This window comes from Polaromonas sp. P3_A5 (genome assembly GCF_056403055.1).
This window is the reverse complement of record NZ_JBFUGF010000002.1, coordinates 171,933-283,615: the sequence shown is the minus strand read 5'-3', so window position 1 is coordinate 283,615 and position 111,683 is coordinate 171,933. Positions and strand designations below refer to the sequence as shown.

The following is a 111,683-nucleotide window of genomic DNA, read 5'->3' as shown; positions in this document are numbered from 1 at the left end:
GCGTGGGTGCCGTCACGCTGTCCAAAATGTGCGGCTCCGGCATGGAAGCCACCATGCTCGCGCACGACCAGCTCATCGCAGGCAGCCGCGACGTGATGGTTTCCGGCGGCATGGAAAGCATGACCAACGCACCCCACCTGCTGCTCAAGGGCCGCAGCGGCATCCGCATCGGGCACGACCGCATTTATGACCACATGATGCTCGACGGCCTGGAAGACGCTTATGAACCCGGCCGCGCCATGGGCACCTTCGGCGAGCAGTGCGCCGACAAGTACAAGTTCACCCGCGAGGCGCAGGACGCTTTTGCCACCGCCAGCGTCAACCGCGCCAAGGCCGCCACCGAATCCGGTGCCTTCAAGGCCGAAATCACGCCCATCACCGTCAAGGGCCGCAGCGGTGAAACGGTGATCTCCATCGACGAAGGCCCGGGCAAGGTCAAGCTCGACAAGATACCCACGCTCAAACCGGCCTTCAAGAAAGACGGCACCATCACCGCCGCCTCCAGCTCGTCCATCAACGACGGCGCCGCCGCCCTGGTGCTGGCGCGCGAATCGACCGCCAAAGAACTGGGCGCCACGCCCATCGCGCGCATCCTCGGCCACGCCACGTTTGCGCAAGACCCTGAATGGTTCACCACCGCCCCTGTCGGCGCCGTCAACAAGCTGCTCAAGAAAATCGGCTGGAGCGCCAAAGACGTGGACCTGTGGGAAGTCAATGAAGCCTTCGCCGTGGTGCCCATGGCGGCCATGAAAGAGCTCGGCATCAGCCACGACATCGTCAACGTCAACGGTGGTGCCTGTGCGCTGGGCCATCCCATCGGCGCGTCCGGTGCCCGTATCCTGGTTACGCTGATCCACGCGCTCAAGGCCCGCGGCCTGAAGAAAGGCGTTGCCACCTTGTGCATCGGCGGCGGTGAAGGCACAGCCATGGCGATCGAGCTGGTATGACGCAAGAAGCACCACAAACGCTTTCACCCGCTGAGCTCGCCCAGCGCATTGATGCCTTCTGGCTGAAATTCCAGGAGGGCGAGGCGGAGCTTGTCCGCCAGCCGGTACGCGACCAGGTCGAGAACATCAATGAAGTTCTCGAGGAGTACCTGGAGGGGCTGGCGCTGGAAATGTCGGCTGACGACGGCGACCAGCAGGTCGAACTGATCGCCACCGCGCACGGCAGTACCGAAACCTTTCCGCTGCTGCTGGATTTCGTCAAGCGCGCGCCGCCGCTGAAGCACTACAGCCTCACCGCCTTTCGCGCCCGCACGGAGAGCCCCGACTTTCCCATGCGGATGGATAACTTTGAACTGGCAACCTCCGAGGTGCTGATCGGCCACGTCGCCGATGAAGGGCAGGTGGGCATCGAAGTCATGTTTGCGCGTGAACTGCCCAGCGACATGCAGGACCATGCGCGCAACATGACCTTCATCATGCTCGACCATGTGCTGGGCGAGTACGACTTCGCGGTCAAGGTGGGTTTTGTGGACTTCGTCGATGCGTTCTCGGACGAAGTGGCCGGCTCCACGACGCTCGACAAGTTCGGCGCTGTGCTCGACGCGTTCTGGACGAACGAACTGGGGCACACAGGCTTGTTCCCGAGCGGCGAACACCGGTGGTCTGTCATGACAGTCGTCTTTGGCAACGACGGGGACGGTGACGAAGAGGGTGACGAAGAAGATGACCAGGAGGGCGACAAGGCGATCGTGGCGGTCAACCAGAGCGCCAATGCGATTGCAGCGCGGCCTGACCTTGGTCACGCAATCGAGCTGCGCCTGCCCGTGGATGACCATGCGGCACTGGAGCGTGCCCGCGAAGTCCAGGAGCAGATTGCCACCCGCCTGGAGCTTCAGCATGCCGGCATCCTGTCCCACACCGTGGTCAGGAACGGCCGGCGCCTGGCCAACTATTACGTGGGCGACCTGCCTGCCGCACTCGGCGTGATTGACACCAGCTTGCGCGGCGCATCGTTCGCCGACGTTGAGCTGAGCAATGCGTTCGATCCGTCCTGGTCGAAGTATTTCAATTTTGCGGGCTAGGGCTTGCAAACACAGTGTTAACAGGCCCTAATCCATGAAAGTCCTCGTCATCGGCGCATCACGCGGCATAGGCCTTGAATTCGTCAGCCAATACCTTGCCGACGGTGCCAACGTCATAGCCACCGCGCGCAACGACGAAGGCCTGCAGCGCCTCAAGGCCCTGGGCGCCAAGGCCTTGCGGCTGGACGTGGCCCAGCCTGCCAGCATCAGCGGCCTGGCCTGGCTGCTGGACGGCGAAGAGATCGACATTGCCCTCTACGTGGCCGGCGTCTTTCCGCAGGGCGATGCACTCTCGCCGCCGACGCGTGAGGCGTTTGACCACACCCTGCACACCAATGTGCTGGGCGCCATGCAGGCCATTCCGCAGGTCGCGCCCATGGTCGAAGCCGCACGCGGAGGCAAGGGAGGCTGCTTTGCCTTCATCACCAGCGGCATGGGTTGCATTGGCGAGGTACCGTCCAGCAGCAGCTGGACCTACCGCGTCAGCAAGGCTGCGCTGAACATGGCCGTGGCGTCTGCCCAGCATGACTACCCGCGCGCCATCATGGTGGCCTTGTCGCCCGGCTGGGTGCAGACTGACATGGGCGGCCTGGACGCGCCGCTCACCACGGTTCAAAGTGTCTCGGGCATGCGCAAGACCCTGGCTGGGCTGACCGCCGCACACAAGGGCTCCTTTCTTGACTACGACGGCCGCCGCTTCAGCACATGGTGAGCCCTGCACTCCACTGAAAGATTTCGATGATTCTGACCCAAGACCAAACCATGATCCGCGACGCGGTGCGCGACTTTGCGCAGGCCGAGCTCTGGCCCCACGCCGCGCGATGGGACAAAGAGCACCACTTCCCGGTCGAGGCGCACAAGGGCCTGGCCGCGCTCGGCGCTTACGGCATCTGCGTGCCCGAAGAGTTCGGCGGCGCCAATCTGGACTACCTCACGCTCGCGCTGGTGCTCGAAGAAATCGCCGCCGGCGACGGCGGCACCAGCACGGCCATCAGTGTCACCAACTGCCCGGTCAATGCCATCCTCATGCGCTACGGCAATGCACAACAGAAAAAGCAGTGGCTGACAAAACTCGCGCAGGGCGAAATGCTCGGTGTCTTTTGCCTGACGGAGCCGCATGTGGGCAGCGATGCTTCCTCGCTGCGAACCACGGCAGTCAAAGACGGCGACGAATACGTGATCAATGGCGTCAAGCAGTTCATCACCAGCGGCAAGAACGGCCACGCCGCCATCGTGATTGCGGTCACCGACAAGGGCGCCGGCAAAAAAGGCATGAGCGCCTTCATCGTGCCCACCAGCGCGCCGGGCTATGTCGTCGCGCGGCTTGAAGACAAACTGGGCCAGCACTCCAGCGATACCGCGCAAATCAATTTTGACAACTGCCGCATCCCGGCCGAGAACCTGATCGGCAACGAAGGCGAAGGCTACAAGATCGCGCTGGGTGCGCTCGAAGGCGGGCGCATCGGCATCGCCGCGCAAAGCGTGGGCATGGCGCGCAGCGCGTTTGAGTTTGCGCTCAGCTATGCCAAAGAACGCCAGAGCTTTGGCACCGCCATATTCAACCACCAGGCAGTAGGCTTTCGCCTGGCCGACTGCGCCACGAAGATCGAAGCGGCCCGCCAGCTGATCTGGCACGCCGCCAGCCTGCGCGACGCCGGCCTGCCCTGCCTGAAAGAAGCCGCCATGGCCAAGCTCTTTGCCAGCGAAATGGCCGAAGAGGTTTGCAGCGCCGCCATCCAGACGCTGGGCGGCTACGGCTATGTGAGCGATTTCCCGGTGGAGCGCATCTACCGCGATGTGCGGGTGTGCCAGATCTATGAAGGCACTTCCGACGTGCAAAAAATAATTATCCAACGAGGACTTTGAGCACACCCCCGTTGAAGCTCACTGCGTGTAGCTTCCTCCCCCCTTGCAGGGGGCGGCGCCTGCGGCCCGGCAAAGCCGGTTCCGCGGCCCCTGCTGGGTTTGCGGGATTTGTCGCACTGCGCATGGAGTGCACGCCGTAAACTTGTTAATTCAGTGGCTATCCACAGCAGGAGACAGAGCATGCCGATTACCAAAGGATTCCGCGCACTGGTCGACGAGGCCGTGGCGCAGGTCAAAACCTATTCCGTTGCAGAGGCCAGGTCAAAACTCGGCGACCCCAAGGTACAGATCGTCGATATCCGCGATGTGCGCGAGCTGGCAGCCGGCACTGTGGTGGACAGCTTTCACGCGCCGCGCGGCATGCTTGAATTCTGGGTAGACCCCGAGTCGCCATACCACAAGCCCCTGTTTGCCGACGAAGGCAAGGAGTTCATCCTCTTTTGCGGGGCAGGCTGGCGCAGCGCCCTGGCCACCAAGACCCTGCAGGACATGGGCATGCGCAATGTGGCCCACATCGACGGCGGTTATGCCGAATGGGTGAAGCAGGGCGCACCCACCGAAACGCTGGAAGAGCGCAAGGCGCGCGCCAACAACAACGCCTGCGGCTGATGCGCGGGTGATGCCGGGCCCGTCACCCTCTCAGCCGTGCCCCTGCGGCCGCACCGGTCCGGCCAAAAAGCCGTTGCCGTTCGCAAATTGCTGTGGCCGCTACCTTGGTCACTTCGACACCGTGCCCGCGCCCGACGCCGAGTCCCTCATGCGTTCGCGCTACACCGCCTTTGTGGCCGGGCGTGCCGACTACCTGCTCGCCACCTGGCACACCAGCCATCGGCCCGCTTCCATCGAGTTTGACCCCGGCGTGAAATGGCTGGGCCTCGAAGTGCGCAGCCATCGCCAGATCGATGACACCCACGCCGAGGTCGAATTCGTCGCCCGCCAGAAAATCCCCGGCAGCCCGGCCGTGCGCCTGCACGAACGCAGCCGCTTTGTTCTCGAGTTAGGCCATTGGTACTACGTCGACGGCGACCACCTGTGATGAGCTATAAAAGGTGCTTTAAGCCCTTAATTGACGGGTTCTGGTTGCTCCTGTATTAATAGCATCTCGGGTGAAGAATGGATTTCATGAAAGAACAGCGCGCAACCCGTTCGGCTTCGTGGCGGCAGTGCAATCCGCTGCTCTGGACCGGTGTGTTGGGGCTGGTGTTTCTGCTCGGGCTGAATTCCCCGCCCGCCACTGCCGGCAGTCCGGCGTCCTACCCCGCCCCGCTGCAGGTGCTTGAAGGCTTGCCCGCAAGCGCCACCGTTGCGCAGGTTGCGGCCATGGATGCCGCGCTCTTCAAGCCCCTGGTGAGCGGCAAGCGTTATGCAGTGAGTGCGGCCTCGCCGCTTTGGCTGCGCATGACGCTGGCGCCGGGGGGCGTGGTGAATGGCGCCGATTGGCTGCTGGAATTTCCCACCGTGATCGTGGATCGGTATGAGTTCTTCCAGCGCGATGCGGGCGGTGCATGGCGCATGGCTGTGGCCGGCGATTTTGTGGCGCATGTGCGGTGGCCTGTCGATTCGCTGCGGCCGCGTTTTCCGTTGCCGCAGCCCGGCGCGGACGCGCAGGACATTTTTGTCCGCGTGGTACACCGCTTGCCCGTCAATCTGAGTCCCGTGCTGGTAGGTACGGCAGAGGCGTCCCGGCGAGATGTGGTGCAGATGTTGTGGGTGGGCCTGCAGCTGGGGGTGATCATCACGCTGGTTCTCTTCTGCGCCCAGATGGCGCTGGCCTATCGCGACCGCACCTATGCCTGGTATGCCGGCTACCTTGTGTTTACCGTCATGGCCACCCTCTGCTACACCGGCGCGGCCCAGCGTTACCTGTGGCCCCACGCCACAACCTTTGCCAGCCACGCGATTGTGTTGTCTGTGATGGGCGCCCTGGCCTTCAACCTCCAGTTCACCCGGTCCATCTTCGGCGGGCTGCAGGGGCGGAACTTTCACCGCATGGCGCGCGTGCTGGTTGCGCTGTGCCTCATGTACATGACGGCCAGCCCCTTCGTTGAGCAGTACGACCGCATGGTGCCGATGTTTCACGCCATCACACTCAGCGTTTTTGCCTTCACCATCACCTGCGCCTGGCGTGCCTGGCGGCGTGGTGTGGCCTTCGGCGGCTACTGGCTGCTGGTGTACCTGCCCTACCTTGTTTGCGTGGCCCTCGCCCTTGCCGAAAGCTCGGGGCTTATCAACGCGCCCTGGTTGCCCGGCGAAACTCCGGTCGCCGCTGCCCTGGTGGAGGTGGTGGTCATGATGCTGTGCATCAACGCCTGGAGCCGTCTGCGCCACGCCGATACAGTGCGCGAGCAGGCGGCCGAAGAGCACGATCCGCTCACCGGTTTCCTTAACAGGAAAACCTTTCGCGACCGCGCGGCCCGCATCTGGAACGCCGCGCCAGAGCTGAAGCGTGACCTGGCCATCATCTATGTTTCTGTGGAGCCGGCCGACCCGGACGGGCTGAACATCATTGAGGCCGAAGAACTGCTGGCCCGCAGCGTGCGGCTGGTACGCACCATCACGCGCGACTTCGACACCGTGGGGCGGCTTGGCCGCAACATGCTGGGCATTGTGATGGAGGGCGTGATGCCGGGTGAAGCGTTCAGGGCCCGCCTGTCCCGGCTGGTGGCCCTGGGGCTGATGCGTGATGCCGACGACCCCACCTCCATGGCGCTGCGGTTCACCGTGGCGGTGGGTAGCCGCCGTAGCGAGGTCGGAGATTTTGCGGCGCTCGACGCAGCGTTGCAGGGCCTGATGGTGGAGGATGACCAGGCCCAGCGCGCGATCCGTTTCCTGAGTCCGCCCGAAGCCGATGGCGACTCCATTCCCGTGCGCCGTTTCGGCTCCACCCCTGGCCAGTTGCAATGAACCGCCCGCCAGGAGCTCCGGCCCCGTTCGCACGGCAGGCCGTTGGTACCATGTGAGCGGTAGCCTTAACTGGGCGGGGAGCACCAATGTTCAATCAAACCGTGCGCGGCATGTATTGCCTGCGCTGCAGCAGCCGCAAGGTGGTTCGCGGCAATTTCGAAGCGGAGCGGTTCTATCCCTTGCGTGGCTTGCTGCGCTCGCTTGTCGGCAAGCCCGTGCTTTTGCAAAACCAGCATTCACATGCCTGCATGGACTGCGGCCTGGCCTGGAACGAAGTCGATGCCGCCGAGCTGCGCAAAAACCTGCGCGCTTACGGCCTGGCGCCACACAGCACCGGCGTGATGGAGGCCGTGAACGAAGCGGGTGTTGATGTCCGTTTATGAGCGCCTGGTAAAACTGCAAAGGTCTTGCTGGGCCTGCGTTCTGGTTCCGGTGATTTTGCTGCTGGGCACATGGGTCGTCATCATCGAACCACGCTGGGTCGCCCACCGCGAGATCAGTGAAACCGTTCCGGACTGGAAAGGGCCGCCCGGCCTGAAAGTGGCCATTGCTTCCGACTGGCACTTCACCAAACGCCCGCTGTGGCGCATCATGACGGTAGAGCGTGCGCGTGACATCGTGGCGCAGATCAATGCCGCCCAACCAGACGTGGTGCTGTTGCCCGGCGACTTCATTGCCGACCGCGACTACAAGCCCGACACCGCCGCCACACCCGAGGACGAGATCGCCCAGGTGCTGGGCGGGCTGAAAGCCCGGCTGGGTGTCTATGCGGTCATGGGTAACCACGACTGGTGGCACGACGGCGAAAAATTCACCGCGGCATTCACCCGCGCGGGCATCACGGTGCTCGAGAACGACGCCGTGCCTTTACCCCTGCCCTTACCCGTGCCACCCGGAGCATCCGGAACGCCCGTCTGGGTGGTGGGCGTGGGCGACGACCACACCGGCCACTCCCAACCGGCCAAGGCGATGAGCAAGGTGCCCAAGGGCGCGCACGCCCTGGTGTTCATGCACGAGCCGGCCAGTTTGATCGACTTGCCGCCCGTGCGCGGTCTCGTCGTAGCCGGCCACACGCACGGCGGCCAGGTCTACCTGCCCTTTGTCGGCGCGCTGGTCGTGCCCGGCGCCGGCCCGCGCGACTGGGCCTACGGCTGGGTCGGGCACGAAGACAATCGCATGTACATCACCAGCGGCCTGGGCGTCAGCATCTTGCCGGTGCGATTTAACATGAGGCCTGAGTGGGTGATGTTCACCCTCAACGCAGCCAACGGCAAGCCCAAGGCGACCCCCTGAAAAAGAAAGCTGACAGATGAAGTTCGATGCCGTGTTATTTGACTGTGATGGCGTGCTGGTCGACAGCGAGCCGCTGACCAACGGCGTGCTCCGCGACATGCTGGAAGAGCTCGGCTGGAAGCTCGGCTCGGCCGAATGCATGGCCATGTTTGTCGGCAAGGCCGTCAAGGACGAAGCCGCCACCATCGAAGCCCATACCGGCAAGCCGCTGACCGAAGCGTGGATGCTGGAGTTTCGCGCCCGCCGCAACGAAGCCCTGGTCGAGTCTCTGCTGGCTGTGCATGGCGCGGTGGAGGCCGTCAGCCAGATCCACACGGCCTATCAGGGCCGCATCGCCTGCGCGTCCGGCGCCGACCGCTTCAAGGTCGAGCTGCAGCTGGAAAAGTGCGACCTGATGCCTTTCTTTGAGGGCAACATCTTCAGCGGGCACGAGCTGCCACGCTCCAAGCCCTTCCCCGATGTCTACCTGGCCGCCGCCGCCGCGCTGGGGGTAGACCCGAAGCGCTGCGCCGTGGTCGAAGACACTGTCACCGGCGTCACGGCCGGCGTGGCGGCCGGCTGCACGGTGTTTGGCTACAGCCCGCCCGAGCTGGGCCACGACGCGCCCGCAGCCCTGCGCGCCGCCGGTGCGGTGCATGTGTTCACCGCTATGGCCGACCTGCCGGCGTTGCTGAGCTGAAGCGACCGGGTGATGTCAGATCTTTGATGGGCTGATCTGCCAGTCAGGGCGGTTTGATGAGATCGTCAATGGCCTGCCGGTACTCGGCGATCATCGGTGTTTTCATGGCCTCGCTTCTCGTGATTCTGAGCGGATCTGGATTCGGCGGCGTGTTGACGTACCGGTACATCAAGGTCTGCTTTTCACCCAAGGTCATGACGTGCTTTTCTGTCGCCTTGACCTTGGCCAGATCAAAAATAGTTGTCGACAGCAGGTTGTGAAAAACGATGGATCTGGGGGCTTTCTCCCATGAGATGGGTTTGAATTCTCGACCATCCAATGTCGCAAGCCGATGTCCCATTGTGTTGTAACTGCTGCCCCAATTTTCTTTAGGCAGTGCTTGGTTCAAGCTGTCATCCAGTCCGGCCAGGACGAGATACCAGATTCCATCAAACCGGTTCAGGTAGATCGGCTGAAACTGAGTGATAACGGACACCTTGGGTTCACCCGCCGCCGGTTCAAAACTGAGTTCGGTACTCTGCAGGCGTGCATCCTTGAATTCGTGCAGCCGCCAGCCGGTGCGCTCATAGGTTCTGCGTGTTTCCACGACCTTCAGCTCACCATTGCCCAGCCGGATTTCTTCGCGCCATGCCAGGTCGAAGAATTGGGAGTAGAGCCCGTTCGTGGCAGTAAAAATCGCTGCTATGCCTAACGCAATAGTGACTCCTGTAAAAATGAATTGCGGCCCCGAAGGGGACCTCTGCTGTGGCTGAAAGCCGTAGTTAAGCCACTCCAGCACGTTCTTGAAGAACCACGCAAATACGAAAAATCCAGCCACCAGGCTGGGGATTCCCGTGAAGTAGGGTGAGACCACAAGAATCTCATCACCCCAGATGACAGTGGGTGCAAGATTGATGAGCAGGAAGCACGCGATGCCAATCCCTGCCGCGGTCAGGCCGCTCGACGCCACAAAAAGGACCTTGAAGAAATATCTGGATAACGAGTTCATAAGATGGGAAACCGCTTTTACTCATCGCCATGGATGCATTCCACATTGGCATCAATGTGCCTGATTGTCTACGGGCTGTCATCGCTGCGCGGGGTATGGGCTACCGCGCCAGCTGTGCTGGGGCTGCCGCCTTCCAACATGCGCCATGATGCGACCATGGCCGAATCTGGCATAAAGCCGGAATTTTCCGTGGCCAGCCTGTCGATTCCGGTCGAATCCATTCGTCGTAGAGGTGTCAGTCACCATTTTTTGAAGGAAACACCATGAAATACCTCTGCCTCGCCTACTACAACCCCGCCGAATTCGCCGCCATGGCACCCGCCGACATGCAGGCCCTGGTCAGCCAGTGCCCGCCCAAGGATGCCCAGCTCAAGGCCACCGGCCAGCTGCGTGTCAGCGCCTCGCTGGGCGAGCCCGCCATCCGCCTGCAGCCGCGCGGCAGCAAGACGCAGAAGATCGACGGCCCGTTCACGGAGGCCAAAGAGCTGGTGGGCGGCTTTTTCATCATCGACGCTGCCAACCCGGACGAAGCCGTGAAAACCGCCTCGCTGCATCCGGCGGCCACGCTGGGCGAGCAGGCCGGCTGGCGCATCGACATGCACCCCATCGATTTCTTTGAGCAGTACGACGGCAAGGCCTGACGCGGCTGGGCGGGCGCCTGACCGGCCTTTTTGGGCCATTTTCAGGCACAAAAAAGGCCTCTGACCCAATAACAACGGGCGCAAGCAGCTATTGTTTTGATAGCGTTTCCGTGTGAACTGAAAACTGGCCTGAGAGCCTTTTGAGCGCCAAAAAGTGTCAAAAACAGGCGTTTTCAGGCATCAAAAGTGCCTGCAGCCCAATGGGAGTCTGCGCAACCAGCTATCAATTTGATAGTAACTTCGCGCACTTGCTGGCTCCCTCAAATCTGCACCCGCGTCCCCAGCTCAATCACGCAGTTGTTGGGCAGCTTGAAAAACCCCGCCACGCTGCCTGCGTTGCGCGACATCAGGGCGAACAGCGCCTCGCGCCAGTGCACCATGCCCGAGCCGCGCGTGGGCACCACGATTTCGCGGCTTAAAAAGTACGAGGTCTCAAACAGGTTGATGGGCAGGCCCTGGGCCTTGCACAGCTCCAGCGCTTTCGGAATGTCGGGCGTGTTCTTGAAGCCGTAGTTCACCTCTACCCGCCAGAAACCCGGTGCCAGCGGCTGCACCTGCACGCGCTCGGTAAACGGTATCCACGGCACTTCATGAAACACCACCGTCAGGATCAGGTTGCGTTCATGCAAAACCTGGTTGTGCTTGAGGTTGTGCATCAGCGCCTGCGGCACCGTGTCGGGGTTGGCCACCGCATACACCGCAGTGCGCTGTACCCGGTTCACACTGTCGGCCGACAGCGCCGTCACAAAGGGCAACAGCTCCGGGTCGTCGTGGCGGATGCTTTCTACCAGCAGCTCGCGCCCGCGCCGCCACGTCGCCATCACGGTGAAGATCGCCACACCCATCACCAGCGGAAACCAGCCGCCCTGCATGAACTTCAGCATGCACGACACCACCAGCAGCAGGTCCAGCGCCACAAAGACGGCGGTGGCCGCAATCGCCAGCGGCAAGGGGTAGCGCCAGCCCTGGCGTATGACAAAGAAAGTCAGCAAGGTGGTGATCAGCATGGTGATCGTCACTGCAATGCCGTAGGCTGCCGCCATCGCAGACGAGCTGCCAAAGCCGAGCACCGTGGCCAGCACGGCCGCCAGCAGCAGCCAGTTCACGCCCGGCATGTAGATTTGACCGGCCTCGCGCGCCGAGGTGTGCAGCACGCTCATGCGCGGCAGCAGGCCCAGCTGTATGGCCTGCCGCGTCATCGAATAAGCACCCGAGATGACGGCCTGCGATGCAATCACCGTAGCCAGCGTAGCCAGCACCACGGCGGGAATCAGCCAGGCTTCGGCAAACATGCGATAGAAAGGGTTTTCCAGCGCCGCCGGGTCGCGCATCAGCAGCGCGCCCTGGCCCATGTAGTTGATGGCCAGCGCCGGCAGCACCAGGCCGCCCCAGGCAAACTGGATGGGCCGCTTGCCGAAGTGGCCCATGTCGGCATACAGCGCCTCCGCGCCGGTAAAGGCCAGCACGATGGCGCCCACCGCCACAAACATGTGCCAGCCCTGAGCGCTCAAAAAGCGAATGGCGTTCAGCGGGTTCAGCGCGGCCAGTATGCCGGGCTGCTGCGCAATCTCAATCGCGCCGGTAAAGGCCAGCACGCCAAACCACAGCACGATGACCGGACCAAACAGCTTGCCGACCAGGCCCGTGCCAAAACGCTGCACCGCAAACAGCCCCACCAGCACCGCCATGCACACCGGCAGCACGTAGGGTTTGAGCGCGGGCGTCACTACCTCCAGGCCTTCGACCGCGCTGAGCACCGAGATCGCAGGCGTGATGACGCTGTCGCCGTAAAACAGCGCCGCGCCCAGCACGCCCGTCAGCAGCAGGGCGGTGCGCGCTTTCGGGTTGTGCCCGGCCGCCTTGGCCGCCAGCGCGGTCAGCGCCATGATGCCGCCTTCGCCGTTGTTGTCGGCCCGCAAGATCAGCAGGATGTACTTGAGCGTGACGATCATCATCAGGCCCCAGAAAATCACCGACACCGCGCCTATGAGGTGCGCCGCATCCAGCGGCACGCCCGTGGCGGGGCTGAAGATTTCCTTCATGGTGTAGAGCGGGCTGGTACCAATGTCGCCGTACACCACGCCCAGCGCACCCAGCGTCAGCGCCGCCACGCCTTCGCGGTGGCCTTTTTTACGCGTTGTGTTGTTGGCGGCTGTGGCCTGGCCCTCTGCAGCAGCATTCGCAGTCGTTGCGACATTTCCCATACATTCCATCCCTCAGTGAAGAAGCCCTCACTGTCGGCCGGCGGGCATCAGGAACGCATAAGTGCGCGTAAGGAAATCGCCGTTCAGGCCGGTTTCAGTCCGTCGCCAGCCGATAACCCACGCCGGTCTCGGTCAGCAAATGCCGGGGCTCGGCCGGTTCCTGCTCAATCTTGGCGCGCAGCTGCGCCATATAGAGGCGCAGGTAATGCACGTGCTCGGTGTACTCCGGCCCCCACACATCGGCCAGCAACTGCCGGTGCGTCACCACGCGGCCCGCGCTGCGAACCAGCCGCGCCAGCAGCTTGAACTCGGTGGGCGTCAGGTGCAGCGTTTCGCCGTGCAGCTGCGCGGTGTGCAGCGTCAGGTCCACACGCAAACCATCAAGTTCATGCACCGTTACGGCCGCAGCCAGGGCCGTGCCGCGGTGGCGCAGCGCCACGCGTATGCGCGCCAGCAGCTCGCTCACGCTGAAGGGCTTGGTCAGGTAGTCGTCGGCGCCCGCGTCCAGCAGCTTGATTTTTTGCGCTTCCTGGTGCCGGGCCGACACCACCAGTATCGGCAGTGAATGCTTGCGCCGCACTTCCTGCACCAGCTCTGCGCCGTCACCGTCGGGCAGGCCCAGGTCCAGCACAATCACGTCGGGCGGGTCGTTGCGCACCAGCGCGGCGGCTTCGCTCAGCGACACGGCCGTCTGTACCTCAAAGCCTTCCACCGATAGCGACGCGCGCATCAGCTCGCGCAGGTCGCGGTCGTCTTCCACCACCAGAAGGCGCAGGCTCATGGCTGCATCCCCGCGGGTTGCTGCGCCTCGATGGGCAGCGTCAACGTAAAGACATTGCCTTCACCTGGTTCGCCAACATCACGGCGCGACGATAAAGTGAGCCGGCCCTGGTGCGCCTCTGCAATGGCACGGCACAGCGCCAGTCCCAGGCCCGCGCCGCGCGGGCCGGATTGGTCACCGCGTGCATAGGGCGCAAAGATGGCCTCGTACTTGTCTTTTGCGATTTGCGGACCGCTGTCCTTTACCGCCAGCCGCAGCGTGTTGCCCTGGGCCTCCACCGACAGCGCAATCGCGCCGGTGCTGTACTTGAGCGCGTTGTCCAGCAGGTTGTCCACCAGCTGCGCCAGCAGCACCGGGTCAGCCCTGATCAGAGGCAGCCCGGCCTGTACGGCCGAGGTGATGCGGCGCTGCGTATCGCGCTTGCGCACGCGCGCCAGCACCGTGCCGACAATTTCCTCCGGCGACTCCCATTGCCGCGCCGGCGGCTGCGCGGTGTTGGAGAGTTGCACCAGCTGCAGCGTGTTCTCCGTCACGGTCGATAAATAAGAGGCCTCACTCACAATGCTGCCCAGCAGCCGCGCCTGCTCGGCCGGGGCCAGCTTGTCGCCCTGCGTTTGCAGCGCTGATGCCGCGCCCACCACGGTTGCCAACGGCGTGCGCAGGTCATGCGAAATGGCCGCCAGAAAAGTGCTTTGCACTTGCTGGCGTTGCGCCTCGCCCTGCGCCGCCTGCATCGACTGGCTGAGCTGCAGCCGCCACAGCGCCTGCCCCAGCAGCGCGCACAGCGCCTCGGCATGTTCACGCCCGCCGGTGTCGTGTGCCGGTGCGGGCTCTACCCGGGCCGCGCCGTGCATCTGCGTCTTGTCGCCCAGCGGCAGGTACCAGGCGTTCAGCCCCGGCCAGCGCCCGGTGCCGGGCCCCAGCGTGGCCGCTTCGCGCATGCAGCACTTCATGCCGTCCAGCACTGAGGGCTCCAGCACGGCGGCGTTCGAGAGTTCGCCGCCGGCTTGCCGCGTGCCCAGCAGGCAGGGGCCTTCAAAGGCCTCGTCCAGCGCCGCCTGGCCCAGTGCCGCAATTTCTTCAGCGTTTGCTGCAGCTGCCAACTGTGTGGCCAGGCCCTGCAGCTGGCGCGCCCGCTCTTCGTTCAACCGGGCCACCGCCGTTTCGCGCCGCAGCCGCGCAGACAGGTGGCTGATGGCCAGCGCCACCAGCAGCATGCTGAAAATCGCAATCAGGTGATCCCGGCTCTCCACCTCAAAGGTAAAACGCGGCGGCACAAAAAAGTAGTTCAGAGCGGTCACGGCCACTATCGCGCAGGTCACGGACTCCTTCCAGCCCATGGTGTAAGACACCACCACCACGACCAGCACATACAGCATGGCCTGGCTGGCAATCGTGACTTGCCTTGCGAGCAGCAGCCCGCCGCCGGTGGCAGCCGCCAGCAGCAGCGCCACGATGGCCCAGTGGCGCAAACTTGTACCGGTGGTGGGTGTGGCGAGGGTGGGTAGGGCAGCTTTCATCATCAGAAGCCCAGCGTACCATCGGCCGCATCAGGATTGCATCAGGAAGGCCTGGCGGGGCGTGGTGGCGGGTAGGGTGCGTCCCAGGGCCTCAAAACCCCCGAATTTCTTGACTTGAATCAACTTTTACACATAAAAAGTGCCTGCAGGTCAATAGGGACGAGCGCAAGCAGCTATTAAATTAATAGCGAATGGCGCCCCTGCTGCATGGCCCTGCCGCCTTCCGCCGTCACACATAACCCCACTGCCAAAATCGCCCCATCCTGTTAAGCTGGTTGCCCGACTTTTAATAACGATTTGAGAGACAACACCATGCCCGGACTCCTCCCCAACGTTGACCCTGACGGCCTGCTCGAGTTTTCGGTGGTCTACACCGACCGCGCGCTCAACCACATGTCAAAAAGCTTCCAGGGCGTGATGAGCGACATCTCGCGCATCCTCAAAGACGTGTACAAGGCGCACGCCGTGGCCCTGGTGCCCGGCAGCGGCACCTACGGCATGGAAGCCGTGGCCCGCCAGTTTGCGGGAGGCAAGCATGTCATGGTCATCCGCAACGGCTGGTTCAGCTACCGCTGGACGCAAATCTTTGACATGGGCCACATCCCCGCGTCGCACACCGTGCTCAAGGCCAGGCAGACCGGCCCCGGCGCGCAAGCCCCCTGGGCGCCCGCACCCATCGCGGATGTGGTGGCTGCCATCGCCAAAGAAAAGCCCGCGCTCGTTTTTGCGCCGCACGTAGAAACCGCCTCCGGCATGATCCTGCCCGACAGCTACCTGCAGGCCGTGGCCGCGGCGGTGCATGCCGTCGGCGGCCTCTTTGTGCTCGACTGCATTGCCTCCGGCGCCATGTGGGTCGACATGAAGGCCACCGGCGTTGACCTGCTCATCTCCGCCCCGCAAAAAGGCTGGAGCAGCTCACCTTGCTGCGCCATGGTCATGCTCAGCGAGCGCGCCCGCGCCGCCATTGACAGCACCGCCAGCTCCAGCTTTGCCTGCGACCTGAAGAAGTGGATGCAGATCATGGAAACGTATGAAAACGGCGGCCATGCCTACCACGCCACCTTGCCCACAGACGCCCTCACGCGCCTGCGCGCCGCCATGAAAGAAACGCAAGACTACGGCTTTGCCAAAGTCAAAGCCGAGCAGGAAGCCCTGGGTAGCAAAGTGCGCAAACTGTTTGAAAGCCGCGGCCTGCCCAGCGTGGCCGCCGAAGGCTTCAAAGCCCCGGGCGTGGTCGTCAGCTACACCACTGACCCAGACATCCAGTCCGGCAAAAAATTTCTTGCACAAGGTTTGCAAACCGCTGCCGGCGTGCCGCTGCAGTGCGACGAGACCGCAGACTTCAAGACCTTCCGCGTCGGCCTGTTTGGCCTCGAGAAATGGCACCAGTCTGACCGCACGGTCGGCCAGCTCGCTGCCGCACTCGACCAGATCGGCCTGACCGAGAAGGCGCGCCAGGCTGTCGCGGCCTGAGCGGCTGTTTCTCATCGGGAGCTTCGGCTCCCTTTTTTATGTCCGCTTTCCGTTTTAATCCATCCCTTTATCTATTCATTCCTAAAGAGACGTGTCCATGAAATGCGCTTTGGTCGGTTCCCGTTTTTTCGCAGCCTCTGTGTTTGAGGCGCTTCGCAAAGAAGAAGGCATTGAGTTCACCAGCATCGTCGCCCCGGCTGAAGACGACCGGCTGGCGATTGCCGGCCGCGCCGCCGGCATCCCCGTGCACGTGCTGGCCAACCCCAAGATCGTGCCCGGCGAGGCGATTGCCGAAGGCACCGAACTCATCATCGCCGCGCACACCCATGCCCGCGTGAGCGACGACGCACTGGCACGATCACGCCTTGGCGGCATCGGCTACCACCCCTCGCTGCTGCCACGCCACCGCGGCATTGCGGCCGTTGAGTGGACGATTCTGGAAGGCGACCCGATTGCCGGCGGCTCCGTCTATCACCTGGCCGACGGCTGGGACGCCGGCGCCATCGCCGCGCAAGACTGGTGCTTTGTCAAGAAAGGCGAAACCGCCCGCGAACTGTGGGAGCGTGCCCTCGCACCCATGGGCCTGGCGCTGCTCAGCAAAGTCGTGCACCACGCCCGTCTGCAAGGCAGCCTGCCCGCCGACGTGCAAGACCCCGCCTTCGCCACCCGCGCCCCCATGCTGCGCAAGGCCGTGGTGCTGACCGAAGAGGTCTCGTCCGCCAACACTTCGTTAGTCGTCTCCATCGTCGGCACAGATCGCCAGGGCATCGTCAGCGCATTGGCAGACAAAGCCCAACGCTTCGGCGCCAACTGGGCCGCCAGCCGCATGACACGCCTGGCCGGTGAATTCGCCGGCATGGTCCACTTCGAAGTACCCCGCGAAAACGCCGATAACCTCGCCAACTCCCTGCGCGGCCTGCAGTCCAGCGGCTTGCAAGTCGTCGTCGCAAAAAGCGATGGCGCCAACACGCCCGCCGCCCTGCGCGTGTTTGAACTCGAACTGGTAGGCGAAGACCGCCTGGGCATCGTCAGCAACCTGACGAAGATGTTGGCCGAGCGCGGCATCAGCATTGAAAGCATTCACACCGACATCGTGCGCAGCGGCGTCTCAGGCAAACAGACCTTCAAGGTCGAGGCGCATTTGCTGGTACCGGCCAAGTTGTCGGTAGAGGCTTTGCAGAAAGAGCTGGGCACCTTGGCCAGCGAGATGATGCTGGATATTGCGTTGGGGGAGCGGCAGCTTGCTGTCGGGTAAGTCAATACGCATCTCGGGCATGAAGTGAGCTAAGAGTACGGAATAGCAATGGTTGAAATCGTTGTGGCGGTGCTGGTTGTTGGGGGCTTGGGTGTGCTTCCCATCGTTGGGCTCATCATCCAGGTGTGGCGTGACCGCCGGGGCAAGCGGAGGAATGCGCAGGGCAGGTGTTACGCCTGCGGCGGGTCGGGCTTTCTATGGCCTCTGCCTCACTACAAAGGCGCAACCTTCAATTACTGCCTGCCATGCAGTCAACGCCAGCGCCGGATGTCCACGATGACCGGGCTTGTCGCTGCCGGGGTTCTGGTGGTGGGCTTGTGTGCCTGGTTGATCGTCCGCGAGCTTTAAGAGATTTCGCTTGGAAGGGCGGCAGGTTGCCGGCAAGTCAGCTGAGATTCGGTTTGTCCGGCGTGGTGGCTGAGAGTGGTGGCAGTAACGAAAATCATGATTTGCTGTAATAGCCCAGAGTTCAAGCAACACTACAAATCCTGAAACCATGACCAGCGACCGCATCTCAAAATTTCTCGACGACATACGCCTTCTTGATCCCGAACGCTTCGAGCTTGTACAGGCACTGAGAAAAATCATCCTTGGCCTGGATTCCTCGATCTCTGAAGAGGTGAAATACGGTGGACTCCTGTTCTCCGCTGTAAAGCCGTTTTGTGGGGTGTTCTCTTACGCAAAACACGTTTCCCTGGAGTTCGGCGAGGGCGCATCACTGCCGGACAAGCTCAAAGTGCTCGAGGGCGAAGGCAAATTCCGTCGCCACATCAAATTGGCATCAGTTGAAGACATCACGGGCAAGCATGTTCGTGACTATCTTGCTTTGGCGCTCAAGATGTCGGCGAAGGCGTGAGGATGCAAATGCGCGCTCACCTGAAACAGAAAATAATCGATGTTTGTGAAAACAAGATCAGAGAGAAAGGCGAAAACGTCGGCGTGTCTTTCTACGCTTTTTTTGCCAACAAGAATGACAACCCGGAGCTCCTGATGGAGGCCGCAAAATGGTGGATCCAAACGCACCGGCTGGACCACTTTGAGAAAGCGTTGAAGATCAGGCGTCTGGTTGAGCAGGAAGCGGTCGATTGAGAAAAACCGCACCTTGATGTAAGCGTCCTCCAGGGCCATATCCGCCCCAGGCACCCTCTCTTTTTTCCAGACGACCCCAAGGCGTCTCACAAGCAACTTTCGCAACTTTCAAGGATGCCAGCGCGAGACCGCCCGCGGCGTGTGGGCCGACTTGCTTCCGGCGAGCGCATACGACAGCTGGTTCGCCGCGCGGATGACGCTCTTGGCGTGCTTCATCAGTTTGGTCTTTGACAGCCGCGCACTCGGGCCCGAGATGCAGATAGACCCCAGCAATCGCCAGTTGAGGCCGAACACCGGCGCCGCCACACTGGCCACTTCGGCTTCGCGTTCGCCCATCGAGATCTGGTACCCCTGCTCTCGGATCGACTCGTAGGGTTCTCCCGCTGCGCCGCTGAAGGCCAGGATCACGCGCCCCGGTGCGCCCTTGTTCAACGGCAGCCGCTCGCCGACACGCACATGGTGCCGCACCGATTGCGGCCCTTCGACGCGCGCCACGCAGGCGCGAATGTCGCCTTCGCGCACGTAGAACGACGCGCTCTCACCGCTTGCCTCGACGAGCTCGTGCAGCGTGGGCTCGACGATGCGGTTGACGTCGAACCCGGCCTGGTAGCGCGCACCCAGCCAGCCGGCGGCCGGCCCCAGCCTCCACTGGCCGTCGTCGGCCTGCACCATGTATTGCGACAAGGCCAGCGTGCGCGCCAGGCGCAGCACCGTCGTCTTGTGCATGTGTGAGCGCCGGCTCAATTCCGCCAGTGAAAGCGTTGACTCGCCCACCTCAAAAGCTTCCATCAGCGAGAGCGCCCGCGTCACCGCGATAACGCCGCCGCCCGTCTCAACTGGCTCATTTGCTGGATCGTTGCGCATGCCGCACCATGGTTCACTGTATGAAACGGTATTGTATGGCGTGCAACGCGCGCCTACAGTCACATCCATACCGCAGCTATTGTTTAAAGCGGAGCCTTGGAGACATACATGAAACTTTCCCGCCGTTACGCGCTGGCCGCTGCCATCGCGTGTTCCCTGGCCACCAGCGCTTTTGCGCAGGCCTGGCCCAACAAACCCATCCGCCTCGTCGTCCCGTTCCCGGCCGGCGGCGGCACCGACATCATCGCCCGCGAAGTCACGAACAAGGTCACGGGCTCGGGCTACACCTTCATCGTTGACAACAAGCCCGGCTCGGGCGGCAACCTCGGCGTAGACGCCGTGGCGAAGTCGCCGGCAGACGGCTACACGCTGGTGCTCGGCCAGACCAGCAACCTGGCGATTAACACCAGCCTGTACGCCAAACTTCCATACGACCCCGTGAAGGACCTCACGCCCGTGAGCCTCGTGGCGAGTGCGCCGCTGGTCATCGTCGTCGCGGCGGATTCGCCGTACAAGACGCTCGCCGACATCGTTGCGGCGTCCAAGGCCAAACCCGGCTCCCTGAACTACGCGACCTCCGGCAACGGCACCGTTGCGCACCTCGCAACCGAATCCTTCCAGAAGGCCGCAGACGTCAAGCTGACGCACGTGCCGTACAAGGGTGCGGCGCAGGGCGCCACCGACCTGATTGGCGGGCAGGTGCAGCTCTATGTGTCTTCCATCCCCACGCTCATCGGCCACATCAAGAACGGAAAAATGCGCGCCATCGCCGTCACCTCGGCCAAACGCACCGAAGACCTGCCGCAGGTACCGACCATTGCCGAGTCCGGCTACAAGGGTTTTGAGGCCGTGACCTGGTTCGGCATTGCCGGGCCCGCGAACCTGCCGAAAGATGTCGTCGCCAAACTCAACGCCGACATCAACAAGGCGCTGCAGGCGGCCGACCTGCGCAAAAAGCTGCGCGACCAGGGCGCCGACGTGGAAGGGAGTACGCCGGAGCAATTCAGCAAACTGATCCGGGAAGACATCACCCGCTGGGGCAAGATTGTTAAAGAATCCGGCGCGAAAGTAGACTGACATGACACAAGACATCATCCGCAAGTTTGACCGCGTGCCGGCCGCCGTTGTGCGCGAAGCCGCTGCATTCCAGCCCGCCATCCTGGCCGACGTGGCCGGCCGCCGGGGTGCGATGCACGGGCGCATCAAGGCATTGCGCCCCCGCATGAAATTTGCCGGAACGGCCTTCACCGTTGAAGTCCGCCCTGGCGACAACCTGATGATTCACGCGGCAATGTCACTGGCGCAGCCGGGTGATGTGTTGGTCATAGACGGCAAGGGCGACCTCACCGCCGCGCTGATGGGCACCATCATGATGACCGCCTGCAAACAGCTGGGTATCGTCGGTGTTGTCATTGACGGCGCAGTGCGGGACACCCTGGAGATCGACGAAATGGATTTCCCTGTCTTTGCGGCCGGGTACAACCCGAACGGCCCGACCAAAACCTGCCCGGGCCGCATCGGCCACCCCGTGACGGCAGGCGGTGTCACCGTGCATGCGGGCGACTTCGTGATGGGCGACGCGGATGGCGTTGTCGTGGTGGAGCGCGAGAAGATCGAATCCCTGCTGCCGGCCGCTGCGAAGAAGGTGGCCGACGAAAACGCACGGATAGCGGCGATCAAAAAAGGCGACACAGCGGCGAAGTGGCTGGAGTCAGCATTGCGCAGCGCTGGCGTGCTGAAAGAAGGTGAGTCGCTGTGAGCAATGGGCAACCTGCCATGAAAGCCGTCATGAAGCCCGTCATTCTGGTCACCGCGGCAGACCTTGCACCAGAAGCGCTGGCGCTTCTGCAGGGCTACGAAGTCATCTACGCCGGCAAGACGCCAACTGAAGAAGACATCGTCGCCCTCTGCCAGCGACACGACCCGGTGGGCATCATCGTGCGCTACAGCAAGGTGGGGTCAGCCGCCATCGCGGCAGCGCCATCCCTGCGCGTGATCTCCAAACACGGCAGCGGCACCGACACCATTGACAAGGTGGCAGCCGCCGCGCGGGGTGTTCAAGTTCGTGCCGCGGCCGGCGCCAACGCCAATGCCGTCGCCGAACAGGCCCTGGCATTGATGCTCGCGTGTGCCAAGTCGATTCCCGTGCTGGACGCCCGCATGCGCGCCGGCCATTGGGACAAGGCCACCCACAAGAGCGTGGAACTGTATGGCAAGACTGTCGGGCTGGTGGGCCTGGGTGCCATCGGGCTGCGCTTTGCACGCATGGCGAGTGCATTGGGCATGGAGGTATTGGGCTTTGACCCTTATGCCAAAGAGCTGCCGGAATTCATGACATGGGTCGAGCTCGAAACGCTTTGGCAAAACGCAGACGTGATTTCGCTGCATTGCCCGCTGACCGACGAGAACCGCAACCTGCTGAATGGCGCCACGCTGGCCAAGTGCAAGAAAGGTGTGATCATCGTCAACACGGCGCGCGGCGGGCTGGTAGACGAGGCCGCTTTGCTCGAAGCCCTTCGCAGCGGACAAGTCCATTCTGCGGGCCTGGACAGCTTCAGCGTGGAACCCATGGCGCCCGGGCACCCGTTCCAAAGCGAACCGGGTCTCATCCTGAGTCCGCATATCGGTGGGGTCACGAGCAACGCGTATGTGAACATGGGCGTTGCGGCTGCAAGCAACGCGCGAAGCGTGATCGAAGGTGTAGCCGCTGGGGCTTTGGCTTAGCTTTCGATCAACGGCTGCCTGGGGCATGCGCCCCAGCCCGGCCAGCGCATTCGCTTTTATTGCGGCACCAGGCCGGCAGCTTTCACCAGGTCGGCGTGGATGCGAATCTCTTCTGATATCACTTGCGCCAGGGGCTTGGCCTCATCGGGCGCCGGCTCCATGCCAATTTCCAGCAGCTTGGTTTTGGCATCGCCTCTCAGAAACGCCTTCGCGGATTTGCTGAGCTTGTCGATCACCGGCTGCGGCGTTTTGGCGGGCACCAGCAGGCCGATCCATGCCGAGAGCACCACATTGTTCACGCCGCCTTCGCGCAGCGTGGGAATGTCCGGCGCGGAAATGGCCCGTTTTTCACTCAGCACACCCACCGCTTGCAGCTTGCCCGACTTGATGTGTGGGAGCGCCTCCGGCAGCGGGGCAAAGGCCATGTCCACCACGCCGCCAATCAGGTCGGTAATCGCTGGCGCACCGCCCTTGTAGGGAACGTGCAGCAGCTTCGCGCCAGTCTGGCTTTCAAACATCAGCCCCGCCAGGTGCTGCGGGCTGCCGTCACCTGAAGAGGCATACGTCAGCTTGCCCGGGTTGGCCTTGGCCGCCGCGAGGATGCTCGCCGGCGTTCCATACTTCGCCTTGTCGTTCACCACCAGCACCATGGCCTGGTTCACCAGCTTGGTCACCGCCACAAAGTCGGTTTCCGGGTTGTAGGGCAGGGTTTTGAAGATGCTCTTGTTCGTGGTCAGAAAGGAAGCTGGCGACACCATGATGGTGTAGCCGTCCGGCACCGCCTTGGCCACCACCGGCACCCCGATCTGCCCCGAACCGCCGGCCCGGTTGTCCACCACAAAGGGCTGACCCAGGTCGGTGGTCAGCTGCTGGCTGACCTGACGGGCCACCATGTCGACGCTGCCGCCAGCCGGCAGCGCCACGATGACTTTGACCGGGTGGCTGGGGTAGGGCTCTTGCGCGAAGGAGGGGGCGGCGAGCGCCAGGCCGGACGCGGCGCAAAGGGCCAGGCAAGCGGTGCGGGTGAATGACATGGGTCGCTTTCAGAGTTGGGGGTGCTGGGGCGTCGCCAGTTCGTGCTCTGCAAACTTGCTCTGCCTTAGGGTTTAGGGATGCAAGTTGTATGCCTGCAGACAGGGTTTGGAACTACAACTGGGAGGCGGAGATCGCAGGCATCGTCAGCAAGCTGACAAAGATGCTCGTTGAGCGCGGCATCAGCATTGAGAGCATTCACACCGGCATCGTGCGCAGTGGCGCCTCAGGCAAACAGACCTTCAATGTGGAGGCGGATTTGCTGGTGCCTGCCAATTTGTCGGTGGAGGCGTTGCAGAAGGAGCTGGGGACGCTGGCCAGCGAGATGATGTTGGATATTGCGTTGGGGGAGAAGCAGGTGACTGCCAATTGAGTTAAGAGTTGTGATGGCGATTGAAGTGCATCTTCACTCGCACCCTTAACGCCTGCTAGTGCCGAGACATCAGATTGATGTAAAGTGACATATTTCTGCAGCTTGGAGTCGTTATGGCGCAATCCATCTGGACAACATTTCCTCCGCCTGTTAAGCAGGGCGGTGAGCTGCTGAAGTTAGCTGATGATAGCTACGCTTCGAACGCATGGGGCGTGTGGCAACTAGTTAGGCGCAACCGGCGAGCCCTATCTCCTTTTGCAGACCCAACGGTAAGGAATATGCTGTGAACAGCGCCAAAAAGAATCAACAGGGGCGGCGGTGAAAAAAGCATCTCTCGCTGCGAGTAGAGTTCGCTCACACCGTGAAGGTCGGCCTTCTACGAAAAGGCCCATGCATCCGCAGAATGTTCCCACAACTGGTCTCCCCAAGATCGTTAGTCTCTTTTGCGGCGCCGGAGGGCTGGATTGGGGCTTTCATCAAGAAAGTTTCCAGATCCCAATTGCGATCGATGTTTCAGAAGCTGCGGTGCGAACACACAAGAAGAATTTCAGTAGTACGCATAGTGTGGCCGCCGACCTGATCAAGCTAAAGCCAAGCGGCGTGCACTCGTTGGTGGAAAAGCAGATACCCGCCAAGAGCCGTATTGGAGTGATTGGCGGCCCTCCATGTCAAGGTTTCTCTCGTGCCAATACAACTTCACAGGCTGATGACCCTCGTAACGAGCTGCCTCAGCTTTACCTGGATATTGTCAAAAACCTGCAGAAGACATACACGGTCGAGTTCGTGGTGTTTGAAAACGTTCTCGGGATTCGAGACAAGAAGCATGCTGCAACTTACAAAGCTCTGATGGATGGTCTCGATGCTCTCGGCTTTGATGTGACAGAGAAGGAGCTGTGTGCACTTGACTATGGAGTTCCGCAGAAAAGGCGCCGCATTGTGCTTTCGGCAATGCGAAAGAAACAAGGCTATAGCCAAGTCCGTCCTGAGATGAAAAGCGGTCTTAAGACTGTTCGCGAAGCCATCGGTGGTCTAGCTGCGCCTAAGTATTTTGAAAGAAAGTTAACGCCCGCTGATATTCCCGTACATGCAAACCATTGGACGATGAAGCCGAAGTCGCCCCGTTTTAGCGATCCTGATGGAAATTATGCCGAGGGCCGTAGCTTCAAGCGCCTTGCCTGGGATGAGGCGAGTCCCACCGTTGCCTTTGGACATCGCGAAATACATGTTCATCCCAATGGGACGCGTCGGCTCAGTATCTATGAAGCAATGCTGCTTCAAGGATTTCCTCAAGGATTTGTTTTGGAGGGAAACCTATCCGAGCAAGTGGAACAAGTATCCAACGCGGTGCCCCCTCCTCTTGCTCACAGTATTGCGCAGGCTGTAAAGCGCGCGCTTGACGGTCAATAGCGATGGCATCCCAGCAACCGAACGTTACAGAGGTTCATGACGAACTGGGTTTGGTTGCATCTATCCGGGCGAGCCACGGAACGAATGATGTTGTTCAGACGACTCTAAAAACCGACGAACGAGTGATTGCTCGTGTTACCGATGGTATCTATCGTCAACCCGGCTCTGCGTTGCGCGAATTGATCTCAAACGCCTACGATGCCGATGCAACGCGAGTAGTAATCAAAACGGACGCTCCGCGCTTTGAGCGCATTTCTGTCGAAGACGATGGGCATGGCATGGGCCCCGAAGCGCTAGCACATTTGCTACTGCACATTGGGGGTAGCGCGAAACGCAGCGACGCCGGTCCCGGCTTAGGTGTCACCGCCGCAAATGACCCGATGCGCAGCCCTGGTGGGCGGCGCCTAATAGGAAAGATCGGCATTGGCCTATTTTCCGTTTCTCAGCTGACCCACACATTTCAGATCATCACCAAGGTCGAAGATGACGACCACAGGACGGTTGCCACAGTTGCCTTGCGACAGTATGCAGATGAGGACCTAGCTCCTGCTCATGATGGCGAGAGGAAATTTGAATCTGGCAAGGTGAATATCTGGCGGGAAAAGGCCGCAGACACGGATTCCCACGGAACAACCATTGTTCTGACTAGCATTCGACCACAGGCGCGCGATACCTTGCGTAGCCGAGACATCTGGAATGCCATTGACCAGAATGAACTGCAGTCCGAATCGGAGGAGAAGCTGGCCATCGAACCGCCGCGGTTTCACATTGGACGCGTAGACAACAGTGGTGAATTGCTGAAGAGAACGGCGGGCAAGGTATGGTCGCTTCCCTGGGAAAAGGGTGATCCACCAGATGAGGCTTTTAGCAAGCTCGTGCAATCCGTTTGGGATGAGGTGGAGCATTCGACTCCCAACCCGCAGCTCGACCGCATCTTTGACTATTACCTGCGCATGGTTTGGCAACTCAGCCTTGCGGTTCCCCTGCCGTATGTTGATGGGCATCTATTTGATATGAATATTGGCGGCTGGGCGGAAGCATTCCTGCTGTCCAATCAACCCAAAGGTACCGCGCAGAAGCTTGACGTTTCCGGGGCTCCGCTACGTGAGAAGGCGGACCTCCACGATCCGGTAGGCCTGATTGGCGGCTTTGATATATTTTTCGATGACCTTAAGCTGGCCCGCCCACTCAAGTTTAAAGATCTTCCAATCACAAATAATGCACTGAAACACCCGCTGGTGTTTATAGGAAAGTGCCGGGAAGAGTTCAAGAAATTGCCTCGGGAATTAAGCGGGGGCCCGCTCGCATTTGAGGCCTACTTATTTTGGACGCCCAAGGTTGCTCCGGTTGAGCACCAAGGGTCGCTGGTGCGTATCCATGGGTCGAGCGGCACGCTTTTTGACTCCACGTTTATGCGATACCAGGTGTCCGAACAAACGCGGCTGAGACAGATCACATGTGAAATATTTGTCAGTGAGGGGCTCGACAGCGCGCTGAACATTGATCGAGAGTCTTTTAATAGCGCACATCCGCACTCCGTCTACATCACCAAGTGGCTGCACAGCGCATTACGTCAGCTGGCTTCAACGCAAAAACGCCTTGCAGGGGAGGTGCGCGAGCACACCCGGGACGAAAGCAAAGGAGCTGCAGTCTCCGAGATACAGCGCGTCGCCAGTAATGTCTGGCGGCAGGAGGCTGACGATCCTGCAGCTAGACCGCCGTCCATTGAACTATCCGCTAGCGGGAAAAAGTCCGAAATCGCAGGCGAATCGTATGTGTATTCCCGCACCGCTATCGTTCCCGACCACCCACGCGCCCAAACGGCGAAGGAAAAAGCTCGGAACGTTATCCTTGAAGAGAAGCTTAAGGCGATCGCACAGGTGCTTGCCTCCTTCGGCCTGTTAGACGCTGTACCGAAGCGTAAGCAGGAAAAACTACTGAAGGCCATTTACGAAATTTTGGATGCTCCGGGAGAATGATGGACGACGCGGCACCCAACGAAGAGGAGCATGCGGACGACATCGTCGAGATGGTTGTCTATGAAGCTCCTATGCCGACGGCTGCCAAGGAGTTCTTGCCTTGGCATCGTCCACGCAAACAGTATGTTCGCCACCATCAGTGGTGCTACGAAATCATTCGGATGATTGCTGCCACACCTCCAGCCGGAGGCATCCTAAAGTACTTGGGTTTGCCTGGCATTGATCTTCTCGATCTCCGGCACTTTCATAGCGAGGTCTGCAACGCGCAGAACGTTGAATTGCGTTTCCTTGGTTTCAATAGCAGCGCTCGTCCGGACAGCAGAGCGCAGACCGAACTGAACATATCTTTGGACGAGGTGCTGAGGTTGCCACGGGTTAATCCGATGTCTGAAGTGATTGGTGACAATTTCGCCCGTGTCGCTAATCAAGACTCCTTGGCCTTTCGCAAAGCGCGCCAGCTCGGGCCATACGATGTGATCAACCTTGACCTGTGCGATGGTTTTGGTGCGCAGGCTCCTGGCACGATAGACAACAGTTACTACGACGCCGTTCGCAGTCTGTTAGCACTGCAGTCTCGCACGATGAATCCGTGGCTCCTTCTGCTAACTACGAGAGCTGATAAGCCTAATATTAATGATCAGGTTTTACAGGCGCTCCTGGGCAAGTACATAGCTAATCTGACTCAGTGTGCACCGTTTCGAGAGGCCTCTCGCGACCGCTTTGGAATCGAAACTGCAGAGGCGGTGGCCGCAGCTGCGGAGACGCCTGAGGGCTTACTTCCGGTCTTTCTTACCGGGCTTTGTAAATGGTTTGTCGCGTTAGCACTTGAACACCAGCCGCCGACTTCAGTAGAGCTCTGCAGCGCTTTTGGTTACCGGGTGGAGAAGGGTGTCGAGCACGAGGATTTGATCTCGCTGGCGTTGAAATTCACACCGATGTTCATTCCAGTAGGTGATCCTTTAGGCCTCGCAAACCAGCCAGTCGCTGCACCAGATGAGGGGGTACTTGCAACACGTGCGCTCAAGCGAGTTGCCAAGCGGATCGATGCAGACAAAAAACTGACGGACGATGCCGCGATGCGACAGAGCATGATTGATGCCACTGCGCATCTTCTCGGCCTTGCGCGCTATGACGTGGAGGCCTACAAGATCTGGCTGCAGACCGCCTAGCTTCCCATGAAGGCTTGTAGTCTTTCTTCTAGGCCTTCAACGCACCGAACTTCACACTCCCATAGCTCTAGGACATTCCAACCTTGCTCTTCAAGAGCTTTCAGGGTGCGTGCGTCACGGGCACGATTGCCATTGATCTTGGCACTCCAGTAGCCCTCATTCGATTTTGGTTTTGATGCAAGCCGGCAAGTGTGTCCATGCCAGAAGCAGCCCTGCACGAGAATGATCTTGCGGTGTTTGGGCAGAACAATGTCCGGCCGGCCAGGAAGGTCCTTGTGGTGGAGTCTGAAACGGTAGCCAAGTCGATGCAGAATCGAGCGTACTGCCAGTTCCGGCTTGGTATTTTTGCTACGTATGCCGCTCATTAGCGCAGAACGCCTCGCGGGAGTGATTGTGTCCATATCGTTCGTGCCAGCTACCTGCCAGTGTGAATGGCATATGGTCTCGCAATAGGCCTATTCGCACCAATCGGCAGCGAGTAACAAGCCGTTAGTTTCATTGCTCGGCTTTCCGGAATTCGGTGGGCGAGGCGCCCGCCCACTCCCGAAACGCCCTAATAAAACTCTTCTCATTCCGAAACCCCGAAGCCTCAGCCACCTGCTTGATCGGCTTTGAGGTCCGCAACAATAACTCCTTCGCCTTCTCAAACCGCACCTCGTCCTTGAGTTGCTGCAGCGAAGCGCCTTCTTCCTGAAGCTGCCGGTGCAGTGAGCGCGCCGACATATTCAGCGCCGCCGCCAAAGTCTCCGCATTGTGCGAAGCCACCGCGGGATTCGCCAGCGCCTGCCGCACCTGCTCCACCAGCAGCCTGTCGCGCCGGTACTGCAGCACCGTCAGCGGCAGGGCGCGCTGCAGCATTTGCTGCAAAGCCTTTTCATCACGCCGCAGTGGCAAGGCCAGGTAGCGCGCATCAAACCGGATCTCGGCCTGCGCCGCATTGAATTGCAGTGATGGCCCGGGGAACATCAGCCCATAGGCCTCCACATGCGGTGGCGCGGCAAACGGAAATCTCGCGCCTTGCAGCGGAATGCGCGAATCCACATACCAGCAGGCCAGGCCATGGATATTGCGCAGCACGTGAACCAAAGCAAACTCACCGACCTGGCCGGGGTCTTTTTCTTCGACCGTGATGGCGGCGGTGTCGCCGGAGGTGGTGACGCGCAGGGTGATGTCGTCGGCAATCAGTGCGTGGTGGCGGCACCAGCGTTTCAGGGCCACGCCCAAGTTGGGTGAGCTGATGGATGCGCGGGCCAGCATGCCGTAGCTGCCCCAGGGCAGTTTGCGGCTGAAGGCACCCAGGCCTTCGTCGTTCAGTTCCTGCATGGCGGCGCCTGAAAGCAGCTCCATCTGGCGGGCGGTGATGTGGGCACTGGCTTGCTTGAGATGGGTTGGCGTGATCTGTGCCAGTTTCAGGGCGTCGGCCGGGCTTTGGCCGCGGCGCTTGTAGGCGACCGCAATGCTTCTGGCAAAGGCCATGGGCGTGGCGGCTTTGGGCGGATTGGTGGGCCTTGTGGCGGCTTTCGTGGGCATGGCGGTAATTTTCCGCGCACGTGGCAGGATTTGCAACCTCGTTGGCTGTGTGGATGGGGCGGGTTTTCGCTAAGCTGGCTCTTTAGCGCTAATCTGGCGCTAAGGTAGGGCCCACGCGCCCGAAGGTCTGGCGCAGGCCAGCCCCGTTTCAGCGCCTTTCACCCGTATTTCAGGAATTGCCATGCCCGCTCTGGAGACAAAACTCAACGCCCGTTCTGCCGACTTTCAGGCCAATGCCGCCGCCATGCAGGCGCAGGTAGACGACCTGAACGCGCAAGTCGCCAAGGCCGCCTTGGGCGGCGGTGAGGCCACGCGGGCGCGGCATGTGTCGCGCGGCAAGCTGCTGCCGCGTGACCGCGTGCAGATGCTGCTGGACCCGGGCACGCCTTTCCTCGAGCTCGGCCCCCTGGCCGCCAAAGACATGTACCCCGACCGTGACGGCACCGACAGCGCACCCTGCGCGGGTGTCATCACCGGCATCGGCCGCGTCAATGGGGTCGACTGCATGATCGTGTGCAACGACGCCACGGTCAAAGGCGGCACCTACTACCCGATGACGGTGAAAAAGCATTTGCGCGCGCAGGAAGTGGCGATGCAGAACAACCTCACCTGCATCTACCTGGTCGATTCGGGCGGCGCCAACCTGCCGAATCAAGACGACGTGTTTCCTGATCGCGACCACTTTGGCCGCATCTTTTATAACCAGGCCAACATGAGCGCGCAGGGCATTGCGCAGATTGCCGTGGTCATGGGCAGCTGCACGGCCGGCGGCGCGTACGTGCCGGCCATGAGCGACGAAACCATCATCGTCAAGAACCAGGGCACCATCTTTCTGGGCGGCCCGCCGCTGGTGAAGGCGGCCATTGGCGAAATCGTTTCAGCGGAAGATCTGGGCGGTGGAGATGTGCACACGCGCCTTTCAGGCGTGGCAGACCACCTGGCGCAAAACGACGCGCATGCGCTGGCCCTGGCCCGCCAGGCGGTGGCCAGCCTCAACAAGACCAAGCGCTTCGACCAGGCCCTGCGCACACCGGTGCCGCCGCTGCACAGCCCGCAAGAGCTGCATGGCGTGATTCCGGTGGACCCGAAAAAGCCGTATGACGTGCGCGAGGTGATTGCCCGCATCGTGGACGGCAGCGAGTTCCATGAGTTCAAGGCGCGCTTTGGCCCCACGCTGGTCTGCGGCTTTGCGCACATTGAGGGCATGCCGGTCGGCATCATCGCCAACAACGGCATTCTGTTCAGCGAATCAGCCCAGAAGGGCGCGCACTTTATCGAGCTGTGCTGCCAGCGCAAGGTGCCGCTGGTGTTTCTGCAGAACATCACCGGCTTCATGATCGGCCGCAAATACGAAGCCGAAGGCATTGCCCGCCACGGCGCCAAGATGGTGACGGCCGTGGCCACGGCCCAGGTGCCCAAATTCACCGTGATCATTGGCGGCAGCTACGGCGCCGGCAACTACGGCATGTGCGGCCGGGCGTATTCGCCGCGCTTCTTGTGGATGTGGCCGAACGCGCGCATCTGCGTCATGGGCGGCGAGCAGGCCGCCGGCGTGCTGGCCACCGTGAAGCGCGACGCGATTGAAGCCAAGGGCGGCAGCTGGAGCGCCGAAGAAGAGGCCACCTTCAAGCAGCCGGTGCTGGACCAGTTTGGCCAGCAGTCGCACCCGTATTACTCCACCGCGCGCGGCTGGGACGACGGCGTGATTGACCCGGCGGATACGCGGCGTGTACTGGCGCTGGGGCTGTCGGCCACGCTCAATCAGCCCATCCCGGATACGAAGTTTGGCGTGTTCCGCATGTAAGCCTGCGGAGCGAATAAAGACCATGAACACCTACGTCATTCTGAGCATACGGAAATCGTGTGGGAAAGAAATGGCCAAAAAGGTATTGACGTGAAACAGTATCGACTTTGGCCCTTCCTGTTATGTGCCGCAATGCTTGTCACCACCGGCACCGCGCAGGCTCGCTTGCGTGAAGACCAGTTCGACTTGCCGGTGAAGGTGGTCGACGCGTACGGCAAGACGATCGAGCACACCATCAAGGTGACCGTCTTCTCTGACGGCGTGAATCCCTGGCCGGCCCCGGTGCTGGTGCTCAACCACGGGCGTGCTGTCGAGCCGGAAGACCGGGTGAAAGTCGGGCGGGCACGGTTCAGCAACGCGTCGAAGTTTTTTGTCCAGCGCGGCTTTATCGTCGCCGTACCGACACGTATCGGCTACGGCGTGAGCGGTGGCGAGGACGTGGAATACAGCGGTGCCTGTAATCGCAAGAACTATCCACCGGGCTATGCGGCTGCGGCTGCGCAGACTCTGGCGGTGCTTGAGGCCGTGCGGCAACGTCCGGACGCTGCGAAGAACCGGGCTGTTGTGATGGGGCAATCGTACGGCGGAACTACGGCGGCTACCGTCGCTGCGCTCAACCCGCCGGGTGTGCAGGCCAGCATTAATTTCGCCGGAGGCGGGGGAGGCAACCCCAAAACCCACCCGCAACAACCCTGCCAGCCGCAAATGCTGGAACGCCTGTTTCGCGACTACGGGGCAACGGCGCGCATCCCCATGCTCTGGGTCTATACCGAAAACGACATGTACTCTGGCCCGAAGCTGCCAAGGGAGTGGTTCGACGCCTATGTGGCTGCGGGTGGCAAGGCCGAGATGACGCAATACCCTCCGCATGGCGAAGACGGGCACAGCCTGTTTTCCCGCTTTCCCGAGGTGTGGCAGCCGCGGGTTGCCGAGTTTCTTGATACCGTGGGCTTTAGCAAGCCAGCCGGAAAGGACAAATGAGATGAATCATCTGAACATCCAGATCGAGGCGCTGGTGGCGACCGTCACACTGAACCGCCCCGACGTGCGCAATGCTTTCAACCAGGAGGTCATTGCCGAGATGACCCAGGCTTTTGTCGAGCTGGGCATGCACGACGAGGTGCGCTGCGTTGTGCTGGCGGCCAACGGCCCGGCCTTTTGCGCAGGTGCCGACCTGAACTGGATGCGCAGCATGGCCGACTACACCCATGCGCAAAACCTGGAAGACGCGGGCCGCCTGGCGACCATGCTGCAGGCTGTTTATGAATGCCCCAAGCCGGTGGTTGCCCGCATACAGGGCGACGTGTATGCCGGTGGCATGGGCCTGGTGGCGGCTTGCGACATGGCTGTGTCGGTGGACACGGCAGGGTATTGCCTCAGTGAGGTGAAGCTGGGCCTGATACCCGCCACCATCAGCCCGTATGTGATTCGCGCCATGGGCGCGCGGGCCGCGCACCGTTACTTCCTCACGGCCGAGCGTTTTGATGCGGCGGAGGCCTTGCGCATTGGTTTTGTTCATGAAGTGGTGGCGGCCGACGTACTGGACGCCAAGGTGGCCGAGATGGTGAAGGCCCTTGTCAACGCCGGCCCGGAGGCCGTGAAGCTGTGCAAACAACTGGTGCAGGACGTGGGCGGCCAGCCCATCACGCCGGACCTGGTGCAGATGACGGTGGAAAGCATTGCCGATGTGCGCGTGAGCCCGGAAGGGCGTGAGGGGGTTCAATCCTTCCTGCAAAAACGCAAGCCCTCGTGGCTGCCTTCAAAACCCGAATGACGCCATGAACACGCTGGACACCGCACAACTGATTGCTCTCGCCGGTGCATTGGGCTGGGCCAGTGGTGTGCGCCTGTACCTTGTCGTGCTGCTGACCGGTCTGGCCGGCTTTATGGGCTGGGTAGAGCTTCCGCAGGGCCTGCACCTGCTGTCCAACCCGGTGGTGCTGGGCATCAGTGGCTTCATGGTGTTCATTGAATTTTTTGCCGACAAAATTCCGGGTCTTGATTCGCTGTGGGATGTGGTGCACGGCGTGATCCGCATCCCTGCGGGTGCGGCGCTGGCCGCCGCCGTGTTTGGCGCTGACAACGGCCTCGGCGCGTTGGTAGCGGCGCTGCTGGGCGGCACATTGGCCGCTACCAGCTTTGCCGCCAAGGCCACCACGCGCGCAGCCATCAACACCTCGCCCGAGCCTTTCAGCAATATTGGCGCCTCGCTGGTCGAAGACTCGCTGGTGCCGGCCGGCCTGTGGCTGGCGATTGCCCACCCGCTGGTGTTTGTGGTGGTGCTGGCTTTGGTGCTGGCGCTCAGCATCTGGCTGATCCGCGTTTGCTGGCGGTTCCTGCGTCAGCTGTTTATCCGCGTGGCCCGCATCTTCAGCGGGCGGCCCGACCCCGGCACCACTTCCGCATTTACCTTGAAGTCTCCTTTCTCAAAGAACGACCATGTTTAAAAAAATTCTTATTGCCAACAGAGGCGAGATCGCTTGCCGCGTTGCAGCAACTGCGCGCCGCATGGCCATTCAATCTGTCGCGGTGTATTCCGATGCCGATGCGGGTGCGAAGCATGTTGGCTTTTGCGACGAGGCTGTGCACATCGGCGGTAGCGCACCCAAAGACAGCTATCTGCGCTGGGAACGCATCATTGAAGCGGCCAAAGCCACGGGCGCCGAGGCAATCCACCCGGGGTATGGTTTTCTGAGCGAGAACGAGGAATTTGCCCAGGCCTGTGCCGACGCAGGGCTGGTCTTTATCGGCCCACCGGCGTCGGCCATCAAGGCCATGGGCCTGAAGGCCGAGTCCAAACAGCTGATGGAAAAAGCCGGCGTACCGCTGGTGCCCGGCTACCACGGCAGCGATCAGGACCCGGCGCTGCTCAAACGCGAGGCTGACCGCATTGGCTACCCGGTGCTGATCAAGGCCAGCGCAGGCGGCGGCGGCAAGGGCATGCGCGCTGTCGACAAGACGGAAGACTTCGACGCCGCTTTGGCATCGTGCAAACGCGAGGCCATCAACAGCTTTGGTGATGACGCGGTGCTGGTGGAAAAATATGCCCAGCGCCCGCGCCACATCGAAATCCAGGTGTTCGGCGACACGCATGGCAATTACGTTTACCTGTTTGAGCGCGACTGCTCGGTGCAGCGCCGCCACCAGAAGGTGCTGGAAGAGGCGCCAGCGCCCGGCATGACGGAAGCCATGCGCAAGCAGATGGGTGAGGCCGCTGTGGCCGCTGCGCGTGCTGTGAATTACGTGGGCGCGGGTACGGTGGAATTCATTGTTGAGCAGCGCGCAGATGGCTCCATGAATTTTTTCTTTATGGAAATGAACACACGACTGCAGGTGGAGCACCCGGTGACCGAAGCCATCACCGGCCTTGACCTGGTGGAGTGGCAACTGCGCGTGGCCTCAGGCGAAAAACTGCCGCTGGCGCAAGAGCAACTGCGAATCCACGGCCATGCCATCGAAGCGCGCATCTGCGCCGAAACGCCCGACAACAACTTTCTGCCTGCTACCGGCACACTGCATGTCTACAAGAAGCCGGTGCATACGGCGTTTGAAAGAGGACAGGTCCGGGTGGATGACGGCGTGCGCGAAGGCGACGCGATTTCGCCGTATTACGACTCCATGGTGGCCAAGCTCATCGTGCATGGCGCCACGCGCGAAGAAGCGCTGGCCCGGCTGGACGACGCGCTGGCGCAGACCCGCATCGTCGGCCTGAGCACCAATGTGCAGTTCTTGCGCTATGTGGTGCGCAGCCCGTCGTTTGCCAAAGCCAACCTCGACACCGCGCTGATCCAGCGCGAAGAAGCTGTGCTCTTCAGGCAGGAGCCGGTGGGCCTGGCCATGGCGGGTGCGGCGGCGGTGGCCAAAGCCCTGCTGGATGAGCGGGCCCTGGAAGGCGCAGACCCTTTCAGCCGCCGCGATGGCTGGCGCTCGCATGGTGTGATGGAGCGCCGCTTTGAGTTTGAATTTCACGGCGAACCCGCCAAGGCAACGCTTGCCTATCTGCACGACGGTGCGCTGCGCCTCACGATGGGCGAGGCATCGGGCCCGCTGGTGTTTGCCGAAACCGCCCAGGGCATTGACGTGCAGTTTGCCGGCCAGCGCATGACGGCTGCCGTGTATGCCCAGGGCGAGCTGGACCATGTGTTCACCGCCAAAGGCGCCACGCAAATCCTTTCCATCGACCTGCTGGCCCATGCGGGTGAAGCGCAGGCCGAAGGCGGCCGCCTCACGGCGCCCATGCCGGGCAAGGTGGTGTCGTTTGCCGTCAAGGCCGGTGACAAGGTGAGCAAGGGCCAGCCGCTGGCAGTGATGGAAGCCATGAAGATGGAGCACACCATTGCCGCCCCGGCCGATGGCGTGGTGCAGGAACTGCTGTATGCGCCGGGCGACCAGGTGAGCGAGGGTTCGGAATTGTTGAAAATAGCCGTTTGATTTTTACTTTGCTTTGATTCAAACGGGATTTTCTTCATGCGCATCAGTTTTTGCTGTTCCGATATCAAACCCCAGCCTTGGGTAGACGGCCTGAAGGCCGAGTTTCCCGATGCGCAGGTGGAGTTGTGGTCCGCCGGCGCGGCGCCGGCCGACTACGCGGTGGTCTGGGCGCCGCCCCAGCAGTTCTTTGACGAGCAGCCAAAGCTCAAAGGCATCTTCAACATTGGCGCCGGTGTCGATGCGCTGATGAAGCTGCGGCTGCCAGCCGGCGTACCGGTGGTGCGGCTGGACGATGCCGGCATGTCCGTGCAGATGGCCGAGTTTGTGTGCCATGCGGTGATTCGCCACTTTCGCGAGCTCGATGGTTATGAGGCCGATATTGCCGAAGGCAAGTGGTCGTACCGCAAGCCGCGCCTGCGCACCGACTACCCCATTGGCGTGATGGGCCTGGGCGTGCTGGGCGAGCGCGTCGGCCGCGCGCTGGCGCAGTTTGACTTCCCGGTCAATGGCTGGAGCCGGTCGCCCAAGACGATTGAGGGCGTGCAGTGTTTTTCGGGCGATGCGGGCGGGCAGGGTTTTCAGGATTTCCTGGCGGCCAGCCGCATCCTGGTGTGCCTGCTTCCGCTGACGTCTGAAACGCGGGGCATCATGAACCTGGACACGCTGTCGCGGTTGCGGCCGGGCGGCTATGTCATCAACGTGGCGCGCGGCAGCCACCTGGTCGATGGCGACCTGATCACGCTGATCGACAACGGCCACCTGGCGGGCGCCACGCTGGATGTGTTTCACACCGAGCCGTTACCGGCAGACCACCCTTTCTGGAAACACCCGAAGGTCACGGTAACCCCGCACACCTCGGCCCGCACGTTGCGCGAGGAAAGCATCACCCAGATTGCGGGCAAGGTGCGTGCCGTCGAACGCGGGGAGCGGGTTGCTGGTATTGTTGATCCACTGCGTGGCTATTGAAGTGACCGTTGAAGCGCAGGCCCCGGAGTTTCATTGATGCCATCGTCCACATCTCACCGCCTGCTCAGTGTTTTGGGCTGGTTGTTGCTGGTGCCTAGCGGGCTGACAGCCCTGGCAGCGGCCTGGCTGCTGGCCTCAAGCCTGGGCCTTGGCAGCGACACCCGCACGGTAGCCGGGCGGGTGGTGGGACATGAAGCTTCCCGCCTGAAGCTCAGCACGGGCCAGAAAAGCATTGTCGAATTTTCCGCGCACGATGGCCGTACCCTGCGTGTGGCTGATCCGCTGGTGCGCCAGGGCGGCGCCGTCCATAAAGTGGGTGAGGCCGTGAAGGTGCGTTATCCGGTGGCAGATCCGGTGCAGGCCCAGATCGTGGGGTCGGTGCTGGTGCAGGGCTTTATCGGTGGGGTTCTTTTGGTGTTCAGTGCGCTGGGTGTGCTGGCCGGTTGGCTGCTTTTGTGGTTGCGCCCGCGCGGTGCGGCACCTGCGGCCGCCTGATACTTGAAATCGAATACGGAAAAACCATGTCCTTGCCCTCCAAAGTCAAAATTGTCGATGTCGGCCCGCGCGACGGCTTGCAAAATGAAAAAGCCCAGGTGCCTGCCGCCGTAAAGATCGAGCTGGTGCACCGCCTGCAGGATGCGGGCCTGACCGAGATTGAGGTGACCAGTTATGTGTCGCCCAAGTGGGTGCCGCAGATGGCCGATAACGCCGAGGTGATGGCGGGCATCAAACGCAAGCCCGGTGTGCGCTATTCGGTGCTGACGCCCAACATGAAAGGCTTTGAAGCCGCGATTGCGACGCCGCGCGAACTGTGGCCCGACGAGATCGTGGTGTTCGGCGCGGCCAGCGAGGCTTTCAGCCAGAAGAACATCAACTGCTCGATCACCGAAAGCATTGAGCGCTTTCGCCCCGTGGTCGAGGCCGCGCGTGAAAAAGGAATCTATGTGCGAGGCGCGATGTCCTGCACCGTGGGCTGCCCCTATGAAGGCGACATTGCGCCTGAACGTGTGGACATGCTCGCCGGCCTGATGAAGGGCATAGGCGTGCAGCATGTGGGTGTGGCCGACACGATTGGCGTGGGCACGCCGCTCAAGGTGCAGCGTGCCATGGAGGCGACGCTCAAACATTTCGACATCAACGATGTCTCCGGGCATTTTCACGATACCTACGGCCAGGCACTGGGCAATACGCTGATGGCATTGCAGATGGGCGTATGGCAATACGACACCTCATCGGCCGGCCTGGGCGGCTGCCCGTTTGCCAAGGGCGCGACGGGCAATGTGGCGACCGAAGATGTCGTATACATGCTGCATGGCATGGGCATTGAGACGGGCATTGACCTGGACAAGCTCATTGATGCGGGAAAATTCATCAGCGATTTTCTGGGGCGCAAGCCGAACTCCCGCGCGGCAACCGCGCTTCTTAACAAACGAATGAATTGACATGTGTGGCGCTGAATTGAAATCGTTACCGGAAGGCGTGCAGCGGGTTGCCGCAGTGCTGCTGGACAGCGGCCACCTGCATGCACCCGTCATGCTCGACGATGCCGCGCGCACCGCGCAGCAGGCGGCCGATGCATTGGGTGTGCAGGTGGGCCAGATTGCCAAGAGCATTATTTTTCGCCGCAAGTCCGACGATGCCGCCGTGCTGGTGGTGACGTCCGGCGACCAGCGGGTCGATGAAAAAAAGGTCGAGGCCATGGTGTGTATCGATGGCAAGCGCCTGGCACGGGCCGATGCGGAGTTTGTGAAGGCGCGCACGGGGTTCTCCATAGGCGGTGTGTCGCCGCTGGCGCATGCCACGCCCTCCGTGACGCTGATTGACCGCTCGCTGTTCCGCTTTGAAACCGTGTGGGCGGCCGCGGGCCATCCGCATGCGGTGTTCCAGCTGTCGCCGCAGGAGCTTGAGCTGCTGACGGGCGCACCGGTGGCGGACTTTGCGGTGAATGTGGACGAAGACAAACTGGCGAGGAAGCACGCGATCGAACTGGTGTCCCTGCGCGCGGCCACACTCGACGATGAGCCGGACGTTCCGTCGCCCTGCATTTCCGTGTGCCGCATGAATTCGACTTCGGGCCTGTGCGAAGGCTGCTTTCGCACGCGCGATGAAATTGCGCAGTGGAGTGGGGCCGACGACACCGCAAAGCGCCATATCTGGACATCCATAGGGCAGCGCATGGCTGCGATGCAGCCATGACCGGCGAGAACACAACGATGAAGCCGGCAGCCGGTGATGCACCCGCGATCAAGCACATCACATGCTACTTCGACGTCATTTCGCCCTATGCCTTTTTGGCTTTTGAGCGCCTTCCAGAAGCGCTGAAGGGTGTGAGCTACAGCGTGGCGTACACGCCGGTGCTGTTCGCGGGCATGCTCAAGCACTATGGCCAGCTGGGCCCTGCGGAGATCGCCCCCAAACGCGACTGGACCTACCGGCAGGTGTTGTGGCTGGCGCACAGCCTGGGTATCGCGATGAAGATGCCGGTCAGCCACCCCTTCAACCCATTGCCCTTGCTGCGCCTGGCTGTGGCCTGCGGCCCCGAGGGGCATGGTGGCACGCCCAACCGCTATGCGTGCGAAACCATCTTTCGTCATGTCTGGGGCGAAGGCGGTGAAGCCGGCGATGCGGCCCGTTACGAAGCGCTGCTCAAGCAGCTTGCGCCGGTACGCGATGTGCAGGACGATGGCGTGAAGGCGCAGCTTAAAAGCAATACGGAAGCGGCGATTGCCAAGGGCGTTTTTGGCGTGCCGGCGTTTGAGGTGGACGGCAAAATTTTCTGGGGCCTGGATGCGTTGCCGATGCTGCGCGAGTACCTGCTCGGCAGCCCCTGGTTTGATGGTGATGGCTGGAATGCCGTGTGTAAGGTTGCGACGGGCATCAAACGCGGGGCCTAAGAAGGTTTTAAGCGTTTTCCCTGAGGTGCTTCGCATGCTGAAAAGTTCTTCAAGGGTTTCCCCTTGACTTGTCAGCCAAGCATAAGTTTCGTGAAAGCTCCTGTTAGTTTCACGTCAGAGCTAGGTCAGGCACAACCAAAATAATGAAGGTAGCTTCCATACCGGAAGTCTCATTATTTTGGAGACAACATCATGGCAACAGCCGTCGACAACAGGCCGATGACAGCCGAGCAGAAGAAGGTGATTTTCGCCTCCTCGCTCGGCACCGTATTTGAGTGGTACGACTTCTATCTCTACGGTTCATTGGCAGCCATCATTGCCAAGCAGTTCTTCAGCGGACTGGATGCAGGCTCTGCCTTCATCTTTGCGCTGCTCGCTTTTGCAGCCGGCTTCATCGTGCGCCCCTTCGGCGCGCTGGTGTTCGGCCGCCTGGGCGACATGATCGGCCGCAAGTACACCTTCCTGGTCACCATCGTGATCATGGGCTTGTCGACCTTCATCGTCGGCCTCTTGCCCAACTACGCATCCATCGGTGTCGCCGCTCCGGTGATCCTGATTGCCCTGCGCATGCTGCAAGGCCTGGCGCTCGGCGGTGAATACGGCGGTGCAGCTGTCTATGTGGCCGAGCACTCGCCACAGGGCAAGCGCGGTGCCTATACCTCCTGGATCCAGACCACAGCCACGCTGGGCCTGTTCCTGAGTCTGCTGGTCATCCTGGGTGTGCGTACCGCCATGGGCGAAGTCGCATTCGCCGACTGGGGCTGGCGCATTCCGTTCATCGTCTCCATCCTGCTGCTGGCCGTGTCGGTCTACATCCGGTTGTCGATGAACGAATCTCCTGCCTTCCAGAAAATGAAGGCTGAGGGCAAGACCTCCAAGGCACCCTTGTCCGAGTCTTTCGGCCAGTGGAAAAACCTGAAGATCGTGATCCTGGCGCTGATCGGCCTGACCGCCGGCCAGGCTGTGGTGTGGTACTCCGGCCAGTTCTACGCGCTGTTCTTCCTGACGCAGGCGCTCAAGGTCGACGGCCCCACGGCCAACATCCTGGTGGCTTATTCGCTGATCCTGGGTACGCCTTTCTTCGTGATCTTCGGAACGCTGTCCGACAAGATCGGCCGCAAGCCCATCATCATGGCCGGCTGCCTGCTGGCTGTGGTCACCTACTTCCCCGTGTTCACTGCGCTGACCAAAGCCGCCAACCCTGACCTGGCCGCGGCACAAGCCAAGAACAAGGTGGTTGTGACCGCCGATCCGAAAGAGTGCTCGTTCCAGTTCAACCCGACCGGCACCGTCAAGTTCACCAGCTCTTGCGACATCGCCAAGCAGGTGCTGGCAGGCGCTTCGGTGAGCTATGACAACGTCGCAGCACCCGCCGGCACCGTGGCCACCATCAAGATCGGCGAAACCGCCATCCCCAGCTACAACGCCAAGGGCCTGAGCGCCGACGACGCCAAGAAGAAGGACGCCGAGTTCAAGAAAGCGGTCGCGGACGACCTGAAGGCTGCCGGCTACCCGAGCAAGGCTGATCCAGCCAAGGTCGACAAGGTCATGGTCACGGTCATCCTGTTCTATCTGGTGCTGCTGGTCACCATGGTGTACGGCCCGATCGCCGCCATGCTGGTGGAGCTGTTCCCGACGCGCATCCGCTACACCTCCATGAGCCTGCCGTACCACATCGGTAACGGCTGGTTCGGTGGCTTGCTTCCCACCACGGCTTTTGCCATCGTGGCGCAGACCGGCAATATGTACAACGGCCTCTGGTACCCGATCATCGTCGCCGCCATGACGCTGGTGGTTGGCACCTTGTTCATCAAGGAAACCAAGGACGTGGATATTTACGCCAACGACTGATGGGTATTTGCGCCGGTGCGGGCCAGGAGCCCGCACCGGCCTTTTCAGGCTGAAAAGCCTTGTGTTTTTTACGGGCCCTCGTCATCCATTTGCCGGGGGCTTTTTTTTGGGAGAAAGAAAGATGTGGAAAATTGTTGTGGGTTTTATCGTGATTGCCGGGCTGGCATTATTTCTGTTGAACAAGGGCGGCGATATTGATCTGAGTGGTGAAAAACATGGTGCTTCGCGGCTGGATGTACCTGTTGTTGCGGCTGCTTTTGGGGTTGATGCGGGCGGTTGAGTGAAGGGATCAGGCTGGCAGCGCGTGGCGCATTCGCAGGCAGGACAGTGCCGCGACATGCCCGAAATAGGTGCGGCGCAGGTAAAAATGAGGTAAATTGAATTAACAGAGACAAAACAAGCCATTACAGCGTCTCTGAATATCAAGCACCGCATGGTGGCGCCCTCGCGCATTTACTGGAGACCAGCCGATGATTTACACCAAGACGGAAGCCGGCCAGACCGCCGTACAGAACCGAACCGTCGCATTGACCCCCCGGCAGCGCTCTGCCTTTATCATGTTTGACGGCAAACGCAGCATGGCCGATGTGGTCAAGGCCACCTCAGGATTCGGCGTAACCGCAGAAGACATCAACCACCTGATTTCGCTGGGCCTGCTGGCGCCGCTGGCAGTGCAGCCGCCTGCCGAGCCAGCCCCTGAGGTGTCGGCGCACAACGCCGACGGCAGTCCCACCCTGAATGCACAAGAGCATTATTCAAGGGCCTATCCCATCGCCACACGGTTGACGGCCGCCTTGGGCCTTCGGGGTTTCAGGTTGAACCTGGCGGTGGAAGCCGCAGGCGATATCGACAAGCTCAAGGAACTGGCACCCAAGATCAAGGACGCTGTAGGCCCCGAGAAGTTCAAGGAACTTGAGCAGGCTCTGTACGGCTGAGCAAACCCGTACGGCTTGGCGCCGCAGGTGTGCGAATTCGCAAGCAGGGGCCGCGATCCGGCTATGCCGGGCGCAAGGCGCCCGTCCCCCCACAGGGGGAGGTGACGCTACACGAAGTGAGCGTCGGCAGGGGGGATTCTCTTTCCAAGCAGGGGCCGCGATCCGGCTATGCCGGGCGCAAGGCGCCTGTCCCCCTTGGGGGGAGGTGACGCTACACGAAGTGAGCGTCGGCAGGGGGGATTCTCTTTCCAAGCAGGGGCCGCGATCCGGCTATGCCGGGCGCAAGGCGCCTGTCCCCCTGGGGGGAGGTGACGCTACACGAAGTGAGCGTCGGCAGGGGGGGTGCTATTTATCTCTTGAATTTTCCATCGGTGCCGATGATGGACAGATCGGCAAAGTCCAGCCCGGTATGGTCTTCGGGGCTGTAGCTCACCTCAAGCCCGCCGATATCCAGCTTGCGCATGCCTTCCAGCGCGGCCTGGAGTTTCTCGCGCGTGGGTTTGGCGCCTGCCCGGCGCAAACCCTCCACCAACACCTTTGCGGCGGCAAAACCTTCCAGCATCGCGGGGCTCACGTCGGCTTGCCCCTTGGCCTTGGCCAGCTCTTGTGCCTCCTTCACCATGGGAAAGGCGATGGAGCGCTCATACGGAAACACCTGCGTGACGATCACGCCGCGGGCGTTGTCGCCCAGGCTTTTCACAAAGCCGCCCGAGGCATTGTTCGAAAGCGTCACGATTTGCGCCGTAGAGCCACCCGCGCGGAAGGCCTTGATGCCGTCGACCACAGCCTGCCCTGAGGCCACCATGATGACGGCCTGCGCATTGGACTGGTAAACCTTGGGTGCGATGGGTCCGAAGTCGGGTTTGGAGCGGTCGAATTTTTCCAGTACAGCGGGCTGCAGCTTGGCAGTCGTCAGCCCTTTTTGCGCACCCGTCACGCCGTCAGCGCCGAAGCTGTCGTCGGCATACACGATGCCGATACGCGTGATGCCCATGGAATGCAGGTGGGTGACCGCCTTCTCGGCTTCACGCTGGTAGGTGGCGCGTACGTTGAACACATGTTTTTTGACGGGCTGGTGCAGCACCATGGCGCCGGTGGAGGGGCCAACCAGCGGCACGCCGTTCTTGTCGAGCAGCGGGATGATGGCTTCGGTATGGGGTGTGCCGCGCGTCAGGAACATGGCCAGCACGTTTTGTTCTTCAATCAGCTTGCGTGCGTTTTCGACTGCCAGCTTGGGATCGAACTTGTCGTCGAGTGACACCAGCTCAATCTTTTGCCCGCCCACACCGCCCTTGGCATTGACGGCGTCGATGTAGAGCTTGGCGCCTTCCGTGGTTTCCTTGACGCCGGCGCCCACGGCACCGGTGAACCCCGCGGTTTGCCCGACAAGGAGTTGCGCATGGCTGGCCTGGGCCACGGCCACCATCGCGATGGCGGCGCACCATCTGCTGAGTTTTGTCATGTTGTTCACAGTGTTTCCATCCGGGGTGAAATGATGTATCCATAAGTGAAGCATGAAAGCGCAAAAAATGCGATCAGGAAAACCAGAAGCCGCCCTAATTGGCGTAGCAAAAAGTGTGCAAAAAGGACATTAATCCCTACGCCCTGCACAGCCGGTTGCCCTGTCTAGAATGTTTGACCTCTTCAGGAAAGACTGCACTCATGTCCCAGGGAATCATCCGCATTCGCGGCGCGCGCCAGCACAACCTCAAAAACCTCGATCTGGATATTCGCACCGGTGAAATGACGGTCGTCACCGGCCCCAGCGGCTCGGGCAAATCTTCCCTGGTGTTCGATACCTTGTTTGCCGAAGGCCAGCGCCGTTATGTGGAAACCTTCTCTGCCTATGCGCGGCAGTTCCTGGATCGCATGGACAAGCCGGCCGTCGACAAGGTGGAAGGCGTGCCGCCCGCCATCGCCATCGACCAGACCAACCCGGTGCGCAGCTCGCGCTCCACCGTGGGCACCATGACGGAGCTCAACGACCACCTGAAGCTGCTCTACGCGCGCGCCGCGCAGCTCTTCGACAAGCAGACTGCGCAGAACGTGCGCCACGACACACCCGAATCGATTTACGCCGAACTGATGGCACGCACCAAAGAGGGCGACCCACGCGTCGTGCTGACCTTCCCGGTCGAACTGCCCGGCAACACCAGTGCCGAACAGGTCGAGCAGTGGCTCTCTGTCAGCGGCTTTACACGCGTTCATGCCCAGCGCGACGTCGCCACGCCCGCCGGTCCGCACAAGTTGCTGGATGTGGTGGCAGACCGCTTTCGCACGCACGCAGTGGAAAAAGCCCGGGTCATGGAAGCCATCGAGACCGCGCTTAAACGCGGCGGCAGGCTCAATATCTATGTGCAGCACGCTGAGGACGGTCAGCCCGATGTCATGTGGCGTTTCTCCACCGGCCTGCATTGCCCCGACAGCGACTTGCGCTACACCAACCCCACGCCTTCGCTGTTCTCCTTCAACTCGGCCATGGGCGCGTGCGAAACCTGCCGCGGCTTTGGCCGTGTCATCGGCGTTGACTACGGCCTAGTGATTCCCAACGACAAACTCACCCTGCGCGCCGGCGCGATCAAGACCATCCAGACCCCGGCCTGGAAAGAAGCGCAGGACGACCTGCTGCGCCACGCCGAAGCGGCCGGCGTTCCGCGCGACACGCCCTGGTACAAGCTCACGCCAGAGCAGCAGGGCTGGGTCATCAACGGCACGCCGGGCTACAAGGACGGCAACTGGAACAAGCAGTGGTACGGCATCAAGCGCTTCTTCGAATACCTCGAAAGCAAGGCCTACAAGATGCATATTCGTGTGCTGCTGTCCAAATACCGCAGCTACACGCAATGCGAGACCTGCGGCGGTGCACGCCTCAAGCTCGAGTCTTTGCTCTGGCGCCTCGGTTCCAAAGAAGCCGCAGATGCGGTGCTGCCGCCCAGCCAGCGCTTCATGCCGGTGGGTGTGCAGTGGAGCCGCGAGCAGCTCGAAGCCCTGCCGGGCCTGGCGCTGCACGACCTGATGCGCCTGCCGATCGACAGGCTGCGACAGTTCTTCAGCGGCCTGTCACTCGACGTGATGGGCGACGATGCCGAGTTGCAGGCGCTCAAGTCGCTGTTCGAAGAAATCCAGACGCGCGTCAAATACCTGTGTGATGTCGGCATCGGCTACCTCACGCTCGACCGGCAAAGCCGCACGCTCTCGGGCGGCGAGGTGCAGCGTATCAACCTCACGACCGCACTCGGCACCTCGCTGGTCAACACGCTGTTTGTGCTGGATGAGCCCTCCATCGGCCTGCACCCCCGCGACATGAACCGCATCACCCAGGCCATGCACCGCCTGCGCGATGCCGGCAACACGCTGGTGGTGGTCGAGCATGACCCCGCCGTCATGCTGGCGGCCGACCGCCTGATCGACATGGGCCCGGGCCCGGGCGAGAAGGGCGGCCAGATCGTGTTTGACGGCACGCCCGACGACATCAAACACGCCGACACGCTGACCGGCGCCTACCTCGGCTCGCGCAAGCAGGTGGGTATGGGGTTCAAGCGCGCGGTGACCGACAACACCCCGCGCCTCATCCTCGAAGGCGCGCGCGACCACAACCTGAAGAACCTGACCGTCGACTTTCCTCTGCAGCGTCTGGTGTGCGTTACCGGCGTCAGCGGCTCGGGCAAGTCCACGCTGATGCAGGACATCCTCGCGCCCGCGCTGCTGCGCCAGTTCGGCAAGGCGACCGAAACGCCAGGCCTGCACGACCGCCTCATGGGCGCAGACCACCTGACCGATGTGGTGTTTGTCGACCAGTCGCCCATCGGCAAGACAGCACGCTCCAACCCCGCCAGCTATGTGGGGGCGTGGGACGCCGTGCGTGACCTGTTCGCGCTGGCACCGCTGGCCAAACAACGCAGCTACACCGCCACCAAGTTCAGCTTCAACAACGGCGACGGGCGTTGCCCGACCTGCGGCGGCTCGGGTTTCGAGCACGTCGAGATGCAGTTTTTGAGCGACGTTTACCTGCGCTGCCCGGACTGCGACGGCAAGCGTTACCGCGCCGAGATCCTCGAAGTGACGATTGAACGCAAGGCGATAGGCGACGTGAAGCCGCGCCTGCTCAATGTGTCCGACGTACTGGACCTCACGGTGAGCGAGGCGGTTGCCCTCTTTGCGCAAGACCGCGAAGTGGTGCGCGCGCTGCAGCCCATCGTGGACGTGGGCCTGGAATACGTGAAGCTGGGCCAGCCCGTGCCTACGCTTTCGGGTGGCGAGGCGCAGCGCCTCAAGCTCGCGGGTTTCCTCGCCAATGCCAGCAAAACCACCAGCGCCAGCAAGCAGGCGCTGGCGCTCAGGCAACCGGGCCGTGGCACGCTGTTTTTGTTTGACGAGCCGACCACTGGCCTGCACTTTGACGACATCGCCAAGCTGATGCGCGCGCTGCGCAAGCTGCTCGAAGCCGGCCACTCCCTGATCGTCATTGAGCACAACCTTGACGTGATCCGCTCGGCCGACTGGCTGATCGACCTCGGACCTGAAGGCGGCGAGGCCGGCGGCCTGCTGGTGGCCCAGGGCACGCCCGAAGAAGTGCGCCAACACCCGACATCGCACACCGCACTGGCATTGCGCGAGTACGAGCAGGCCATGGGCAAGGTGCACGGCGTCGAAGAGTCGCGACCCAAGGTTTGGGCCACGCGCCCGGCCTTCTCCAACCTGATCCAGATCGTCAACGCCAAAGAAAACAACCTCAAGAGCCTGTCGGTCGACATTCCGCGCGGCAAGTTCAACGTGGTGACTGGCGTGTCGGGCTCGGGCAAGTCCACGCTGGCCTTTGACATCCTGTTCAACGAAGGGCAGCGGCGCTACCTCGAATCGCTGAACGCCTATGCGCGCAGCATCGTGCAGCCGGCGGGCCGGCCCGAGGTGGATGCGGTCTATGGCATTCCGCCCACCGTGGCGATTGAGCAGCGCCTCTCTCGCGGCGGCCGCAAGTCCACCGTGGGAACGACGACCGAAGTCTGGCATTTCCTGCGCCTGCTCTACGTGAAGCTGGGCATCCAGCACTGCACCAAAGACGGCGCGGCCGTGATGCCGCAAAGCCCCGAAAGCATTGCCGCGCAGTTGATCAAAACCTACCGCGGCCAGCACATAGGCCTGCTGGCCCCGCTGGTGATTGCGCGCAAGGGCGTCTACACCGAGCTGGCCGACTGGGCGCGCCCGCGCGGCTACACGCATTTGCGCATCGACGGCGAATTTTTGCCGACCACCGGCTTTCCGCGCATTGACCGATTCAAGGAACATACGGTCGAATTGCCGATTGCCGACATTCATGTCTCGCCCGACAACGAAGCGGCCTTGCGTGCCGCGCTGGCGACCGCGCTGGAACATGGCAAGGGCGTGGTCCATGTGCTGGCCCCGCTTGATGGCCTGCGCGGTGCGATGATGGCCGGCGCCAGCGCCAAAAACATCGGCAAGCTGATCGCCTTTTCCACCAAGCGCGCCTGCCCGATTTGCGCCACCTCGTATGCCGAACTGGACCCGCGCCTCTTCAGCTACAACAGCAAGCACGGCTGGTGCCCCGACTGCGTGGGCACGGGCGTGAAGCTCACCAAAGAGCAGCGCAAGGTGTTTGATGACTCGGTGATGGACGACGACAACAAGGGCCGTGAGCAAAGTTTTGCCGAGCCCGAGGTGGAAGACGTGGCCGGCACCGCCTGCCCGTCCTGCGAAGGCACGCGCCTCAATGCCAAGGCCCGCGCGGTGAAGTTCGCGGGTGTCGGCATTGCCGACATCGCAGCGCTGTCGGTGACTGACGTGCGGGGGTGGGTCGAAAAACTCGCGCTGCTGGGCCGTGAGGCCGGTATCGCGCGCGACCTGATTCCCGAGATCAAGAGCCGCCTCGAATTCCTCGAGGACGTGGGCCTGGGCTACCTCACGCTGGACCGCGGCGCGCCCACGCTCTCGGGCGGCGAGGCGCAACGCATACGCCTGGCGGCGCAACTCGGCTCCAACCTGCAAGGCGTTTGTTATGTGCTGGACGAGCCGACTATCGGCCTGCACCCGCGCGACAACCAGATTTTGCTGAGCGCGCTGGGCAAGCTCAGCGACCGCGGCAATACCCTGGTGGTCGTCGAGCATGACGAAGACACCATTCGCCGCGCCGACAACATCATCGACATCGGCCCCGGTGCAGGCAAGCGCGGCGGCACGCTGGTGGCGCAGGGCACGGCGGCACAGCTGTCTGCCGTGCCGGAATCGCTGACGGGCCGCTACCTGGCGAACCCCTTGATTCATCCGCTGCAGTTGCGGCGCGAAACCCGCAAGGGTGCGGCGCCTGCGGCCGCGGTGAAAGAAGCAGCCGTTGATGTGAATGCCAAGCCGGTGAGCAAGCAAAAGGCGGCCACGCTCAAGGCCGCGGCGCTCAAGGCCGCTGCAGCCAGCGCCAGCGCGCTGCACAACGCGGCGCCGGCGGCCGCGGGGCCTTTCACCTCCTGGCTCACCGTGGTCAATGCCGATCTGCACAACCTCAAGGACGTGTCAGTCACCGTGCCGCTGTACCGGCTGGTGGCGGTGACGGGTGTGTCGGGCTCCGGCAAATCAACGCTGGCGCGCGATGTGCTGCTGACCAATGTGCACGCGGGTGTCATGCAGCGCTCGACCAAATCCGGGCGCGACGCCGACGACAAGGGCAAGACGCCCGACTGGACCGGCTGCGAACGCATCGAAGGTTATGCGGCGGTAGACCGCGTGCTGGAAGTCGACCAGACGCCGATTGGCAAAACGCCGCGTTCCTGCCCGGCCACCTACATCGGCTTCTGGGACACCATACGCAAGCTCTTTGCCGACACGCTGGAAGCCCGCGCGCGCGGCTACAGCGCCGGGCGCTTTTCGTTCAACACCGGCGAAGGCCGCTGCCCCACCTGCGAAGGCGCGGGCGTGCGGACCATCGGCATGAGCTTTCTGCCCGACGTGAAGGTGCTGTGCGAAACCTGCCACGGCGCGCGCTTTAACCCTGAAACGCAGGCCGTGACCTGGCGCGGCAAAAACATCGGCGACGTGCTGAAGATGGAAGTGGACGAGGCGGTGGATTTCTTCTCTTCCATGCCCAACATCAGCCATCCGCTGCAACTACTCAAAGACGTGGGCCTGGGTTACCTCACGCTGGGCCAGCCGTCGCCGACGCTCTCGGGCGGCGAGGCGCAGCGCATCAAGCTGGTGACCGAGCTGAGCAAGGTGCGCGACGACATCACGCGCCGCGGCCAGAAGGCGCCGCACACGCTCTACGTGCTGGACGAGCCCACGGTGGGCCTGCACATGGCCGATGTGGAAAAGCTGATCCATGTGTTGCACCGCCTGGTCAACGGCGGCCACAGCGTGGTGGTGATCGAACACGACCTGGATGTGATCGCCGAAGCCGACTGGGTGATTGACCTGGGGCCGGACGGCGGCAACGCGGGTGGGCGTGTGGTGGCGTCCGCGCCGCCGGAGGCTGTCGTCAAGCTCGGTACGCACACAGGCAAGGCGTTGCAAAGTGTTCTCGAGCGAAGTTAGCTCACCCCGTCGGACGCTCACTTCGTGTAGCGCCTTCCCCCTTCCAGGGGCGGCGCCTGCGGTCTGGCTAAAGCCAGTCCCGCGGCCCCTGCTTGCAGGGGGGGCTTGTGGTTTGCTATTGAATTGATAGCTGCTTGCGCTCGTCCTGTATGGTTGAAACGTTTAAAACGCTTTAAGATTTGGCTGACACCGACGTGACAGCCTTTCAGGTGTTGCCCTGATGCGGTGACGGCTTGCGGCACGCATGATAGGAGCTTCACGCCCGCCATACCTTCAGGATCAGGAGACACCACCGATGCAACGCCGCCCTTTACTGCAGATCACCGCCGCCCTGGCCATTTCACTCGCCAGCGCGTGGGGTGCGGCCCATGCGCAAAATTTCCCGGTCAAACCGATCAAGCTGATCATTGCCTTCCCGGCGGGCGGGCCCACCGACATCACCATGCGTTCGCTGGCCGACAACGCCTCGAAGATTCTGGGGCAGACGGTGATCGTTGAGAACAAGCCCGGCGCGGGCGGCACCCTGCCGGCCCAGCAACTGCAAAGCGCGCAGGCTGACGGCTACACGCTGGCGCAAATTCCGCTGGGCGTGTTTCGCCTTGGCTACACCACCAAGATCAACTGGGACCCGGTCAAGGACATCAGCTACGTGATCAATGTGACCGGCTACGCCTTCGGCATCGTGGTGCCTGCCGACAGCCCTTTCAAGACCTGGGCCGACTTTGTCGCCTATGCGAAGGCCAACCCCGGCAAGCTGACTTACGGCTCGACGGGCACGCTGACCAGCCCGCACCTGACGACCGAACTCATCGCGCAAAAAGCGGGCATCACATTGCAGCACGTGCCCTACAAAGGCAGCGCCGACCTGATGCTGGCTCTGGTCAGCGGCCAGCTGATGGCAGGCGCCGACAGCACCGGTTTTGCGCCGCAGGTCGAGGCCGGCAAGCTGCGCGTGCTCAATACCTGGGGTGAGAAGCGGCTCGATAAATTCCCGAACGCACCCACCCTGAAAGAGCTGGGCTACGACATCGTGCAGAACTCGCCCTTCGGGATAGGCGCGCCCAAAGGCACGCCGCCCGAAGTGGTCAAGCGCCTGCACGACGCCTTCAAGAAAGCAATGGAAGAACCCAGCTACGTCACGGCGCTGGGCCGCTACGACATGCTGCCCAACTACCTGAGCTCGGCCGACTACACGAAGTTTGCGCAGGACACCGTTGGGCGGGAGAAGGTGCTGATCGATAAGTTAGGCCTCGCCAAGCCCAACTAAAAGTAGGCACACCCCTATCGGGATTCACTTCGTGTAATCCCTTTTCCCCTTGCAGGGGACGAGGCTGGCGGCCCGGCGAAGCCGGTTCCGCGGCCTCCTGGGCTTCTTCGGGTCTATTTGCTGACCGGGTTTGCCAAGGCAAACAATTCGTCGGCTAACTGTTCCGCCAACGCGGGCTCGACGCCGGCGCCAAAAATCAAACGGTAAATGATGGGGGCCATCATGTGGTCCAGCACCTGCTGCACGGTGGGTGTGGCGTCGCCGCGGGCCTGGGCGCGTTTGACCAGAACCGTGGCTTCGTTGCGGCGGTTTTTCAGGCAATTGGTTTCTTCTGATCCCGCCAGCGCGGCCGCGGCCTTCAGCAGCGAGGCATTGCCCGGCTTGTTGAGGTGGTTGATCAGTTCTTTGGCCCAGGCCGTGAGTTCGGCTTTCAGGTCGCCCGTCTCAGGCAAGGGGCGGTTCGGGTCCAGCCGCTGCTGGGCGGTTTCGCCGAGCAGGCCGTTCACGTCGCCCCAGCGCCGGTAAATGCTGGAGGCGCTCACGCCGGCGCGCTCGGCCACGGCCGGCACAGTGACTTTATCGCGGCCCTCCTGGGCAATCAATTCTTCCAGCGCCTTGCGCACCACGATTTGCACCTGGGCGCTGCGTCCGCCGGGGCGTTTGTTCTGGGGCGTTTGGAGGGTGCTCATCAGGGCGAATTCTAGCCTAAAAGCAACGATATTTGCGTTAATTTTTGAACGGGTATAGAATTTGCAAACGCGAATAAATTAGCTTTAAGAAAGTTGAGCGTTCCCCATGGCTACCCCTGTTGCTCCCGCCAATCCCTCATTGCAGCCATCCCGCTCGACGGCGGCCCGCTGGCAACTGCCGCCCGCAGCCGCCTTCCCCCTGCTGGCGATCCTGTTGTTCGCGTTCTTCGTGGCGGGCAGTGCGCCGTCGCCGCTGTTTGTCGTCTTCCAGCAGCAGTGGGGCTTTTCCCCCGCGCTGCTGACAGTGGCGTTTGCGATTTACGCGATTGCGCTCCTGGCCTCGCTGCTGGTGGCCGGTTCGCTGTCTGACCACATAGGCCGCCGGCCCGTGGTGTTTACCGCTTTGTTGCTGCAGGCCGGCGCGATGCTGACCTTTTTGCTGGCCGAAGGCATAGGCGGCATCATCGCCGCGCGCATCGTGCAGGGCATCGCCACCGGCATGGTCGGCGGCGCGCTGACGGCGGCGGTGGTGGAAGCCGCCCCCGCCGCGCAGAAACGCCTGGGCGCGATGATCGGCAGCGTCTCGCCGCTGGCGGGCTTGGCCGTGGGCGCGTTGCTCACCGGTATCGCCGTCAAGTTCACCTTGCACCCGGTGCCGCTGGTGTTTGGCGTGCTGGTCGCCATCTGCGTGGTGGGTGCGGTGGCCACGCTGTTCTTGCCCGAAAGCGTCACGCCGCGCCCCGGCGCGCTGGCTTCGCTGGTGCCGCGCATCTCGGTGCCGGTGCAGGCGCGCGCCGAATTTGTGCGCGGCGTGCCGACAATGCTGGCGGTGTGGTCGCTTGCGGGCCTGTACCTGTCGCTGGTGCCTTCCGTGCTGCAGCAAATCTTTGGCATCCACGACGGCATCGTTAACGGCCTGGCCATTGCGGCCTTCTTCGGCCTGGGCGCTGCTTCGCCGACTTTGTTGAGGCGCTTTTCGCCCGTGCGCATGAGCGCCATCGGCATGAGCTTGCTCGCCGTGGGCGCAGGTCTGGTGGTCCTGTCGCTGGCCACCCGTTCCGTGGCGCTGTTTTTCGCGGGGACGGCGCTGGCCGGTTTCGGCGGCGGCTCGGCTTTCTCCGCGCAGGTGCAGACGCTGGCGCCGATGGCACAGCCGCACCAGCGGGCGGAGTTGTTTTCTGCGCTGTACGCCATCAGCTACCTGGCCTTCAGCGTGCCCGCCATGCTGGCAGGCCGCTTGATCGCACCGCTGGGATTGCCGGCCACGGTAGAGGGTTATGCTGCACTGGTTCTGGCGGTAGCGGCCCTCGGCGCCTGGCTGCGCTGGGGCTCGGTGCGCCGCCAATATAGCTAACCCCTGCTGACGCTCACTTCGTGTAGCGTCCCCTCCCCTTCAGGGGACGGTGCCTGCGGCCAGGCAAAGCCCGATCCGCGGCACCCGCTGAGGTAACGCGGGGCAGCTGCGGTTGTTAATCCAGTAAAGCGCGGACTACTTCAGTGAAGCCCGCGCCGCGCTCACCCCGCGTGACATAACGCGGCAGGTGCGCCAGCTGCGGCACAAAGCGCGCGATGTTGGCAACGCCCACGCTGTTGGCAAAGGTCTTGAACATTAATTGGTCGTTGGTCGAATCGCCCACATAGACCCATTGGTCCATCTCGGCGTCCAGGTCGCTCTGCCAGAGCTGCCGGACTATCCAGCGCGCGCCTTCGAGCTTGTTGTGGCTGCCATACCAGCCGTTGATGTGGATGCTGCTGACGGTGGCGTGCATGCCCTCGCTTTTCATCATTGCCACCACTGCGGCGATTTGCGCGTCGCTCAGTTGCACAAACTCACTGTGATCGATGGCGATGTCGGTTTCACGGCCCGGCGAGTCGGTGGCGCGGGTGATGCCCGGCATCTCGCGCTCGATGCGCGCCAGCACGGCCTGCATGCGGGCGAAGTTGGCAGCGCGTGTCGCGGAATCCTGTTGGTATATTTTTGATAGCTGATTGCGCAAGGCTGGTGCGGCTTGCGGGGCTTTTTTGTCTAAAACCTGCGCCGGCAGCAGCGCCACCGCACCGTTCTCCGCCACGATGGCATCGACCGGCCAGCTTGCCGCGAAGGGCTCACTCCAGCCTACGGGCCGCCCGGTGATGGCTACCACCTTGAGCCCGGCGGCATTCAACGCACCCAAAGCCTCCAGCGCATCGGCGGTGATCGCTCCCTCGGTGGTCAGTGTGTCGTCGATGTCGGTGAAGACGCCGGTGATCTGTGCGCGCTCGGTGAGCGCCCAGGATGTGAGGTCCTTCATCGTTGCTTTCTCAGTATCTCGATGCCCATCAGAACGGCAATGCCTGTGATCAACAAGCCCGCGATCCCCTGGATCCAATCGTTGAACCACAGTTCCCCGGGCTCGAGCACCGCTTCGGAGGCATTTTCGGGATCGTAGCGCACGGCCACCGTGTCGCCTTTCTTGAACGCAGCCTCGAATAGCTCGGACTCTTCCTTCGAAAGGCAGCTGTCCGCCGCGCGCACACGTTGGCCGGTGAAGGTTCGGCCCTGCACCTTGTAGCTATAGGTGGCAAGCTGCTCATAGCAACTGGCTCGCTTGTCGGACGTGGCCTTCACGCTGGACGAAAGTATTTGCGCGCTGCCTGTTTCCCAATCGAGGGTTTGCAAGGCCCGGTATGCCTTTGATGCGAAGCTGGCGCTCATTCCCGCACCCATGATCAGGAACAAGGCACAGTAGACGGGCGCCAGACGGGGGTACATCAGGCCGCCCCGAAACCTGGATGCCCTACGGAAGAGGGGCGAAAGTGGCGGGCTGCGGACTCTTGCATGGTGAAATTCTCGCATGGTGTGGGCCCCCACGGTCGCTCACTGCGTGTAGCTCCCTGCCCCCTCGAGGGGGCCGCCCGCCTGCGGCCCGGCAAAGCCGAAAAATTGGCACACCCCTATCGGGCTCACTGTGTGTAGCCCTTTTCCCCTTGCAGGGGACTGAGCCTGCGGCCCGGCAAAGCCGGTTCCGCGGCCCATGCGGGTTGAAGCGCTCTTTGGGCGCGATCGGTGATGGCGTATTTCACCAGCGGGGGCCGAGGGTCCGGCTTCGCCGGCCCCAGGCGCCGCCCCCTTGAGGGGGGAGCAGGCTACACGAAGTGAGCCTGAACGGGGGAGTTCGGTATAATCGTGGCTTCCTGAGGAGCGTTGCAAGCCACACCATGTGGACCAGGCTCAGGACTTCATTGCAACCACGCTCACCCGCAAGTGCTCTCTCAAGCCGGGTGAATGACTGAATTCCCCCGCTGTTTCGAAAGCGCCTTGCCCGTGGCGATTTTGCCCAGTTGACGTTTGAATTTGGAGAACCGTATGAGCGCCGTCCTGAAACCTTCCACCGACTACACCATTGCCGATATTTCGCTTGCCGCCTGGGGCCGCAAGGAACTGAACATCGCGCAAACCGAAATGCCTGGCCTGATGGCCATCCGCGAAGAATTCGCGAAGGCGCAGCCGCTGAAGGGCGCGCGCATCACCGGTTCGCTGCACATGACGATCCAGACCGGCGTGCTGATCGAAACCCTGCAAGCCCTGGGCGCTGAAGTGCGCTGGGCTTCGTGCAATATTTTCTCGACACAAGACCACGCCGCCGCCGCGATCGCCGCCGCCGGCACGCCGGTGTTCGCCATCAAGGGCGAAACCCTGGCCGATTACTGGGACTACACCCACAAGATCTTCGAATTCAGCGGCGCCAAGGGCACGCCTGAAGAAGGTCCCAACATGATCCTGGACGACGGCGGCGACGCGACGCTGCTGATGCACCTGGGCACCAAGGCCGAAAAAGACGCGAGCCTCATTTCCAAGCCCGGCAGCGAAGAAGAAATCTGCCTGTTCAATTCGATCAAGGCCAAGCTGGCGCAAGACCCGACCTGGTACAGCCGCCGCCTGAAAAACATCATCGGCGTGACTGAAGAAACCACCACCGGCGTGTTGCGTTTGAATGAAATGTCGGCCAAGGGCACGCTGGCCTTGCGCGCCATCAACGTGAACGATTCCGTCACCAAGAGCAAGTTCGACAACCTGTACGGCTGCCGCGAATCCCTGGTTGACGCGATCAAGCGCGCCACCGACGTGATGGTCGCCGGCAAGGTCGCACTCGTGGCCGGTTACGGCGACGTGGGCAAGGGCTCCGCACAAGCCTTGCGCGCACTGAGCGCCCAGGTGTGGGTGACCGAGATCGACCCCATCAACGCCCTGCAGGCCGCGATGGAAGGTTACAAGGTCGTGACCATGGAATACGCTGCCGACAAGGCTGACATTTTTGTGTCCGCCACCGGCAACAAGAACGTCATCACTTATGAGCACATGGCGAAGATGAAAGACCAGGCCATCGTCTGCAACATCGGCCATTTCGACAACGAGATCGACGTCGCATCGCTCGAAAAATGCACCTGGGAAGAGATCAAGCCGCAAGTCGACCACGTGATCTTCCCGGACGGCAAGCGCATCATCCTGCTGGCCAAGGGCCGCCTCGTGAACCTGGGTTGCGGCACCGGCCACCCGAGCTTCGTGATGTCGTCGAGCTTTGCGAACCAGACCATCGCGCAGATCGAGCTCTTCACCAAGAAAGATGCGTACGAAGTGGGCAAGGTTTATGTGTTGCCCAAGCATCTTGACGAAAAGGTTGCCCGTTTGCACCTGAAGAAGGTTGGCGCTGTGCTGACTGAACTGAGCGACGAGCAGGCTGCGTACATCGGTGTCTCTAAAGCCGGCCCGTACAAGGCCAACACCTATCGCTACTGATTTTTCCTGGCTACTGCGCGACCCGATAGCGGCGTTGCGGGTCCCGATCAGGCAATCCTCATGCACCTCAAGTGCATTCCGGTTGCCTGGCGCCCGCGCCTTGCTCTCGGGCCGCTCGCTACGCCCTTAAGGCTGTTGCTGGAATACCGGAAGACACTACATGCGCGCTGACCTATTCCTCGTCGAACACGGCCATGCCGCCACCCGCTCGCAGGCCCAGCGCCTGATCGCTTCGGGGGTGCAGTGGCGTCCTGAAGCCGACGCTGCCTGGAAGAAGGTCGCCAAGAACGGCGACGAGATTCCGCCCGGCGCTGAGCTGCAGTTGCTGGACACCACCGAAGCCAAGTACATCTCGCGCGGCGGGCTCAAGCTCGAAGGCGCGCTGAAAGCTACCGGCCTGAAGGTGGATGGCTTGCGCTGCCTTGACGTGGGCCAGTCCACCGGCGGCTTTACCGACTGCCTGCTGCAGCACGGCGCCATGCAGGTGGTGGGCGTCGATGTGGGCCATGGCCAGCTGCACGCCAGCCTGCGTGAAGACCCGCGTGTGGTTTGCGTCGAGGGTCTGAATGCCCGTTCCATGACCGCCGCCGACCTGGTGGCCGGCCATGCAGGCGACAGCGGCGACATGGATTTTCCGGATGACTTCGATGGCGATGGGGATGACGCCGACCTGGACGAAGCGAGCCTGGCCGCAGAAGCCAACTTCGACTTCCTGACGGGTGATTTGTCCTTCATCTCGCTCACGCTGGTGTTGCCCGCCGTGGTTCGCCTGCTCAAGCCCGGCGGCGACCTGCTCATGCTGGTCAAGCCGCAGTTTGAATTGCAGCCCGGCCAGATCGGCAAGGGTGGCATTGTGCGTGACCCGGCGCATTTCGAGTTTGTCGAAAAGCGCTTGCGCGATGCCTGCGCATCGCTGGGGCTGGAAGTGAAAGCCTGGCTGGCGTCGCCGATTGAAGGCGGCGACGGCAACCGCGAATTTTTTATCCAGGCTGTCAAGGGCCAGGACGTGGCGGGCGAAGACCAGCCGCTGCCGGCCGCACCGCAGCGCAAGATTGCCAAGCGCGTGCCACGCAGCGAAATGCGCGCCTCCCGCGCGCCGCACGAAGACTCCGAACTTGCGCATGCCGGCCAGCCTGGCCCTGCGCGTGGCAAGCGGCGTGACAGCAAAACCGACACGACAAATAACGACGAGTGAGATCCGTGATGAGCCTGAATCTTCCCCTCAGTTTTGAATTCTTCCCGCCCAAGACACCTGAAGGCGCCGAGAAGCTGCGTGTGGCGCGCCAGGCGCTCTATGCGCACAAGCCCGAGTTTTGCTCGGTGACGTTTGGCGCGGGTGGTTCCACGCAAGACGGCACTTTCGGCACGGTGAACGAAATCCTGGCCGAAGGCGTGGCGGCGGCCTGCCATTTCTCGTGCGTGGGCGCCACCAAGGCCACGGTGCGCCAGCAGCTCACCACCTTGCAAATCATGGGTGTGAAACGCCTGGTCGCCCTGCGCGGTGACCTGCCCAGCGGCTACGGCGCGGGCGGTGAGTTCCACTACGCCAGCGACCTGGTGGCCTTCATCCGCGCTGAAACCGGCGACACTTTCCACATCGAAGTGGCCGCTTACCCGGAAATCCATCCCCAGGCCAGATCGGCCGATGCCGACTTGCAGGCCTTTGTGCAAAAGGTCAAGGCCGGCGCCAACTCGGCCATCACACAGTATTTTTTCAACGCCGACGCCTACTACCGTTTTGTCGACGACGCGCAGGCTCTGGGTGTGGACGTGCCCATCGTGCCCGGCATCATGCCCATCACCAGCTCTACGCAACTCATGCGCTTTTCCGATGCCTGCGGCGCCGAGATTCCGCGCTGGATCCGCCTGCGCCTGCAGGGCTTTGGCGACGACACCGCGTCCATCAAGAGCTTCGGCCTGGACGTAATCACCGGCCTGTGCGAGCAGCTCTACGCCGCAGGCGTGCCCGGCATTCATTTCTACACGATGAACCAGGCCGCAGCGACGACCGAAATCATCGGGCGACTGCAGCGCGCCTGAGGCTACACGCCATGCAGCAGGGTGCACGCCGGTCTGCCGTCACCCTCAGTGCTGCGGTGCTGCTGGCCTTGCTGGCCGCATGCACCACGCCGCCACCCAACAAGCCATCCACCGTGCCGGGTGCTGCTGCACCGGCGCCGCGTCCTTCACGTCCCGCCACCGATGCATCACCCGCGACCGGTGAGATAGCCGACGAGGTGCCGCCTTCTGCCGCTGCACCCAGGCCGTCGCTGCTGGCCGGCGAAGTGCCCCGCGAATTCCAGCGCGGCCAGGCTTCCTGGTACGGCCCGCGTTTTAACGGCCGGCGCACCGCCAGCGGAGAACGCTTTGACATGCAGGAGTTCACCGCTGCGCACCGCACGCTGCCTTTTGGCACCATGGTGCGTGTGCACAGCCTGGTCAACGGCCGTGATGTGGACGTCCGCATCACCGACCGCGGACCCTACAGCGGCAACCGCATCATCGACCTGAGCCGCGCCGCGGCGGAAGAGCTCGGCATGTTGGGCATGGGGCTGAAGGAAGTTGTGCTGCTGGTGCCGGAGTCCACACCGGAGGTCGCGACGACACCCGCGCCTGCGGTCCGGAAGCGCCCGCCTGCAAGGCGGCGCCCAGCGGCGCCGCGTACGCCGCGCTAAATCGCCCCGCTGACGAGGCGCGTTCGCTCAGTTCACAAAAGTCACGTCGTCCCTGGCCTGCGGCGGGATCTTGATGGCCAGCGCCTTGACGGGCCCGCTGGTCACCAGCGTGCCGCCGTGTGCCGTGCCTTTGGGAATGATGATCAGCGTGCCCGGCTTGAACTCCTTGCGCTCGCCGCCCAGCCACATGGCACCGCTGCCTTCGATGATGTACTGGATCTCGTCGGTTTTCGGGTGAATGTGTTTGGCCACATTGCCGGACTGAATGCCGATGGTGGCGTTGTCGGTGATGACCAGCCCTTTCGCATTCATTTCAGGGTTTGGGGTGCCGGGAATGTCGCCGTGCTTGAGCGCCGCAAGGTCAATCATCGCCGGCGCCAGGGGCACGGCCTGCGCATGCGCATCGGGCAGGGCGTGCTGGGCCAGCGGCGACAGCGCAATCCCGGCCACAAAGGCAACGGTGACGGAAAAGCCGAGGACGGTGGTGGTGTGGCGCATGGAATCCTTTTTGTGGGGTGTTGTGTATGGGCGGGCCAGTATGCCCATGTTGCGACGGGCTTGCCAATAGCGGTGACCCGACCCGGCAACCGGTCGTTTCGTTTCAGCGCAAATCCCGCTGGCACAGCTTGGGTTGTATGTTGGGGTGCTATATATTTGATAGCTTATTGCGCTTGTCTGTATTGGCCTGAAGGCTGTTTTCATGCTGAAAATAGCCTTGAAACCGGCGAAAAACAGCTTTAGCTCGCACATGAACGTTTGCGGGGCCGCTTTTGACGCTGTTTTGGGGCTTTTTCACGCATGAGATTGGCCTCTAGCCCAATAGATACAAGCGCAAGCAGCTACGAATTCGATAGCAACCTGCCGGCACAAACTGGTGTCGGGTCAGGTCAGCGTTCGACGGCTACACCCGATTTCACCCGGCTGCACACAAGGTCAATCCAGCCGCCAGCGCAAACTGCTTCAATTTATTAGAATTTCAGTAATTCCTGAAAATTCAATAAACCAAAGAGGCCCCGCGCCATGAACCTTGCCCCCTTAACCCAGCGATTTGTCCTCCATTTCGGTGAAATGGGCAGCCGTTGGGGCATTAACCGGACTGTTGGGCAGATTTATGCCTTGCTGTACGTCTCGCCACGGGCCCTGAATGCCGACGAAATCGGCGAGGCGCTGGCGTTTTCGCGCTCCAACGTCAGCATGGGGCTGAAGGAATTGCAGTCGTGGAACCTGGTGCGGCTGCAGCACCTGCCGAACGACAGGCGCGAGTATTTCAGTGCGCCGGAAGACGTCTGGGCCATCTTCCGCACACTGGCCGAGGAACGCCGCAAGCGCGAGATTGACCCGACGCTTTCCATGCTGCGCGATGCGCTGATGGAACACCCGGCCAACCAGGACGACATTCACGCCCAGGCGCGCATGAAGCAGATGCACGATTTGATCGAGCTGATGACGGGCTGGCTGGCCGATGTGCAGAAGATGGACTCGGCCACGCTGATGAGCCTGATGAAGATGGGCGCCAAGGTGCAGAAGCTGCTGGAGGTCAAAGACAAGGTCGCCAGCAGCATGAAGGCCGGTTTGACAGGCCGCACCGCATCCAGCAAAGTGGCGGCGAAGCCTTCCGGCGAGCTTCCCGGCCCAGCAGCACCCGCTGCCAACCTTCCCGACGAAAACAGGAGTTGATGATGGACGGTTTAGACGCATTCCTGTTGGCCCGCATCCAGTTCGCGGCCAACATTACCTTCCACATCCTGTTTCCCACCATCAGCATTTCACTGGGCTGGGTGCTGTTGTATTTCAAGCTGCGCTTCGTCAAGACCAAAGCGCAATACTGGATGGACGCCTACCAGTTCTGGGTAAAAATTTTCGCGCTGACCTTTGCCCTCGGTGTGGTCAGCGGCATCACCATGAGCTTCCAGTTCGGCACCAACTGGCCGGGCTACATGCAGAAAGTGGGCAACATCGCCGGGCCGCTGCTGGCCTACGAAGTGCTGACGGCCTTCTTTCTGGAGGCCACCATGCTGGGCGTGATGCTGTTTGCGCGTGAACGCGTGAGCGAAACCATGCACACCATCGCCACGCTGCTGGTGGCGGGCGGCACCACGCTGTCGGCTTTCTGGATATTGGCGCTCAACTCCTGGATGCAGACGCCGGCGGGTTTTGAAATGATCAACGGCCAGGCGCATGTGACGAGCTGGTTCGAGGTGATCTTCAACCCGTCCTTTCCTTACCGCCTCACGCACATGCTGCTGGCGTCGGGGCTGACGGTGGCATTTCTGGTGGCGGGTGTTTCGGCCTACCGCTGGCTGCGTGATGACCGCGGCGCCGAAGTCATGGCCGGCCTGAAGACGGGCATCTACATGGCTGCGATGCTGATTCCGCTGCAGATCGTCGCGGGCGATCAGCACGGCCTGAACACGATGGAACACCAGCCGGCCAAGCTGGCCGCCATGGAAGGCATCTGGAAGACCGAAAAAGGCGTGCCCGCGATTCTGTTCGCATTGCCGGACGAAAAGGCCAAGGCCAACCACTACGAAATCGCAATTCCCAAGCTGGCCTCGCTCTACCTCACCCATTCGCTGGACGGCGAAGTCAAGGGCCTGGACCAGTTTGAAGGCAAGCACCCGCCGGTGGCGCCGGTGTTCTGGGCCTTTCGCATCATGGTCGGGGTGGGCGTTCTGATGCTGCTGGTCAGCTGGGCCAGCGTGCTGCAACTCGCCCCATGGAAGAAACAGGCCCCCACGCTCCCCGCTTCGCGTGGGTCGCTGCCCCCCGAGGGGGCTGGCCTTGCTTGGGGCGGCCCGGCGCTGGCGGCCGTGTCCCCGGCGCGCACGCTCACGGTGTGGCATGCCCGCGTGCTGGTGGCCATGACCTTTTCCGGCTGGATCGCGTTGGTCGCCGGCTGGTATGTGACCGAAATCGGCCGGCAGCCCTGGCTGGTGACGGGTGTGCTGACGGCAGCCGATGCCGCCTCAAAAGTGCCGGCGCCACGCATTGCGTTGACGCTGACGCTCTACCTCGCGCTGTATGCGGTGCTGCTGGTGTCTTATGTGTCGGTGGTCTTCTACCTCGCGCGGCACAGGAAACATGCGGACAAACCGTTCGGCGATGACAGCACCGCCGGTGAGCCCGAGAAGGACCTCAACGTCGTGAACTACCCCGAAAAAGAAGGAGCTCCCCATGCTTGACCTTGCCCCTGACCTGACGCAAGCCGCCGGCTGGATGCCCATCGTCTTCCTGGTGGTGATGGGCCTGGCCATGCTGGCCTATGTGATTCTTGACGGCTACGACCTGGGCGTGGGCGTGTTAATGCGCACCGCCGGCGATGACGACAAGGACACCATGATCGCCAGCATCGGCCCCTTCTGGGATGCCAACGAAACCTGGCTGGTGCTGGGCGTAGGCATCTTGCTCACGGTGTTTCCGTTGGCGCATGGCGTCATCCTGGGTGCGCTGTATTTGCCTGTGGCGTTCATGCTCATCGGCCTCACGCTGCGCGGTGTGGCCTTTGACTTCCGCGTGAAGGCGCGCGCCAGCCACAAGCCGCTGTGGAACCGCATGTTCTACACCGGCTCGCTGCTGGCAAGCTGGTCACAGGGTTACATGCTGGGCTCGCTGATCACCGGTTTTGCGGCGACCTGGTGGACCATCGTCTTCAACGCGGTCATCGGCGCGGCGCTGGTCGCGGCGTATTGCCTGCTCGGCGCCGGCTGGCTCATCATCAAATCCGAAGGCGAATTGCAACTGCAAGCCGTGCGCTGGGCCAGGCGCAGCCTCCTGTTCACTGTGATCGGCATCGGCGCCATCTCGGTGGCCACACCGCTGGTGAGCCAGAGCATTTTCGACAAATGGTTTTCGTTTCCGAACATCGTGCTGCTGCTGCCAATCCCGGCGGCCACGGCGGTGCTGTTTGGCGTGATTTTCCGCAGCCTGCAGCGCCTGCCGGTGCGGCTGGCACAAGGCAATGAATACGGCGCATGGGTACCTTTTGGTGCGACGGTGGGTGTGTTTTTGCTGGCCTTCTACGGCCTGGCCTACAGCCTCTTTCCGTGGCTGGTGATCGACAAGCTGACGATCTGGCAGTCGGCCAGCGCGCCCGAGGCCATGGGCGTGATCCTGGCCGGCGCAGCGGTGGTGCTGCCGATGATCATCGGCTACACCGTGTTCGCTTACCGTGTGTTCTGGGGCAAGAGCACTGCATTGAAGTATTAGCCCCACGGTCGCTCACTGCGTGTAGCTCCCTGCCCCCAAGGGGCCGCTGCGCCTGCGGCCCGGCAAAGCCGAAAAATGGGCACACCCCTATCGGGCTCACTGCGTGTAGCCCTTTTCCCCTTGCAGGGGACAGTGCCTGCGGCCCGGCAAAGCCGGTTCCGCGGCCCCTGCTGAGTTAAAGAGTTCTTTGGGCATTACCAGTGGGGGCCGAGGGTCCGGCTTTGCCGGCCCCAGGCGCCGCCCCCTGGAAGGGGGAACAGGCCACACGAAGTGAGCCTGGACGGGGGTGGGCCTTTTTTCACAGGCTGATTTCAGGTGCGGGCGCAATACTTTCCAGTTCGAGCAGAAAGGCTTCGGCTGATTCGTAGCGGTGCTCGGGGCTTTTGGCCATCAGCTTGTTGACGACGCCTTGCAATTCCGCATGCACTTCGGGAAGTGCGGGGGTATCGGCATTCAGGTGTTTGGCCAGCAGCAGCTCGAGCGATTCGGCAACGTAGGGCCTGCGGTTGGCCAGCATTTCGAACAGCATCACACCCAGGCTGTAGAGGTCGGACTGCGCCGTCACTTTGCGACCGGTGGCCTGCTCGGGGCTCATGTAGTAGGGCGTTCCCACGACGTCGCCGTGGTGGGTTTGGGTCAGGCCCATGCTGGGGGCCTGCAGCATGGATTTGGCGATGCCGAAGTCGGCCAGCGCCACGCTGCCGTCGGCGCGCAGCATGACGTTTTCAGGTTTGATGTCGCGGTGGACAATGCCGTGCGCATGGATGGCCGACAGCGCCTGGGCGACCTCGCGCGCCACCGTCAGCGCCTGCGAGCGGGCCAGGTCGGGCCCGAACAGGCTGCGCAGGTCACCGCGTTCGAAGTACTCCATCGCGATGTAGGCGTGCTCGTCGGTGAATCCCTGGTCGTAGATCTTGATCACGTGCGGATGGTCGATCTTGCAGAGCAGGGCGTATTCCTGGATGAAGCGCACCAGGTGTTCCGAGGCTTCCTTGCCCCGAGAGTCCAGCACTTTGAGCACGATCGGCAGGCCGTCGGATTCACGTTCGCTCAGGTAGACCTCGGTCATGCCGCCGGCGCCGATCTTGCGCGTGATGCGGTAGCCTTTGAGGCGTACCGCCTCGCTGCTGGCGTCAAAGCGCAGGTCTTTCAGCGCCGAGAGCTTGGCGTCCAGCGCGCCCTTGACCGCGCGTGCGGTGATGTCCGAATTGGCGCGCACGGCGTCGCTGATCTCGCTGGCGCGCTCGGTCAGGCTGGCCATGCCATGGATCTTGTCGTCCATGGTGGTGATGAGACCCGTGACCTCGGCCACATCGATGGCGAGGTTGCGCCCGGGCAGCGAGAGCGAGGTGTGGATGCCGGTCTGGATGCCGGTGCCGGCTTCGCCGAGCGTCTGCTCGCTGGCCATCACTGTCCAGCCCTTTTCTTCGGTGGCGTCTTCCAGCCGCGAGGCCAGGGTCACGGTTTCGCCCACGGGCGTGAGTTCCTTGGTCTGCTGCGTGCCGAGCTGGCACAGCGTGACGGCGCCGCTGTGGATGCCGATGCCCATGGCAAACGGCGGCAGCGCGCGGCCGCCGAAGCGCTGCTCCAGCCAGTCGCGGAATTCGTGCGTGGCCAGTGCCATGGCAAGGGCCGCAGAAATAGCGCGGCGCGGGGCCGGCAGCGGCGAACCGGTGAGGGTGTCGACAAACACCGCCATCAGCCCATCGCCGACAAACTTGATGTGCCGACCACTGTTTTTCAGTACCGGTTCGGAGATACGTTCAAAATATTCGGTGAGCAGTTGCGACACTTCCGCAGCATTGAGTTTTTCAGCCAGCGAGGTGAAATTGCGGATGCTGGCCACCAGCACAGTGGCATTGGCCAGTTCCTCGGTTTGCGCGCTGGCCGGAATATCAACCGGTACGCTGTCGGGACGGCTGCCGCTGATGCGGCTGGCAAAAGCTGCGCGCAGGCGTTCTTCGCCGGCGGCAACACCCGAGTCGATGGCTTCACGCACCCGTGCTTTTTTCTTCAGCTGTGCATTGACGGCGTCGAGCAGTTCTGCGCGGCTGAAGGGTTTTGACAAATAATCGTCGGCGCCGGCCGTCATGCCGCGGCGCATGCTCTCCCGGTCGTCCAGCGCGGTCAGCAACATGAAGGGGGTGTTGACCAGCAGCGGGTCGGCGCGCACGGCTGCCAGCAGTTCAAAGCCGTTCATGCCGGGCATGCCGACGTCGGAGACGATCAGGTCGGGGCGGCTTGCGCGGGCCTGCTCCAGGCCTTGCCGGCCATCTGCGGCCGCGGCCGTTTCAAAACCTTCAAGTTTGAGCAGCCGCACGATGTTGCTGCGGATGGCGTCGTCGTCCTCAACGATCAGGATCAGGGTCATGGGGTTCCTTGAGAAATGGGCAGGCTGATCGTGAACTGTGTGCCCGTTCCCGGCATGCTTGCCACCTCGATTTTGCCGTGATGCAGGTCAACGGCGTGTTTGACAATGGCCAGGCCCAGTCCGGAACCCTGGCGGTTGCCTACATTGGAGCCGCGGTGAAAGCTCTCGAACAGGCGCGGCAGGTCCGAGGGCGGAATGCCGATGCCTTCGTCACTGACGCGCAGGATCAGGTGGTCCCCGGACTCGTCCTGCCGGCGGTCCAGCGTGAGCACCACCACACTGCCGGCGGGCGAATATTTGCAGGCGTTGGCCAGCAGGTTGCTGGCAATGTGCCGGACCAGCCGTTCGTCGAGCATGACCAGCTGTGAAAAAGCGTCGTGGCCGATAGGGGCTTCAAATTCAATCGCATGCTGGCCGGCGTCGCTGGTGTGCATTTCGGTCACGAGCTTGCGGCACAGCGCCGCGATATCCAGCGGTTTCAGGTTGAGCTTGAGTTTGCCGGCGTCGGCCTGCCCGACGGTGAGCATGTCTTCAAGCATGCCCTGCATGCGTTTGACCGCGATCACCAGGTCGGCCATGATGTCCTGGCGCTCGCGGTGCGTGATTTTTTCGCCGTAGTGTTCGATCAACTCTGCGGACGAAAGAATCGTGGCAAGCGGCGTGCGGAATTCATGCGAGGCCATCGACACAAAGCGCGTTTTCAGCTCACCCAGCTCGCGTTCGCGCGCCAGGGCCCGCCGGGCTTCTTCGTCGGCTACCTTGCGCCGAGTGATGTCCACGTAAGTCCACACGGAGCCTTCTTGCGGGCGGTTGCGGTCGAGCGCCGAGCCGTCAAGCTGAACCCAGATAAGCTCGCCGCTTTTGCGGCGCATGCGCGTTTCCAGCGAGAACGATCCGGTTTGCGCGATCTGCGCGTAGGCGAGTTCGCCGGTGCGTTCGAAGTCCTCGTCACTGGGATAGTGAACGCGCGTCTCCTTGCCCAGCAGCTCGGCCGGGCTGTAGCCGAGCATGGCGGCCAGCGTGCGGTTCAGCCACTGGTGGCGCCGGCTTTTGAGGAAGGTGACGCCGACGGCGGTGGTTTCGAGGATGGCTTCGCGCTGCGTCAGCGCGGTCTTGAGTTCTTCGTCCAGCCGGCGGCGCTCGCTGATGTCGGACATGAGCACGAGCAGAGCAGGTTCGCCGTCCCATTCAATGCGCGTGCCGTAGATGCTGGCCCATCCGGTGCGCAGGTCCGGCGCCATGGTCTCGCGCGGTGGCGTGATGAAGCGGGCCTCGTAGGCGCTGACCATGGTGCCTGACTGCATGAGCTCGCGCTGGCGTTGCACCATGCCGCGGTCGTCGGGATGGATCAGGTGCATGGACGGCAGCCCGGTGAGCGTCAGGCCGAACATGGCCTGGGCGCTGGTATTGGAAAAGCGCACGATGCCTTTTTGCACCACCAGGATCACGTCGTTGACGTTTTCCACGACCGCCCGGTAGCGCTCGGCGGCTGATCGGGTCAGGGCCTCGAGTCTTTTGCGCTCGGTGACATCTTTCAGGAAAAAAAGGTCCGCCGGCGCACCTTCCCAGTCCACCAGCACGCCATTGATTTCCACCCAGGAAATCGTGCCGTCGTCGCGCTGGAATCTCGCCTCAAAAGCCGGGACGACGTTGCCGGCGGCGCGCAGCTTGTGCTTGCCGGAAACAAAGTTGCGGTCTTCCGGATGGATGAACTCGATCATGGGCCGGTCGGCCATGGTGCCGACCTCTGTACCCAGCAAGGCCAGGCACGGCGGATTGGCAAAGCGCAGCAGGCCTTCCTGCCCGACGCAGATGTTTTCGGTTGCGAGGTCCACCATCGTCTGGTAGCGCGCCAGCGATGCACGAAGCTCCTGGGTGCGAAGCGCAACCCGGCGCTCGATTTCACTTTCCATGTCCTCTGGCGTGCCCATCGCCATCCCGCTTGCTGAGTCGGCGTTGATTCCCTTTTCCGCCGGTCTGGCCGTTTTCCCACGCACGCGCGGTCCACGGCCCGGCGTATCCGGGGCGGCGGATGGGAGAGCTTGAGCCTGGACGGGCATGTTAGTGGTGGAGCACCGAGGGAGCGGGGAGAGCCAAGAGGAAAGGAAGAAAAGAAAGCGGAAATCAGGACACAGGAAGCAGGGGAAACACGGCGGGACAATGGAGGCGCAGACTTTGGGAAAGTTTACGGGGCAACCTTGCCACAACTCACTGCGGCGGTAAAGACAGGAAAGTCTGGGCGCACAACACAGCCAACCTGGCATAACCGGCTGGCGGTGCCGGCTGCCATGCTCCCCTTGCAGGGCGTCGTCCTGAAAGTCCTAGCCGCCATGCTCCAGCGTGAAGCCGGCATTGCGGTCTTGCCCCAGCAGGGCCACCATTTGCGGCAAGGCCGCTTGCAGCTCTGCCTTGAGGGTGTGGGGCGGGTTGATGACAAACATGCCGCTGGCAGGAAGGCCTGGCCGCACCACGTCACCGGCGGTATCTGTTGTTAATTTGCTCGATTTCACCGTTAAAGCGGCATTCAGCCAGCTTCGGCTGGCTTTCACGGCCAGCGTCTTGAGCTTGCGGGGCAAGTCATGGGCTTCCGGCCGCGGAATGATGGGGTACCAGACGACATAGGTGCCAGTGGCGAAGCGCTTGACGGCGTCTGCCATGCAGGCCGACACACGCGCATAGTCGCTTTTCATTTCATAGCTGGGGTCACACAGCACCATCGCCCGGCGGGCGGGTGGCGGCAAAAAGGTTTTCAGCGCTTCAAAGCCGTCTTCGCGCGAAACCGCCACCTGGCGGCCGACACCCAACTGTTCAATGTTGCCGGAAAGCGACTTGAAATCGGTCGGATGCAATTCAAACAACTTGAGCTTGTCGCGCCCGCTCAGGAATTGCTGCTCGATGAAAGGGGAGCCCGGATAGATCTTCAGGTGCGCGATGTCGCCGCTTTCGGCGAATTGCGGGTTCAGGCCGCGCAGCAGGTCGATGTAGTCCTGCAGGGCAGGCGCCCAGCCGCCTGCGGCAGGTTTGGTGGTGGCGGGTTTTGCTATGGTTTTAGGAGCTGCTTGCGCGCGCTGTGCTTGGGTTGGAGCCGGTTTTGCCTGGGAAACAGGTTGGGAAAGCAGTCTGAAAATGCCCTCTTGAGCTTCCCCGCTGGTTTCGGTGTAATCTCCGTCAAGCCGGTACAGGCCCGCGCCTGCATGCGTGTCGATCACGGTCAGCGCCGTGTCTTTCTGGGTCAAATACTTCATCAACGCGATCAGCGTGGTGTGCTTGAGCACGTCGGCGTGGTTGCCTGCGTGGAAGGCGTGGCGATAGGAAAACATGGGTCTATCCTACCTTCTTGCATGGGGGAAATGCCTCATATCCGGCTGAATATTGACGCAAGTCCTTGATTTTTCATATAATCGTGGGCTCTGCAGCGCCTAGTGGTTCCGCGGCAGAGCTTGAAATACTGCCTAAGAGGTTCTCATCAGAAGAACACCGACCGCAGAAAAGAACCCGACAAACCATTTTTTCGAAAGAAAACTCATGAAAACGTTCAGCGCAAAACCCGCTGACGTGACGCACGAGTGGTTTGTGATTGACGCGACCGACAAGGTCCTCGGACGAGTAGCCAGCGAAGTTGCTCTCCGTTTGCGCGGCAAACACAAGGCCATTTATACGCCTCACGTCGATACCGGTGACTTCATCGTCATCATCAATGCAGCCCAGCTGCGCGTCACCGGCGCCAAGTCGACTGACAAGATCTACTATCGCCATTCCGGTTATCCAGGCGGCATCACTGCCACCAATTTCCGCGACATGCAAGCCAAGCACCCCGGCCGCGCTTTGGAAAAAGCCGTCAAGGGCATGCTGCCCAAGGGCCCGCTCGGCTACGCCATGATCAAGAAACTCAAGGTGTACGGTGGTGCAGAGCACCCGCATACCGCCCAACAGCCTAAAGTGCTGGACATCTAAGGAGCCATTGATGATTGGTGAATGGAACAATGGCACCGGCCGTCGCAAATCCAGCGTCGCCCGTGTGTTTATCAAAAAAGGCACCGGCAAGATCACGATCAATGACCGTGACATCCAGGTGTTCTTCGGTCGTGAAACCTCGATCATGATCTGCCGCCAGCCCCTGTTTCTGACGAACCACGTCGAGACGTTTGACATCATGGTCAACGTCCACGGCGGCGGCGAGTCCGGCCAGGCCGGCGCAGTGCGCCACGGTATCACCCGTGCCCTGATCGATTACGACGCAACGCTCAAGCCGGCCCTGAGCCAGGCTGGCTTTGTGACCCGCGATGCACGTGAAGTCGAACGTAAAAAAGTCGGTTTCCGCTCAGCTCGCCGCCGCAAGCAGTTCAGCAAGCGCTAATCCGCTCTCGCTGTTCCCCAAAAGCCGCCTGGTTCACCTGGCGGCTTTTTTCATGGCCGAAGCATTTGTGTGGCGCCCGCAACGCCCTGTCAATGCTTTGTAAGCGTTTAGTTTTCCTGATGCAAAGCCTTACCCGGCTTTACGGCTGAATCGGGCGGTTCAGCGGATGTCTGCGTGCACAATGCAGCTCCTCGAACCGAAAACTGCAGGGCCCCCGATTTGAAATTTCGCCTGTTTCGCCGCCGGCTGACGATCAGCTCCCCGCGCATGTCGGTGCGCAGCTCGCTCCCCTGGCCCTTGCGGTGGATCGCCGGTGCCCTGATGCTGGGTTTTTCCGCAGCGGTCGCCCTCTGGGCCTTCGAGTTCGGCAAGGGGATTGCGGGCGTGGATACCGATGCCAGGGAAGAGATCAGCGTGTTGCGTCAGGAAGTGGTCACTTTGCGTGCAGACCGCGACAGGGCGCAATCGATTGCCAATACTTCAGGCAGCCTGCTCACGGCCGAAAAAGCGGTGCAGGAAAAGATGATGAGCCAGATCCGGCAGCTGGAGAGCGACAACCGCAGCCTGCGTGACGACCTGGGATTCTTTCAGAAGCTTTTGCCGGCTGGTAGCGCCGAGGTTGTCGCCATCCGCAGCCTGCAGGCCGAGGTATTGTCGGGAACCCAGCTCAAATGGCAGGTCCTGGTGATCCAGCCCGTCAAGGGTGCACCTAATTTCAACGGGAAACTTGATCTGACGGTTCATGGCACGCAGGACGGAAAACCCTGGACGATGACTTTGCCCGGCGGACCGCAAACTTTACAGTTCAAACAGTACCTTCGTGTGGAAGGTGTCCTCGACTTGCCCCCCCAAGCCATGGTACAAACAGTTACAGCTAAAGTCATTGAGGGGACAGCGGTCAGATCTGCCCAGACCTTCAAGCTTTGAGAATTCCCCCCGATTTCCCTTCCACCGCCACCCCCAGCACAGGAACCTTTGTATGTTTGGAAAAAAGAAGCAGCCGCCCATCAAAAGCCTGATCGCCCAAGGCAGCTGCATTGAGGGCAACCTGAAATTCACCGACGGCCTGCGGATCGACGGTGAAGTGATCGGCGACATCCGCGCCGCCGAAGGCAGCTCCAGCATTCTGGTGATCAGCGAGTCCGCCATCGTGACTGGCCATATTCATGCCGACCATGTGATCATCAATGGCCGGGTGATGGGCCCTGTCCACGCATCCGAGCTGCTTGAATTGCAGCCCAAAGCCAAAATCGAGGGCGATGTGTCTTACAAGGCGCTTGAAATGCACCAGGGTGCCGTCATCTTTGGACAGTTGCGCGCTACAAGCCACGCGGAGCTGGAAGAAAAACCCACGCTCAAACTGGCCGCCAACAACATCTGATTGATTGGGGTTAATTGAGCGAGTAAGCGCTCACAAATAGACCGCACGGCCTAACACGCATGGGCGTTATGGTTGATTGAATTGCTGTACTATTTGCCCATAAGTGTCGCCAGAGGCCTGAACGCCTCGAATCGCGAACCCTGATTCGCTTTATGTATTGGAGTCCCCATGAGTGCCGTTGCCGAAAATATCCAGACCGAAATGCCCGCGCCCTTTGTCTTCACCGACAGCGCCGCGTCCAAAGTGGCTGAGCTGATTGCTGAAGAAGGCAACCCGGATCTGAAGCTGCGCGTCTTTGTGCAGGGCGGGGGCTGCTCCGGTTTCCAGTACGGTTTCACCTTCGATGAAATCACCAACGAAGACGACACCACCATGACCAAAAATGGCGTGTCCCTGCTGATCGACGCCATGAGCTACCAGTATCTGGTGGGCGCCGAAATCGACTACAAGGACGACCTTGAAGGCGCGCAATTCGTCATCAAGAACCCCAACGCCACCAGCACCTGCGGTTGCGGATCCAGCTTCTCGGCCTGAGGCGGAACTCAACGCCTTCGCTTTAAAAGCCGCCTTCGAGGCGGCTTTTTGCTGTCCGGCCATCCTCTTGTCTTCTTGATTCCCCATGCGGTGAACCAAGTTCGCCTTTTCGCATCTCTCATCCATGCAGGCAGAAGAAAAATCATTGCGCATGCTGCTCTGGCTGGTGGCCATCGGCTTTTTCATGCAGACGCTGGACGCCACCATCGTCAACACCACCTTGCCGGCCATGGCCCGCAGCTTTGGCGAAAGCCCTTTGCGCATGCAGTCGGTGGTGGTGGCCTATTCCCTCACCATGGCCATGCTGATTCCCGCGTCCGGCTGGATCGCCGACCGCTTTGGCACGCGGCGGGTGTATGTGGGGGCGATCTCGCTGTTCGTCATTGGCTCCATCGCCTGCGCGCTGTCCGGCAACCTGATGCAGCTGGTGGCGGCGCGGGTGGTGCAGGGGATGGGCGGGGCGCTGCTGCTGCCGGTGGGCCGGCTGGCGGTGCTGCGCGCCTTTCCGCGTGAGCGCTTTTTACAGGCCATGAGCTTCATTGCCATTCCGGGCCTGGTTGGCCCGCTGATCGGGCCCACGCTGGGCGGCTGGCTGGTCCAGGTGGCTTCCTGGCACTGGGTGTTCCTCATCAACATTCCGGTGGGGGTACTGGGCTGCGTGGCGACGCTTTTCTACATGGAGGACAACCCACGACTTCAAATGCCGCGTTTCGACTTGCCGGGCTACCTTTTGCTGGCCTTCGGCATGGTGGCCGTGTCGCTGGCGGTGGATGGGCTGTCGGGCCTGGGCCTGAAACAGGCCAGCGTGCTGGTGCTGCTGGTGTTTGGCATGGCCAGCCTTACCGCGTACTGGCTGCATGCCGCCAAACGGCCTGACCCGTTGTTTTCGCCGCGGCTGTTCTCGATTCCCACACTCAGCATCGGACTGCTGGGCAATTTGTTCTCACGCCTGGGCAGCTCGTGCATGCCTTTCCTGGTGCCACTCCTGCTGCAGGTCAGCCTGGACTATTCGCCGTTGCAGGCGGGAATGATGATGGTGCCGGTTGCCGTGGCGAGCATGCTGGTCAAGCGCGTCACCACACCGCTGATCACGCGCTACGGCTATCGCAGGGTGTTGGTGAGCAACACCGCGCTGGTGGGCCTGACGATGGCGAGTTTTGCTTTCGTGACGCCGGCGCAGCCGCTGTGGCTGCACATCCTCCAGCTGGCGTGTTTTGGCGCGGTCAACTCGATGCAATTCACGGCGATGAACACCGTGACCCTGCGTGACCTGGACAGCAGCATGGCCAGCAGCGGCAACAGTTTGCTGTCGATGGTGCAGATGCTGGCGATGAGCATGGGCGTGGCCGCCGCGGGCGCGGTGCTGGCCGCTTTCACCGGCTTCTTCGGCGCGGGCGAGGCCGTGCAGACGCTGCATTCCTTCCAGGCAACGTTCGCCGCGATGGGGCTGATCACGCTGGCGTCGGCGGGGATTTTCTGGCAGCTGTCGCCGCAGGTGAGGGTGGTGAAGAAGGCTGAAGCGACCGAGGCTTCGGGGCAGGGCTAGTTTTATCTGCCGGCAGCCGCGTCAACTCACCAGTGCCAAGGCTGCAAAGTCCCCGACCCGTTCGCCCAGCCCGGCCGTCACCAGTTCAACGCCATCCGTCAGGGCGGGCAGCTTGCCCTGTATCTGGGCCCGAAGGCGCGGCAAAAGATAGTCGTGGTGATTCAGGAACACGCTCCCTCCGAGGCTGATGCGCTGGAGATCCAGCGTGACCACAAGGTTGTAAAGGGCGCGACCCATCACCCGGCAAAGCTCGTCGACCATCACCGTTGCGCTGGCATCGCCCGCGCGCGCGGCGGCAAAGAGGTTGATCGCGCCGGCGTGGCCCGCGCCGGCAAACCGCCGCTCTATCGCATTGCCGGCCACCAAGGCTTCCAGGTCGCCGATATTGCCGCAGCCGCACAGCGCGTCATGGCTGTCGCTCACAAACATGTGGCCGGCGTGGCCCGCATTGCCGTGCTTGCCGTGCAGCACCCGGCCATCAACACACAGGCCAACGCCGACGCCGGTGCTCCAGGTCACATAGGCGCAGTGCTCCAGACCCTGCAGGGCGCCCCAGCGGCGCTCGGCCTCGAGTGCGGCGATGCCGTCGTTTTCTACGCGTACGTTGGGAAAGGCCTGGCGCAGCGGTGCTTCCAGCGGCACGCTGAGCCAGTCGTTGGGCAGGCCACGCGCCTTGCCGGCCATGCCGCCGCAGATGTTTGGGGTTGTCAGCTCGATCAGACCGTCGTGCAGCGCAAACGGTCCGCACGATGCGACGCCCACTGCCGAAACGGCTGAGGGATCGATGCCCGCCTCGGCGCAGCTGCGTGCCATCAACACCAGAACCTGCTGGCCCAGTGCGTCGCGGCTGCCCTGTTTGACGGTGGCTTCGGTCACCCGGCCCCGCACGCCGTGCTCATCGGCCACGCTGACGGCCACCTTGGTTCCGCCTACGTCAACGCACAGCAAGGGTGCGGAGCCTTTGGGCAGCACGGGAATCTGAACGGGTGTCGGGAAGGGGGAGTTTGCGTTCAAGGCCGGGTCTCCAGAGGTGGGCCGATGGATGGATCAGTCAATGCGCATTGAGGATAGATGCTATCTGTCATCAGAGGGGGTGCGCGTAGTCTTTTGGCGTGATTTGTTTCATATGAGTTTGGCAACCAGCGTGGCGATCAGGCTCAGCAACACCGTGGTCGCCAATGGAATAAACCATTCCCGGCCAAACAGCCTGAAGCGGAAATCGCCAGGCAGCCTGCCGAAGCCCAGCTTGTGCAGCCAGGGCGTGAGGCCGCTGATGACTATCAGGACCAGGAAAATCACGATCATCCAGCGAATCATGGAGGTGCTTTCATGTGGGGCATTGTGGCGTGGGGCTCTACAGGGTGTGGCTTCTGTCGCCCTGAGAAAACCCCGATGCTTCCCATCCTGAATTAGGAGCGTCCGGAGAATCCACCGCAAACCCGATCACCTTGAACAGCTCACCCATTTCATGTTCGTTCACCAGCTTTTGCAGCATCGCCCGGTCCTGCAGGCTGGCGTTTTCCATGCCGTCCAGCAAGCCGCAATTGAGCAAAAACCGCCCCTGGCTGGTATAGCCCAGCACCTGCAGGCCGGCTTCCTGCCCTGCCAGGGCAACGCCGGTGAAGTTGACATGCGCCGTGATGTCCTTGTTGCCCACATCCGCCAGCGTATCGGCATCGGCCAGGTGGCCGCGGTGGCACATCAGCGTGCCCATGCTGCGTTGCGGATGGTAGTACTCGTGTTCGGGGAAGCCGTAGTCGAGCAGGAACACGGCGCCGGCGTCCAGCCGGTCGGCCAGTGTCCGCATGAAGCCTTCCGCCTGCGGATGGATTTCTGTGACGTAATCGTGTTCGCCTTCCACTTCAATGGGAGGCCGGAGATCGGTCGGGCTGTCGGCATGGACAAATCCTCCCTCAAGGCGGGCCACGCCGCGCTCGTGCCAGATGTTGTTGAGCCGCGCGAGCAGCTTCACCGGCATGGCGTCCAGCACTTCGTTGCCCACCACCACGCCCCGCATCTGCGCCGGGAGCTCCGCTACCCAGTCCACCTTGCCGGCAAAAGCCTGCAACCGTTCCTGCTGGCGCTCGCGCAGGCTGCCCGACAAATCGACGATGCGGTACTGCGTGACCGAGTCGCCCAGCGCATCCAGCAACTGGTGCGCCAGGGCGCCCGAGCCGGCGCCGAATTCCCAGATTTCCGTGGTGCCGGTTGCCGCCAGGGCTTCTTTCACCTGCCGGGACAGCGCGCGGCCAAAGTGGGCGGACATCTCTGGGGCCGTCGCAAAATCGCTGCCCGACTGCGGCATCAGGCCGAATTTGCGCGAGGTATTGGCGTAATAACCCCAGCCGGGCGTGTAAAGCGCCATGTCCATGAAACGGTCAAACCCGATCCAGCCGCCGGCAGCGTCAATGGCCTTGGCGATGTGGTCGGCAAGGCTGGTCGGTAAAATGGGGGGATTGGTCGTCTGGGTCATGTTTGTCACCGCCTGCAATTGTCGGCGATACGTCCCTGACCTTTTTGCCAACCCTCACCACCCATGACCCCAACCCCGCCATCATCCCGACCCGTTGTCCTCGTGACCGGCGCCGCCAGGCGGCTGGGCCGCGACATCGCGCTGGCGCTCGCGGCCGGCGGCTGGCAGGTGGCGGTGCATTACCGCAGCTCCGAAGAAGATGCTATTAAAACAGTAGCTGATTGCGCACAACTGTCGGGCGCTGCAGCCGCTTTTCATGCAGATTTAAACGACGAAACGGCGGTGCGCGGCCTGTTGCCGGCCGTGGTGGAGCGCATGGGCCAGGTCGATGCCGTGGTGAACAACGCCTCGACCTTTGAGCAAGACAGTGCCGCCAGCTTCGGTTTCGCCGCCATGGACCGGCATCTGCACAGCAACACCGGCGCCGCCATCGTGCTGGCCCAGGCCCTGCATGCGCATGTGGCCTCGCGCGGTGCCAGGGGGGCCGTCGTCAACCTGCTGGACCAGAAGCTCTGGAACCAGAACCCCGACTTTTTCAGCTACACGCTTTCCAAGGCCGCGCTGGAAGCGGCCGGCACCATGCTGGCGCTGGCGCTTGCGCCGCAGGTTCGTGTGGTCGGCGTTGCGCCGGGGCTGACGCTGACCAGCCACCTGCTCACCGACGAACAATTCGAGGCCCGTCACAAACTGTCGCCGCTGGGCCGGTCGTCCACCCCCGCCGACGTGGCGGCCGCGGTGAAGTTTGCACTGGAGAACAGCTCCATCACCGGCACCACGCTGCTGGTGGATGGTGGCCAGCACCTGATGAAGTTCGAGCGCGATTTTTCGCTGATGTAAGCCATCGGCAACGGCTTACACATCACCACAACTGACCCACTACAGACTGGCACCATGTTCAATTCCCGGGGCACCCAGATCCTGAACCTCACCGGTTTGCGCTTTGACGCCAACCTGGGCATTCTGGATCACGAAAAAACCGCGCCGCAACCGATCCAGGTCGATGCCGAACTGAACCTGGGCACACAGCCGCTGCTGCCCCATGACGACGACATCCACCATGTGCTGGATTACCGCAAGGTGCGGCAGATCATCATCACCGAATGCACCTCGGAACACGTCAACTTGCTGGAAAGCCTGATCGGCAAGCTGGCGCACCGGCTGATGAAGTTGCCCGGCGTGCTGGGCGTGCGGGTGAAGATCGCCAAACTTGAAATTTTTGACGACTGCGAAGTAGCCATTCGCATCGAGACGGGACAGTGGTGAACGATATGGGAGTGAATGATATGAGTGCTGTTTGGGAAGATGCTGTCGCGGAACACGAGCAGCAGGAAAGCTCCGCGCGCGTGCAAAACAGCATGAAGATCGAGCGCGAAGACCACAAGCTTGAAAAACGCCTGTGCCGCGAAGTCGGCCGCGCCATTGTCGACTTCAACATGATTGAAGAAGGCGACAAGGTCATGGTGTGCGTCTCGGGCGGCAAAGACAGCTACGCCATGCTCGACATTTTGCTGAAGCTGCAAAAGCGAGCGCCCATCAACTTCGAACTGGTGGCCGTCAATCTCGACCAGAAACAGCCCGGTTTCCCGGAGCACATCCTGCCGGACTATCTCGGCAAGCTGGGCGTACCCTTTCACATCGAAAACCAGGACACCTACAGCATCGTCAAGCGCGTGATCCCTGAAGGCAAAACACTGTGCTCGCTGTGCTCGCGCCTGCGCCGCGGCATTTTGTACCGCGTGGCGGGCGAATTGGGCTGTACCAAGGTTGCGCTGGGCCATCACCGCGACGACATGCTGCAGACGTTTTTCCTCAACATGTTTTTTGCGGCCAAGCTCAAGGGCATGCCGCCCAAGCTGGTGAGCGACGACGGCAAGAACATCGTTATCCGCCCCATGGCCTACGTGACCGAGAAAGACCTGACGCGCTGGGCGCAGGTGCGCGAATTTCCCATCATCCCGTGCACGCTGTGCGGCAGCCAGGAAAACCTGCAGCGCAAGCAGGTCGGCAACATGCTGCGCGAATGGGAGAAAAAATTCCCCGGACGGCTGGAGAACATGTTCGCCTCGCTGCAAAACATCGTGCCGTCGCACCTGATGGACAACAAGCGCCACGATTTCAGGGGCATCAAGACAACCGGCATTGCCGAGCCGGAAGGCGACAAGGCTTTTGATACCGAAGAGTTCCGGGAGCCGGTGCCACCGGGGCTGTCCGTGATCGGCGTGCATTCGGGCTGATTGATTTTTCAGCGTTCTTCGTTTTCAACAACTCATTGCTTTGGAGGCCTCATGAAACGTGCGTTCGCGATTTTCTTCATGGCTGCCATGGCTTTTGTCATGGCGGGCTGTTCCACCGTGCGCCTGGTCGACAGTGACGTTACCGCCTTCTACAACTGGAACGGCGCGCCGCCTGCGCCTGGCACACCTTATCGCTTTGAGCGCCTGCCTTCCCAGCAGGCCGCCGGCTCGCCGCAGGATGCCGTTGAAGGCATGGCACGCAGCGCCCTGGCCAAGGTGGGAATGGAGCTCAACCCGCCCGTCGCACGCTACAGCGTGCAGATTGTGGCCACCACCCAGATCATCGACCGCGGCCCCTATGGCTACAGCCCCTACGGCGGTTTTGGGTTTGGAAGCGGTGTGTTCATGGGCGGCGGCAGCCGCGGCGTCGGGGTCGGCCTGTCGTTCCCAATCGGCGGCGGAATCTCGGAGCCGACCTATTTCAAGCGCGAGCTGAGCATCGTGATGCGCGACCTTCGCACCAACCAGGTCGCCTATGAAACACGGGCGCTGCACGACGGCGTCTGGTCGGATACCCCGGCTGTGCTGCCCGCCATGCTGGACTCGGCTCTGCGCGGCTTCCCGCAGCCGCCGCCGGGTACGCGCCGCATCAATGTCGAGATTCCCCGATAACAATGGAATCAACGCGCGTCATTGCCATACGTCACGGTGAAACCACCTGGAATGTGGATACCCGCATTCAGGGCCACCTGGACATCCCCCTCAACGACACCGGCCGCCGGCAGGCCGGACGCATGGCGCTCGCGCTGGCCGACGAACCGATCACTGCCATCTACGCCAGCGACCTGACACGCGCCTGGGAAACCGCGGAGTACCTGGGCCGTGTGCTGGGCATCGAGGTGACGCGTGAGGAAGGCCTGCGGGAGCGCGGCTTCGGCGACTTTGAAGGGAAAACCTTTTCGGAGATCGAGGCCCTGCTGCCCGAGCAGTCGATGCGATGGCGCAAGCGGGATCCGGAGTTTGCGCCTGCCGGCGGCGAGTCGCTGCTGGATTTGCGCAGCCGGGTGGTGGCCACCGCCGAGCGTCTGGCGGCCGCGCACCCGGGCGAGCTGATCGCCATGGTCGGCCACGGAGGGGTGATGGATGTGCTTTACCGCGCCGCCACGCGGCTGGACATCCAGGCCCCGCGCACCTGGGCGCTGGGCAACACGGCCATCAACCGCCTGCTCTGGACGCCCCAGGGCTTTTCCCTGGTGGGCTGGGCCGACACGCAGCACCTGGAAAACGACGCACTGGACGACAACGGATTTTCCGGCGGCGATGCCGGCGCCCGTCTCAGCGCACAATAAGCGCAGAATAAACATCAACGCACTCATGAGCACACAGCCGCCCCGCCTGGCCGAACTGATCGGGAAACCGGTCAACGACATCGACACGCCCGCCCTGGTCATCGACCTGGACGCAATGAAGCGCAACCTTGCGCGCATGGCTGAATTTGCCAAGAAGCACAATGTCCGCTGGCGTCCCCATGCCAAGCTGCACAAAAGCGTCGCGCTGGCCAAGGCGCAGATGCGGGCCGGCGCCATTGGCGTGTGCGTGCAAAAAACGTCCGAAGCCGAAATTATGGTGGCCGGCGGTGTGTACAACGTCTACATCAGCAATGAGGTCATCGCCCCGGCCAAGCTGGCCCGTGTGGCGGCGCTCACCCAAAAAGTCGCGGCCCAAGGCGGCCACCTTGCTATTGCGGTGGACAGCACCGAGGGTGTGATCCGTCTGGCGCAGGCCATGACGGAGGCCCGCATCAACAACAAGAATGCGGGTGCCACCGTGATCGACGTGTTTGTGGAAATCGACGTCGGCCAGGGGCGCTGCGGTGTCGAGCCCGGCGCCGCCGCCGTCACGCTGGTGCTGGAAATCCGCAAACACCCTGCGCTGCGTTTTGCCGGCTTGCAGGCCTACCACGGCAAGGCCCAGCACATGCGCAGCGCCCAGGAAAGGCGCGACGCCATTGCCAGGGCGGTGGAGGCCGTGCTCCTGACGCGCAAACTGGTAGAAGCCCAGGGCATCACGGTAGACCTGGTTACGGGTGCGGGCACCGGTAGCCTGATGCTGGAGGCCGCCAGCGGTGTTTACGGCGAACTGCAGGCCGGCTCTTTCATGTTCATGGACGCCGACTACGCCCAAAACGAACGGGACCCGTCGCAGCCGCAGTTCGAACACGCACTGTTCGTCAAAACCCAGGTGATCAGCACGCACGGCAGCCATGCGGTGTGCGACGCCGGCCACAAAAGCCACGCCATTGATTCCGGCCTGCCGCTGGTGCATGCCTTTGACAGCGAAAGCGAGCTGGCCTATTTCAATGGCGGCGACGAGCACGGCATTTTGCGGCCCGCGGGCGACAGCAAGCGCCTGCCGGGCCTGGGCAGCATGCTGTGGCTGATTCCCGGCCACTGCGACCCTACCGTGAATTTGCACGACGCCATGATCGGCGTGGCCGGTGGCCTGCGCCACGGTACGGTGCAGCGCATTTACCAGGTCGACGCCCGCGGCGCGCTGACCTGACTCCCCTGCGCGTAAAACAGCGCGCCTAGAAGTTCACGCCGTAGACCGCATACATCGGCGAGGGCGCGCCATTGATGCGCCCGCCGCGGTACACCGCTTCGCGTGCCGACTGCAGCACGGCCCCATTGAGTTCGGCATGCGTGGACGACAGCACCCGTGCATCAAGCAGCTTGCCCTCGGCGTCCAGCAGTGTGATCACGACGACGCGGCCATGGATGCCCTGCGCGCGGTAAGTCTGCAAGGTGTCGAGCGCGCCGGGCTTGCGTACGCGCGCGATGGAAATCTTTTGCCCCATACCGTCGCCGTCCTGCATCTGTGGCGCCTGCGGATGATCGGCGTAGAGTTTTCCCATCTGCCGGAACAGCTCGGGGAATTCCGGCAGGCTGGACGTGGAAGCGAGAGGCACGGCTGGATTGGGCGTGCGCGGTCCCGGTGCCGGGACCGCGCAGCCCCCGACCGCCATTGCCCAACAAAGCATCAGGCCCGGCGAAATCAGGGAACGGCGAGACATGGCTATTTTTCTCAGGGGTTGGATTTGGATTTGGGCTTGGCGGCACTCACACGCTCGGAAATCCGCGCATCAATGGCCTTGAGCTCCGCGCTGATCACCCGTACGCGGGCCTGGCCGGCTGCGGCGGTGACATCGCCCTGCACGGCACGTGCAGTGGCCAGCTGGATTTGCATCAGTTCCACCATCAGATTGTTGGCGCGCTTGACGTCGCGCATGCCGGCGCCGATTTTGTCATTGGCGGGAATGTCCAGCGGGGCCAGGGCGCGCTGGACGGCCTGGTAACCCGGCAGGTGCCGTGCTTCTATCGCCTGGACAAATTCAGGCTCCGGCATCTTGCCTTCCCGAAAAGCTTTGACGTCGGCCTGAAAGGCTTTCTCCGCGGCTTGCATCGCGGGCAAAATGCGGGTCAACCCGGCCTGGAATTCAAACAGCTGCCGATGGTGCACGGAAGGGGTGGGTGTTGTGACTACCAGTGCGGCCACCGCCATGGCCGACACCAGCGCACCGATGGTTGCCGTTGAAAGCCGCCGCGCCGGCGTGACCGCATCAGCGATCTTCTCTGTCAGCAGCCAGGCCAGTACACATCCCGCAACGAGGCCACCCACGTGAGCGGCATTGTCGATGCCCTGCTGGCTGAAACCCTGGACAAGGGCATAGGCCAGAAAAACCCCCTGGCTGGTCATCACCTTCTTGGTGGTGAGACCGGGTATCTGCCCGCGGTGCTGGTGCATCGCGACCAGCAAGGCCCCCAGGACACCGAACACCGCGCCGGAAGCGCCCACTGAAACCGATTGCTGGGCGGAAAAGTGCAGGCTGAGCGCACTACCGGTGAGTGCGCTGGCCAGATAAATCAGCAGGAACTGGAAATTGCCGTGAAGCCGGTTGAGTTGCCTGCCGGCCTCCCACAGGCCCAGCATGTTCAGCGCGAGATGCAAAAAACCGCCATGCAGGAAAGCGGCCGTCAGCAGACGCCAGTATTGCCGGTCTTCCACTACCGAGGCCGCCGAATTGGCGCCCCAGGCCAGAAGATCCGACGGCAAGGGCTTCAATGCGTTCAATCCGGAACCCAGATTGGCCAGCCAAACGGCAACATTCAGGCACACGACCAGGTAAAGCGCCCACGTCACGGGCGTGAGCTGTTTGAGCCGGGCCTCAAAGTCCTCGGCCGCCTTGAGTTCTGCCGTTCGTTGTGCCATGGCCTGCATGAAGCCGCGCCCGCCGTAAGCGGCAAAGGCCTGCGTCACAGCCGCTATCGCCTGGGTGTGGTCTTTGGTCTTGATGCTGCTCAATGGAACACCGAGGCGCTTTTTACGGCTGCCCCACCACCATTTTTCGTTCACGTGCGGCGCGAGCGACACGATGATCGACGTGTTGCCTTGCACAGTCTGCGACTCAATGTCGGAAACCTCGGACCACGCGATGCACCTGTTTTTCAATACGGCGGCGCTGATGCCTTCCGGACCCACGCGAAGCGCGGGACGCTTGCTGACAAGCTGCCGCCCGAGAAGCCAGGCAAGCCACAGCAGGCCACCCAGGGAGAACACCCGCCACCCCGGAAAGCCGGTGAACGGGACAAACACGAGCATCAAGGCCGGAATGGCCGCGAGGAACAAAAAGAGGATCGTCAAGGTACCCGTCGTGCTGCGCCACGATGGGGAAAACTCACGCACATAAGCATCGAGAGTGGCGCCGGCAGCTACATCGCCATTCAGCTCTGCCGACGGAACGGTATCCGGAAATTCCATTATTCCCCCTCCTGCCCTTGCCACCCCGGTGAGCGGGCCTGTTTTTCAAAGGTGTTACGCGCCGAAAAAGTCCTGTCCCTGCTGCGGCGGCGCCACGCCCAGGTGGCGGTAGGCGGCCAGCGTGGCGATGCGCCCGCGCGGCGTGCGCTGCAGATAGCCCTGCTGGATCAAATAGGGTTCGATCACGTCTTCGATCGTGTCGCGCTCCTCGCCGATGCTGGCGGCGATGTTGTCCAGCCCCACCGGGCCGCCGTCGAAGCGGTGGATGACAGCCTCCAGCAGCTTTCTGTCCATCACGTCAAAGCCCTGCGGGTCCACGTCGAGCATGGCAAGCGCCTTGTTGGCGATGTCCAGCGAGATGTGGCCGGTGCCCTTCACGTCGGCATAGTCGCGCACACGGCGCAGCAGGCGGTTGGCGATGCGCGGTGTGCCGCGTGACCGGCGGGCAATTTCAAAACCGCCTTCTTCATCCATGGGCGCATTGAGCAGCTTGGCGCTGCGCCGCACGATGCGCGCGAGTTCGTCGGGCGTATAAAACTCCAGCCTCGCGACGATGCCGAAGCGGTCGCGCAGCGGGTTGGTCAGCATGCCGGCGCGCGTGGTGGCGCCCACCAGCGTGAAGGGCTGCAGATCGAGCTTGATGCTGCGTGCCGCCGGGCCTTCGCCGATCATGATGTCGATCTGGTAGTCCTCCAGCGCGGGGTAGAGGATTTCTTCGACCACCGGGCTCAGGCGGTGGATTTCGTCGATGAAGAGAACGTCGTTCTTTTCAAGGTTGGTCAGCAGTGCGGCCAGGTCCTTGGGCTTTTCCAGCACCGGGCCCGATGTTTGCCGCAGGTTCACGCCGAGTTCGTGCGCAATGATGTGGGACAGCGTGGTCTTGCCCAGGCCGGGCGGGCCGAACAGCAGCACGTGGTCCAGCGCCTCGCTGCGCTTTTTGGCCGCGCCAATGAAAATTTCCAGCTGGTCGCGCACCTTGGTCTGGCCGACGTACTCGTCAAACAGCTTGGGGCGCAAGGCGCGCTCGATCGCCTCCTCACCGGGTGAGGCCGGCGCGGCCGACATCACGCGCTTGGTGGGCGGAAAATCACCCGGAGAGAAGTCGTCAGTCTGAATGGTCATGCTGGACTACTTCGGCTATTTAGCCAAGGCCTTCAATGCCAGCTTGATGCCGTCGCTCACGCCAATGTCCTTGGGCAGTGCCTTCAGTGCCAGCGCCGCATCGCGGTCGCTGTAGCCCAGCGCCACCAAGGCCTGCAGGATGTCTGACTGGGCATCGTTGGCGACGCTGACCTGGATACCGATGTCGGCGCCCAGTTTGCCCTTGAGTTCCAGCAACAGGCGTTCGGCGGTCTTTTTGCCGATGCCGGGCACCTTGATGATGCGGCCGGCTTCCTGCTGGGTGACGGCTTGGGCAAGCTCTTCAACACTCATGCCGCTGAGCACGCTGAGCGCGGTGCGCGGGCCCACGCCGGAGATCTTGATGAGCTGGCGAAAGGCTGCGCGTTCGGTGGCGCTGCCGAAACCGTAGAGGATTTGTGCGTCTTCGCGCACCACAAAATGCGTCAACAGGCTGACTTTTTCGCCCAGGCCGGGCAGGTTGTAGAAGGTGCTCATGGGTACCAGCACTTCATAGCCGACGCCGTTGCAGTCCACCAGGATTTCCGGGGGATTTTTTTCGGCCAGCTGGCCAGAGAGTCTTCCTATCATGGCCAAATCTTATCAGTCAGACGCAGGCGGCTGTTTGGGCGGACAATTGTGTTTTAGGCCGTTATCAGCCTCCTTTTCAGGAAAACCATCGCCTTGATTCTTCGCCACACCTTTACGCCGCCGAACAACACCCGCATGGGCCACCTGTGCGGACCCATGGACAGCCACATCCGCACCATCGAAGTGGCGCTGGATGTCACGATTGCCCACCGCTTCGAGCAGTTCAAGATCGACGGCACCAAGGTGAAGGCCAACCAGGCGCTGGAAGTGCTCCAGGCCCTGTACGAAATCGCCCAGCGCCCCATAGAGCCCGAAACCGTGCAGCTGATGCTGGCCGGCGACACCGCGCTCAGCATCGCACCCGACGGCGCCATGGCGCTGTCGACCCGCCGCGCCGACCTGCGCGCCCGCACCACCAACCAGGGCACCTACCTGGAAAACATCGCCACCCACGACATCACTTTCGGTATCGGCCCGGCCGGCACCGGCAAAACCTATCTGGCCGTGGCCTGCGCCGTCGATGCACTGGAGCGCAGCACGGTGCAGCGCATCGTGCTGACCCGCCCGGCGGTCGAGGCCGGCGAGCGCCTGGGCTTTTTGCCGGGCGACCTGAGCCAGAAGGTGGACCCTTACCTGCGTCCGCTGTATGACGCGCTGCATGAGCTGATGGGCTTCGAGCGCGTGCAAAAGGCCTTTGAGCGCCAGCAGATCGAGATCGCGCCGCTGGCCTTCATGCGCGGCCGCACGCTGAACCACGCCTTCGTCATCCTCGACGAAGCGCAAAACACCACGCCCGAGCAGATGAAGATGTTTTTGACCCGCATCGGCTTTGGCAGCAAGGCTGTGGTGACGGGCGATATCAGCCAGGTGGACTTGCCGCGCACGCAGCTCAGCGGCCTGGTAGACGCGGAGCGCGTGCTCAAGCGCGTCAAAGGCATTGCGATCACCCGCCTGACGAGTGCCGACGTGGTGCGCCACCCCTTGGTTGCGCGCATTGTGGATGCGTATGACAAATCGCCGGGCGCCGCCGGGCCCGCCGGCGAAGCCGACGCGGAACCCGTTGCCGCCCCAGCCCGCCGCGCCAGCGCCCGGAGCCGCAATGGCTCTTAAGCAGCTCAGCCTGTCGCTGCAGTTTGGCGACCTGAAGGACGCCGCCCGCCACCGCGCCGCCCTTCCGCGCCACAGCGTGGCCCGATGGATTCGCCACGCGCTGGCGCACGACGGTGAGATCACCGTGCGCATCGTCGACGCCGAAGAAGGCCGGGCATTGAACCGCGACTACCGCCAGCGCGACTACGCCACCAACGTGCTGACCTTTGATTACACGCAAGAGCCCGTGGTGACCGCCGACCTGGTGCTGTGCGCACCGGTGGTGGCCAAAGAGGCGAAAGAGAACAAAAAGACGCTGCAGGCCCACTACGCCCATCTGCTGGTGCACGGCACGCTGCACGCGCAGGGTTGGGACCACGAGACTGGCGAAGCCGATGCCGAAGCCATGGAAGCGCGTGAAATCGAGATCCTGGCCGGCCTGGGTATCCAAAATCCTTACCGCTGAGGTTCAAGGATTATTTGGCTGTAATCCAATAGGGACGAGCGCAAGCAGCTATTGAATTAATAGCAAATTCATGTGCCCGGTACGACCTGCAGGGGAATCGTCACCGGCCCGTCATTGACCAGATGCACCTGCATGTCGGCTGCGAATTGCCCGGTTTCGACCTGCGGATGCAGGCTGCGGGCCTGGGCCGCAAAGTAGTCGTAGAGCCGGCGCCCTTCGTCAGGCGGGGCCGCACCGGTGAAGCTGGGCCGGTTGCCGCCTGAGGCATCCGCGGCCAGGGTGAACTGGCTGACGATGAGCAGCCCGCCTTTGACGTCCTGCACGCTCAAATTCATCTTCCCCGCGCTGTCCGAAAAAATCCGCAGCTTGAGAATCTTGGTCAGCAGCTTGTCGGCCTGCGCTTCAGCGTCACCGCGCTCAGCGCACACCAGCACCAGCAGCCCGCCGCCAATCTGGCCGACGGTCTCGCCGGCAATCACCACGCTGGCCTCGGCCACGCGCTGCAGCACGGCCTTCATCAGTCAGTCACACCAGCAGCCACAAACAGCGGCTTGCCGACGGGGCCGGAAAGGAAACTGACGAACTGCTGGGCCACATCCTGCTGTTTGCCGGAAGCCAGCGGCGCGGCGGTGTACGACGTGTAGTTCTGCACTTCGGCCGGCACCGGCCCGACGAACTTCAGGCCCTTGTCCTTGTACAGAAGAATCTCGGTCATCGCACCGAAGCCGATCTCGCGCCCCTTGCCCTTGAGCACGTGCTCCATCACCGAGGCGCCGTCGGGGTAACGCGTGGTTTTGCTTTCCACCTGCGCATACACATCCATCTTCTTGAGCAGGCCTTCCAGGTACAAGCCGGTGGATGCGCGGTTGAACACCAGCGAGTCGGCGGCCAGCACCGAGCGTTTGAGTGCCTCGGCATTGGCGATGTCGGGCACAGGCGCGCCTTCGCGCACCGCCACACCCATGCCGACACGGCCGACGTTGGCGCGCGTTTCCGCCAGCTTGCTAGCCGCGGCAAATTCGCCAATGACGGCGGGCGGCGCGATCACCACGTCAAACGCCGGATTGCTGTCCATGCGCTTTTTCAGCTCGGGTGCGGTGTTGAAGGTGATTTTGGCGGTGTGGCCGGTCTGCTTTTCAAAAGCGGCCGCGGCCGCCTTGAGGCCGGGCTCGATGGCACCGGCGCTCAGCACCTGGAGCTCCGCCGCCTGCGCGGCGGCGCTGAGCAGTGCGCAGGCAAGGACGCGGGCGGCAAACGTAAGAGGGGTTCGTTTCATCAAGGCTCCTGGACTCATGGATAGAAGGTCGGAAGGTCGGGGAAATTATCGGTGGCCGGAAGAGGGCGGCAGGCCGTCAGATCAGGTCGGCCTCGTCGTCGAAATGGGCTTCCACATCGCTGGGCAGCAGCTGGATGCTGGCGCGCAGGCCGGGCACGGCGCTCATCAGGGCCTGCTCAACGCTGGTGCGCACGGCCGCCGCGCGGCCCAGTGACCAGCTGGCCGGCATGTGCATGTGCAGGTCGACAAAGCGCCGCTGGCCGGCGCGGCGCGTGCTCAGGTGGTCAAAGCGGATGGTGGGGTGGCTGAAGCCTGCGAGCGTTTTCTGGATCTCGGCCAGCACTTCGGGCTCCACCGCCTCGTCCATCAGGCCCTGTGACGAGCGCCAGACCAGCCGGCCGCCCTCCCACAGGATATTCAGGGCCACGCCGATCGCCACCACGGCGTCCAGCCAAAGCCAGCCGGTCAACATGACAGCGCCTATGCCGACCACCACACCAACAGAGGTCCAGACGTCGGTCACCAGGTGTCTGGCGTCGGCCTCAAGCGCGATGGACCGGTGCAGCCGGGCCGCACGGAACATCGCCCAGGCCAGCAAGCCGTTGAGCGCCGAGCTGCCCACCGACAACGCCAGGCCCCAGCCAAGCTGCTGCAGCGGCCGCGGGTCCAGCACGCGGTGCGCGGCAGCCCAGATGATGGCCACAGCCGCACCGACGATCAGTGCGCCCTCGAAGCCGGACGAAAAATACTCGGCCTTGTGGTGGCCATAAGGGTGGTCGTCGTCGGCAGGGCGCTGCGCAATCGTGACCATGGCCAGGCCAAAGAGGGCGCTGGCCAGGTTGACGAAAGACTCCATGGCGTCAGACAACAGGCCCACCGAATCCGTGATGTACCAGGCCGCTGTCTTGAGGACGATGGTGACTGCGGCCACTGCGACGGAAGCGCGCAGCAGCCGTTGCGGCGTCAGGGACTGCCAGGCGGGAAAATTCATCTGTGCATTGTGAGGTATGGGGGCATGCCGGGTAACAAACCGGAGAAGGGTGGCGGGGTGGCAAGACTTGCCCGGCGAATCGTAACCAAAGGTAATGGATAATCCGCCCAAAGAGGTCTTCATGAAACATCGCTACCTGACAGCCTTGGCCGGACTGATGCTTGCAGCCGTGCAAGCCACCGCACAAACCCAGCCGGAGCCTGCCGCGGCCGTTCCGGCCACGCCGGCAGCCGCGCCAGCCGAGGCATCGGCCCCAACCGCTTCTGTACCCTTGCCCCCACCTCCACTCGCCCCCGGGCAGGCCGGCTTTCTGAAAACCCTGCGCGGTGATGTCAAGCTGCTGGAGGCCGGCGGCGCAGCGCGGCCGGCAAAGGCCGGAGACCCTGTATTGCCCGCCGGCCGCATCGTCACAGGCGCCGACTCCGCCGCCAGCCTGGTCCTGCGCGACGGCACTACAGTGGTGGTGGGTCCGGCTTCGCAGCTGGACATCAAGGGTTTCAGCTTTGATGCCACCACACAAGAGGGCGGCCTGCTGCTCTCCCTGCTGCAGGGTTCGCTGCGCATGATGAGTGGCCTGGTGGGCAAGGCCCACCCCGAGACTGTGCGCATCGAGACCAAGACCGCTTTCATCGGCATTCGCGGCACCGACTTCATCGTGCAGGCGGACCCACAGCCATGAGAATCCATTTCCCCCTTCTCTCCGCCATTCTCCTGAGCACGCTGCTGGCGGCTTGTTCCACCGGCACCCGTGTTGTGCTGCTGCCGCAGGAAGACGGAACGCCGTCTGCCGTGGTGGTGCGCGCCAGGGAAGGCGCTGGCGGCGAAGCTGTGCTGTCCGTGCCTTTCCAGCGTGCCACGGCAGCGCGGGGTTCAACGGGTGCCCCCAGGGTGGACCAGGCTGATCCGGCCAAGGTTCGCGCCGATAACGCTGCGCTGTATGACATGGCGCCGCCCAGGGGCAAGCGTTACACCGTGTACTTTGATGCGGGTGGCACGGTGCTGACGGCCGAGTCGCAGAAAATCATGGAAGACGTGCTCGTCGATGCGCTGGCCCGAAGTGGCGGCGACATCGTGATCACCGGCCATACCGACACTGTGGGCGCCGGAGCCAGCAACGACGTGCTGTCGGCCCAGCGGGCGCAGCAGGTGCGCCAGATATTGATCGACCGCCAGTTTCCGGCGGAGCGCATCGAAGCGGCGGGCCGGGGTGAACGCGACCTGGCCGTGCTTACCGCCGATGAGGTGGAAGAACCGCGCAACCGGCGCGTGGCCATCGAGGTTCGGTAACAAGATGACTGGTGTTCAGGCTAAATGCCTGTAGACCAATAGGGGTAAGCGCAAGCAGCTATTAAAACTGTAGCGCTCGGTCGCCGCCCCGAGTCTGCGGAAAGCGCCCCGTGCCGCAGTTCAGGCCAGCGTGACCCGGGCAAACTTGCGTTTGCCCACCTGCACCACATACGTTCCGCTGTTCAGCTTGAGCGCCTTGTCGCTCACCACGCTGGAGTCAATCCGCACGCCGCCGCCTTCAATCAGGCGCGTGGCTTCGCTGCCCGAGGGCGCGAGGCCAGCCGCCTTGAGAAGCGCGCCTATCCCCATCGGCGAACCGGACAGCGACACCTCGGGAATCTCGTCCGGCACGCCGCCCTTGCTGCGGTTGATGAAGTCCTGCTCGGCGGTGTCGGCTGCTGCAGCCGAGTGAAAGCGTGCCGTGATTTCCTTGGCCAGCGCGACCTTGGCGTCCTTGGGGTTGCGTCCGCCGTCCACTTCGGCCTTCAGTGCGGCGATGTCGGCTTCACTTTTGAACGACAGCAGCGTGTACCACTTCCACATCAGCACATCGGAGATCGACAGCACCTTGGCGAACATGGTGTTGGCGTCTTCGCTGATGCCGATGTAGTTGTTCTTGCTCTTGGACATCTTCTCGATGCCGTCCAGGCCTTCGAGCAGCGGCATGGTCAAAATGCACTGCGGCTCCTGGCCGTATTCCTGCTGCAGGTGCCGGCCCATCAGCAGGTTGAACTTCTGGTCGGTGCCGCCGAGTTCCAGGTCGCTCCTGAGCGCGACCGAGTCGTAGCCCTGCATCAGCGGGTACAAAAACTCGTGCACGCTAATAGGGGTGCCGGCCTTGAAGCGGTCGTTGAAGTCGTTGCGCTCCATCATGCGGGCCACGGTGTAATGCGAAGCCAGCTTGATCATGCCGGTGGCGCCCAGCGGTTCGCTCCATTCGCTGTTGTAGCGCAGCTCGGTTTTGGCGGGGTCCAGGATCTTGTCGGCCTGGGCGCGGTAGGTTTCGGCGTTGACCTTGATCTGCTCGGGCGTGAGCGGGGGTCGTGTGGTGTTGCGCCCGGACGGGTCGCCGATCAGGCTGGTGAAGTCGCCTATAAGAAAAATGACTGTATGGCCCAGATCCTGGAGCTGACGCATTTTGTTCAGCACCACGGTATGTCCGACATGAATGTCAGGCGCCGTCGGGTCCAGCCCCAGTTTGATGCGCAGCGGGACGCCTGTGGCCTCCGATTTGGCCAGTTTTTGTATCCAATCGTTTTCCGGGATCAGCTCATCGCAGCCGCGCAGGGACACAGCCAGGGCCTCCCTGACGCGGTCGGTGACGGGGAATTTTGTAACAAGCTCTTGATTCATAAGGGTTTTTCACATGTCGGGGAATTGTCCGACAGATATACTGGCGGCTCTCCTGCAGCGGCGGAGCCATTTTAGTTGGCCTGCAATTTGCTGATCAGGAAACTCATAACCGGATGGCTCCGGCCCCACCCCTGCATCCAGGGCTGGCCGCCAAAGCTCTCCACCTTTTATACAGCAGTCCGGTGCTCGCGCAGCGCCCGATGCACTTTTGTTGGGAATACTGCTTTGCCACTGCCATCTCCCTCCCAGATACTGCTGCCGATCGCCGACAGCCTCCGTCGCCATCCCAAACGGGTCACCGCCAGCCTTGCAGCGCTGCTGCTGGGCACAGGTGTCACCGCATTCGGCGTTGCGCCCCTGGCACCCGATGCGGCCAACCTGCCGGTCCGCCAGATACTCGAAGCGGTCGAGCCTTTGCCCACGCAGATACAGACCGATTCCCTCACCGATTTCCGTTTCAAGCTGTTCCGCACGGAAAGCACCCGCAGCAGCGATACCGCCGACACCCTGCTCAAGCGCCTGAACATCGACGACAGCGCCGCAGCCGCCTTTTTGCGCAGCGACGCCAATGCGCGCCTGCTGCTGTCGGGCCGTGCCGGAAAGAACGTAACCGCCGAAGCCAGCGACAGCCAGCAACTGCTCAAGCTCAGCATGCGTTGGCCCACTGACGACGAAACGATGTTCAAGCGCCTGGTGGTCGAGCGCGGCGCCGCCGGTTTCAGCTCGCGCATTGAAACCGCCCCGTACGTGGCTACTGCGCGCCTGTCCAGCGGCAGCATCCAGACCTCGCTGTTCGCCGCCACCGACGACGCCCGCATCCCCGACGGCGTGGCGGTGCAGATCGCCGAAATTTTCTCCAGTGACATTGATTTTCGCCGCGCACTGCGCAAGGGCGACCGCTTCAACGTGGTCTATGAAAGCCTGGAAGCCGACGGCGAGCCGCTGCGCACCGGTCGCGTGCTGTCGGCCGAGTTTGTCAACGCCGGCAAGGCCTACCAGGCCATGTGGTTCCAGCCTCCGGGCGTGGACGCCACGGGCGCTGCCAACAGGGGCGGCTATTACACGCTCGACGGCCGGAGCCTGCGCCGCGCCTACCTGAGCTCGCCCGTCGAGTTCTCGCGCATCAGCAGCGGCTTTTCAATGCGCTTTCACCCCATCCTGCAAAAATGGCGCGCCCACCTGGGCACCGACTTCGCAGCGGCTACGGGAACACCTGCACGTACCGTCGGCGATGGCGTGGTGGAGTTCTCGGGTGTCCAAAACGGGTATGGCAACGTGGTGTTCGTTCGCCACCGCAACGGCCATGAAACTGTTTATGCCCACCTGAGCAAAATCATGGTGCAGCGCGGCCAGAACGTCAGCCAGGGCCAGACCATCGGTCTCGTCGGCTCCACCGGCTGGGCCACCGGCCCACACCTGCATTTCGAGTTCCGCGTCAACGGTACCCAGCAGGACCCGATGACGATCGCCAAGCAGAGCGAGACCATTCCCGTGTCTACGGCTGCCATGCCGGCATTCAGGGAGCTCTCAGCGGGCGTGAAGACTCAGCTTCTGGCAGCCTCGACCATCACCCAGACCCGCGCTGAGTAGCTAGAGCCCCCACGTTCGCTCACTGCGTGTAGCTCTCTGCCCCCCGAGGGGCGCTGCGCCTGCGGTCTGGCAAAGCCAGTCCCGCGGCCCCGGCTGGCAAAAACCGGAATCCTTTGCCCACTGCGTGTAGCTCCTGCCTCTTGAAGGTTGCCGTGTCTGCAGCTCCGCTAGATGGGAGCCTTGCGGCAGAATAGGCAAATGTCCGATTACTACATTGGCCTGATGTCAGGCACTTCGCTCGACGGTGCCGATGGTGTGCTGGTCGATCTTTCCGGTGGAAAGCTGCGCGTCCTTGCCGCGGCGACGGAATCCTTTGATGGTGTGTTTCGCGCGGAGCTGCTGGCGCTGAATTCGCCCACGGACAACGAACTGCACCGGGCCGCCGTTGCTGCCAATCACATCGCGGCGGCGTATGCCAAAGTCGTCGCTGCGCTGCTTGTCCAGGCTGCTGCACAGGGGATCGTCGCCTCGCAGGTTCGCGCCATTGGCGCGCATGGCCAAACCGTGCGGCACCAGCCGCACAGAACATCCCCCGACCCGGCGGGCGCAGGCTACACGCTCCAGCTCAACAATCCGGCTTTGCTGGCAGAGCTCACGGGCATCGATGTGGTGGCTGATCTTCGCAGCCGCGATGTGGCGGCCGGTGGCCAGGGCGCACCTCTGGTGCCGGCATTTCATCAGGGCGTTTTCGGCCATGCCGACGCCACGGTGTCGGTGCTGAATTTGGGTGGCATTTCCAACCTCAGCGTGCTGCCGCCTGGCGCGTCGTCACCCGTGCTGGGTTTTGACTGCGGACCGGGCAACGCCCTGATGGATGCATGGTGCCTGCAACACACCGGTCAGTCTTATGACGCCGGCGGCGCCTGGGCGGCCACGGGCAAGCTGTTGCCGGACCTGCTGGCCAGCCTGCTGGACGAACCATACTTTGCGCAACCGATTCCCAAAAGCACCGGCCGCGATCTTTTCAGCATGACCTGGCTGGCCGGCAAACTCGCGCCCTTTTCTGCGGCGCGGCCGCAAGATGTCCAGAACACCCTCGCTGAATTCACGGCCAGCGCCTGCGCGGCGGACGTCAACAGCCATGGAAAATCCAGCAGCCTGCTGATCGTCTGCGGCGGCGGCGCGTTCAATACCCATCTTCTTGGGCGCCTGCAGGCCGGGTTGCCGCAGCTCAAGGTTGAGACTTCCGGCCAGCATGGCTTGCCGCCTTTGCAGGTGGAGGCGGCGGCCTTTGCATGGCTGGCACAGCAGGCGGTGTTGCGCAGGCCTGGTAACTTGCCGAGCGTGACGGGGGCAAAGGGGTTGCGGGTGCTGGGGGCGGTCTATCCTGCTTAGGTTGGGCAGGATAGTGGTCGGTCTTGTTCTGCCGTTGCGCTTTTTGCTGAGGGTAGCTGGCCGGGGGTTGCCCGGCATGCAACTCACTTTCTTTTGCTTCGCCAAAAGAAAGTAAGCAAAGAAAAGGCGACCCTGGTTCCTGCGTCCCTACGCTTCGCTGCGGGCAACCTGCGGTGCTCGGTCCAGCCGGGGTCAAAAACAACTCGCTTCGCTCAAACAAGTTTTTGCCCTGATCCGTCTGGCCCTGCGCTCCTCGGCGCATCCACAAGGGGGTGGGAGAGGAATACCGAACAGCCGAACTCCCAACAGCCAAAGGCAGAACCCCGAATACCAGAAGAAACAAGGACACGCCATGGCGTGTCCTTGTTGGTATTGGTTTCCTGGTATTTCGGTATTCGGTCCCCGCTCCCGATTGGCCCTTCTGTCTGCGCCGAGGAGCGCAGGTTCAGGCGGATCAGGGATCGCGATTGTCTGAGCCGAAGGCGAGTTCGAGCGAGACCCCGCCTGGACCGAGCACCGCAGGTTGCCCGTAGCGAAGCGGAGGGTCGCAGACAGCAGGGTCGCCTTTTCTTTTGCTTACTTTTCTTTTGGCGAAGCAAAAGAAAAGTGAGTAGCTGCCGGGCTACCCCCGGCCAACTACCCTCAGCAAAGAGCGCGCCGTCAAATCAATGACGATCCTAAAAACCGCTATCAATTCAATAGCTGTTCGCGCCCATCCCTAAAGGACTTCAAGGCAAATCTTTATAAGGTTCCGGCTGCGCCGCATCCCTCGGCCCCACGGTGCTAAGCCGGGCTTTCAGCGACTGCGGCCGCCCCGTCAGGATGGCCGCGTAGTTGGTGGTGTTGGACAGCACTTTTTTCACGTAGTCGCGCGTCTCGCTGAAAGGAATGCTTTCGGCCCAGATCGCCGCGTCCAGCACCGGGCCGTTGCGCCAGGTGCGCGGACGGCCGGGCCCGGCGTTGTAGGCGGCCGCGGCCATGGGCATGGAGCCGTTGAAGTCGTCCAGTGCGAACTTGAGGTAGGCCGTGCCGATCGCGATGTTGGTGTCGCGGTCGTTGAGCTGCTCTTGCGTGAAACCTTCCAGGCCGATTTTTTTGGCGGTCCAGCGTGCCGTCGCCGGCATGACCTGCATCAGGCCCGAAGCGCCCACGCCGGAGCGGGCGTCCATGATGAAGCGGCTTTCCTGGCGGATCAGGCCATACACATAGGCCGGGTCCAGGTTGATGGATTGGCTGCGTTTGGTCACCGTTTCGCGAAACGGCATCGGGAAGCGTTGCTCGAAATCGATCTCGCCTTTGGTGCGCTCACTGGTGTTGATGCAGCGGTCCCAGATCTGCCGGTCGCAGGCGAACTGGGCGGCTGCCAGCAGGTCGCGGTCAGCCATGCCGCCGCGCTTGTGCAGGTTGGTGCTGTAGTTCCATTCGCGCGTGCCTTCGGGGCGCAGGCCGATGGCGATGGCATAAGCGGCGCGGTTCAAGCCCGGGTTCAGCCGTGCAGTTTCTTTTTCCTCGGCCGTCAGCGGCGCTGGCCTGGCCGGCACCGTGATCTTCTGGTCCAGCTCTTCCAGCGCGAGCTGCTCGTAAAAACCACGGGCCGATGCAAAGGACTGCAGCAAGGCCAGGGCCTCGGCCCGCTGCGGCGCAATGGTGATGCCGGTGCTGATGGTTTGCGTCACGCCGGGTGTGGTCGCGACGACGATCGGGCCTTTGGGCGCCACGTCGGGCGGCGCGGTGGCCAGCAGCGCACGCGCTTTCCAGTAGCTCCAGGTGGGGTCCTTGCGCGCGTCGTCGCTCATGGCGTTGACCGCTGCCAGCACCAGCGTCCAGTTGGGCTGTGTGCCCGCGCGCAATGCGGCCCGGACTTTCCAGCCCAGCATGTCGTCGGTGAGGTCGGTGTCCTTGGTGACCTTGGCAAAGTATTGCAGTGCGTCACCGGCCGGTGTGGCGCCCAGGCGTGTGGCGGCCTGCCTGCCGATCACGCCCCAGACCCAGTTGCGCTCTTCCGTGTTCAGCTGCATGCCCCATTTGTTTTCCATCTGGGATGCCGCTCCGTCCGTGTCGCTGATCGCCATCTTGATCAGCGCCAGCGTGACGATTTCGCGCCGCGCCTTGCTGAGCGCGAGGTGTTTGCCCGCCAGGAACCTGATGGGGCTGGCGTTCAGTTCATTGACCATGCCAACGGCATCGGGGGCAACGATCTGCACGGCGCCTGTCGCTGCCCGGGGCCGGTTGGCTTCAGTGGCCAGGCGGGCCTTGATCCACGCGTCCTGCGGTGTGAGGTTTTTGGTACCGACCAGCCGCTCGGCGGCCGAGTTGCAACCGTCGTCTGCCTCGCGTTGCGCGTACCAGTTCTTCTTCACCTCGTCGGCCAGGCGCGCATCAGCCGCCGGATTTTTGAGGTGTTCGACCAGCAGCGCGTAGCAACGCACCTCCTTGTCGTCGTTCATACGGTAGTTAGGGTATTCAGCGGCAAAGCCGGCCCAGTCGCGGCGCTGGCCCAGCAGCAGCAGCCAGTCATTGCGCAGGCGGTCTTCCTGGTAGGTGCCGGCGTAGCGTCCGAAAAAGTCCTGCATCTCTTGTGCGCTGGCTTCGCCCAGGCGGGCTTTGAGCTCCCAGTAGGCGGCCCAGGGTTCGAGCGCATGGCCCCGGGCCTGGGGCAGCAGTTGTGCCAGCCGGCCCTTGTCGCCGCGTTTGAAAGCCTTGTTCATCTCCACAATCACGTTGTCAGCTGCACTGGCGCTTGCGGGAAGGGTGGTTTGGGCGGTTGCAGGGACGAGCAGCGTCAGGGAGGCAATTGCGGAAAAAATGGCAGGCAGGGCGGCCGCACGTACCGGGCCGTTAAGAAATTTGTATAGCATCGGGACATTATGGACAAATTAAGCACACGCAAGGCGCTGGTGGAAGCGCGACTGAACATGCCTGACCGCCTGGTGCGGGCTGACCTGCTGCAGCGTGTGATGCGCATCTGGCTGGTAGGTTCCACGCACGAGGTGATTGGTGCGTATTGGCCCATCAAGGGCGAGTTCGATCCGCTGCCTGCGCTGTACCGCTGGCAGGAGGATGCCATTTTGAGCCAGGATTCGTCATCAAATCCGGCACTGGACCAAGTGGAACGTGCGCAACTAGCTACTGAAAGCATAGCGGCGCGATCGCCGCGCAAGATCGGTCTGCCGGTGGTCAACAAGCTGCACAAGACATTGACTTTCCATGCCTGGTACCCGGGCTGCCCCATGGAAGAAGACGCCTACGGCATTCCGAAACCAAAAGATACAGAGGTGATTATTCCCACCCTGCTGTTCGTGCCCTGCGTAGGTTACGGGCCCGGGGGCTATCGGCTGGGCTATGGCGGGGGCTTTTACGACCGCACGCTGGCCACGCTGCAGCCACGGCCCTTCACAGTGGGCCTGGGCTATACCCAGGGCTGGCTGCCCGACATGGAGCCCGAGCCGCACGACATTCCGCTCGATGCCATCCTGAACGACAAGGGCGTGGTCTGGCCGGTGTGACCGTCAGGCGCCCGACAGCCTCCCGGCTTCGCGGGTGAGAAGGGCCGGTATATTAGCCACTCGAGCAAAGCGGTTAATGACTAAAAAAACAGGGAGCGGAGCATGGCAGGCAGTGGAGAAGACAGCAATACGGTCAGCAGCAGGATCAGGAAGGACCTGCTGAAAGTTCTGGCCCTCGCGCTGGTGACGCTGTTTCTGGTTCCGGGTTCAACCCTGTTGTTTGCCAGGCATGCACAGCAGCAACTCGACCGCACCATCATCCAGTCGATAGAGCGGCAGGTCGACCAGGACTCGAGCATGTCCGCCGAAAGCAAGGCGCAAACCAAGAAGTTTTACCGTGACAACCCGGTCTCCCGTATATGCGCCGACGCCAACGCCGAACTCGTGCAGGACAGGGACATGTTCTGCGAGCCGTTCTCCGAAGTCTGGCAGTTTTACGCAGCGCATGTCATCGCCAAATGGACGATTGCCGGCGGTGTGGCCATCTTGCTGGTGGAACTACTGCTGGGCGCTGTGGCTTTCTGGAACCGGAAGGCCCAATACCTGAGTTTTGTGACCGGCTGGCGCCTGCTGAGCCTGGCCAGCGCGGCGCAAATGCTGGTGCAGGGCACCATGCTTGTCTGGCTGTCCTTTTGGGTGACGGCATTCTTCTTTCACGTGTATTACATCAAGCTGATCGCGCTGATCGGCTTTGTGGTGGCTGTCGCGGTGTTCTTTGCCATTGCCGGACTGCTGCGGCGCCCCGCCATGGCAAACACCATTGACGGGGAACTGGTCAGCGATGGCGACGCGCCGGGCCTGTGGGCCAACACCCGCGCCCTGGCCGCACGCCTGAAGACCGCACCGCCCAAACAGATCGTGGCGGGCATCGACACCAATTTTTTTGTCACCGAAGCGCCGCTCACCGTGGCCGGCCAGGCGCTCACCGGCCGCACGCTGTTTGTCAGCCTTCCGCTGCTGCGGCTGCTGGATCGCGCCCAGGCCGATGCCGTGCTGGGCCATGAGCTCGCGCATTTTCGCGGTGGCGATGCCGCCAGCAGCGCCCGGCTTGGGCCCAAGCTTGTGCAGTACGACCACTACCTCGGCCTGATGCGTGGCGGCGGCCTGACGGTGGCGGTCTATCACCTGATGTACCTGTACCGGGTGATCTTTGAGTTCGCGCTGATGCGTGACAGCCGCGAGCGCGAATTCAAGGCCGACCGCGCCGCCGCGAAGCTGGTTTCGCCGCAGGCCATTGTGGAATCGCTGATCAAGATTACCGCCTACGCGAGCTACCGGTCGGAAATCGAGCGTGAACTGTTCGAGCACGACCGGCAGCACGGCCAGCAACTCGGCATTGCGCAGTTTGTGGCCTCGGGCCTGGCACCCTACGCCGCCTCTACCAAATTCGTGAAGGCCATGGGAACAGCCAGCGTGCCTCATCCGTTTGATTCGCATCCGGCCATGCTGGATCGCATGAAAAACGTGCGTCACCTGGTCAAGCCCGACGCCTTCGGCGCCATCGTGACTGATCCACCATCGCGCAACTGGGCTGACGACATACAGACCGCGCCGCAGATTGAGCAACGACTGTGGTCGGCCTACGAGCAGGGTTTTGCCGCTGACCATGAACGTACCCTCGCTTACCGCTATGGGCCGGACAATGACATGGAGCAGGCGCTGGTGCTGCGCTACTTTCCTCCTGTGCTGTTTCAGCTCAAGGGCACTCTCTCTGTCGGTGTGACATACAGCGGCCTGCAGCTGCCCGGCAAGCCCGATGAACTCTCGTGGGATGACATCCAGAACCTTGGTTATGAAAACGGTTTTGGCGGCGATGTCCTCACGGTTACCTTGACTGAAAAAGGCCTGTTGGGTGCCAAGACAACCAAGGTAAAACTGCCCGGCATCAGTGCGCAGCGGGAGCAGTTCAAAGAGGTGCTGGGGACTTACCGGCACCGGCATGAGGTGATGCGGAAGCAGCTGGCGGGGTAGGTTTTCATCGGGCCGGTTCTTGCTCCGGCTTGCGCGCTCGTCTAAGGTTTGCTGGCCGGGGGTTGCCCGGCCAGCAGGATTCAGAGGAGGGCGCCCCGCCGGAGCAAACCGGGCCTAGCCCTTGGGCTTGTAAGCCACAACATCAATCTCCACCCGCGCATCCACCATCAACCGCGCCTCGGTCGTCGAACGGGCTGGCTTCTTATCACCGAAATAGCCCATGTAGATGCGGTTGAAACTGCCGAAGTCGCGCGCGTCCTGCAGCCAAACAGTGCTCTTGCAGACGTCGTCCAGCGTGCAACCGGCCAGGGCCAGCACCGCCTGCAGGTTCTTCATCACCTGGTGGGTCTGCACCTCTATCCCGCCGGTCACGATCTCGCCGTTTTCATTGGCCGGCACCTGGCCGGAGACATAGACGAAGTCACCGGCGCGTACAGCCGGTGAGAACGGGCGCGGCTGGCGGTCGGAGGCCAGCGGAGGATTTCCGAAATGTTCCAGAGGCATGAAGAACTCCTTTTTTCCAGTCTCTTTTGTGGCAAATTCTGAAATATATTTTCATAATTATGCGCAAATACTCGGGTTTATCCTGAAAATGATCGTCTTCAGGTCAATTAATCTTCACTTTTGAAATTTAACTTCAATCAGGAGTTGTCATGATCCGTGGAATTCGCATGCACCGCCGCACTGCCTTGTCCTCCCTGTTGGCCCTGGGGGCGGCCGGCGCCGGCTTCGGTCCGGCCGCCGCGCAGACGGGCAAGTCAGCCCTGAACCTGGCCATGGTGGCTGAGCCGCCGACACTGGACATCCAGTCGACCCCGGCCGACCTGGTCTGCATCATCATGCAGCACGTCTACGAGCCGCTGTTCACCTTCGACGCCAAGGCGGCCCTGGTGCCGATGCTGGCCGAGGCGATGCCCAAGATCTCGGCGGACGGCAAGCTCTACAGCATTGCACTGCGCAAAGGCGTGATGCTGCACAGCGGCCGCGAGCTCCATGCCGATGACGTGGTGGCCAGCCTGAAACGCTGGATGGAAGTCTCGCCGCGTGGCAAGTCGGTGGCGGTGCAGGTGGCCGACCTGTCGGCCAAGGGCTCGCACGGTGTGGAGATCAGCCTGAAGAACGCTTATGCGCCGCTGCTCTCGCAACTGGCCATGGCGTCGGGCATGGCAGCCATCATGGCCAAGGAATCCCTGGCCCAGCCGCTGCGCGAATACGTGGGCACCGGGCCCTACAAGTTCAAGGAGCGCAAGCCCGACCAGTATGTGCTGCTCACCCGCTTTGACGGCTACAGCGCGCGCAGTGAAGCTGCCAGCGGCTACGGCGGCAAGCGGGTGGCCGCGGTAGAGGAGCTGCGCTTTGTGCCGGTGCCCAATGCCAACACGCGGGTGGAAGGCGCGCTGGCAGGCCAGTTCCACTACGCCGATCTGCTGCCGATTGAGGCGCTGCCGCGGCTGGAAAAAGCCGGCGGCAAGGTCGTGCCCATCATGACGCCCTCGTTCGGCTTTCCTTACCTGGTGTTCAATACCAAGGAAGGCTCGCTGGCACGGCAGCCTGTACGCAAGGCGGTGCAGACCGCGCTGGGCGAAGGCGAGATGCTGGCAGCGGGCTTTGGCGACACGCGCTTTTTCATCGCCGAAGGTAACCACTTCCCCAAAGGCACGCCTTTTTATTCCACCGCCGGCACCGCGGCCTATAACGAACGCGATGCCAAGAAAGCCAAGAGCCAGGCCGAGCAGGCCGGCTACAAGGGCGAACCGGTGCGCATCCTGACCAGCCGGCAGTATGACTTTCACTACAACATGGCATTGATCATGGCCGAGCAGCTCAAGCGCGCCGGCTTCAAGGCCGAGCTCAACGTGGTCGAGTGGGCGACGCTGCTGCAGCGCCGCGCCGACCCCAAGCTGTGGGACATCTATATCACCCATTCGGGCCTGTTCCCCGAACCCATGCTTTCGCCGCCGCAACTGGGCGACGGCGCGCCGGGCTGGTGGAGCTCGCCGGCCAAGACCGAGGCGCTGGCCGCGCTGAACCAGGAGCCCAACCCTGCCAAGCGCGGTGCGCTGTGGGGCAAGGTGCAGCAGGTGGTGTATGACGAGGTGCCTTACATCCAGGTCGGAAAATTTGCCAGTCTGTCGGCGCGCGCACCGGCGCTGCAGGGCTACACGCCCTATACCTATCCGTTCTTCTGGAACACCAGCCTAAAGAGTTGAGCCCCCACGCTCGTCGCTTCGCGTACTTCGCTGCCCCCCGAGGGGGCCGCCCGCCTGCGGCCCGGCAAAGCCGGTTCCGCGACTTGACTGGCTTGTTTCGTTTCGTCTCGGACCGGGTTTAGTGCTGCTGACAGGATGCCCTTGGATGGATAAAGAGATTTCACCCTTTATGAATAGAGCAACGTCATGACACGGTACCTCCTGTCCCGGCTGGGCGGCATGCTGGTGGTCATGGCCATCGTGGCGGTGCTGGTGTTCATTCTCACGCGCGCCGCCCCGGGTGACCCGATCGCCGTGCTGCTGGGCGACCAGGCCACGGCCGAGGACATCGCGCGCGTGCAGAAGGTCTATGGCCTGGACAAGCCCCTGCCGGTGCAGTTCGGCCTGTGGGTCCGTGAGCTGGCGCGCGGCAACCTGGGTGAATCGATCTTTCTGCAGCGCCCGGTGACCCAGGCGCTGTGGGAGCGGGCCGAGCCCACGACCCTGCTCTCGCTGATGGCCGTCGCCATTGCCGCGCTGATCGGCGTGCCCTGCGGCATCGTTTCGGCCGTGTATCGCGGCAGGGCCGTCGACCAGGCCTTCACCGGCTTCGCCATGCTGGGCGCCAGCGTGCCCAGCTTCTGGTTCGGCCTGGTGCTGATGCAGATCTTCGCAGTCTCGCTGGGCTGGTTTCCGGTCTCGGGCTATGGCGAGCCGGGCGCCTCGCTGGCGGCCCGCATCCACTGCCTGGTGCTGCCGGCCACGGTGCTGGGCGTGCTCAATTCGGCGCTGATCATCCGCTTCACCCGCGCCTCCATGCTGGATGTGCTGGGTGAGGACTACGTGCGCACTGCCCGGGCCAAGGGGCTTTCGGAAAACGTGGTGGTGCTCAAGCATGCGCTACGCAATGCGCTGGTGCCCATCGTCACCGTGCTCGGCCTGACAGTGGCGTTGATGATCGGTGGCGCGGTGGTTACCGAGACGGTGTTCGGCCTGCCCGGCGTGGGCAACCTGGTGGTGAGCGCGGTGATCCGGCGCGACTACCCGGTGATCCAGGGTGCGCTGCTGGTGGTGGCCGCGATCTACGTGGTGATCAATTTCGCCATCGACCTGCTGTACACCGTCGTTGACCCCCGTGTGAAGTATTGACATGCAGATTCCTCTTATTTTGCGCAAGCTGTTTCGCCGCCGCATCGTGCTGGCCGCGGCCATCGCGCTGGTCGTGGTGGTGCTGGTGTCGCTCTTCGCCGGCCCCCTGAGTGGGCTGGACCCGAACGAGACCGCCGTGAGCCAGCGCCTGGCGCAACCCTCTTCCACCCACCTGTTCGGCACCGACGAGCTGGGCCGCGACCTGTTTGCCCGCATCGCCTTCGGCGGCCGTTATTCGCTGACCATCGCGCTGCTGACGGCGCTGGGTTCGGTGGTGGCCGGCACCTTGTTTGGCCTGGTCGCAGGCTTCTTTCGACGGCTTGACGCGCCCGTCATGCGGGTGGTGGACGCGATGATGTCGTTTCCCGACATCCTGCTGGCCATCGCCCTGGTCGGTATCCTCGGCCCCTCGATGCTGAACGTGGTGCTGGCCCTGGTGCTGGTCTACACGCCGCGCGTGGCGCGGGTGGTGCGCGCCTCGACGCTGGTGGTGCGCGAGCTGCTCTTTGTGGAAGCGGCACGCGCCGTCGGGGTCTCCACCGTGCGCATCCTGTGGCGCCATGTGCTGCCCAACCTGATGTCGCCCATCCTGGTGCAGGCTTCGTTCATCTTTGCCTACGCCATCCTGGCGGAAGCCGCGCTGTCTTTCCTGGGCGTGGGCGTGCCGCCCGAAATCCCGACCTGGGGCACCATGGTCGCCGGCAGCCAGCAATACGCCCACCAGGCGCTGTGGATCGTGCTGTTCCCGGGCCTGGCCATCATCCTTACCGCGCTGTCGCTCCAATTGCTGGGCGACGGCATCCGCGACCTGCTGGATCCGCGCCTGCGGAAATCGATGTGAACCGTCTCGAAGTACGCCACCTTTCCACCTTCTTCGACACCGACGAAGGCCTGATCCGCTCCGTCGCCGACGTGAGCTTCAATATACGTGCCGGCAAGACCACGGCCCTTGTTGGCGAATCGGGCTCGGGCAAATCGGTCACCAGCCTGACGCTGATGCGCCTGCTGCCGCGGACCGCTTCGACGCAGGTCAGCGGCCAGGCCCTGTTCGTCAACCGTGCCGGCGAGACGCTGGACCTGTTGACGCTGCCCGAGCCGCGCATGCGGGCGATTCGCGGCAACGAGGTGGCGATGATTTTTCAGGAGCCGATGACCAGCCTGAACCCGGTCTTCACCGTGGGCGAGCAGGTGGCCGAGACGCTCCGCCTGCACAAGGGCCTGGGCCATGCGGCCGCCCTGGCCCAGGCCCTGCGCATGCTGGAACTGGTGGAGATCCCGGCGGCTGCCCAGCGCCTGCATGAATACCCGCACCAACTCTCCGGCGGCATGCGCCAGCGGGTGATGATCGCGCTGGCCATGGCCTGCGACCCAACGCTGCTGATCGCCGACGAGCCCACCACCGCGTTGGACGTGACCATCCAGGCTCAAATCCTGGCGCTGATGCGCAGGCTGCAGGCTGAGACCGGCATGAGCATCCTGTTCATCACCCACAACCTGGGCGTGGTGGCCCACCATGCCGACGACGTGGCTGTGATGTACGCCGGCCGCATCGTGGAGGCCGCGCCCGTCAACGACCTGTTCGCACGGCCACAGCATCCTTACACGCAGGGCCTGCTGGCCTGCCTGCCGGCGCAGCAGCGCGGGCGGGCGCCGGCAGGGGACGGCGAGGGCCCGCATGCGGCGGGAGGCAAGCGCCGGCTCTACGCCATCCGCGGCCAGGTCTCCAGCCCGCTGGCGCCGCCACCGGGCTGCGCCTTCGAGCCGCGCTGTGACAAGGCCATCGCGGCCTGCCGCGACGCCATGCCGGCGTTGCGCAACGACGAAGCCGGCGGCAGCGCCCGCTGCATCCTGGTGCCGGAGGCCGCATGAGCACACAGATGCCCGCCGTCACACCTCTGATCGAGGTGCGCAACCTGCAGAAATTCTTCGGTTCCTCCGTGCGGCCGGTACGCGCGGTGGACGATGTGTCCTTCGTGATCCATCCCGGCGAGACATTGGGCCTGGTGGGCGAATCGGGGTCGGGCAAGAGCACCATCGGCCGCGCGCTGCTGCGCCTGGTCGACAGTACCGGTGGCACAGTGAGCTACCGCGGCGAAGACCTGGGCGCGGCTTCGGGCGGCCGCATGCGCGCGTTGCGCAGCAAGTTGCAGATGATCTTCCAGGACCCGTACGCCAGCCTGAACCCGAAGATGCGGGTGCGCGACATCCTGGGCGAGGCGCTGCAGGTGCACGGCCTGGCCAAAGGCAAGGAAGCTACCGCGCAGCGCATCGCCGAGCTGCTGCAGCTGGTGGGGCTGCCGCCAGAACACGCGGCGCGCTACCCGCACGAGTTTTCCGGCGGCCAGCGCCAGCGCATCGGCGTGGCGCGGGCCCTCTCGGTGCAGCCCGAATTCATCGTGGCCGACGAGCCGCTCTCGGCACTGGACGTGTCCATCCAGGCGCAGGTGGTCAACCTGCTGTGCGACCTGCGCGACAGCCTGAAGCTGACCATGCTGTTCATCTCGCATGACCTGGATGTGGTGGAATACCTGTGCGACCGGGTGGTTGTGCTGTACCTGGGCCGGGTGATGGAAGTGGCGCCGACGGCGCAGCTGTTCGCGCGGCCGCTGCATCCCTACACCCAGGCGCTGCTGGCCGCTTCGCCCAAGCCTGACCCGACGCTGAAGATGGTGCATGTGCCCTTGAAAGGCGACATGCCGAGCCCGGTCAACCCGCCTTCGGGCTGCGTGTTCCGCACACGTTGCCCGCATGCCATCGACGCCTGTGCCCAGACGCGGCCGGAGCCGCGCGACATGGGCGGCGGCCGGCTGAAGGCCTGCATCCGCGACGACATCGAATCATTGACGACACCATGACACTGCAAGATATTCTCGACCCACTGCTCGACGCCTCCTGGAAGGGCTTTCCGCACCACAGCCCGGCGCTGCGCCGCTCGGCTGTCGGCACCCAGGGCTGGAACGTGCTGCGCGGCGACCTGCCGTTGCCGCTGGCCGTGATCCGCCGGGACGCCCTGGCCGGCAACCTGCAATGGATGCAGGGTTTCGCCGGCAGCCACGGCGTGGGCCTGGCGCCGCACGGCAAGACCACCATGTCGCCGCAGCTGTTTCGGCACCAGCTCGATGCCGGCGCCTGGGGCCTGACCTTCGCCACCGTGACGCAACTGCGCGCAGGCGTGACGGCCGGTGCGAAGCGCTGCCTGATCGCTAACCAGGTGTTCCAGGCGGCGGATCTGCAGGGCATAGCCGACCTCAAGCGTGCCCATGCCGGGCTGAGCGTGGCTTTTCTGGTGGATTCCCTGGCGCAGGCAGAGCTCATTGAAGCCTGGCATGCGGTGAATGCGCACGCCGAGCCTTTCGACGTGCTGCTGGAGATCGGCGTGGACGGCGGCCGCACCGGCTGCCGCAGCCACGAGCAGGCGTTGGCCCTGGCTCAGCGCCTGCGCAGCGGCAAGGCCACGCGGCTGGTCGGCATCGAATGCTACGAGGGTCTGGGCGCCACCGGCCAGTCGGACGCTGACACGGCCTACGCCAATGCGCTGATGCAACGTGTGCGCGACATCGCCCAAGCCTGCGACGAGCAGCAGTTGTTCGAAACGGATGAAATCCTCCTCACGGCCGGCGGCTCCGCCATCTTCGATCTGGTGGCCGAACACCTGAAGATGAAACTCTCGCGGCCCGTGCAGGGCCTGCTGCGTTCGGGCTGCTATGTGACGCACGACCATGGGACATACCACCGCTTCATGAATACGGTCGCCGCGCGCATGGGCTGCGGCCATGGCTTGCACGCGGCGATGCAGGTGTGGGCGGCGGTGCAGTCCTGCCCCGAGCCGGGCCTGGCCATTCTCGCGGTGGGCAAGCGCGACATCTCCTACGATCTGGAGCTTCCCGTGCCCCTGGGCGTGTGCCGGGCAGGCGAGACCGCCATGACGCCGGCGCCGGCCGACTGGAAAATCGCCGGCCTGAACGACCAGCACGCCTACCTCCGCCACGCGACCCCGGCCGGCAGCGGCCCGGAACACCAGGCCCTGCGCGTGGGTGACCTGGTCGCGCTGGGCATCTCCCACCCCTGCACCACCTTCGACAAATGGCGCTGGATGCCGGTGGTGGACGAACAAAACAACGTGTGTGACGCCATCGTCACCTGCTTTTAATGACCCCACGCGTACTTGAAAAAATTGCCGAGATCATGGACCGCGCGCCCGCCGCGCGGCGCACCGTGCTGGCCCTGATCCTGGAAGACCCGCAGCGCGTGCTGGACGAGACCTTCGAAACCCTGGCCCAGCGCGCCAACAGCTCGGTCCCCACCATCATGCGCACCTGCCGCGACCTGGGCTACCCCGGGCTGCGCGAGTTCAAGCTGGCGCTGGCGCAGGAGCTGGCGGTGGGCGGCTCACCGCTGAACCGGCGCGTGCGCATTGACGACGACACGCGCCAGGTCATCGCGAAGGTGACGCGCGGCGCCGCCACGGTGATCAACAGCGTACAGGCCCAGCTCAATGTGGAGGCGGTGCAGGCGGCCGCCGATGCCATCGTCGATGGTGCACGGGTGGATTGCTATGGCGTCGGCGTCACCTCCAACTTCATGGCCTCCGACTTGCAGGCGCGGCTGTACCGCATGGGCGTGGCCTCCAACAGCTACCTGGACCCGCACCTGCAGCTGATCTCGGCCGCCACCATCGGCCCGCGCGGCGTGGTGATGGCCATCACCCACGTCGGCGGCATGCCTTCGCTGCTGGAGGCGGTGGACGTCGCGCGCTCGCAAGGCGCCACCATCATCGCGCTGACGCAGCCCGGCTCGCAGCTCGCGGCGCTGGCCGACATCGTGCTGGGCGTGGAAGTGGCGCCCGACCCGGTAATGCCGGTGGGGCCCGAGGCCTACCTGGCGCACCTGACGGTGATCGAGATACTCACCGTGCTGGTGGCGCAGCGCCTGGGCGACAAGGCCGTGAACCGGCTGGCCAACATCCAGCGCACGCTGGAAACCCGCGGCGTGGACATGCACCACCACCCCCGGCTGGACTGGGACGAAGGCGCCAAGCTCACCATGGGAAAAGTACGATGACGCGCACCACCTTGCTGGAAAACGGCCTGCTGGTAGACGGTACCAGCGCGGCTGGCAGACCTGGGGACCTTCTGCTGGCGGGCGACCGGATCGTGGCCATGGGCACGGGCCTGCGGCACGGCCTGCCGGATGGCCTGACTCTGGCCGACGCCGATGTGTACGATTGCAGCGGCCTGGTGATCGCGCCCGGCTTCATCGACGTGCACACCCACGACGACGCCATTGTGCTGAACGCGCCAGGCATGTTTCCCAAGCTGTCGCAAGGCATCACCACGGTGGTCACCGGCAACTGCGGCCTGTCGGTCGCACCCTTCGTGGTGGAGGAGCCGCAGGGTGCCCTCACCCTGCTCGGAAATTCGTTCAAATACCCTTCGGTGGAGGCCTACGCACAGGCCGTTGCCGAAGCGCAGCCGGCCGTTAATGTGGCGCCACTGATCGGCCACACCACGCTGCGCTATGCCTGCGTGGGCGACCTCAACCGGCCAGCCACCACTGATGAAGTGGCCGCCATGTGCGCCCTGCTGGAGCAATGCATGGCCCAGGGAGCGATTGGCCTCTCGTCGGGCCTTTTTTATGCCGAAGCCATGCCTGCGCCGGCTGCCGAGGTGACGGCGTTGGCGCGCGTTGTTGCGCGGTACGGCGGCATTTACGCCACCCACATGCGCTCGGAGATGGCCGACATCCTGGAGGCCATGCACGAGGCCGCCGGCTGCGCCTTCGAGGCCGGCGTGCCGCTGGTGATCTCGCATCACAAATGCGCCGGCCCGGCCAACTGGGGCCGCACGCGCGAGACGCTGCCGCTGATCGACACGCTGGCCCGGCGCCAGGACATCGCGATGGATGTCTACCCCTACGTGGCCGGCTCGACCGTGCTGCGGGAAGACCTGGTGGACGGCGTGATCGATGTCCTCTTGAGCTGGTCGACTCCCCACCCCGAAATGATGGGCCGTACGCTGGCCTCGATTGCCGAGGAGTGGGGTGTCGACCAGAAGGCCGCCTGCCGCCGCCTGCAGCCGGGCGGCGCCTGTTATTTCCAGATGCACGAGGACGATGTCAAGCGCGTCATGGCGCATCCCCTCTCCATGATCGGCTCCGACGGCCTGCCGCATGACAAGCATCCGCATCCGCGCCTGTGGGGCGCTTTTCCGCGGGTGCTTGCGCGTTACTGGCGCGAGCAGCAGCTTTTTTCGCTGGAAACTGCGATCTACAAGATGACCGGCCTGTCGGCACGCAACTTCCGCCTGCACCAGCGCGGCCAGCTGCAGCCCGGCTGGCATGCCGACGTCGTGGTGCTGGACCCGGCCCGCGTGCGCGACGTGGCAACCTACCAGGACCCGATCGCGGTGTCCGAAGGGATTGAGAAAGTGTTTGTGAACGGCGAGCTGGCCTATGTGGCCGGTGATGCCGACGCGCTGAACGCCAAGGTGCAGGCGCGTGCCGGGCGTTTGCTCAAACGCGGCGCGGCCTGAGTTTCAGTCGCTCTCCTCGCATATCTACAAAATGCTCTTTGGATTTGCAGCATAGCTCACCATAAATTCCCGAAATGAGGGTGCCATTGGCTCTCCCGGCGTGGCATCCTCCGCCACTCGATATACATGTGCAGGTTGCAATGGCTCGCCAGTGAACCTGACTGCATATAGCCAGCTGTTCATCAAGTAATCAGAAAATGCAAAGCAGTCCGGATACGAAAAGCGATATGGATAGATGACACCGGTACTGTCGTCGAGTACTTCGTGAACCGGTCGAATCTCGGATAGCGGCCAAAACCTATAACAATCCGAGTCCGTAAAATCGAAACTGCTTCCATCCACGGTTTCGAGATACTCGAGTACGTCACGTGGAATGGTTACGCCGTACTTAGACTGAAATTCGGCCACTTGCGACGGCTGCACACCCGGGCGGACAGGAATCCCGCTAAGGCGCCAGTATTCAATGATCTTGGCCCAGGGTTCGACCACCGGCATATTTGAAGGATGGGTCAGCTGTTGCAAGGCTGACCTTCCGTTCTCTGAAGTCGGGCGGCACTTCGACAGCGCCTGTCGAATAACACTCAAGCATGAGTTCGCGATTTTCGACAAAGACCAGGTAGCCAACTTCATACTCCCCAATTCGGCCGACGACTGCCGGTTCATCGAACACTGCGCGCTCCATCGGTAGCAGTGGATGTCTGACCGTAAGAAAGTAACCCACTCCAGTGCGCTCAAAAGCCACAAACCCGGAGTCTTTGAGGACTGCCTCGACCAGAGCGTTGCCGAGCTCGGGCATTGCGAGCATACGAACGGCTTGCTTCTCAAAGTCGCGAAATTGGCTCATAAGCGTCTGACGTTGAAGTTGGGCCTTGCCACCGGTACGGAACTGTTACCTGGCAGCATAGGTTACGGGAACCGATTTGTATTTGGCCAGTTCTTCGGCCGATGGGCAAGGCACTTCATCCAGGTAGAAGTGGTATCCCGTTGCGATAAGAGCAATTGGTACGGCGACCTTGGCTAAAGTACCCGGAGAAGCACTTGTGCGAAGACAGATGCGAGATCCATGCTGCAATTTGAATTGAAGGCGGGTGGGCTTGGCTGTTCTTGCCTGCACGAAAATCTCCCGCTCGCCAGACGACAGGTTTGCAATGGCGTACTCGGAATTCGATAACGATGCAAATGCTGCACCGTCTGTACCTACAGCGAGCGAGACGCCACCGGCAATGAACGACGACTCCCTGAAAACAAGAATCTCACCTTGCGCTGACGGCGACGGTTTGGGTATGGCAACGACGGGCTGGCTGGCGCAGGCGATCAAAGACGCCGCCACGAAGGCAATTGAAGCAAGTCGTACAAATGTCATGGGGCAGGTTCTCCGGGGTAAGTGTGAAGGGCTAACGGTTAACTTGAGCGGCGTCATCAGGCGTTCGCTCGAATGATGGGTGGGGCGCAGGCATCGAAGCCGGGGCACTGTGCCAGCCCTTCGACGCCTCAGGGCGAACGGAAGCGGGGCTCAATCGAGGGAATCCACTGTATCCGGATCCGGCACATCGCCGATTGCCTCGCGCGTCAGCGCGGCCTGGCTTTTGAGCCAGTCGCAAAACGCCAGCACTTCGGGCCGGGCCACATTGCGCGGGCCGATGATCAGCCAATAACTCATCGGAGACTCCATGCGCATTTGCGGCAGCGGCTCCAC

Annotated in this window: 108 protein-coding genes and 1 riboswitch (2 of these 109 cut by a window edge); of the genes, 75 read left to right on the top strand and 33 right to left on the bottom strand. The window is 62.6% G+C overall.

What is annotated here, in order from left to right:
* The 10 genes from AC1DU8_RS18815 to AC1DU8_RS18770 form a co-directional block, all read left to right on the top strand.
* Positions 1–947, top strand: the 3' portion of a protein-coding gene (locus tag AC1DU8_RS18815; protein WP_477649773.1) for an acetyl-CoA C-acyltransferase. It extends 235 nt beyond the left edge of the window; 947 of the gene's 1,182 nt are visible here — the last part of the coding sequence; the start codon falls outside the window, past its left edge; its stop codon occupies positions 945–947.
* Positions 944–2,029, top strand: a complete 1,086-nt coding sequence (locus AC1DU8_RS18810; RefSeq protein WP_477666829.1) for a DUF695 domain-containing protein — start codon at positions 944–946, stop codon at positions 2,027–2,029. The genes AC1DU8_RS18815 and AC1DU8_RS18810 overlap by 4 nt, the downstream gene beginning before the upstream one ends.
* 34 nt (positions 2,030–2,063) lie before the next feature.
* Positions 2,064–2,741 carry an SDR family oxidoreductase gene (locus tag AC1DU8_RS18805; RefSeq protein ID WP_477727146.1) on the top strand — a complete coding sequence of 226 codons (678 nt, stop codon included), beginning with the start codon at positions 2,064–2,066 and terminating at the stop codon, positions 2,739–2,741.
* A gap of 26 nt (positions 2,742–2,767) precedes the next feature.
* Positions 2,768–3,895, top strand: coding sequence for an acyl-CoA dehydrogenase family protein (locus AC1DU8_RS18800; RefSeq protein WP_477689826.1), 1,128 nt, complete (start codon positions 2,768–2,770; stop codon positions 3,893–3,895).
* Between the two features lie 180 nt (positions 3,896–4,075).
* On the top strand, positions 4,076–4,504 hold the full coding sequence (locus tag AC1DU8_RS18795) for a rhodanese-like domain-containing protein (protein ID WP_477702430.1): 429 nt from the start codon (positions 4,076–4,078) through the stop codon (positions 4,502–4,504).
* A 10-nt stretch (positions 4,505–4,514) separates the two neighbouring features.
* Positions 4,515–4,931 carry a YchJ family protein gene (locus tag AC1DU8_RS18790; protein WP_477727145.1) on the top strand — a complete coding sequence of 139 codons (417 nt, stop codon included), beginning with the start codon at positions 4,515–4,517 and terminating at the stop codon, positions 4,929–4,931.
* Between the two features lie 86 nt (positions 4,932–5,017).
* Positions 5,018–6,799, top strand: coding sequence for a sensor domain-containing diguanylate cyclase (locus tag AC1DU8_RS18785; RefSeq protein WP_477666824.1), 1,782 nt, complete (start codon positions 5,018–5,020; stop codon positions 6,797–6,799).
* Positions 6,800–6,885: 86 nt separating this feature from the next.
* Positions 6,886–7,182 carry a hypothetical protein gene (locus AC1DU8_RS18780; RefSeq protein WP_477666823.1) on the top strand — a complete coding sequence of 99 codons (297 nt, stop codon included), beginning with the start codon at positions 6,886–6,888 and terminating at the stop codon, positions 7,180–7,182.
* Positions 7,169–8,092 (top strand): metallophosphoesterase, encoded by a 924-nt coding sequence (locus AC1DU8_RS18775; protein WP_477702428.1) that lies wholly within the window; start codon positions 7,169–7,171, stop codon positions 8,090–8,092. The genes AC1DU8_RS18780 and AC1DU8_RS18775 overlap by 14 nt, the downstream gene beginning before the upstream one ends.
* A gap of 16 nt (positions 8,093–8,108) precedes the next feature.
* A complete protein-coding gene (locus AC1DU8_RS18770; protein WP_477666821.1) occupies positions 8,109–8,771 on the top strand; it encodes an HAD family hydrolase in 663 nt (220 codons plus the stop codon).
* A gap of 43 nt (positions 8,772–8,814) precedes the next feature.
* Here the strand turns inward: AC1DU8_RS18770 and AC1DU8_RS18765 are convergent, their stop codons facing one another.
* Complete coding sequence (locus AC1DU8_RS18765; protein ID WP_477727144.1) at positions 8,815–9,759, bottom strand: hypothetical protein; 945 nt, start codon at positions 9,757–9,759, stop codon at positions 8,815–8,817.
* A 54-nt stretch (positions 9,760–9,813) separates the two neighbouring features.
* Here AC1DU8_RS18765 and AC1DU8_RS18760 point away from each other — a divergent pair, with 54 nt between their 5' ends.
* A complete protein-coding gene (locus AC1DU8_RS18760; protein WP_477689831.1) occupies positions 9,814–10,026 on the top strand; it encodes a hypothetical protein in 213 nt (70 codons plus the stop codon).
* On the top strand, positions 10,023–10,400 hold the full coding sequence (locus AC1DU8_RS18755) for a YciI family protein (RefSeq protein ID WP_477727143.1): 378 nt from the start codon (positions 10,023–10,025) through the stop codon (positions 10,398–10,400). Before AC1DU8_RS18760 ends, AC1DU8_RS18755 begins: the two co-directional genes overlap by 4 nt.
* A 260-nt stretch (positions 10,401–10,660) precedes the next feature.
* Here the strand turns inward: AC1DU8_RS18755 and AC1DU8_RS18750 are convergent, their stop codons facing one another.
* From AC1DU8_RS18750 to AC1DU8_RS18740, 3 genes are all read right to left on the bottom strand, one after another.
* Entirely contained in the window at positions 10,661–12,604 is a 1,944-nt protein-coding gene (locus tag AC1DU8_RS18750) for a potassium transporter Kup (protein ID WP_477727142.1), read from the bottom strand.
* Positions 12,605–12,698: 94 nt separating this feature from the next.
* On the bottom strand, positions 12,699–13,385 hold the full coding sequence (locus AC1DU8_RS18745; RefSeq protein WP_477672302.1) for a response regulator: 687 nt from the start codon (positions 13,383–13,385) through the stop codon (positions 12,699–12,701).
* Positions 13,382–14,905: a sensor histidine kinase gene (locus tag AC1DU8_RS18740; protein WP_477727141.1), complete on the bottom strand. Its 1,524-nt coding sequence runs from the start codon at positions 14,903–14,905 to the stop codon at positions 13,382–13,384. The genes AC1DU8_RS18745 and AC1DU8_RS18740 overlap by 4 nt, the downstream gene beginning before the upstream one ends.
* Before the next feature lie 312 nt (positions 14,906–15,217).
* Between AC1DU8_RS18740 and AC1DU8_RS18735 the strand changes: the two genes are divergently transcribed.
* From AC1DU8_RS18735 to AC1DU8_RS18715, 5 genes are all read left to right on the top strand, one after another.
* Complete coding sequence (locus AC1DU8_RS18735) at positions 15,218–16,378, top strand: aminotransferase class V-fold PLP-dependent enzyme (RefSeq protein ID WP_477702426.1); 1,161 nt, start codon at positions 15,218–15,220, stop codon at positions 16,376–16,378.
* Between the two features lie 97 nt (positions 16,379–16,475).
* Positions 16,476–17,633, top strand: a complete 1,158-nt coding sequence (locus tag AC1DU8_RS18730) for a formyltransferase family protein (RefSeq protein ID WP_477727140.1) — start codon at positions 16,476–16,478, stop codon at positions 17,631–17,633.
* A gap of 48 nt (positions 17,634–17,681) precedes the next feature.
* Positions 17,682–17,981, top strand: coding sequence for a hypothetical protein (locus AC1DU8_RS18725; RefSeq protein ID WP_477727139.1), 300 nt, complete (start codon positions 17,682–17,684; stop codon positions 17,979–17,981).
* 148 nt (positions 17,982–18,129) lie between these two features.
* Positions 18,130–18,489 (top strand): DUF1801 domain-containing protein, encoded by a 360-nt coding sequence (locus AC1DU8_RS18720; RefSeq protein ID WP_477727138.1) that lies wholly within the window; start codon positions 18,130–18,132, stop codon positions 18,487–18,489.
* Positions 18,490–18,497: 8 nt separating this feature from the next.
* Positions 18,498–18,722, top strand: coding sequence for a DUF6500 family protein (locus tag AC1DU8_RS18715; RefSeq protein ID WP_477666814.1), 225 nt, complete (start codon positions 18,498–18,500; stop codon positions 18,720–18,722).
* A gap of 108 nt (positions 18,723–18,830) precedes the next feature.
* On the opposite strand, the gene AC1DU8_RS18710 is transcribed toward AC1DU8_RS18715, so the two are convergent.
* The gene (locus AC1DU8_RS18710; protein WP_477694705.1) at positions 18,831–19,586 is read right to left on the bottom strand and encodes an IclR family transcriptional regulator; all 756 of its coding nucleotides are present in this window, start codon (positions 19,584–19,586) and stop codon (positions 18,831–18,833) included.
* A 108-nt stretch (positions 19,587–19,694) separates the two neighbouring features.
* Between AC1DU8_RS18710 and AC1DU8_RS18705 the strand changes: the two genes are divergently transcribed.
* The 3 genes from AC1DU8_RS18705 to AC1DU8_RS18695 are packed head-to-tail and all read left to right on the top strand — an operon-like array spanning position 19,695 to position 22,310.
* Complete coding sequence (locus tag AC1DU8_RS18705; protein ID WP_477727137.1) at positions 19,695–20,663, top strand: Bug family tripartite tricarboxylate transporter substrate binding protein; 969 nt, start codon at positions 19,695–19,697, stop codon at positions 20,661–20,663.
* Between the two features lies 1 nt (position 20,664).
* Positions 20,665–21,345, top strand: a complete 681-nt coding sequence (locus tag AC1DU8_RS18700; protein WP_477727136.1) for an RraA family protein — start codon at positions 20,665–20,667, stop codon at positions 21,343–21,345.
* A gap of 29 nt (positions 21,346–21,374) precedes the next feature.
* Positions 21,375–22,310: a hydroxyacid dehydrogenase gene (locus tag AC1DU8_RS18695; protein WP_477727135.1), complete on the top strand. Its 936-nt coding sequence runs from the start codon at positions 21,375–21,377 to the stop codon at positions 22,308–22,310.
* A 56-nt stretch (positions 22,311–22,366) separates the two neighbouring features.
* Here the strand turns inward: AC1DU8_RS18695 and AC1DU8_RS18690 are convergent, their stop codons facing one another.
* The gene (locus AC1DU8_RS18690) at positions 22,367–23,344 is read right to left on the bottom strand and encodes a Bug family tripartite tricarboxylate transporter substrate binding protein (protein ID WP_477727134.1); all 978 of its coding nucleotides are present in this window, start codon (positions 23,342–23,344) and stop codon (positions 22,367–22,369) included.
* A gap of 89 nt (positions 23,345–23,433) precedes the next feature.
* Between AC1DU8_RS18690 and AC1DU8_RS18685 the strand changes: the two genes are divergently transcribed.
* The 4 genes from AC1DU8_RS18685 to AC1DU8_RS18670 all read left to right on the top strand — a co-directional run bounded on the left by AC1DU8_RS18685 (position 23,434) and on the right by AC1DU8_RS18670 (position 28,270).
* Entirely contained in the window at positions 23,434–23,715 is a 282-nt protein-coding gene (locus AC1DU8_RS18685) for an ACT domain-containing protein (RefSeq protein ID WP_477727133.1), read from the top strand.
* A 390-nt stretch (positions 23,716–24,105) separates the two neighbouring features.
* On the top strand, positions 24,106–25,122 hold the full coding sequence (locus AC1DU8_RS18680; RefSeq protein ID WP_477727132.1) for a DNA cytosine methyltransferase: 1,017 nt from the start codon (positions 24,106–24,108) through the stop codon (positions 25,120–25,122).
* A 2-nt stretch (positions 25,123–25,124) separates the two neighbouring features.
* The gene (locus tag AC1DU8_RS18675; protein WP_477727131.1) at positions 25,125–27,101 is read left to right on the top strand and encodes an ATP-binding protein; all 1,977 of its coding nucleotides are present in this window, start codon (positions 25,125–25,127) and stop codon (positions 27,099–27,101) included.
* A complete protein-coding gene (locus AC1DU8_RS18670; protein WP_477727130.1) occupies positions 27,098–28,270 on the top strand; it encodes a PP_RS20740 family protein in 1,173 nt (390 codons plus the stop codon). The genes AC1DU8_RS18675 and AC1DU8_RS18670 overlap by 4 nt, the downstream gene beginning before the upstream one ends.
* On the opposite strand, the gene AC1DU8_RS18665 is transcribed toward AC1DU8_RS18670, so the two are convergent.
* Positions 28,267–28,671: a very short patch repair endonuclease gene (locus AC1DU8_RS18665; RefSeq protein WP_477727129.1), complete on the bottom strand. Its 405-nt coding sequence runs from the start codon at positions 28,669–28,671 to the stop codon at positions 28,267–28,269. The genes AC1DU8_RS18670 and AC1DU8_RS18665 overlap by 4 nt on opposite strands.
* A gap of 94 nt (positions 28,672–28,765) precedes the next feature.
* Entirely contained in the window at positions 28,766–29,800 is a 1,035-nt protein-coding gene (locus AC1DU8_RS18660; RefSeq protein WP_477727128.1) for an AraC family transcriptional regulator, read from the bottom strand.
* Between the two features lie 181 nt (positions 29,801–29,981).
* On the opposite strand from AC1DU8_RS18660, the gene AC1DU8_RS18655 reads away from it, so the two are divergent.
* The 13 genes from AC1DU8_RS18655 (at position 29,982) to AC1DU8_RS18595 (ending at position 42,681) form a co-directional block, all read left to right on the top strand.
* Positions 29,982–31,604: a carboxyl transferase domain-containing protein gene (locus AC1DU8_RS18655; RefSeq protein WP_477666804.1), complete on the top strand. Its 1,623-nt coding sequence runs from the start codon at positions 29,982–29,984 to the stop codon at positions 31,602–31,604.
* Between the two features lie 132 nt (positions 31,605–31,736).
* Entirely contained in the window at positions 31,737–32,585 is an 849-nt protein-coding gene (locus AC1DU8_RS18650; RefSeq protein ID WP_477666803.1) for an alpha/beta hydrolase family protein, read from the top strand.
* Position 32,586: 1 nt separating this feature from the next.
* Entirely contained in the window at positions 32,587–33,378 is a 792-nt protein-coding gene (locus tag AC1DU8_RS18645; protein WP_477666802.1) for an enoyl-CoA hydratase/isomerase family protein, read from the top strand.
* 4 nt (positions 33,379–33,382) lie between these two features.
* Positions 33,383–34,051, top strand: a complete 669-nt coding sequence (locus tag AC1DU8_RS18640) for a DUF4126 domain-containing protein (RefSeq protein WP_477666801.1) — start codon at positions 33,383–33,385, stop codon at positions 34,049–34,051.
* Positions 34,044–36,035: an acetyl/propionyl/methylcrotonyl-CoA carboxylase subunit alpha gene (locus tag AC1DU8_RS18635; RefSeq protein ID WP_477666800.1), complete on the top strand. Its 1,992-nt coding sequence runs from the start codon at positions 34,044–34,046 to the stop codon at positions 36,033–36,035. The genes AC1DU8_RS18640 and AC1DU8_RS18635 overlap by 8 nt, the downstream gene beginning before the upstream one ends.
* A 36-nt stretch (positions 36,036–36,071) precedes the next feature.
* Complete coding sequence (locus AC1DU8_RS18630) at positions 36,072–37,001, top strand: 2-hydroxyacid dehydrogenase (protein ID WP_477666799.1); 930 nt, start codon at positions 36,072–36,074, stop codon at positions 36,999–37,001.
* A 36-nt stretch (positions 37,002–37,037) separates the two neighbouring features.
* The gene (locus AC1DU8_RS18625; RefSeq protein ID WP_477666798.1) at positions 37,038–37,496 is read left to right on the top strand and encodes a DUF3592 domain-containing protein; all 459 of its coding nucleotides are present in this window, start codon (positions 37,038–37,040) and stop codon (positions 37,494–37,496) included.
* 26 nt (positions 37,497–37,522) lie between these two features.
* Positions 37,523–38,443 carry a hydroxymethylglutaryl-CoA lyase gene (locus AC1DU8_RS18620; RefSeq protein ID WP_477666797.1) on the top strand — a complete coding sequence of 307 codons (921 nt, stop codon included), beginning with the start codon at positions 37,523–37,525 and terminating at the stop codon, positions 38,441–38,443.
* Positions 38,444–38,459: 16 nt separating this feature from the next.
* Complete coding sequence (locus AC1DU8_RS18615; protein WP_477666796.1) at positions 38,460–39,197, top strand: YbaK/EbsC family protein; 738 nt, start codon at positions 38,460–38,462, stop codon at positions 39,195–39,197.
* A gap of 47 nt (positions 39,198–39,244) precedes the next feature.
* A complete protein-coding gene (locus AC1DU8_RS18610) occupies positions 39,245–39,895 on the top strand; it encodes a 2-hydroxychromene-2-carboxylate isomerase (protein ID WP_477666968.1) in 651 nt (216 codons plus the stop codon).
* A 192-nt stretch (positions 39,896–40,087) separates the two neighbouring features.
* Positions 40,088–41,746, top strand: a complete 1,659-nt coding sequence (locus AC1DU8_RS18605) for an MFS transporter (protein ID WP_457282873.1) — start codon at positions 40,088–40,090, stop codon at positions 41,744–41,746.
* 121 nt (positions 41,747–41,867) lie between these two features.
* A complete protein-coding gene (locus AC1DU8_RS18600) occupies positions 41,868–42,026 on the top strand; it encodes a hypothetical protein (protein ID WP_457282874.1) in 159 nt (52 codons plus the stop codon).
* Between the two features lie 190 nt (positions 42,027–42,216).
* Entirely contained in the window at positions 42,217–42,681 is a 465-nt protein-coding gene (locus tag AC1DU8_RS18595) for a hypothetical protein (RefSeq protein ID WP_477666795.1), read from the top strand.
* A 349-nt stretch (positions 42,682–43,030) separates the two neighbouring features.
* Here the strand turns inward: AC1DU8_RS18595 and AC1DU8_RS18590 are convergent, their stop codons facing one another.
* The gene (locus AC1DU8_RS18590; RefSeq protein ID WP_457282879.1) at positions 43,031–44,143 is read right to left on the bottom strand and encodes an ABC transporter substrate-binding protein; all 1,113 of its coding nucleotides are present in this window, start codon (positions 44,141–44,143) and stop codon (positions 43,031–43,033) included.
* Positions 44,144–44,343: 200 nt separating this feature from the next.
* On the opposite strand from AC1DU8_RS18590, the gene uvrA reads away from it, so the two are divergent.
* Together uvrA and AC1DU8_RS18580 are read left to right on the top strand one after the other, a co-directional pair.
* On the top strand, positions 44,344–50,217 hold the full coding sequence (gene uvrA, locus AC1DU8_RS18585; protein WP_477727127.1) for an excinuclease ABC subunit UvrA: 5,874 nt from the start codon (positions 44,344–44,346) through the stop codon (positions 50,215–50,217).
* Between the two features lie 295 nt (positions 50,218–50,512).
* Positions 50,513–51,484, top strand: coding sequence for a Bug family tripartite tricarboxylate transporter substrate binding protein (locus AC1DU8_RS18580; protein WP_477727126.1), 972 nt, complete (start codon positions 50,513–50,515; stop codon positions 51,482–51,484).
* A gap of 113 nt (positions 51,485–51,597) precedes the next feature.
* Here the strand turns inward: AC1DU8_RS18580 and AC1DU8_RS18575 are convergent, their stop codons facing one another.
* The gene (locus AC1DU8_RS18575) at positions 51,598–52,173 is read right to left on the bottom strand and encodes a TetR/AcrR family transcriptional regulator (RefSeq protein ID WP_477702219.1); all 576 of its coding nucleotides are present in this window, start codon (positions 52,171–52,173) and stop codon (positions 51,598–51,600) included.
* A gap of 106 nt (positions 52,174–52,279) precedes the next feature.
* Between AC1DU8_RS18575 and AC1DU8_RS18570 the strand changes: the two genes are divergently transcribed.
* Entirely contained in the window at positions 52,280–53,527 is a 1,248-nt protein-coding gene (locus tag AC1DU8_RS18570; protein WP_477666792.1) for an MFS transporter, read from the top strand.
* A 115-nt stretch (positions 53,528–53,642) separates the two neighbouring features.
* Here the strand turns inward: AC1DU8_RS18570 and AC1DU8_RS18565 are convergent, their stop codons facing one another.
* Both AC1DU8_RS18565 and AC1DU8_RS18560 read right to left on the bottom strand, forming a co-directional pair.
* Positions 53,643–54,464 (bottom strand): HAD-IIB family hydrolase, encoded by an 822-nt coding sequence (locus tag AC1DU8_RS18565; RefSeq protein ID WP_477666791.1) that lies wholly within the window; start codon positions 54,462–54,464, stop codon positions 53,643–53,645.
* On the bottom strand, positions 54,461–54,892 hold the full coding sequence (locus AC1DU8_RS18560) for a DUF3592 domain-containing protein (protein ID WP_457306586.1): 432 nt from the start codon (positions 54,890–54,892) through the stop codon (positions 54,461–54,463). Before AC1DU8_RS18560 ends, AC1DU8_RS18565 begins: the two co-directional genes overlap by 4 nt.
* Positions 54,893–55,343: 451 nt before the next feature.
* Positions 55,344–55,416: riboswitch (S-adenosyl-L-homocysteine riboswitch) on the top strand.
* 103 nt (positions 55,417–55,519) lie between these two features.
* Here AC1DU8_RS18560 and ahcY point away from each other — a divergent pair.
* From ahcY to AC1DU8_RS18540, 4 genes are all read left to right on the top strand, one after another.
* Entirely contained in the window at positions 55,520–56,950 is a 1,431-nt protein-coding gene (gene ahcY / locus AC1DU8_RS18555) for an adenosylhomocysteinase (protein WP_457282886.1), read from the top strand.
* Between the two features lie 160 nt (positions 56,951–57,110).
* Positions 57,111–58,145, top strand: coding sequence for a TlyA family RNA methyltransferase (locus tag AC1DU8_RS18550; protein ID WP_477666790.1), 1,035 nt, complete (start codon positions 57,111–57,113; stop codon positions 58,143–58,145).
* A gap of 8 nt (positions 58,146–58,153) precedes the next feature.
* On the top strand, positions 58,154–58,990 hold the full coding sequence (metF, locus tag AC1DU8_RS18545) for a methylenetetrahydrofolate reductase [NAD(P)H] (protein ID WP_457282888.1): 837 nt from the start codon (positions 58,154–58,156) through the stop codon (positions 58,988–58,990).
* An 11-nt stretch (positions 58,991–59,001) separates the two neighbouring features.
* On the top strand, positions 59,002–59,625 hold the full coding sequence (locus tag AC1DU8_RS18540; protein ID WP_477689865.1) for a septal ring lytic transglycosylase RlpA family protein: 624 nt from the start codon (positions 59,002–59,004) through the stop codon (positions 59,623–59,625).
* A gap of 27 nt (positions 59,626–59,652) precedes the next feature.
* On the opposite strand, the gene AC1DU8_RS18535 is transcribed toward AC1DU8_RS18540, so the two are convergent.
* On the bottom strand, positions 59,653–60,123 hold the full coding sequence (locus AC1DU8_RS18535) for a cupin domain-containing protein (RefSeq protein ID WP_457282890.1): 471 nt from the start codon (positions 60,121–60,123) through the stop codon (positions 59,653–59,655).
* A 522-nt stretch (positions 60,124–60,645) separates the two neighbouring features.
* Here AC1DU8_RS18535 and AC1DU8_RS18530 point away from each other — a divergent pair.
* Genes AC1DU8_RS18530 through AC1DU8_RS18520 form a run of 3 tightly spaced genes read left to right on the top strand, consistent with a single transcriptional unit; the run spans position 60,646 to position 63,831 of the window.
* The gene (locus AC1DU8_RS18530) at positions 60,646–61,302 is read left to right on the top strand and encodes a GbsR/MarR family transcriptional regulator (protein WP_477651344.1); all 657 of its coding nucleotides are present in this window, start codon (positions 60,646–60,648) and stop codon (positions 61,300–61,302) included.
* Between the two features lie 2 nt (positions 61,303–61,304).
* On the top strand, positions 61,305–62,807 hold the full coding sequence (locus AC1DU8_RS18525) for a cytochrome ubiquinol oxidase subunit I (RefSeq protein ID WP_477727125.1): 1,503 nt from the start codon (positions 61,305–61,307) through the stop codon (positions 62,805–62,807).
* A complete protein-coding gene (locus AC1DU8_RS18520; RefSeq protein ID WP_457282893.1) occupies positions 62,800–63,831 on the top strand; it encodes a cytochrome d ubiquinol oxidase subunit II in 1,032 nt (343 codons plus the stop codon). The genes AC1DU8_RS18525 and AC1DU8_RS18520 overlap by 8 nt, the downstream gene beginning before the upstream one ends.
* A gap of 298 nt (positions 63,832–64,129) precedes the next feature.
* Here AC1DU8_RS18520 and AC1DU8_RS18515 read toward each other — a convergent pair whose 3' ends face one another.
* From AC1DU8_RS18515 to AC1DU8_RS18505, 3 genes are all read right to left on the bottom strand, one after another.
* Positions 64,130–66,202, bottom strand: a complete 2,073-nt coding sequence (locus AC1DU8_RS18515; RefSeq protein ID WP_457282894.1) for a protein kinase domain-containing protein — start codon at positions 66,200–66,202, stop codon at positions 64,130–64,132.
* Positions 66,199–68,115 (bottom strand): sensor histidine kinase, encoded by a 1,917-nt coding sequence (locus tag AC1DU8_RS18510; RefSeq protein ID WP_477727124.1) that lies wholly within the window; start codon positions 68,113–68,115, stop codon positions 66,199–66,201. Before AC1DU8_RS18510 ends, AC1DU8_RS18515 begins: the two co-directional genes overlap by 4 nt.
* Positions 68,116–68,523: 408 nt before the next feature.
* Complete coding sequence (locus AC1DU8_RS18505; protein ID WP_477727123.1) at positions 68,524–69,522, bottom strand: 23S rRNA (adenine(2030)-N(6))-methyltransferase RlmJ; 999 nt, start codon at positions 69,520–69,522, stop codon at positions 68,524–68,526.
* Between the two features lie 205 nt (positions 69,523–69,727).
* Between AC1DU8_RS18505 and rplM the strand changes: the two genes are divergently transcribed.
* The 6 genes from rplM (at position 69,728) to mdtD (ending at position 74,020) form a co-directional block, all read left to right on the top strand.
* A complete protein-coding gene (rplM, locus tag AC1DU8_RS18500; protein ID WP_007867557.1) occupies positions 69,728–70,156 on the top strand; it encodes a 50S ribosomal protein L13 in 429 nt (142 codons plus the stop codon).
* Between the two features lie 10 nt (positions 70,157–70,166).
* Positions 70,167–70,559, top strand: coding sequence for a 30S ribosomal protein S9 (rpsI, locus tag AC1DU8_RS18495; protein WP_007867568.1), 393 nt, complete (start codon positions 70,167–70,169; stop codon positions 70,557–70,559).
* 219 nt (positions 70,560–70,778) lie between these two features.
* The gene (locus tag AC1DU8_RS18490; protein ID WP_477666786.1) at positions 70,779–71,486 is read left to right on the top strand and encodes a DUF6776 family protein; all 708 of its coding nucleotides are present in this window, start codon (positions 70,779–70,781) and stop codon (positions 71,484–71,486) included.
* Positions 71,487–71,538: 52 nt separating this feature from the next.
* A complete protein-coding gene (locus AC1DU8_RS18485; protein WP_477666785.1) occupies positions 71,539–71,940 on the top strand; it encodes a bactofilin family protein in 402 nt (133 codons plus the stop codon).
* 168 nt (positions 71,941–72,108) lie between these two features.
* Positions 72,109–72,474 carry an iron-sulfur cluster insertion protein ErpA gene (gene erpA, locus AC1DU8_RS18480; RefSeq protein ID WP_122955163.1) on the top strand — a complete coding sequence of 122 codons (366 nt, stop codon included), beginning with the start codon at positions 72,109–72,111 and terminating at the stop codon, positions 72,472–72,474.
* Between the two features lie 124 nt (positions 72,475–72,598).
* Positions 72,599–74,020 carry a multidrug transporter subunit MdtD gene (gene mdtD, locus AC1DU8_RS18475; RefSeq protein WP_457282899.1) on the top strand — a complete coding sequence of 474 codons (1,422 nt, stop codon included), beginning with the start codon at positions 72,599–72,601 and terminating at the stop codon, positions 74,018–74,020.
* Positions 74,021–74,041: 21 nt separating this feature from the next.
* Here mdtD and AC1DU8_RS18470 read toward each other — a convergent pair whose 3' ends face one another.
* From AC1DU8_RS18470 to AC1DU8_RS18460, 3 genes are all read right to left on the bottom strand, one after another.
* Entirely contained in the window at positions 74,042–74,998 is a 957-nt protein-coding gene (locus AC1DU8_RS18470) for an ROK family protein (protein WP_457282921.1), read from the bottom strand.
* Between the two features lie 144 nt (positions 74,999–75,142).
* A complete protein-coding gene (locus AC1DU8_RS18465; protein WP_477727122.1) occupies positions 75,143–75,337 on the bottom strand; it encodes a DUF2905 domain-containing protein in 195 nt (64 codons plus the stop codon).
* Positions 75,338–75,374: 37 nt separating this feature from the next.
* A complete protein-coding gene (locus AC1DU8_RS18460; protein WP_457282901.1) occupies positions 75,375–76,493 on the bottom strand; it encodes a class I SAM-dependent methyltransferase in 1,119 nt (372 codons plus the stop codon).
* Between the two features lie 63 nt (positions 76,494–76,556).
* On the opposite strand from AC1DU8_RS18460, the gene AC1DU8_RS18455 reads away from it, so the two are divergent.
* The 6 genes from AC1DU8_RS18455 to AC1DU8_RS18430 are packed head-to-tail and all read left to right on the top strand — an operon-like array spanning position 76,557 to position 81,289.
* Positions 76,557–77,330, top strand: coding sequence for an SDR family oxidoreductase (locus AC1DU8_RS18455; protein WP_477727121.1), 774 nt, complete (start codon positions 76,557–76,559; stop codon positions 77,328–77,330).
* Between the two features lie 54 nt (positions 77,331–77,384).
* Complete coding sequence (locus tag AC1DU8_RS18450) at positions 77,385–77,756, top strand: dihydroneopterin aldolase (protein WP_431094939.1); 372 nt, start codon at positions 77,385–77,387, stop codon at positions 77,754–77,756.
* Between the two features lie 20 nt (positions 77,757–77,776).
* The gene (gene ttcA / locus AC1DU8_RS18445) at positions 77,777–78,727 is read left to right on the top strand and encodes a tRNA 2-thiocytidine(32) synthetase TtcA (protein ID WP_477727120.1); all 951 of its coding nucleotides are present in this window, start codon (positions 77,777–77,779) and stop codon (positions 78,725–78,727) included.
* Positions 78,728–78,778: 51 nt separating this feature from the next.
* Entirely contained in the window at positions 78,779–79,399 is a 621-nt protein-coding gene (locus AC1DU8_RS18440) for a DUF4136 domain-containing protein (protein WP_477727119.1), read from the top strand.
* A 2-nt stretch (positions 79,400–79,401) separates the two neighbouring features.
* On the top strand, positions 79,402–80,076 hold the full coding sequence (locus AC1DU8_RS18435; protein WP_477727118.1) for a histidine phosphatase family protein: 675 nt from the start codon (positions 79,402–79,404) through the stop codon (positions 80,074–80,076).
* A 25-nt stretch (positions 80,077–80,101) separates the two neighbouring features.
* Complete coding sequence (locus AC1DU8_RS18430) at positions 80,102–81,289, top strand: DSD1 family PLP-dependent enzyme (protein ID WP_457282906.1); 1,188 nt, start codon at positions 80,102–80,104, stop codon at positions 81,287–81,289.
* Between the two features lie 25 nt (positions 81,290–81,314).
* Here AC1DU8_RS18430 and AC1DU8_RS18425 read toward each other — a convergent pair whose 3' ends face one another.
* The 4 genes from AC1DU8_RS18425 to ruvA are packed head-to-tail and all read right to left on the bottom strand — an operon-like array spanning position 81,315 to position 85,255.
* Positions 81,315–81,800, bottom strand: coding sequence for an energy transducer TonB family protein (locus AC1DU8_RS18425; RefSeq protein WP_477727117.1), 486 nt, complete (start codon positions 81,798–81,800; stop codon positions 81,315–81,317).
* An 11-nt stretch (positions 81,801–81,811) separates the two neighbouring features.
* The gene (locus AC1DU8_RS18420; RefSeq protein ID WP_477689871.1) at positions 81,812–83,545 is read right to left on the bottom strand and encodes a rhomboid family intramembrane serine protease; all 1,734 of its coding nucleotides are present in this window, start codon (positions 83,543–83,545) and stop codon (positions 81,812–81,814) included.
* A 54-nt stretch (positions 83,546–83,599) separates the two neighbouring features.
* On the bottom strand, positions 83,600–84,667 hold the full coding sequence (gene ruvB / locus AC1DU8_RS18415) for a Holliday junction branch migration DNA helicase RuvB (protein WP_457282909.1): 1,068 nt from the start codon (positions 84,665–84,667) through the stop codon (positions 83,600–83,602).
* 15 nt (positions 84,668–84,682) lie between these two features.
* Positions 84,683–85,255, bottom strand: coding sequence for a Holliday junction branch migration protein RuvA (gene ruvA / locus AC1DU8_RS18410; RefSeq protein ID WP_457282910.1), 573 nt, complete (start codon positions 85,253–85,255; stop codon positions 84,683–84,685).
* A 93-nt stretch (positions 85,256–85,348) separates the two neighbouring features.
* Between ruvA and AC1DU8_RS18405 the strand changes: the two genes are divergently transcribed.
* Positions 85,349–86,365, top strand: a complete 1,017-nt coding sequence (locus AC1DU8_RS18405) for a PhoH family protein (protein ID WP_457282911.1) — start codon at positions 85,349–85,351, stop codon at positions 86,363–86,365.
* A complete protein-coding gene (gene ybeY / locus AC1DU8_RS18400; RefSeq protein ID WP_477666782.1) occupies positions 86,355–86,810 on the top strand; it encodes an rRNA maturation RNase YbeY in 456 nt (151 codons plus the stop codon). Before AC1DU8_RS18405 ends, ybeY begins: the two co-directional genes overlap by 11 nt.
* 68 nt (positions 86,811–86,878) lie before the next feature.
* Here the strand turns inward: ybeY and dtd are convergent, their stop codons facing one another.
* The 3 genes from dtd to AC1DU8_RS18385 form a co-directional block, all read right to left on the bottom strand.
* The gene (gene dtd / locus AC1DU8_RS18395) at positions 86,879–87,328 is read right to left on the bottom strand and encodes a D-aminoacyl-tRNA deacylase (protein ID WP_477727116.1); all 450 of its coding nucleotides are present in this window, start codon (positions 87,326–87,328) and stop codon (positions 86,879–86,881) included.
* A complete protein-coding gene (locus AC1DU8_RS18390) occupies positions 87,328–88,086 on the bottom strand; it encodes a substrate-binding domain-containing protein (protein ID WP_457282914.1) in 759 nt (252 codons plus the stop codon). The genes dtd and AC1DU8_RS18390 overlap by 1 nt, the downstream gene beginning before the upstream one ends.
* A 76-nt stretch (positions 88,087–88,162) precedes the next feature.
* Positions 88,163–89,077, bottom strand: a complete 915-nt coding sequence (locus tag AC1DU8_RS18385) for a cation diffusion facilitator family transporter (protein WP_477666780.1) — start codon at positions 89,075–89,077, stop codon at positions 88,163–88,165.
* A gap of 121 nt (positions 89,078–89,198) precedes the next feature.
* On the opposite strand from AC1DU8_RS18385, the gene AC1DU8_RS18380 reads away from it, so the two are divergent.
* Positions 89,199–89,756 (top strand): FecR family protein, encoded by a 558-nt coding sequence (locus AC1DU8_RS18380; RefSeq protein WP_477727115.1) that lies wholly within the window; start codon positions 89,199–89,201, stop codon positions 89,754–89,756.
* Positions 89,753–90,364, top strand: coding sequence for an OmpA family protein (locus AC1DU8_RS18375; RefSeq protein WP_477702228.1), 612 nt, complete (start codon positions 89,753–89,755; stop codon positions 90,362–90,364). Before AC1DU8_RS18380 ends, AC1DU8_RS18375 begins: the two co-directional genes overlap by 4 nt.
* Positions 90,365–90,484: 120 nt before the next feature.
* Here the strand turns inward: AC1DU8_RS18375 and tyrS are convergent, their stop codons facing one another.
* Entirely contained in the window at positions 90,485–91,717 is a 1,233-nt protein-coding gene (tyrS, locus tag AC1DU8_RS18370; RefSeq protein WP_457282918.1) for a tyrosine--tRNA ligase, read from the bottom strand.
* Between the two features lie 225 nt (positions 91,718–91,942).
* Here tyrS and AC1DU8_RS18365 point away from each other — a divergent pair, with 225 nt between their 5' ends.
* Entirely contained in the window at positions 91,943–93,307 is a 1,365-nt protein-coding gene (locus tag AC1DU8_RS18365; RefSeq protein ID WP_457282919.1) for a M23 family metallopeptidase, read from the top strand.
* A 198-nt stretch (positions 93,308–93,505) separates the two neighbouring features.
* A complete protein-coding gene (locus tag AC1DU8_RS18360) occupies positions 93,506–94,642 on the top strand; it encodes an anhydro-N-acetylmuramic acid kinase (protein WP_477689876.1) in 1,137 nt (378 codons plus the stop codon).
* A gap of 728 nt (positions 94,643–95,370) precedes the next feature.
* Here AC1DU8_RS18360 and AC1DU8_RS18355 read toward each other — a convergent pair.
* Positions 95,371–97,500: a lytic transglycosylase domain-containing protein gene (locus tag AC1DU8_RS18355; protein ID WP_457282463.1), complete on the bottom strand. Its 2,130-nt coding sequence runs from the start codon at positions 97,498–97,500 to the stop codon at positions 95,371–95,373.
* Positions 97,501–97,509: 9 nt separating this feature from the next.
* Between AC1DU8_RS18355 and AC1DU8_RS18350 the strand changes: the two genes are divergently transcribed.
* Together AC1DU8_RS18350 and AC1DU8_RS18345 are read left to right on the top strand one after the other, a co-directional pair.
* Positions 97,510–98,148, top strand: coding sequence for a 5-formyltetrahydrofolate cyclo-ligase (locus tag AC1DU8_RS18350; RefSeq protein ID WP_457282464.1), 639 nt, complete (start codon positions 97,510–97,512; stop codon positions 98,146–98,148).
* Positions 98,149–98,250: 102 nt separating this feature from the next.
* A complete protein-coding gene (locus AC1DU8_RS18345; protein ID WP_477727114.1) occupies positions 98,251–100,119 on the top strand; it encodes a M48 family metallopeptidase in 1,869 nt (622 codons plus the stop codon).
* 114 nt (positions 100,120–100,233) lie between these two features.
* On the opposite strand, the gene AC1DU8_RS18340 is transcribed toward AC1DU8_RS18345, so the two are convergent.
* Positions 100,234–100,623 carry a RidA family protein gene (locus AC1DU8_RS18340; RefSeq protein ID WP_477727113.1) on the bottom strand — a complete coding sequence of 130 codons (390 nt, stop codon included), beginning with the start codon at positions 100,621–100,623 and terminating at the stop codon, positions 100,234–100,236.
* 149 nt (positions 100,624–100,772) lie between these two features.
* On the opposite strand from AC1DU8_RS18340, the gene AC1DU8_RS18335 reads away from it, so the two are divergent.
* The 8 genes from AC1DU8_RS18335 to AC1DU8_RS18300 all read left to right on the top strand — a co-directional run bounded on the left by AC1DU8_RS18335 (position 100,773) and on the right by AC1DU8_RS18300 (position 109,987).
* Positions 100,773–102,329: an ABC transporter substrate-binding protein gene (locus AC1DU8_RS18335; RefSeq protein WP_477727112.1), complete on the top strand. Its 1,557-nt coding sequence runs from the start codon at positions 100,773–100,775 to the stop codon at positions 102,327–102,329.
* A 186-nt stretch (positions 102,330–102,515) separates the two neighbouring features.
* On the top strand, positions 102,516–103,457 hold the full coding sequence (locus AC1DU8_RS18330; protein ID WP_477667447.1) for an ABC transporter permease: 942 nt from the start codon (positions 102,516–102,518) through the stop codon (positions 103,455–103,457).
* 1 nt (position 103,458) lies between these two features.
* A complete protein-coding gene (locus AC1DU8_RS18325; RefSeq protein WP_477667446.1) occupies positions 103,459–104,298 on the top strand; it encodes an ABC transporter permease in 840 nt (279 codons plus the stop codon).
* Positions 104,295–105,326, top strand: a complete 1,032-nt coding sequence (locus tag AC1DU8_RS18320) for an ABC transporter ATP-binding protein (RefSeq protein WP_457282470.1) — start codon at positions 104,295–104,297, stop codon at positions 105,324–105,326. Before AC1DU8_RS18325 ends, AC1DU8_RS18320 begins: the two co-directional genes overlap by 4 nt.
* An 8-nt stretch (positions 105,327–105,334) precedes the next feature.
* Positions 105,335–106,312, top strand: a complete 978-nt coding sequence (locus AC1DU8_RS18315) for an ABC transporter ATP-binding protein (RefSeq protein ID WP_477667451.1) — start codon at positions 105,335–105,337, stop codon at positions 106,310–106,312.
* The gene (locus AC1DU8_RS18310; RefSeq protein WP_477727111.1) at positions 106,309–107,607 is read left to right on the top strand and encodes an amino acid deaminase; all 1,299 of its coding nucleotides are present in this window, start codon (positions 106,309–106,311) and stop codon (positions 107,605–107,607) included. The genes AC1DU8_RS18315 and AC1DU8_RS18310 overlap by 4 nt, the downstream gene beginning before the upstream one ends.
* Entirely contained in the window at positions 107,607–108,518 is a 912-nt protein-coding gene (locus AC1DU8_RS18305; protein ID WP_477667444.1) for a MurR/RpiR family transcriptional regulator, read from the top strand. The genes AC1DU8_RS18310 and AC1DU8_RS18305 overlap by 1 nt, the downstream gene beginning before the upstream one ends.
* The gene (locus AC1DU8_RS18300; RefSeq protein WP_477727110.1) at positions 108,515–109,987 is read left to right on the top strand and encodes an N-acyl-D-amino-acid deacylase family protein; all 1,473 of its coding nucleotides are present in this window, start codon (positions 108,515–108,517) and stop codon (positions 109,985–109,987) included. The genes AC1DU8_RS18305 and AC1DU8_RS18300 overlap by 4 nt, the downstream gene beginning before the upstream one ends.
* A 24-nt stretch (positions 109,988–110,011) precedes the next feature.
* On the opposite strand, the gene AC1DU8_RS18295 is transcribed toward AC1DU8_RS18300, so the two are convergent.
* From AC1DU8_RS18295 to AC1DU8_RS18280, 4 genes are all read right to left on the bottom strand, one after another.
* Positions 110,012–110,509, bottom strand: coding sequence for an SMI1/KNR4 family protein (locus tag AC1DU8_RS18295; RefSeq protein WP_477727109.1), 498 nt, complete (start codon positions 110,507–110,509; stop codon positions 110,012–110,014).
* Positions 110,448–110,831 carry a hypothetical protein gene (locus tag AC1DU8_RS18290; RefSeq protein WP_477727108.1) on the bottom strand — a complete coding sequence of 128 codons (384 nt, stop codon included), beginning with the start codon at positions 110,829–110,831 and terminating at the stop codon, positions 110,448–110,450. The genes AC1DU8_RS18295 and AC1DU8_RS18290 overlap by 62 nt, the downstream gene beginning before the upstream one ends.
* Before the next feature lie 45 nt (positions 110,832–110,876).
* A complete protein-coding gene (locus tag AC1DU8_RS18285; protein ID WP_477667440.1) occupies positions 110,877–111,350 on the bottom strand; it encodes a hypothetical protein in 474 nt (157 codons plus the stop codon).
* A gap of 150 nt (positions 111,351–111,500) precedes the next feature.
* Positions 111,501–111,683, bottom strand: partial view of a LysR substrate-binding domain-containing protein gene (locus AC1DU8_RS18280; RefSeq protein WP_457282474.1) — the 3' portion only. The gene runs 801 nt beyond the window's last position; only the last 183 of its 984 coding nucleotides appear in the window; its start codon lies beyond the right edge, outside the window; it ends in the stop codon at positions 111,501–111,503.

Bases quoted from the DNA above. Each gene is read 5' to 3' on its own strand.
- AC1DU8_RS18505 (WP_477727123.1), bottom strand. From the start codon at position 69,522: ATGTTTTCCTATCGCCACGCCTTCCACGCAGGCAACCACGCCGACGTG.
- AC1DU8_RS18595 (WP_477666795.1), top strand. From the start codon at position 42,217: ATGATTTACACCAAGACGGAAGCCGGCCAGACCGCCGTACAGAACCGA.
- AC1DU8_RS18725 (WP_477727139.1), top strand. From the start codon at position 17,682: ATGGTTGAAATCGTTGTGGCGGTGCTGGTTGTTGGGGGCTTGGGTGTG.
- AC1DU8_RS18355 (WP_457282463.1), bottom strand. From the start codon at position 97,500: ATGCTATACAAATTTCTTAACGGCCCGGTACGTGCGGCCGCCCTGCCT.
- AC1DU8_RS18485 (WP_477666785.1), top strand. From the start codon at position 71,539: ATGTTTGGAAAAAAGAAGCAGCCGCCCATCAAAAGCCTGATCGCCCAA.
- AC1DU8_RS18290 (WP_477727108.1), bottom strand. From the start codon at position 110,831: ATGAGCCAATTTCGCGACTTTGAGAAGCAAGCCGTTCGTATGCTCGCA.
- AC1DU8_RS18680 (WP_477727132.1), top strand. From the start codon at position 24,106: ATGCATCCGCAGAATGTTCCCACAACTGGTCTCCCCAAGATCGTTAGT.
- AC1DU8_RS18735 (WP_477702426.1), top strand. From the start codon at position 15,218: ATGCCCGGACTCCTCCCCAACGTTGACCCTGACGGCCTGCTCGAGTTT.
- AC1DU8_RS18440 (WP_477727119.1), top strand. From the start codon at position 78,779: ATGAAACGTGCGTTCGCGATTTTCTTCATGGCTGCCATGGCTTTTGTC.
- AC1DU8_RS18700 (WP_477727136.1), top strand. From the start codon at position 20,665: ATGACACAAGACATCATCCGCAAGTTTGACCGCGTGCCGGCCGCCGTT.
- AC1DU8_RS18525 (WP_477727125.1), top strand. From the start codon at position 61,305: ATGGACGGTTTAGACGCATTCCTGTTGGCCCGCATCCAGTTCGCGGCC.
- AC1DU8_RS18520 (WP_457282893.1), top strand. From the start codon at position 62,800: ATGCTTGACCTTGCCCCTGACCTGACGCAAGCCGCCGGCTGGATGCCC.
- AC1DU8_RS18630 (WP_477666799.1), top strand. From the start codon at position 36,072: ATGCGCATCAGTTTTTGCTGTTCCGATATCAAACCCCAGCCTTGGGTA.
- AC1DU8_RS18330 (WP_477667447.1), top strand. From the start codon at position 102,516: ATGACACGGTACCTCCTGTCCCGGCTGGGCGGCATGCTGGTGGTCATG.
- uvrA (WP_477727127.1), top strand. From the start codon at position 44,344: ATGTCCCAGGGAATCATCCGCATTCGCGGCGCGCGCCAGCACAACCTC.
- AC1DU8_RS18695 (WP_477727135.1), top strand. From the start codon at position 21,375: ATGAAGCCCGTCATTCTGGTCACCGCGGCAGACCTTGCACCAGAAGCG.
- AC1DU8_RS18710 (WP_477694705.1), bottom strand. From the start codon at position 19,586: ATGCGCAACGATCCAGCAAATGAGCCAGTTGAGACGGGCGGCGGCGTT.
- AC1DU8_RS18760 (WP_477689831.1), top strand. From the start codon at position 9,814: ATGTGCCTGATTGTCTACGGGCTGTCATCGCTGCGCGGGGTATGGGCT.
- AC1DU8_RS18380 (WP_477727115.1), top strand. From the start codon at position 89,199: ATGAAACATCGCTACCTGACAGCCTTGGCCGGACTGATGCTTGCAGCC.
- AC1DU8_RS18730 (WP_477727140.1), top strand. From the start codon at position 16,476: ATGAAATGCGCTTTGGTCGGTTCCCGTTTTTTCGCAGCCTCTGTGTTT.
- AC1DU8_RS18795 (WP_477702430.1), top strand. From the start codon at position 4,076: ATGCCGATTACCAAAGGATTCCGCGCACTGGTCGACGAGGCCGTGGCG.
- AC1DU8_RS18575 (WP_477702219.1), bottom strand. From the start codon at position 52,173: ATGAGCACCCTCCAAACGCCCCAGAACAAACGCCCCGGCGGACGCAGC.
- AC1DU8_RS18335 (WP_477727112.1), top strand. From the start codon at position 100,773: ATGATCCGTGGAATTCGCATGCACCGCCGCACTGCCTTGTCCTCCCTG.
- AC1DU8_RS18385 (WP_477666780.1), bottom strand. From the start codon at position 89,077: ATGAATTTTCCCGCCTGGCAGTCCCTGACGCCGCAACGGCTGCTGCGC.
- tyrS (WP_457282918.1), bottom strand. From the start codon at position 91,717: ATGAATCAAGAGCTTGTTACAAAATTCCCCGTCACCGACCGCGTCAGG.
- AC1DU8_RS18425 (WP_477727117.1), bottom strand. From the start codon at position 81,800: ATGTCTCGCCGTTCCCTGATTTCGCCGGGCCTGATGCTTTGTTGGGCA.
- AC1DU8_RS18765 (WP_477727144.1), bottom strand. From the start codon at position 9,759: ATGAACTCGTTATCCAGATATTTCTTCAAGGTCCTTTTTGTGGCGTCG.
- mdtD (WP_457282899.1), top strand. From the start codon at position 72,599: ATGCAGGCAGAAGAAAAATCATTGCGCATGCTGCTCTGGCTGGTGGCC.
- AC1DU8_RS18785 (WP_477666824.1), top strand. From the start codon at position 5,018: ATGAAAGAACAGCGCGCAACCCGTTCGGCTTCGTGGCGGCAGTGCAAT.
- ahcY (WP_457282886.1), top strand. From the start codon at position 55,520: ATGAGCGCCGTCCTGAAACCTTCCACCGACTACACCATTGCCGATATT.
- AC1DU8_RS18515 (WP_457282894.1), bottom strand. From the start codon at position 66,202: ATGACCCTGATCCTGATCGTTGAGGACGACGACGCCATCCGCAGCAAC.
- AC1DU8_RS18345 (WP_477727114.1), top strand. From the start codon at position 98,251: ATGGCAGGCAGTGGAGAAGACAGCAATACGGTCAGCAGCAGGATCAGG.
- AC1DU8_RS18800 (WP_477689826.1), top strand. From the start codon at position 2,768: ATGATTCTGACCCAAGACCAAACCATGATCCGCGACGCGGTGCGCGAC.
- AC1DU8_RS18780 (WP_477666823.1), top strand. From the start codon at position 6,886: ATGTTCAATCAAACCGTGCGCGGCATGTATTGCCTGCGCTGCAGCAGC.
- AC1DU8_RS18390 (WP_457282914.1), bottom strand. From the start codon at position 88,086: ATGAAACGAACCCCTCTTACGTTTGCCGCCCGCGTCCTTGCCTGCGCA.
- AC1DU8_RS18315 (WP_477667451.1), top strand. From the start codon at position 105,335: ATGCCCGCCGTCACACCTCTGATCGAGGTGCGCAACCTGCAGAAATTC.
- AC1DU8_RS18665 (WP_477727129.1), bottom strand. From the start codon at position 28,671: ATGGACACAATCACTCCCGCGAGGCGTTCTGCGCTAATGAGCGGCATA.
- AC1DU8_RS18565 (WP_477666791.1), bottom strand. From the start codon at position 54,464: ATGAAGGACCTCACATCCTGGGCGCTCACCGAGCGCGCACAGATCACC.
- metF (WP_457282888.1), top strand. From the start codon at position 58,154: ATGAGCCTGAATCTTCCCCTCAGTTTTGAATTCTTCCCGCCCAAGACA.
- rpsI (WP_007867568.1), top strand. From the start codon at position 70,167: ATGATTGGTGAATGGAACAATGGCACCGGCCGTCGCAAATCCAGCGTC.
- AC1DU8_RS18740 (WP_477727141.1), bottom strand. From the start codon at position 14,905: ATGAAAGCTGCCCTACCCACCCTCGCCACACCCACCACCGGTACAAGT.
- AC1DU8_RS18745 (WP_477672302.1), bottom strand. From the start codon at position 13,385: ATGAGCCTGCGCCTTCTGGTGGTGGAAGACGACCGCGACCTGCGCGAG.
- dtd (WP_477727116.1), bottom strand. From the start codon at position 87,328: ATGAAGGCCGTGCTGCAGCGCGTGGCCGAGGCCAGCGTGGTGATTGCC.
- AC1DU8_RS18570 (WP_477666792.1), top strand. From the start codon at position 52,280: ATGGCTACCCCTGTTGCTCCCGCCAATCCCTCATTGCAGCCATCCCGC.
- AC1DU8_RS18590 (WP_457282879.1), bottom strand. From the start codon at position 44,143: ATGACAAAACTCAGCAGATGGTGCGCCGCCATCGCGATGGTGGCCGTG.
- AC1DU8_RS18460 (WP_457282901.1), bottom strand. From the start codon at position 76,493: ATGACCCAGACGACCAATCCCCCCATTTTACCGACCAGCCTTGCCGAC.
- AC1DU8_RS18750 (WP_477727142.1), bottom strand. From the start codon at position 12,604: ATGGGAAATGTCGCAACGACTGCGAATGCTGCTGCAGAGGGCCAGGCC.
- AC1DU8_RS18625 (WP_477666798.1), top strand. From the start codon at position 37,038: ATGCCATCGTCCACATCTCACCGCCTGCTCAGTGTTTTGGGCTGGTTG.
- AC1DU8_RS18660 (WP_477727128.1), bottom strand. From the start codon at position 29,800: ATGCCCACGAAAGCCGCCACAAGGCCCACCAATCCGCCCAAAGCCGCC.
- AC1DU8_RS18540 (WP_477689865.1), top strand. From the start codon at position 59,002: ATGCAGCAGGGTGCACGCCGGTCTGCCGTCACCCTCAGTGCTGCGGTG.
- AC1DU8_RS18420 (WP_477689871.1), bottom strand. From the start codon at position 83,545: ATGGAATTTCCGGATACCGTTCCGTCGGCAGAGCTGAATGGCGATGTA.
- AC1DU8_RS18530 (WP_477651344.1), top strand. From the start codon at position 60,646: ATGAACCTTGCCCCCTTAACCCAGCGATTTGTCCTCCATTTCGGTGAA.
- AC1DU8_RS18715 (WP_477666814.1), top strand. From the start codon at position 18,498: ATGCGCGCTCACCTGAAACAGAAAATAATCGATGTTTGTGAAAACAAG.
- ruvB (WP_457282909.1), bottom strand. From the start codon at position 84,667: ATGACCATTCAGACTGACGACTTCTCTCCGGGTGATTTTCCGCCCACC.
- ruvA (WP_457282910.1), bottom strand. From the start codon at position 85,255: ATGATAGGAAGACTCTCTGGCCAGCTGGCCGAAAAAAATCCCCCGGAA.
- AC1DU8_RS18755 (WP_477727143.1), top strand. From the start codon at position 10,023: ATGAAATACCTCTGCCTCGCCTACTACAACCCCGCCGAATTCGCCGCC.
- ttcA (WP_477727120.1), top strand. From the start codon at position 77,777: ATGAGTGCTGTTTGGGAAGATGCTGTCGCGGAACACGAGCAGCAGGAA.
- AC1DU8_RS18435 (WP_477727118.1), top strand. From the start codon at position 79,402: ATGGAATCAACGCGCGTCATTGCCATACGTCACGGTGAAACCACCTGG.
- AC1DU8_RS18675 (WP_477727131.1), top strand. From the start codon at position 25,125: ATGGCATCCCAGCAACCGAACGTTACAGAGGTTCATGACGAACTGGGT.
- AC1DU8_RS18285 (WP_477667440.1), bottom strand. From the start codon at position 111,350: ATGACATTTGTACGACTTGCTTCAATTGCCTTCGTGGCGGCGTCTTTG.
- AC1DU8_RS18550 (WP_477666790.1), top strand. From the start codon at position 57,111: ATGCGCGCTGACCTATTCCTCGTCGAACACGGCCATGCCGCCACCCGC.
- AC1DU8_RS18360 (WP_477689876.1), top strand. From the start codon at position 93,506: ATGTCCGATTACTACATTGGCCTGATGTCAGGCACTTCGCTCGACGGT.
- AC1DU8_RS18670 (WP_477727130.1), top strand. From the start codon at position 27,098: ATGATGGACGACGCGGCACCCAACGAAGAGGAGCATGCGGACGACATC.
- AC1DU8_RS18535 (WP_457282890.1), bottom strand. From the start codon at position 60,123: ATGCGCCACACCACCACCGTCCTCGGCTTTTCCGTCACCGTTGCCTTT.
- AC1DU8_RS18455 (WP_477727121.1), top strand. From the start codon at position 76,557: ATGACCCCAACCCCGCCATCATCCCGACCCGTTGTCCTCGTGACCGGC.
- AC1DU8_RS18690 (WP_477727134.1), bottom strand. From the start codon at position 23,344: ATGTCATTCACCCGCACCGCTTGCCTGGCCCTTTGCGCCGCGTCCGGC.
- AC1DU8_RS18720 (WP_477727138.1), top strand. From the start codon at position 18,130: ATGACCAGCGACCGCATCTCAAAATTTCTCGACGACATACGCCTTCTT.
- AC1DU8_RS18450 (WP_431094939.1), top strand. From the start codon at position 77,385: ATGTTCAATTCCCGGGGCACCCAGATCCTGAACCTCACCGGTTTGCGC.
- AC1DU8_RS18340 (WP_477727113.1), bottom strand. From the start codon at position 100,623: ATGCCTCTGGAACATTTCGGAAATCCTCCGCTGGCCTCCGACCGCCAG.
- AC1DU8_RS18600 (WP_457282874.1), top strand. From the start codon at position 41,868: ATGTGGAAAATTGTTGTGGGTTTTATCGTGATTGCCGGGCTGGCATTA.
- AC1DU8_RS18305 (WP_477667444.1), top strand. From the start codon at position 107,607: ATGACCCCACGCGTACTTGAAAAAATTGCCGAGATCATGGACCGCGCG.
- AC1DU8_RS18430 (WP_457282906.1), top strand. From the start codon at position 80,102: ATGAGCACACAGCCGCCCCGCCTGGCCGAACTGATCGGGAAACCGGTC.
- AC1DU8_RS18770 (WP_477666821.1), top strand. From the start codon at position 8,109: ATGAAGTTCGATGCCGTGTTATTTGACTGTGATGGCGTGCTGGTCGAC.
- AC1DU8_RS18810 (WP_477666829.1), top strand. From the start codon at position 944: ATGACGCAAGAAGCACCACAAACGCTTTCACCCGCTGAGCTCGCCCAG.
- AC1DU8_RS18635 (WP_477666800.1), top strand. From the start codon at position 34,044: ATGTTTAAAAAAATTCTTATTGCCAACAGAGGCGAGATCGCTTGCCGC.
- AC1DU8_RS18650 (WP_477666803.1), top strand. From the start codon at position 31,737: ATGCTTGTCACCACCGGCACCGCGCAGGCTCGCTTGCGTGAAGACCAG.
- AC1DU8_RS18510 (WP_477727124.1), bottom strand. From the start codon at position 68,115: ATGGAAAGTGAAATCGAGCGCCGGGTTGCGCTTCGCACCCAGGAGCTT.
- AC1DU8_RS18685 (WP_477727133.1), top strand. From the start codon at position 23,434: ATGCCTGCAGACAGGGTTTGGAACTACAACTGGGAGGCGGAGATCGCA.
- AC1DU8_RS18620 (WP_477666797.1), top strand. From the start codon at position 37,523: ATGTCCTTGCCCTCCAAAGTCAAAATTGTCGATGTCGGCCCGCGCGAC.
- AC1DU8_RS18350 (WP_457282464.1), top strand. From the start codon at position 97,510: ATGGACAAATTAAGCACACGCAAGGCGCTGGTGGAAGCGCGACTGAAC.
- AC1DU8_RS18645 (WP_477666802.1), top strand. From the start codon at position 32,587: ATGAATCATCTGAACATCCAGATCGAGGCGCTGGTGGCGACCGTCACA.
- AC1DU8_RS18790 (WP_477727145.1), top strand. From the start codon at position 4,515: ATGCCGGGCCCGTCACCCTCTCAGCCGTGCCCCTGCGGCCGCACCGGT.
- AC1DU8_RS18705 (WP_477727137.1), top strand. From the start codon at position 19,695: ATGAAACTTTCCCGCCGTTACGCGCTGGCCGCTGCCATCGCGTGTTCC.
- AC1DU8_RS18640 (WP_477666801.1), top strand. From the start codon at position 33,383: ATGAACACGCTGGACACCGCACAACTGATTGCTCTCGCCGGTGCATTG.
- AC1DU8_RS18655 (WP_477666804.1), top strand. From the start codon at position 29,982: ATGCCCGCTCTGGAGACAAAACTCAACGCCCGTTCTGCCGACTTTCAG.
- AC1DU8_RS18375 (WP_477702228.1), top strand. From the start codon at position 89,753: ATGAGAATCCATTTCCCCCTTCTCTCCGCCATTCTCCTGAGCACGCTG.
- AC1DU8_RS18465 (WP_477727122.1), bottom strand. From the start codon at position 75,337: ATGATTCGCTGGATGATCGTGATTTTCCTGGTCCTGATAGTCATCAGC.
- AC1DU8_RS18580 (WP_477727126.1), top strand. From the start codon at position 50,513: ATGCAACGCCGCCCTTTACTGCAGATCACCGCCGCCCTGGCCATTTCA.
- AC1DU8_RS18805 (WP_477727146.1), top strand. From the start codon at position 2,064: ATGAAAGTCCTCGTCATCGGCGCATCACGCGGCATAGGCCTTGAATTC.
- erpA (WP_122955163.1), top strand. From the start codon at position 72,109: ATGAGTGCCGTTGCCGAAAATATCCAGACCGAAATGCCCGCGCCCTTT.
- AC1DU8_RS18310 (WP_477727111.1), top strand. From the start codon at position 106,309: ATGACACTGCAAGATATTCTCGACCCACTGCTCGACGCCTCCTGGAAG.
- AC1DU8_RS18300 (WP_477727110.1), top strand. From the start codon at position 108,515: ATGACGCGCACCACCTTGCTGGAAAACGGCCTGCTGGTAGACGGTACC.
- rplM (WP_007867557.1), top strand. From the start codon at position 69,728: ATGAAAACGTTCAGCGCAAAACCCGCTGACGTGACGCACGAGTGGTTT.
- AC1DU8_RS18775 (WP_477702428.1), top strand. From the start codon at position 7,169: ATGTCCGTTTATGAGCGCCTGGTAAAACTGCAAAGGTCTTGCTGGGCC.
- AC1DU8_RS18605 (WP_457282873.1), top strand. From the start codon at position 40,088: ATGGCAACAGCCGTCGACAACAGGCCGATGACAGCCGAGCAGAAGAAG.
- AC1DU8_RS18325 (WP_477667446.1), top strand. From the start codon at position 103,459: ATGCAGATTCCTCTTATTTTGCGCAAGCTGTTTCGCCGCCGCATCGTG.
- ybeY (WP_477666782.1), top strand. From the start codon at position 86,355: ATGGCTCTTAAGCAGCTCAGCCTGTCGCTGCAGTTTGGCGACCTGAAG.